The sequence below is a fragment of the Citrobacter sp. CK191 genome (assembly GCF_030333435.1).
GTDB classification, from domain to species: Bacteria; Pseudomonadota; Gammaproteobacteria; order Enterobacterales; family Enterobacteriaceae; genus Citrobacter_B; species Citrobacter_B koseri.
On sequence record NZ_JAOWFX010000033.1, the window covers coordinates 113909 to 227697 of the forward strand.

Annotated in this window: 118 protein-coding genes and 1 tRNA gene (1 of these 119 cut by a window edge); 68 read left to right on the forward strand and 51 right to left on the reverse strand. The window is 53.3% G+C overall.

Annotation, left to right across the window (positions count from 1 at the left end; translation table 11 throughout):
- The 3 genes from OGV82_RS17805 to agp all read left to right on the forward strand — a co-directional run.
- A protein-coding gene (locus OGV82_RS17805) for a TlpA family protein disulfide reductase (protein ID WP_012132911.1) crosses the window boundary here: on the forward strand, positions 1 to 123 show its end. 363 nt of this gene lie to the left of the window's left edge; the window shows 123 of its 486 coding nt (coding positions 364–486); its start codon lies off the left edge, out of view; the stop codon is at positions 121 to 123.
- A gap of 24 nt (positions 124 to 147) precedes the next feature.
- A complete protein-coding gene (locus tag OGV82_RS17810) occupies positions 148 to 633 on the forward strand; it encodes a hypothetical protein (RefSeq protein WP_000874189.1) in 486 nt (161 codons plus the stop codon).
- A gap of 121 nt (positions 634 to 754) precedes the next feature.
- Positions 755 to 1996 (forward strand): bifunctional glucose-1-phosphatase/inositol phosphatase, encoded by a 1242-nt coding sequence (gene agp, locus OGV82_RS17815; RefSeq protein ID WP_047457637.1) that lies wholly within the window; start codon positions 755 to 757, stop codon positions 1994 to 1996.
- Positions 1997 to 2032: 36 nt separating this feature from the next.
- On the opposite strand, the gene OGV82_RS17820 is transcribed toward agp, so the two are convergent.
- Entirely contained in the window at positions 2033 to 2260 is a 228-nt protein-coding gene (locus tag OGV82_RS17820; RefSeq protein WP_047457633.1) for a YccJ family protein, read from the reverse strand.
- 20 nt (positions 2261 to 2280) lie between these two features.
- Complete coding sequence (wrbA, locus tag OGV82_RS17825; protein WP_047457630.1) at positions 2281 to 2877, reverse strand: NAD(P)H:quinone oxidoreductase; 597 nt, start codon at positions 2875 to 2877, stop codon at positions 2281 to 2283.
- Positions 2878 to 3262: 385 nt separating this feature from the next.
- On the opposite strand from wrbA, the gene OGV82_RS17830 reads away from it, so the two are divergent.
- Both OGV82_RS17830 and rutR read left to right on the forward strand, forming a co-directional pair.
- On the forward strand, positions 3263 to 3436 hold the full coding sequence (locus tag OGV82_RS17830) for a con-10 family general stress protein (RefSeq protein WP_012132907.1): 174 nt from the start codon (positions 3263 to 3265) through the stop codon (positions 3434 to 3436).
- Positions 3437 to 3637: 201 nt separating this feature from the next.
- The gene (gene rutR, locus OGV82_RS17835; protein ID WP_101744370.1) at positions 3638 to 4276 is read left to right on the forward strand and encodes an HTH-type transcriptional regulator RutR; all 639 of its coding nucleotides are present in this window, start codon (positions 3638 to 3640) and stop codon (positions 4274 to 4276) included.
- On the opposite strand, the gene OGV82_RS17840 is transcribed toward rutR, so the two are convergent.
- A complete protein-coding gene (locus OGV82_RS17840) occupies positions 4273 to 4668 on the reverse strand; it encodes a lysozyme inhibitor LprI family protein (RefSeq protein ID WP_071258246.1) in 396 nt (131 codons plus the stop codon). The genes rutR and OGV82_RS17840 overlap by 4 nt on opposite strands.
- A gap of 127 nt (positions 4669 to 4795) precedes the next feature.
- The gene (gene putA, locus OGV82_RS17845) at positions 4796 to 8758 is read right to left on the reverse strand and encodes a trifunctional transcriptional regulator/proline dehydrogenase/L-glutamate gamma-semialdehyde dehydrogenase (RefSeq protein ID WP_101744371.1); all 3963 of its coding nucleotides are present in this window, start codon (positions 8756 to 8758) and stop codon (positions 4796 to 4798) included.
- Here putA and OGV82_RS17850 point away from each other — a divergent pair.
- From OGV82_RS17850 to phoH, 3 genes are all read left to right on the forward strand, one after another.
- The gene (locus OGV82_RS17850) at positions 8757 to 9023 is read left to right on the forward strand and encodes a hypothetical protein (protein WP_123907508.1); all 267 of its coding nucleotides are present in this window, start codon (positions 8757 to 8759) and stop codon (positions 9021 to 9023) included. The genes putA and OGV82_RS17850 overlap by 2 nt on opposite strands.
- Before the next feature lie 157 nt (positions 9024 to 9180).
- Positions 9181 to 10689: a sodium/proline symporter PutP gene (gene putP / locus OGV82_RS17855; protein WP_024130454.1), complete on the forward strand. Its 1509-nt coding sequence runs from the start codon at positions 9181 to 9183 to the stop codon at positions 10687 to 10689.
- A gap of 562 nt (positions 10690 to 11251) precedes the next feature.
- The gene (gene phoH / locus OGV82_RS17860; protein WP_047457616.1) at positions 11252 to 12040 is read left to right on the forward strand and encodes a phosphate starvation-inducible protein PhoH; all 789 of its coding nucleotides are present in this window, start codon (positions 11252 to 11254) and stop codon (positions 12038 to 12040) included.
- Positions 12041 to 12511: 471 nt separating this feature from the next.
- Here the strand turns inward: phoH and OGV82_RS17865 are convergent.
- A tRNA-Ser gene (locus tag OGV82_RS17865) sits at positions 12512 to 12599 on the reverse strand.
- A 235-nt stretch (positions 12600 to 12834) separates the two neighbouring features.
- Here OGV82_RS17865 and ghrA point away from each other — a divergent pair.
- The 4 genes from ghrA to OGV82_RS17885 all read left to right on the forward strand — a co-directional run bounded on the left by ghrA (position 12835) and on the right by OGV82_RS17885 (position 15759).
- Positions 12835 to 13773, forward strand: coding sequence for a glyoxylate/hydroxypyruvate reductase GhrA (ghrA, locus tag OGV82_RS17870; RefSeq protein WP_101744265.1), 939 nt, complete (start codon positions 12835 to 12837; stop codon positions 13771 to 13773).
- Between the two features lie 86 nt (positions 13774 to 13859).
- The gene (locus OGV82_RS17875) at positions 13860 to 14597 is read left to right on the forward strand and encodes a phosphatase (RefSeq protein WP_012132897.1); all 738 of its coding nucleotides are present in this window, start codon (positions 13860 to 13862) and stop codon (positions 14595 to 14597) included.
- A 23-nt stretch (positions 14598 to 14620) separates the two neighbouring features.
- On the forward strand, positions 14621 to 15175 hold the full coding sequence (locus tag OGV82_RS17880) for a TorD/DmsD family molecular chaperone (protein WP_012132896.1): 555 nt from the start codon (positions 14621 to 14623) through the stop codon (positions 15173 to 15175).
- Positions 15176 to 15276: 101 nt separating this feature from the next.
- Positions 15277 to 15759: a DUF1097 domain-containing protein gene (locus tag OGV82_RS17885; protein ID WP_065422796.1), complete on the forward strand. Its 483-nt coding sequence runs from the start codon at positions 15277 to 15279 to the stop codon at positions 15757 to 15759.
- Positions 15760 to 15877: 118 nt separating this feature from the next.
- Here the strand turns inward: OGV82_RS17885 and csgG are convergent, their stop codons facing one another.
- The 4 genes from csgG to csgD are packed head-to-tail and all read right to left on the reverse strand — an operon-like array spanning position 15878 to position 18230.
- Positions 15878 to 16711, reverse strand: coding sequence for a curli production assembly/transport protein CsgG (gene csgG, locus OGV82_RS17890; protein WP_024130452.1), 834 nt, complete (start codon positions 16709 to 16711; stop codon positions 15878 to 15880).
- Positions 16712 to 16737: 26 nt separating this feature from the next.
- A complete protein-coding gene (gene csgF / locus OGV82_RS17895) occupies positions 16738 to 17154 on the reverse strand; it encodes a curli production assembly/transport protein CsgF (RefSeq protein ID WP_012132893.1) in 417 nt (138 codons plus the stop codon).
- A 25-nt stretch (positions 17155 to 17179) separates the two neighbouring features.
- Positions 17180 to 17575: a curli production assembly/transport protein CsgE gene (gene csgE / locus OGV82_RS17900; protein WP_012132892.1), complete on the reverse strand. Its 396-nt coding sequence runs from the start codon at positions 17573 to 17575 to the stop codon at positions 17180 to 17182.
- Between the two features lie 4 nt (positions 17576 to 17579).
- The gene (gene csgD / locus OGV82_RS17905) at positions 17580 to 18230 is read right to left on the reverse strand and encodes a biofilm master transcriptional regulator CsgD (RefSeq protein WP_012132891.1); all 651 of its coding nucleotides are present in this window, start codon (positions 18228 to 18230) and stop codon (positions 17580 to 17582) included.
- Between the two features lie 769 nt (positions 18231 to 18999).
- Here csgD and csgB point away from each other — a divergent pair.
- The 6 genes from csgB to OGV82_RS17935 all read left to right on the forward strand — a co-directional run bounded on the left by csgB (position 19000) and on the right by OGV82_RS17935 (position 22879).
- Positions 19000 to 19455, forward strand: coding sequence for a curli minor subunit CsgB (csgB, locus tag OGV82_RS17910; RefSeq protein ID WP_047457584.1), 456 nt, complete (start codon positions 19000 to 19002; stop codon positions 19453 to 19455).
- A 40-nt stretch (positions 19456 to 19495) separates the two neighbouring features.
- Positions 19496 to 19951, forward strand: coding sequence for a curli major subunit CsgA (gene csgA / locus OGV82_RS17915; RefSeq protein WP_024130450.1), 456 nt, complete (start codon positions 19496 to 19498; stop codon positions 19949 to 19951).
- Positions 19952 to 20011: 60 nt separating this feature from the next.
- Positions 20012 to 20344 (forward strand): curli assembly chaperone CsgC, encoded by a 333-nt coding sequence (gene csgC, locus OGV82_RS17920; protein ID WP_024130449.1) that lies wholly within the window; start codon positions 20012 to 20014, stop codon positions 20342 to 20344.
- A 156-nt stretch (positions 20345 to 20500) separates the two neighbouring features.
- Positions 20501 to 20824, forward strand: coding sequence for a YmdA family protein (locus OGV82_RS17925; protein WP_047457582.1), 324 nt, complete (start codon positions 20501 to 20503; stop codon positions 20822 to 20824).
- A 98-nt stretch (positions 20825 to 20922) separates the two neighbouring features.
- Positions 20923 to 21456, forward strand: a complete 534-nt coding sequence (gene ymdB / locus OGV82_RS17930) for an O-acetyl-ADP-ribose deacetylase (RefSeq protein ID WP_047457580.1) — start codon at positions 20923 to 20925, stop codon at positions 21454 to 21456.
- Complete coding sequence (locus OGV82_RS17935; RefSeq protein WP_080750326.1) at positions 21449 to 22879, forward strand: phospholipase D family protein; 1431 nt, start codon at positions 21449 to 21451, stop codon at positions 22877 to 22879. The genes ymdB and OGV82_RS17935 overlap by 8 nt, the downstream gene beginning before the upstream one ends.
- An 18-nt stretch (positions 22880 to 22897) precedes the next feature.
- Here the strand turns inward: OGV82_RS17935 and mdoC are convergent, their stop codons facing one another.
- Positions 22898 to 24058, reverse strand: a complete 1161-nt coding sequence (gene mdoC, locus OGV82_RS17940) for a glucans biosynthesis protein MdoC (protein WP_047457579.1) — start codon at positions 24056 to 24058, stop codon at positions 22898 to 22900.
- Between the two features lie 271 nt (positions 24059 to 24329).
- On the opposite strand from mdoC, the gene mdoG reads away from it, so the two are divergent.
- The 3 genes from mdoG (at position 24330) to OGV82_RS17955 (ending at position 28738) form a co-directional block, all read left to right on the forward strand.
- Positions 24330 to 25865, forward strand: a complete 1536-nt coding sequence (gene mdoG, locus OGV82_RS17945; protein ID WP_077956924.1) for a glucans biosynthesis protein MdoG — start codon at positions 24330 to 24332, stop codon at positions 25863 to 25865.
- Complete coding sequence (gene mdoH, locus OGV82_RS17950; protein ID WP_047457577.1) at positions 25858 to 28386, forward strand: glucans biosynthesis glucosyltransferase MdoH; 2529 nt, start codon at positions 25858 to 25860, stop codon at positions 28384 to 28386. Before mdoG ends, mdoH begins: the two co-directional genes overlap by 8 nt.
- A 124-nt stretch (positions 28387 to 28510) precedes the next feature.
- Positions 28511 to 28738 (forward strand): YceK/YidQ family lipoprotein, encoded by a 228-nt coding sequence (locus tag OGV82_RS17955; protein ID WP_024130446.1) that lies wholly within the window; start codon positions 28511 to 28513, stop codon positions 28736 to 28738.
- Here the strand turns inward: OGV82_RS17955 and OGV82_RS17960 are convergent, their stop codons facing one another.
- The 3 genes from OGV82_RS17960 to OGV82_RS17970 all read right to left on the reverse strand — a co-directional run bounded on the left by OGV82_RS17960 (position 28739) and on the right by OGV82_RS17970 (position 31499).
- Positions 28739 to 29113 (reverse strand): MysB family protein, encoded by a 375-nt coding sequence (locus OGV82_RS17960; protein ID WP_012132878.1) that lies wholly within the window; start codon positions 29111 to 29113, stop codon positions 28739 to 28741. It abuts the gene before it with no gap.
- Positions 29114 to 29194: 81 nt separating this feature from the next.
- Complete coding sequence (gene mdtG, locus OGV82_RS17965) at positions 29195 to 30415, reverse strand: multidrug efflux MFS transporter MdtG (protein ID WP_047457573.1); 1221 nt, start codon at positions 30413 to 30415, stop codon at positions 29195 to 29197.
- A 163-nt stretch (positions 30416 to 30578) separates the two neighbouring features.
- Positions 30579 to 31499 carry a Kdo(2)-lipid IV(A) acyltransferase gene (locus OGV82_RS17970; protein ID WP_047457570.1) on the reverse strand — a complete coding sequence of 307 codons (921 nt, stop codon included), beginning with the start codon at positions 31497 to 31499 and terminating at the stop codon, positions 30579 to 30581.
- A gap of 218 nt (positions 31500 to 31717) precedes the next feature.
- Here OGV82_RS17970 and trhO point away from each other — a divergent pair, with 218 nt between their 5' ends.
- Positions 31718 to 32770 (forward strand): oxygen-dependent tRNA uridine(34) hydroxylase TrhO, encoded by a 1053-nt coding sequence (trhO, locus tag OGV82_RS17975; RefSeq protein WP_047457567.1) that lies wholly within the window; start codon positions 31718 to 31720, stop codon positions 32768 to 32770.
- A gap of 235 nt (positions 32771 to 33005) precedes the next feature.
- On the opposite strand, the gene OGV82_RS17980 is transcribed toward trhO, so the two are convergent.
- The 10 genes from OGV82_RS17980 to mdtH form a co-directional block, all read right to left on the reverse strand.
- On the reverse strand, positions 33006 to 33581 hold the full coding sequence (locus OGV82_RS17980; RefSeq protein WP_012132872.1) for a YceI family protein: 576 nt from the start codon (positions 33579 to 33581) through the stop codon (positions 33006 to 33008).
- Positions 33578 to 34150, reverse strand: a complete 573-nt coding sequence (locus OGV82_RS17985) for a cytochrome b (protein WP_012132871.1) — start codon at positions 34148 to 34150, stop codon at positions 33578 to 33580. The genes OGV82_RS17980 and OGV82_RS17985 overlap by 4 nt, the downstream gene beginning before the upstream one ends.
- Positions 34151 to 34412: 262 nt before the next feature.
- Positions 34413 to 34526, reverse strand: coding sequence for a YceO family protein (locus OGV82_RS17990; protein ID WP_047457560.1), 114 nt, complete (start codon positions 34524 to 34526; stop codon positions 34413 to 34415).
- A gap of 50 nt (positions 34527 to 34576) precedes the next feature.
- The gene (gene solA / locus OGV82_RS17995; protein WP_047457557.1) at positions 34577 to 35695 is read right to left on the reverse strand and encodes an N-methyl-L-tryptophan oxidase; all 1119 of its coding nucleotides are present in this window, start codon (positions 35693 to 35695) and stop codon (positions 34577 to 34579) included.
- A gap of 194 nt (positions 35696 to 35889) precedes the next feature.
- Positions 35890 to 36144 carry a biofilm formation regulator BssS gene (gene bssS / locus OGV82_RS18000; RefSeq protein WP_012132867.1) on the reverse strand — a complete coding sequence of 85 codons (255 nt, stop codon included), beginning with the start codon at positions 36142 to 36144 and terminating at the stop codon, positions 35890 to 35892.
- A 289-nt stretch (positions 36145 to 36433) separates the two neighbouring features.
- Entirely contained in the window at positions 36434 to 36679 is a 246-nt protein-coding gene (gene dinI, locus OGV82_RS18005; RefSeq protein WP_012132864.1) for a DNA damage-inducible protein I, read from the reverse strand.
- A 78-nt stretch (positions 36680 to 36757) separates the two neighbouring features.
- Complete coding sequence (gene pyrC / locus OGV82_RS18010; RefSeq protein WP_101744266.1) at positions 36758 to 37801, reverse strand: dihydroorotase; 1044 nt, start codon at positions 37799 to 37801, stop codon at positions 36758 to 36760.
- Between the two features lie 105 nt (positions 37802 to 37906).
- Positions 37907 to 38467, reverse strand: a complete 561-nt coding sequence (locus OGV82_RS18015) for a lipoprotein (RefSeq protein WP_024130445.1) — start codon at positions 38465 to 38467, stop codon at positions 37907 to 37909.
- Positions 38468 to 38589: 122 nt separating this feature from the next.
- Complete coding sequence (gene grxB / locus OGV82_RS18020) at positions 38590 to 39237, reverse strand: glutaredoxin 2 (RefSeq protein ID WP_024130444.1); 648 nt, start codon at positions 39235 to 39237, stop codon at positions 38590 to 38592.
- Between the two features lie 63 nt (positions 39238 to 39300).
- Entirely contained in the window at positions 39301 to 40509 is a 1209-nt protein-coding gene (gene mdtH, locus OGV82_RS18025) for a multidrug efflux MFS transporter MdtH (RefSeq protein WP_012132860.1), read from the reverse strand.
- A 360-nt stretch (positions 40510 to 40869) separates the two neighbouring features.
- Here mdtH and rimJ point away from each other — a divergent pair, with 360 nt between their 5' ends.
- The 4 genes from rimJ (at position 40870) to murJ (ending at position 44813) form a co-directional block, all read left to right on the forward strand.
- On the forward strand, positions 40870 to 41454 hold the full coding sequence (rimJ, locus tag OGV82_RS18030) for a ribosomal protein S5-alanine N-acetyltransferase (protein ID WP_024130443.1): 585 nt from the start codon (positions 40870 to 40872) through the stop codon (positions 41452 to 41454).
- Positions 41455 to 41464: 10 nt separating this feature from the next.
- Positions 41465 to 42112: a YceH family protein gene (locus tag OGV82_RS18035; protein ID WP_047457550.1), complete on the forward strand. Its 648-nt coding sequence runs from the start codon at positions 41465 to 41467 to the stop codon at positions 42110 to 42112.
- Between the two features lies 1 nt (position 42113).
- Entirely contained in the window at positions 42114 to 43037 is a 924-nt protein-coding gene (locus OGV82_RS18040; protein WP_047457547.1) for a Gfo/Idh/MocA family protein, read from the forward strand.
- 240 nt (positions 43038 to 43277) lie between these two features.
- Positions 43278 to 44813 (forward strand): murein biosynthesis integral membrane protein MurJ, encoded by a 1536-nt coding sequence (gene murJ, locus OGV82_RS18045; RefSeq protein WP_047457544.1) that lies wholly within the window; start codon positions 43278 to 43280, stop codon positions 44811 to 44813.
- A 317-nt stretch (positions 44814 to 45130) separates the two neighbouring features.
- Here murJ and flgN read toward each other — a convergent pair whose 3' ends face one another.
- The 3 genes from flgN to flgA form a co-directional block, all read right to left on the reverse strand.
- Positions 45131 to 45553, reverse strand: a complete 423-nt coding sequence (flgN, locus tag OGV82_RS18050) for a flagella biosynthesis chaperone FlgN (protein WP_012132851.1) — start codon at positions 45551 to 45553, stop codon at positions 45131 to 45133.
- A gap of 4 nt (positions 45554 to 45557) precedes the next feature.
- Complete coding sequence (flgM, locus tag OGV82_RS18055; RefSeq protein ID WP_047457540.1) at positions 45558 to 45851, reverse strand: flagellar biosynthesis anti-sigma factor FlgM; 294 nt, start codon at positions 45849 to 45851, stop codon at positions 45558 to 45560.
- Positions 45852 to 45943: 92 nt separating this feature from the next.
- Positions 45944 to 46603 (reverse strand): flagellar basal body P-ring formation chaperone FlgA, encoded by a 660-nt coding sequence (gene flgA / locus OGV82_RS18060; protein WP_012132849.1) that lies wholly within the window; start codon positions 46601 to 46603, stop codon positions 45944 to 45946.
- A 157-nt stretch (positions 46604 to 46760) separates the two neighbouring features.
- On the opposite strand from flgA, the gene flgB reads away from it, so the two are divergent.
- From flgB to flgL, 11 genes are all read left to right on the forward strand, one after another.
- Entirely contained in the window at positions 46761 to 47177 is a 417-nt protein-coding gene (flgB, locus tag OGV82_RS18065; protein ID WP_047457538.1) for a flagellar basal body rod protein FlgB, read from the forward strand.
- A gap of 3 nt (positions 47178 to 47180) precedes the next feature.
- Entirely contained in the window at positions 47181 to 47585 is a 405-nt protein-coding gene (gene flgC, locus OGV82_RS18070; protein ID WP_012132847.1) for a flagellar basal body rod protein FlgC, read from the forward strand.
- 11 nt (positions 47586 to 47596) lie between these two features.
- Positions 47597 to 48295, forward strand: coding sequence for a flagellar hook assembly protein FlgD (gene flgD, locus OGV82_RS18075; protein ID WP_012132846.1), 699 nt, complete (start codon positions 47597 to 47599; stop codon positions 48293 to 48295).
- 26 nt (positions 48296 to 48321) lie between these two features.
- Entirely contained in the window at positions 48322 to 49527 is a 1206-nt protein-coding gene (gene flgE, locus OGV82_RS18080) for a flagellar hook protein FlgE (protein ID WP_012132845.1), read from the forward strand.
- 20 nt (positions 49528 to 49547) lie between these two features.
- Positions 49548 to 50303: a flagellar basal-body rod protein FlgF gene (flgF, locus tag OGV82_RS18085; protein WP_012132844.1), complete on the forward strand. Its 756-nt coding sequence runs from the start codon at positions 49548 to 49550 to the stop codon at positions 50301 to 50303.
- Between the two features lie 13 nt (positions 50304 to 50316).
- Complete coding sequence (gene flgG / locus OGV82_RS18090; protein WP_012132843.1) at positions 50317 to 51099, forward strand: flagellar basal-body rod protein FlgG; 783 nt, start codon at positions 50317 to 50319, stop codon at positions 51097 to 51099.
- A 54-nt stretch (positions 51100 to 51153) separates the two neighbouring features.
- A complete protein-coding gene (flgH, locus tag OGV82_RS18095; RefSeq protein ID WP_024130441.1) occupies positions 51154 to 51852 on the forward strand; it encodes a flagellar basal body L-ring protein FlgH in 699 nt (232 codons plus the stop codon).
- A 12-nt stretch (positions 51853 to 51864) separates the two neighbouring features.
- Positions 51865 to 52962, forward strand: a complete 1098-nt coding sequence (locus OGV82_RS18100) for a flagellar basal body P-ring protein FlgI (RefSeq protein ID WP_012132841.1) — start codon at positions 51865 to 51867, stop codon at positions 52960 to 52962.
- Positions 52962 to 53912, forward strand: a complete 951-nt coding sequence (flgJ, locus tag OGV82_RS18105) for a flagellar assembly peptidoglycan hydrolase FlgJ (protein WP_047457531.1) — start codon at positions 52962 to 52964, stop codon at positions 53910 to 53912. The genes OGV82_RS18100 and flgJ overlap by 1 nt, the downstream gene beginning before the upstream one ends.
- Before the next feature lie 64 nt (positions 53913 to 53976).
- A complete protein-coding gene (flgK, locus tag OGV82_RS18110) occupies positions 53977 to 55611 on the forward strand; it encodes a flagellar hook-associated protein FlgK (protein WP_012132839.1) in 1635 nt (544 codons plus the stop codon).
- A 15-nt stretch (positions 55612 to 55626) separates the two neighbouring features.
- Complete coding sequence (gene flgL / locus OGV82_RS18115) at positions 55627 to 56580, forward strand: flagellar hook-associated protein FlgL (protein ID WP_058669000.1); 954 nt, start codon at positions 55627 to 55629, stop codon at positions 56578 to 56580.
- Between the two features lie 162 nt (positions 56581 to 56742).
- Here flgL and rne read toward each other — a convergent pair whose 3' ends face one another.
- Positions 56743 to 59946, reverse strand: a complete 3204-nt coding sequence (rne, locus tag OGV82_RS18120) for a ribonuclease E (RefSeq protein WP_200052973.1) — start codon at positions 59944 to 59946, stop codon at positions 56743 to 56745.
- 687 nt (positions 59947 to 60633) lie between these two features.
- Between rne and rluC the strand changes: the two genes are divergently transcribed.
- Positions 60634 to 61587, forward strand: a complete 954-nt coding sequence (gene rluC / locus OGV82_RS18125) for a 23S rRNA pseudouridine(955/2504/2580) synthase RluC (protein ID WP_012132836.1) — start codon at positions 60634 to 60636, stop codon at positions 61585 to 61587.
- Between the two features lie 157 nt (positions 61588 to 61744).
- Here the strand turns inward: rluC and OGV82_RS18130 are convergent, their stop codons facing one another.
- Positions 61745 to 62329: a Maf family protein gene (locus OGV82_RS18130; RefSeq protein WP_012132833.1), complete on the reverse strand. Its 585-nt coding sequence runs from the start codon at positions 62327 to 62329 to the stop codon at positions 61745 to 61747.
- A 198-nt stretch (positions 62330 to 62527) separates the two neighbouring features.
- On the opposite strand from OGV82_RS18130, the gene yceD reads away from it, so the two are divergent.
- The 14 genes from yceD (at position 62528) to ptsG (ending at position 75076) form a co-directional block, all read left to right on the forward strand.
- On the forward strand, positions 62528 to 63049 hold the full coding sequence (yceD, locus tag OGV82_RS18135; protein ID WP_101744269.1) for a 23S rRNA accumulation protein YceD: 522 nt from the start codon (positions 62528 to 62530) through the stop codon (positions 63047 to 63049).
- Positions 63050 to 63065: 16 nt separating this feature from the next.
- Positions 63066 to 63239 (forward strand): 50S ribosomal protein L32, encoded by a 174-nt coding sequence (gene rpmF, locus OGV82_RS18140; RefSeq protein WP_000290727.1) that lies wholly within the window; start codon positions 63066 to 63068, stop codon positions 63237 to 63239.
- Positions 63240 to 63318: 79 nt separating this feature from the next.
- Complete coding sequence (gene plsX, locus OGV82_RS18145; protein WP_071818860.1) at positions 63319 to 64398, forward strand: phosphate acyltransferase PlsX; 1080 nt, start codon at positions 63319 to 63321, stop codon at positions 64396 to 64398.
- A 76-nt stretch (positions 64399 to 64474) separates the two neighbouring features.
- Positions 64475 to 65428 (forward strand): beta-ketoacyl-ACP synthase III, encoded by a 954-nt coding sequence (fabH, locus tag OGV82_RS18150; RefSeq protein ID WP_012132830.1) that lies wholly within the window; start codon positions 64475 to 64477, stop codon positions 65426 to 65428.
- A 15-nt stretch (positions 65429 to 65443) separates the two neighbouring features.
- Positions 65444 to 66373, forward strand: a complete 930-nt coding sequence (gene fabD / locus OGV82_RS18155; protein WP_058669003.1) for an ACP S-malonyltransferase — start codon at positions 65444 to 65446, stop codon at positions 66371 to 66373.
- Positions 66374 to 66385: 12 nt separating this feature from the next.
- The gene (gene fabG / locus OGV82_RS18160; protein WP_012132828.1) at positions 66386 to 67120 is read left to right on the forward strand and encodes a 3-oxoacyl-ACP reductase FabG; all 735 of its coding nucleotides are present in this window, start codon (positions 66386 to 66388) and stop codon (positions 67118 to 67120) included.
- Positions 67121 to 67271: 151 nt separating this feature from the next.
- Positions 67272 to 67508 (forward strand): acyl carrier protein, encoded by a 237-nt coding sequence (gene acpP, locus OGV82_RS18165; protein WP_000103754.1) that lies wholly within the window; start codon positions 67272 to 67274, stop codon positions 67506 to 67508.
- Positions 67509 to 67593: 85 nt separating this feature from the next.
- A complete protein-coding gene (fabF, locus tag OGV82_RS18170) occupies positions 67594 to 68835 on the forward strand; it encodes a beta-ketoacyl-ACP synthase II (RefSeq protein ID WP_012132827.1) in 1242 nt (413 codons plus the stop codon).
- 116 nt (positions 68836 to 68951) lie between these two features.
- Complete coding sequence (pabC, locus tag OGV82_RS18175; protein WP_047457518.1) at positions 68952 to 69761, forward strand: aminodeoxychorismate lyase; 810 nt, start codon at positions 68952 to 68954, stop codon at positions 69759 to 69761.
- Between the two features lie 2 nt (positions 69762 to 69763).
- Complete coding sequence (gene yceG, locus OGV82_RS18180) at positions 69764 to 70786, forward strand: cell division protein YceG (protein WP_012132825.1); 1023 nt, start codon at positions 69764 to 69766, stop codon at positions 70784 to 70786.
- Positions 70776 to 71417: a dTMP kinase gene (tmk, locus tag OGV82_RS18185; protein ID WP_012132824.1), complete on the forward strand. Its 642-nt coding sequence runs from the start codon at positions 70776 to 70778 to the stop codon at positions 71415 to 71417. The genes yceG and tmk overlap by 11 nt, the downstream gene beginning before the upstream one ends.
- On the forward strand, positions 71414 to 72418 hold the full coding sequence (gene holB / locus OGV82_RS18190; RefSeq protein WP_047457511.1) for a DNA polymerase III subunit delta': 1005 nt from the start codon (positions 71414 to 71416) through the stop codon (positions 72416 to 72418). The genes tmk and holB overlap by 4 nt, the downstream gene beginning before the upstream one ends.
- Before the next feature lie 10 nt (positions 72419 to 72428).
- Positions 72429 to 73226 (forward strand): metal-dependent hydrolase, encoded by a 798-nt coding sequence (locus OGV82_RS18195; RefSeq protein ID WP_047457509.1) that lies wholly within the window; start codon positions 72429 to 72431, stop codon positions 73224 to 73226.
- 416 nt (positions 73227 to 73642) lie between these two features.
- Positions 73643 to 75076: a PTS glucose transporter subunit IIBC gene (gene ptsG / locus OGV82_RS18200; protein ID WP_024130440.1), complete on the forward strand. Its 1434-nt coding sequence runs from the start codon at positions 73643 to 73645 to the stop codon at positions 75074 to 75076.
- Positions 75077 to 75268: 192 nt separating this feature from the next.
- Here the strand turns inward: ptsG and fhuE are convergent, their stop codons facing one another.
- A complete protein-coding gene (gene fhuE, locus OGV82_RS18205) occupies positions 75269 to 77467 on the reverse strand; it encodes a ferric-rhodotorulic acid/ferric-coprogen receptor FhuE (protein ID WP_101744298.1) in 2199 nt (732 codons plus the stop codon).
- Between the two features lie 354 nt (positions 77468 to 77821).
- Here fhuE and hinT point away from each other — a divergent pair, with 354 nt between their 5' ends.
- The 8 genes from hinT (at position 77822) to OGV82_RS18245 (ending at position 83999) form a co-directional block, all read left to right on the forward strand.
- Positions 77822 to 78181, forward strand: a complete 360-nt coding sequence (hinT, locus tag OGV82_RS18210) for a purine nucleoside phosphoramidase (RefSeq protein WP_047463701.1) — start codon at positions 77822 to 77824, stop codon at positions 78179 to 78181.
- 2 nt (positions 78182 to 78183) lie between these two features.
- The gene (locus tag OGV82_RS18215; RefSeq protein ID WP_047457506.1) at positions 78184 to 78558 is read left to right on the forward strand and encodes a YcfL family putative periplasmic lipoprotein; all 375 of its coding nucleotides are present in this window, start codon (positions 78184 to 78186) and stop codon (positions 78556 to 78558) included.
- A gap of 13 nt (positions 78559 to 78571) precedes the next feature.
- The gene (gene lpoB / locus OGV82_RS18220; RefSeq protein WP_012132815.1) at positions 78572 to 79213 is read left to right on the forward strand and encodes a penicillin-binding protein activator LpoB; all 642 of its coding nucleotides are present in this window, start codon (positions 78572 to 78574) and stop codon (positions 79211 to 79213) included.
- Positions 79194 to 80018: a thiamine kinase gene (thiK, locus tag OGV82_RS18225; RefSeq protein ID WP_047457503.1), complete on the forward strand. Its 825-nt coding sequence runs from the start codon at positions 79194 to 79196 to the stop codon at positions 80016 to 80018. The genes lpoB and thiK overlap by 20 nt, the downstream gene beginning before the upstream one ends.
- 10 nt (positions 80019 to 80028) lie before the next feature.
- Entirely contained in the window at positions 80029 to 81054 is a 1026-nt protein-coding gene (gene nagZ / locus OGV82_RS18230) for a beta-N-acetylhexosaminidase (RefSeq protein WP_024130435.1), read from the forward strand.
- A gap of 23 nt (positions 81055 to 81077) precedes the next feature.
- On the forward strand, positions 81078 to 81620 hold the full coding sequence (ycfP, locus tag OGV82_RS18235; protein WP_012132812.1) for an alpha/beta hydrolase YcfP: 543 nt from the start codon (positions 81078 to 81080) through the stop codon (positions 81618 to 81620).
- A gap of 248 nt (positions 81621 to 81868) precedes the next feature.
- Positions 81869 to 83173: an NADH-quinone dehydrogenase gene (ndh, locus tag OGV82_RS18240; RefSeq protein WP_024130434.1), complete on the forward strand. Its 1305-nt coding sequence runs from the start codon at positions 81869 to 81871 to the stop codon at positions 83171 to 83173.
- 286 nt (positions 83174 to 83459) lie between these two features.
- Positions 83460 to 83999 carry a glycine zipper 2TM domain-containing protein gene (locus OGV82_RS18245; RefSeq protein WP_024130433.1) on the forward strand — a complete coding sequence of 180 codons (540 nt, stop codon included), beginning with the start codon at positions 83460 to 83462 and terminating at the stop codon, positions 83997 to 83999.
- Positions 84000 to 84072: 73 nt separating this feature from the next.
- Here OGV82_RS18245 and comR read toward each other — a convergent pair whose 3' ends face one another.
- Positions 84073 to 84708, reverse strand: a complete 636-nt coding sequence (comR, locus tag OGV82_RS18250; protein ID WP_024130432.1) for a TetR family copper-responsive transcriptional repressor ComR — start codon at positions 84706 to 84708, stop codon at positions 84073 to 84075.
- Between the two features lie 240 nt (positions 84709 to 84948).
- On the opposite strand from comR, the gene bhsA reads away from it, so the two are divergent.
- Positions 84949 to 85206 carry a multiple stress resistance protein BhsA gene (gene bhsA / locus OGV82_RS18255; protein ID WP_047457498.1) on the forward strand — a complete coding sequence of 86 codons (258 nt, stop codon included), beginning with the start codon at positions 84949 to 84951 and terminating at the stop codon, positions 85204 to 85206.
- Positions 85207 to 85285: 79 nt separating this feature from the next.
- On the opposite strand, the gene ldtC is transcribed toward bhsA, so the two are convergent.
- The 3 genes from ldtC to OGV82_RS18270 form a co-directional block, all read right to left on the reverse strand.
- Entirely contained in the window at positions 85286 to 86251 is a 966-nt protein-coding gene (gene ldtC / locus OGV82_RS18260; RefSeq protein ID WP_047463699.1) for a L,D-transpeptidase LdtC, read from the reverse strand.
- A 291-nt stretch (positions 86252 to 86542) separates the two neighbouring features.
- A complete protein-coding gene (gene mfd, locus OGV82_RS18265) occupies positions 86543 to 89989 on the reverse strand; it encodes a transcription-repair coupling factor (RefSeq protein ID WP_058669010.1) in 3447 nt (1148 codons plus the stop codon).
- A 129-nt stretch (positions 89990 to 90118) separates the two neighbouring features.
- Complete coding sequence (locus OGV82_RS18270) at positions 90119 to 91192, reverse strand: acyltransferase family protein (protein WP_012132800.1); 1074 nt, start codon at positions 91190 to 91192, stop codon at positions 90119 to 90121.
- Between the two features lie 261 nt (positions 91193 to 91453).
- Here OGV82_RS18270 and lolC point away from each other — a divergent pair, with 261 nt between their 5' ends.
- Genes lolC through cobB form a run of 5 tightly spaced genes read left to right on the forward strand, consistent with a single transcriptional unit; the run spans position 91454 to position 96372 of the window.
- Complete coding sequence (gene lolC, locus OGV82_RS18275) at positions 91454 to 92653, forward strand: lipoprotein-releasing ABC transporter permease subunit LolC (protein WP_024130430.1); 1200 nt, start codon at positions 91454 to 91456, stop codon at positions 92651 to 92653.
- Positions 92646 to 93347: a lipoprotein-releasing ABC transporter ATP-binding protein LolD gene (gene lolD / locus OGV82_RS18280; RefSeq protein ID WP_047457492.1), complete on the forward strand. Its 702-nt coding sequence runs from the start codon at positions 92646 to 92648 to the stop codon at positions 93345 to 93347. The genes lolC and lolD overlap by 8 nt, the downstream gene beginning before the upstream one ends.
- On the forward strand, positions 93347 to 94591 hold the full coding sequence (lolE, locus tag OGV82_RS18285) for a lipoprotein-releasing ABC transporter permease subunit LolE (RefSeq protein ID WP_024130429.1): 1245 nt from the start codon (positions 93347 to 93349) through the stop codon (positions 94589 to 94591). The genes lolD and lolE overlap by 1 nt, the downstream gene beginning before the upstream one ends.
- A 32-nt stretch (positions 94592 to 94623) precedes the next feature.
- Complete coding sequence (gene nagK / locus OGV82_RS18290; protein WP_047457488.1) at positions 94624 to 95535, forward strand: N-acetylglucosamine kinase; 912 nt, start codon at positions 94624 to 94626, stop codon at positions 95533 to 95535.
- 15 nt (positions 95536 to 95550) lie between these two features.
- A complete protein-coding gene (gene cobB, locus OGV82_RS18295; RefSeq protein ID WP_047457485.1) occupies positions 95551 to 96372 on the forward strand; it encodes a Sir2 family NAD+-dependent deacetylase in 822 nt (273 codons plus the stop codon).
- Between the two features lie 101 nt (positions 96373 to 96473).
- Here cobB and potD read toward each other — a convergent pair whose 3' ends face one another.
- From potD to potA, 4 genes are read right to left on the reverse strand one after another with little or no spacing between them, the layout of a single operon-like run.
- Positions 96474 to 97520: a spermidine/putrescine ABC transporter substrate-binding protein PotD gene (potD, locus tag OGV82_RS18300; protein ID WP_047457482.1), complete on the reverse strand. Its 1047-nt coding sequence runs from the start codon at positions 97518 to 97520 to the stop codon at positions 96474 to 96476.
- Between the two features lie 24 nt (positions 97521 to 97544).
- Positions 97545 to 98324 (reverse strand): spermidine/putrescine ABC transporter permease PotC, encoded by a 780-nt coding sequence (potC, locus tag OGV82_RS18305; protein WP_012132793.1) that lies wholly within the window; start codon positions 98322 to 98324, stop codon positions 97545 to 97547.
- Positions 98321 to 99178 carry a spermidine/putrescine ABC transporter permease PotB gene (gene potB, locus OGV82_RS18310; RefSeq protein WP_047457478.1) on the reverse strand — a complete coding sequence of 286 codons (858 nt, stop codon included), beginning with the start codon at positions 99176 to 99178 and terminating at the stop codon, positions 98321 to 98323. The genes potC and potB overlap by 4 nt, the downstream gene beginning before the upstream one ends.
- Positions 99162 to 100298, reverse strand: coding sequence for a spermidine/putrescine ABC transporter ATP-binding protein PotA (potA, locus tag OGV82_RS18315; protein ID WP_012132791.1), 1137 nt, complete (start codon positions 100296 to 100298; stop codon positions 99162 to 99164). The genes potB and potA overlap by 17 nt, the downstream gene beginning before the upstream one ends.
- A gap of 250 nt (positions 100299 to 100548) precedes the next feature.
- Here potA and pepT point away from each other — a divergent pair, with 250 nt between their 5' ends.
- Positions 100549 to 101775 (forward strand): peptidase T, encoded by a 1227-nt coding sequence (gene pepT / locus OGV82_RS18320; RefSeq protein WP_047457474.1) that lies wholly within the window; start codon positions 100549 to 100551, stop codon positions 101773 to 101775.
- A gap of 109 nt (positions 101776 to 101884) precedes the next feature.
- On the opposite strand, the gene roxA is transcribed toward pepT, so the two are convergent.
- From roxA to OGV82_RS18380, 12 genes are all read right to left on the reverse strand, one after another.
- A complete protein-coding gene (gene roxA, locus OGV82_RS18325) occupies positions 101885 to 103006 on the reverse strand; it encodes a [50S ribosomal protein L16]-arginine 3-hydroxylase (RefSeq protein WP_047457471.1) in 1122 nt (373 codons plus the stop codon).
- A 92-nt stretch (positions 103007 to 103098) separates the two neighbouring features.
- Positions 103099 to 104562: a two-component system sensor histidine kinase PhoQ gene (phoQ, locus tag OGV82_RS18330; protein WP_012132787.1), complete on the reverse strand. Its 1464-nt coding sequence runs from the start codon at positions 104560 to 104562 to the stop codon at positions 103099 to 103101.
- Positions 104562 to 105233 carry a two-component system response regulator PhoP gene (phoP, locus tag OGV82_RS18335; RefSeq protein WP_024130426.1) on the reverse strand — a complete coding sequence of 224 codons (672 nt, stop codon included), beginning with the start codon at positions 105231 to 105233 and terminating at the stop codon, positions 104562 to 104564. The genes phoQ and phoP overlap by 1 nt, the downstream gene beginning before the upstream one ends.
- A gap of 73 nt (positions 105234 to 105306) precedes the next feature.
- A complete protein-coding gene (locus OGV82_RS18340; protein WP_200029287.1) occupies positions 105307 to 106593 on the reverse strand; it encodes a site-specific integrase in 1287 nt (428 codons plus the stop codon).
- Entirely contained in the window at positions 106593 to 106808 is a 216-nt protein-coding gene (xisR, locus tag OGV82_RS18345) for an excisionase family protein (RefSeq protein ID WP_104868789.1), read from the reverse strand. The genes OGV82_RS18340 and xisR overlap by 1 nt, the downstream gene beginning before the upstream one ends.
- A gap of 64 nt (positions 106809 to 106872) precedes the next feature.
- The gene (locus tag OGV82_RS18350; protein WP_012132782.1) at positions 106873 to 107112 is read right to left on the reverse strand and encodes a DUF4060 family protein; all 240 of its coding nucleotides are present in this window, start codon (positions 107110 to 107112) and stop codon (positions 106873 to 106875) included.
- A 40-nt stretch (positions 107113 to 107152) separates the two neighbouring features.
- Complete coding sequence (locus tag OGV82_RS18355; RefSeq protein ID WP_012132781.1) at positions 107153 to 108241, reverse strand: RecT family recombinase; 1089 nt, start codon at positions 108239 to 108241, stop codon at positions 107153 to 107155.
- 12 nt (positions 108242 to 108253) lie between these two features.
- The gene (locus tag OGV82_RS18360; RefSeq protein WP_012132780.1) at positions 108254 to 111166 is read right to left on the reverse strand and encodes a RecE family exodeoxyribonuclease; all 2913 of its coding nucleotides are present in this window, start codon (positions 111164 to 111166) and stop codon (positions 108254 to 108256) included.
- A gap of 127 nt (positions 111167 to 111293) precedes the next feature.
- Complete coding sequence (locus tag OGV82_RS18365) at positions 111294 to 111581, reverse strand: hypothetical protein (protein ID WP_012132779.1); 288 nt, start codon at positions 111579 to 111581, stop codon at positions 111294 to 111296.
- An 87-nt stretch (positions 111582 to 111668) separates the two neighbouring features.
- Positions 111669 to 111827: a YdaE family protein gene (locus OGV82_RS18370; protein ID WP_012132778.1), complete on the reverse strand. Its 159-nt coding sequence runs from the start codon at positions 111825 to 111827 to the stop codon at positions 111669 to 111671.
- A 9-nt stretch (positions 111828 to 111836) separates the two neighbouring features.
- Positions 111837 to 112022, reverse strand: a complete 186-nt coding sequence (locus OGV82_RS18375; RefSeq protein ID WP_012132776.1) for a YdfD/YebW family protein — start codon at positions 112020 to 112022, stop codon at positions 111837 to 111839.
- Between the two features lie 120 nt (positions 112023 to 112142).
- Positions 112143 to 112415 carry a hypothetical protein gene (locus OGV82_RS18380; RefSeq protein WP_024130425.1) on the reverse strand — a complete coding sequence of 91 codons (273 nt, stop codon included), beginning with the start codon at positions 112413 to 112415 and terminating at the stop codon, positions 112143 to 112145.
- Between the two features lie 273 nt (positions 112416 to 112688).
- Here OGV82_RS18380 and fumD point away from each other — a divergent pair, with 273 nt between their 5' ends.
- Positions 112689 to 112898, forward strand: coding sequence for a fumarate hydratase FumD (fumD, locus tag OGV82_RS18385; RefSeq protein ID WP_042291751.1), 210 nt, complete (start codon positions 112689 to 112691; stop codon positions 112896 to 112898).
- A gap of 35 nt (positions 112899 to 112933) precedes the next feature.
- On the opposite strand, the gene OGV82_RS18390 is transcribed toward fumD, so the two are convergent.
- Entirely contained in the window at positions 112934 to 113347 is a 414-nt protein-coding gene (locus OGV82_RS18390) for a hypothetical protein (protein WP_016066195.1), read from the reverse strand.
- Entirely contained in the window at positions 113332 to 113778 is a 447-nt protein-coding gene (locus tag OGV82_RS18395; protein WP_016066196.1) for a helix-turn-helix transcriptional regulator, read from the reverse strand. The genes OGV82_RS18390 and OGV82_RS18395 overlap by 16 nt, the downstream gene beginning before the upstream one ends.
- Between the last annotated feature and the right edge of the window lie 11 nt (positions 113779 to 113789).

Genomic DNA, 113789 nt, shown 5'->3' on the forward strand with positions numbered 1-113789 from the left:
CAGGTGATCGGCACGCCGACCTCCGTACTGATTGACCCCGAAGGACGCGTCCTGGAGCTACACCAGGGTATGCGTAAGCCGCCTGAGTTAGAGGCCACGTTTGCGCGCCTGGCGGCGCGATGAACGACGCGTACGGAGAGATACCCAATGGCATTTATCTGGAACGACGAAAGCCTTGCGATTCTGCGGGAAAACGCGGGCATCCTCACGACAGAGCAGATAGCGCAACTGCTTCACACCAATATTACCGCCGTGCGGAATATGGCCTATCGGCTGAAACTGAGCCTTCGGGTGACGGCGTATAATCACCGACGCATAGCGCAGGTTCAGGCGCTTTATGCCTCTGAGACGTTGAGTCTCAAAGAGATCGCGGCGAAAACGGGGCTGACGGCCAGTACCGTGCAATATATCGTATACGTGAAATCAAAAAATAAGCCCTACGCCACCACGGAATATGTCTCTTTTGAAACGGAGAACGCCGTTCATTACCGCGTGCAAAAAGAATTTGTCGATACGGAGCGTTCCCTGCTGGACAACATCTCTGATAACACGCGATTTCGTGAACTGTATCTGACGGACGGCACTTTTTATTGCGCCCGCAATATTAAGTATGAGGTTTTTATCTCGGAATAACCGGAACATGCTGACCTGCCGGTTATCTTCTGGAATCTCCCGTTTTGCGAAACCGTTCCCGGAAAAATGTCATATTTCTGTCACACTCTATGAGGATTGATAACAACGAGAGGTTGTAGGGATGAAAAAATCGATACTCGTCGCCGCTGTGGCAGGGGCTGTTTTATTGTCGTCCGCCGCGCAAGCGCAGACAACGCCGGAAGGTTATCAACTGCAACAAGTGTTGATGATGAGCCGACACAACTTGCGCGCGCCGTTGGCCAATAATGGCAGCGTGCTGGAGCAGTCCACGCCGAATCAGTGGCCGGAGTGGGATGTGCCCGGCGGGCAGCTCACCACGAAAGGTGGTGTGCTGGAAATTTATATGGGCCACTACATGCGAGAATGGCTGGCGGAGCAGGGGATGGTCACGTCAGGCGAATGCCCGACGCCGGACACGGTATATACCTATGCCAACAGTCTGCAACGTACCGTCGCGACGGCACAATTCTTTATCACCGGCGCTTTCCCTGGGTGCGACATTCCGGTACATCATCAGGAAAAAATGGGCACGATGGACCCAACGTTTAATCCGGTGATCACCGATGACTCTGCGGCGTTTAGCCAGAAAGCGGTGCAGGCGATGGAAAAAGAGCGCAGCCAGATGCAGCTTGACGACAGCTATCAACTGCTGGCGCAGATGACGGACTACAAAGATTCACCGTCCTGCAAAGAAAAACAGCAGTGTTCGCTGACCGAAGCCAAAGACGCCTTTAGCGCGAAGTATCAGGAGGAGCCTGGCGTTTCGGGGCCGCTGAAAGTCGGCAACTCGCTGGTGGATGCGTTTACGCTGCAATACTACGAAGGCTTCCCGATGGATCAGGTCGCCTGGGGCGAGATTAAATCCGATCAGCAGTGGAAAGTCCTGTCAAAGCTGAAGAACGGGTATCAGGACAGCCTGTTTACCTCGGGTGAAGTGGCGCGCAACGTCGCCAAACCGCTGGTCAAATATATTGATAAAGCGCTGGTGACTGACCGTAGCAGCGCGCCGAAAATTACCGTTCTGGTGGGGCATGACTCGAATATTGCTTCGCTGCTGACGGCGCTGGATTTCAAACCTTACCAGTTGCACGATCAGTACGAACGCACCCCGATTGGCGGCAAGATTGTGTTCCAGCGCTGGCATGACAGCAAAGGCAATCGCGACCTGATGAAAATCGAATATGTGTATCAGAGCTCGCAGCAGTTGCGTAACGCGGACGTCCTGACGCTGAAATCACCGGCGCAGCGCGTCACGCTGGAACTGGCAGGATGCCCGATAGACGCAAACGGCTTCTGTCCTCTTGATAAGTTCGATAACGTGTTGAACAGCGCGGCAAAATAGCAGAGGTTCTCCCCCGCGCAGGCGGGGGAGAAAAGGTCAGACATTTTTACGTTCGATGGTTTGTTCGCCCCAAAATAGCGAATCTTTATCCGTCTTCTCAAAGGCTTTAAGCAACACTTCGTCGCTGCCTTCCTCCCAAATTTTTTCAGCCAGTTTCTCGTCATACTTCGCGACTTCAAAAATGGCTTCGGCTATTTCTGGTGATGTATTACGCAGACTTGCCCATTCGCCGACGTGATGAGCCTTCGCTTCTTGAGTTGGCATTCGAATCCTCCTGTTGAAGATTAGCCGTTGAGTTTTACTGCCAGACCTGCAACATATTCACCCTGATAGCGAGCGATAGAAAGTTCTTCCTGGCTTGGCTGGCGTGAACCATCGCCCCCGGCAATTGTGGTGGCGCCGTATGGCGTACCGCCGCGAACCTGCGAGACGTCAAACAGTTCCTGCGCGGCGTAACCGATAGGGACAATCACCATGCCGTGGTGAGCCAGCGTGGTCCAGGTTGAGGTAATGGTTTGTTCCTGACCGCCGCCGGTGCCTGTCGAGCTGAATACGCTGGCGAGTTTTCCATACAACGCGCCGGATGCCCACAAACCGCCCGTCTGGTCCAGGAAGGTGCGCATCTGGCCTGACATATTGCCAAAGCGCGTCGGCGTACCAAAAATGATGGCGTCGTAATCAGGCAGTTCCTGCGGGGTTGCGACTGGTGCGTTTTGTGTTTTACCTCCGGCCTTTGCGAAGATTTCAGGCTGCATCGTTTCCGGTACGCGTTTGATAATGACTTCTGCGCCGTCCACTTTGTTTGCCCCTTCCGCCACCGCATGCGCCATAGTTTCGATGTGTCCGTACATGGAATAATAAAGCACCAGAATTTTTGCCATTTTGCACTACTCCTCGAGTTAACCGTGTCCGTAGCGATTCGCTACCTCTATTTAAAGATATGACGTCCTGGAGAGAGTGCAAATATCACAACCATTTCTTTGATTTATAACAAAATTTATCAACGTCGTTTTTGTTGCAAAATGATACATTTTTCGCCGTTCGGATTTCTTTAACCATAAGAGAGGCTTATTGATTTCCTGGGGGGATTATTCCTGTCCCCCTGACGAACCTGTTGCAGAATATTACGATTTACTGGTCAGCCGGGGTAACTTCGCTAAGCTTAGTTCCGCGTGGCAATAATTGTGGCGTCTGCCATATGCCGCGTGAGGAGATCTTCCTCAACACCGATGCAATATGATGTCTAATCTATGACGGAGGTCAGTAATGGCAAACCATCGGGGCGGTTCCGGTAATTTTGCGGAAGACCGCGAAAGAGCATCAGAAGCAGGTCGTAAAGGTGGCCAGCACAGCGGGGGCAACTTTAAGAATGACCCGCAGCGTGCATCAGAAGCAGGCAAAAAAGGGGGCAAAAGCAGTCACGGTAACCGTAACAGCTAGCCTGTAAGTTAACGCCATAATGTTTAGCGCATGCCGCTGGTAAACGTTATGATGCCACCGCCGCCGGTTCCTCCGGCGGTTTTTTTGTCCGTAAGATTGAAGTGTCGCCGCAGGCGACGCAAACTAAGCGTCCTGACGTTCAAAAAGAAAAAAGCGCCGTTGCCACGGTATCCTGGCGGCAATAAAACAAGGAGAGGGCGCATGGTTCAACGCGCAGAGAAAAAAACAGGTAAACGTTCACAGGCCGTCAGCGCCAAGCGCCAGGCGATTTTAACCGCTGCATTAAACACGTTTTCCCAGTACGGTATTCATGGTTCACGTCTGGAGCAGGTGGCTGAACTGGCGGGAGTGTCCAAAACCAACTTGCTCTATTATTACCCGTCGAAAGAGGCGCTTTATGTCGCCGTACTGCGACAAATCCTTGATATCTGGCTGGCGCCGTTAAAGGCCTTTCGTGAAGATTTCGCGCCGCTGGTGGCGATCAAAGAGTACATCCGTCTTAAACTGGAGGTCTCCCGTGATTATCCGCAGGCTTCCCGGCTTTTTTGCATGGAGATGCTGGCGGGCGCGCCGTTGCTGATGGAAGAACTGACCGGGGATTTGAAGGCGCTGATTGACGAAAAATCGGCATTGATTGCCGGATGGGTAAACAGTGGAAAACTGGCGCCCGTCGATCCGCATCACCTGATCTTTATGATTTGGGCTTCAACGCAGCATTACGCCGATTTTGCGCCTCAGGTCGAAGCGGTAACGGGCGCAACGCTGCGTGATGAAGCCTTTTTCAATCAAACGGTCGAAAGCGTACAGCGGATGATTATTGAAGGCATTCGCGTACGTTAACCGGCAGGCGGCAACGGACAGCTCAAATCGCCTTCCTCACATTGCAGCAGCGAAGCTAAAAACGCTTCGCGTTCGTCCGTTTTGTCCGTCATGCACTGGCTGGCGATCATCGGCTGTATACTGCCGCCTTCCGTGCCGGAACTGACCAGCGCGCAGTCGGCGTCCCGCAGGGCAATCCAGGCGATTTGCGCTTTTTTCAGCAAGTCACGCTGCGGCGGTTCGGCGCGTTTTAGCGCATTCTGGTACGTTTCATTGAGTTTTTTATCGGCAGTTTGAAATTGCGCGGCGGCGCAGGTGTTCATCTCCATTTGCGTGCTGGCGTTGGCGCAGTCATCGGCCAGTGCCGGAGCGCTGAGTAGCAGCGCAGCGCATGTGAATATAATTCGCTTCATACTTCCCTCTGGCTCTAAAACATTGCCGGATGGCGGCTTTGCCTGATCCGGCCTACAAATGTGTTTTGTAGGCCCGGTGAGCCGTAGCGCCACCGGGCATTTTCCAAAGCCTTAATTAACCACAGCCTTAACCAATTGTCATCAGGCTGGCGTTACCACCTGCCGCAGCGGTGTTAACGCTGAGCGAGCGCTCGATATACAGACGCTCCAGCAGGATATTGGTTTCACCACGGGCAAAGCCCTGTACCGACACGATCGCGCCGTCACGGGCGGCTACCGCCTCGCACAGCGCCCGTAGCTGATCGGAATCGCCGTGGAAGATCACCGCATCGAACGGCTGCGAAGTCAGCGTGTCCGCTTTCGCAAACTGAATACGTTCACAAACCGCAGCGGGCAGGCGCTTCGCCAGTTCGCGATGGAAGGCATCGTCCGGCCACAAAATCAGACTCCCGACCGCTGTCACGGCGGCGACCTGCACCAGAGCGTCCTGCTCGTCATCAGCCAGACACAATACGCGTTCACGCGGCAGTAACGTCCAGGTATTGCGCTCACCGGTAGGGCCGGGCAGCAAACGCTGGGTTCCGGCCTGCGCCAGCTCGCTAAACTGCTGACAAAGCGTATGCAAAGCCGGGCGATCCGCCGCCCACCCGGTCAGCGCGTCAAGCGGCTGAGTCAGCGCGGCTTTAAGCTGGGCATCTACCGGGTAGTCCGCATCCTGACGGGCAAGCGTAATGCCCAGCGCGTTTTCCGGGCGATTTGCCAACAGACGGTAGAGATAGAGCGGACCGCCCGCTTTCGGCCCGGTGCCGGACAAGCCTTCGCCGCCGAATGGCTGGACGCCCACGACCGCGCCGACCATATTACGGTTGACGTACAGGTTGCCTGCGTGTGCTGAACCGGTGACCTGCGCAATGGTCTCGTCAATTCGGGTATGTACGCCCAGCGTCAGACCGTAGCCGGAGGCGTTGATCTGCGCAATCAGTTCGGGAAGGTGGTTGCGCGTGTAACGCACCACATGCAGCACCGGCCCGAAGATCTCTTTTTGCAGCTCATCAAAACTTTCCAGCTCAATCAGCGTTGGCGGAACAAAGGTGCCGCTTTGCCATTCGCGCGCATCGTCGCTGTTTTCACGTACGGCCTGGAATACCGGACGACCTTTCGTACGCATCGCCTGAATATGGCGCTCGATATTGGTTTTGGCTTCGTTATCGATAACCGGGCCAATGTCGGTGGTCAGACGGCCCGGATTGCCCATGCGGCATTCCGCCATTGCCCCGCGCAGCATTTTCAGGGTGTGGTCGGCGATATCATCCTGCAAGCACAGTATGCGCAGCGCCGAGCAGCGTTGCCCGGCACTGTCAAACGCAGATGCCAGCACATCCACAACCACCTGTTCGGTAAGGGCGGAGGAGTCCACGATCATGGCGTTCATCCCGCCGGTTTCCGCAATCAGCGGAATCGGGCGACCCTGCGCATCCAGACGGGTGGCGATGTTACGCTGCAATAAGCTGGCGACTTCGGTCGAGCCGGTAAACATCACGCCGCGTACGCGCTCATCGGAGGTTAACTGCGCCCCAACGGTTTCCCCCTGGCCGGGCAGCAACTGCACTACGCCCGGCGGAACACCGGCTTCCAGTAAGATGGCGATGCCCTGGGCGGCAATCAGCGGCGTTTGTTCCGCCGGTTTCGCCAGGACGCTGTTGCCCGCCGCCAGCGCAGCGGCAATTTGTCCGGTGAAGATGGCCAGCGGGAAGTTCCACGGGCTGATACAGACGACCGGGCCTAAAGGACGATGCGTTTCGTTATCAAAGTCATCGCGTACCTGCCCGGCGTAGTAGTGGAGGAAATCCACCGCTTCGCGTACTTCTGCAATGGCATTACTGAAGGTTTTCCCGGCTTCGCGTACCAGAATGCCAATCAGCTGCTGCATTTGGCCTTCCATTAATACCGCCGCGCGTTGCAGGATGGCGGCGCGTTCCTGCGGTGGCGTGGCAAACCAGATAGGGGCGTTGTTAACCGCGTTTTGCAGCGCTTGTTCAACGTCCGCAGCGCTGGCTTCGCGCACGTAGCCGACGATGTCTTTCGGCTCTGCCGGGTTGATCACCGGCGTCATCTCTCCGTCAGCGACCGGCTGTTCCAGCATCGGTTTGGCCTGCCATTTTTGCAGCGCATTATTCAACAGGGCGGAGGAGAGGGAAGCCAGACGGTGTTCGTTAGCCAGATCCAACCCGCCGGAGTTTTCCCGGCCTTGTCCGTAGAGGTCGCGAGGCAGCGGGATTTTCGGATGCGGCAAGCCGGTTTGCCCTTCTTGCTGCGCCAGTTTTTCCACGGCCTCCACCGGGTCGGCGACCAGTTCATCCAGCGGCAGCGTGGCGTCGGCAATACGGTTAACGAAGGAGGTGTTAGCGCCGTTTTCCAGCAGGCGGCGCACCAGATACGCCAGCAGCGTTTCATGCGTGCCGACTGGGGCATAAATACGACACGGACGGTTGAGTTTGCCATCCGCCACTTTACCGGTTACCTGCTCGTACAGCGGTTCGCCCATGCCGTGCAGACACTGGAATTCATACTGGCCCGGATAGTAGTTCTGCCCCGCCAGTTGATAAATCGCCGCCAGAGTATGGGCGTTATGGGTCGCAAACTGCGGGTAAATCAGATTCGGTACGGCGAGCAGTTTTTTCGCGCAGGCCAGATAAGAAACGTCGGTATAGACCTTGCGGGTGTAAACCGGGTATCCCTCCAGTCCGTCCATTTGGGCGCGTTTGATTTCACTGTCCCAGTACGCGCCTTTCACCAGGCGGATCATCAGGCGACGACGGCTGCGCGTGGCGAGATCAATCAGATAATCAATCACAAACGGGCAGCGTTTCTGATAGGCCTGAATCACGAAACCGATGCCGTTCCAGCCAGCCAGTTCCGGCTCAAAACAAAGTTTTTCCAGCAGGTCGAGGGAGATTTCCAGACGGTCAGCTTCTTCGGCGTCGATGTTGATGCCGATATCATACTGACGCGCCAGCAGCGTCAGGGATTTCAGGCGCGGATACAGCTCCTCCATCACGCGGTCATACTGCGCGCGGCTGTAGCGCGGGTGCAGGGCGGAAAGCTTGATGGAGATCCCCGGCCCTTCATAAATTCCGCGTCCGTTAGACGCTTTGCCAATGGCGTGAATAGCCTGCTGATACGAAACCATATAAGCCTGCGCATCGGCGGCGGTCAGCGCCGCTTCGCCTAACATATCGTAGGAGTAGCGAAAGCCCTTGTCTTCCAGCTTACGCGCATTTGCCAGCGCTTCGGCGATGGTTTCGCCGGTGACGAACTGCTCGCCCATCAGGCGCATTGCCATGTCCACGCCTTTGCGGATCAGCGGCTCGCCGCTCTTACCGATAATCCGGTTCAGCGAGCGAGAGAGACTGGCTTCGTTATGGGTAGAGACCAGCTTGCCGGTAAACAACAGACCCCAGGTGGCGGCATTAACAAACAGCGACGGGCTGCGGCCAATATGCGACTGCCAGTTGCCGTTGCTGATTTTGTCGCGGATGAGCGCGTCACGCGTCGCTTTATCCGGGATACGCAGCAGCGCTTCTGCAAGGCACATCAGCGCGACGCCTTCCTGTGAGGAGAGGGAGAACTCCTGCAACAGCCCCTGCACCATCCCGGCGCGGCCGCTGGCCGTTTTCTGGTTACGCAGTTTCTCCGCCAGTTGATAGGCCAGCTTGTGGGCCTGTTCGGCCACCGGTTGCGGCAGACGCGCCTGCTCCATTAACATCGGCACCGCATCGGTTTCGGCGCGACGGTAAGCTGCGGTAATCGCGGCGCGGGAGACCGACTGAGGCAGGATCTGCTCGGCAAACTCAAGGAAAGGCTGGTGGTTTTCTTCCTGCTGTGCGGTTGACTCATCGCCTTCATTGGCGGCGCCAGCCAGCAGGGCGGGCAACTCCGGTAACGCCTCGTCGCTTTCCAGTTTTTCCAGATAATTAAAGATTGCCTGTTTGATCAGCCAGTGTGGGGTGCGATCAATTCGTGTTGCTGCTGTTTTAATACGCTCGCGCGTCGCGTCGTCCAGCTTAACCCCCATCGTGGTGGTTCCCATGCCGTCTACTCCTGTTGTTCTGATATGTGCTGCTGATAGTTATCGAGAAATATCCACCATGTTGCAACTTTGTGCAACCTCGTTAAATGTGACCTGCCTTGCAAGCTTAAAAATGAATGAAATGTTAAAAGAAGAGACGCTTCTGGATGGGATAAAAACAATAACCAAATCTTTTTCTCTGCGGCAGTTAACACTTTTGAAAGGTGCAACCTTAAAAAATGTGAGAGAGTGCAACCTGGAGAAAAATAGTATCCCACCCGAATAAAATTTGATGTAAATGATGTGTTAAATCGATTGTGAATGACCACCGCTTCCGGCAGGATACGGTCGCCCTGGTAAACATAAACACCATTGCCACGTTCCGGCAGGGTATAAAACGGCAGCTCTTATTATTGCCGGCACATAAAATCTGGAGACTTTTGATGGCTATTAGCACACCGATGTTGGTGACGTTTTGTGTCTATATCTTTGGCATGATATTGATAGGGTTTATTGCATGGCGTTCGACCAAAAACTTTGATGACTATATTCTCGGCGGCCGCAGCCTTGGGCCGTTTGTGACGGCATTATCCGCTGGCGCATCTGATATGAGCGGCTGGCTGCTGATGGGTCTGCCGGGGGCGATTTTCCTGTCGGGGATTTCTGAAAGCTGGATCGCGATTGGTCTGACGTTAGGGGCATGGATTAACTGGAAACTGGTGGCGGGACGTTTACGCGTCCACACTGAATTTAATGATAACGCCCTGACTCTGCCGGATTATTTTACCGGGCGTTTTGAAGATAAAAGTCGCGTTCTGCGCATTATCTCTGCCCTGGTTATCCTGCTGTTTTTCACCATTTATTGCGCATCGGGGATTGTGGCAGGGGCGCGTCTGTTTGAAAGCACCTTTGGCATGAGCTATGAAACCGCGCTGTGGGCGGGGGCGGCAGCCACCATTATCTACACCTTTATTGGCGGCTTCCTGGCCGTGAGCTGGACCGACACCGTCCAGGCCAGCCTGATGATTTTCGCCCTGATTCTGACGCCTGTTATGGTGATCATCAGCGTCGGCGGTTTTGGTGACTCCCTGGAAGTGATTAAACAAAAGAGCATTGAGAATGTGGATATGCTCAAGGGACTGAACTTTGTCGCCATTATCTCCCTGATGGGCTGGGGGCTGGGCTACTTTGGTCAACCGCATATTCTGGCGCGCTTTATGGCGGCGGATTCTCACCACAGCATCGTGCACGCGCGTCGCATCAGTATGAGCTGGATGATCCTGTGCTTGGCGGGGGCGGTGGCTGTCGGCTTCTTCGGCATTGCTTACTTTAACAATAACCCGGCACTGGCCGGAGCGGTGAACCAGAACTCGGAGCGCGTGTTCATTGAACTGGCGCAAATCCTGTTCAACCCGTGGATTGCCGGTATTCTGTTGTCCGCTATTCTCGCGGCGGTGATGTCGACGTTAAGCTGCCAGTTGCTGGTGTGCTCCAGCGCGATTACCGAAGATTTGTATAAAGCCTTCTTGCGTAAAGGCGCGAGCCAGAAAGAGCTGGTATGGGTAGGGCGCATTATGGTGCTGGTGGTTGCGCTGGTGTCTATCGCGCTGGCTGCTAACCCTGAAAACCGCGTGCTCGGTCTGGTGAGCTATGCGTGGGCGGGCTTCGGCGCGGCGTTTGGCCCGGTCGTGCTGTTCTCGGTGATGTGGTCGCGTATGACCCGTAACGGCGCGCTGGCCGGAATGGTTATCGGGGCGCTGACGGTTATTGTCTGGAAACAGTTTGGCTGGCTGGATCTGTACGAAATCATCCCTGGCTTCATCTTCGGCAGCATCGGGATTGTGGTCTTTAGCCTGCTGGGTAAAGCGCCGTCGTCGGCTATGCAAGAACGTTTTGCGAAAGCGGATGCGTATTACCACTCCGCACCGCCGTCGCGTTTACAGGCAGAGTAATCTGACCGCTGCCCGTTTACTTTCATCGCCCGCCATGCGCGGGCTTTTTATTCAGAATTGTGGCGTGTTTCTCTGTATGTCGATGAATGAAAGTATTAATTTTTACTATGAGCGTTCAGGTGAAATAATTTTGTAATATCTCTGTAAGAGACTATTGCCAGTGCAAAGGGGAACTTTAGTTAATGCATGGTAAATATGTTGTTGCATTAATGATAAATTATGTTGTACTAATACGTAATAGCGGTAGTTCCCGGCAGTGATGACACTTTTCACTATGGAGATCGCGAATGGTAAGGTCCTGTACTGGACACGTTTTTCGCAGTAACAGCAATAACTTATGCGGATGCCTCTCCTCCGGTAGCCCTGTCGTCACCGCTAAATTCCTCTCACTTCCTCTTTTTATCCCTGTTACTGACGCCGTATTCGGTGCGCGTAGCCGTGTAGGGCGTCTTTTCAAAAAGCAAGCTATGGCTTACAAGGAAGCCAACCCTCAGATGTTCGTGCGCATAATCGTGCCGCCAACGGCGCGTGTGATGTATACCAACAACTCAAGGTGCTATCCATGGGAAGACAAAAAGCAGTGATCAAAGCTCGTCGTGAAGCAAAACGTGTGCTGAGACGGGATTCGCGTAGCCACAAACAACGTGAAGAAGAATCGGTCACCTCGCTTGTGCAGATGAGCGGCGTAGAAGCGATAGGTATGGCGCGTGATAGCCGTGACGCCACACCAATCGTAGCGCGAAATGAGGCTCAGGAGCACTACCTGAATGCTATCGAGAGTAAACAACTGATCTTCGCCACTGGCGAAGCCGGGTGTGGAAAAACCTGGATCAGTGCGGCAAAAGCAGCAGAGGCTCTGATACATAAAGATGTAGACAGGATTATTGTTACCCGTCCGGTTTTGCAGGCCGATGAAGATCTCGGCTTCTTACCAGGCGATATATCCGAGAAGTTCGCGCCTTATTTCCGGCCCGTCTATGACGTGCTGGTGAAACGCCTGGGCGCATCTTTTATGCAATACTGCCTGCGGCCTGAGATTGGTAAGGTGGAAATCGCGCCGTTCGCCTATATGCGCGGACGTACATTTGAAAATGCAGTCGTCATTCTTGACGAGGCTCAGAATGTGACTGCTGCGCAAATGAAGATGTTCTTAACGCGCCTCGGGGAGAACGTGACGGTTATCGTAAATGGCGACATTACCCAGTGCGATTTACCGACTCATGTTCAATCAGGGTTAAGTGATGCGTTAGCTCGCTTTGAAGAAGATGAGATGATAGGTATTGTCCGTTTCCATAAAGACGACTGCGTGCGTTCGGCATTGTGCCAACGAACCCTTCATGCCTATAACTGAAGCGTCGTCAGATCTCATAGCCCGGGAAACCGGGCTTTGTTTTTTTGTAGGCCGGATAAGGCGCTTGCGCTGCCATCCGGCGATGTGCAGGCGCCCGGTGGCGCTAACGCTTACCGGTCCTGGGGTGTTCTTGTAGGCCGGATAAGGCGTTTGCGCTGCTATCCGGCGATGTGCAGGTGCCCGGTGGCGCTAACGCTTACCGGGCCTACGGTGTTCTTGTCAGCCGGATAGCATGTGCAACATGCAAAAAAAAGCCCGTACTTTCGTACGAGCTCTTTTTCTGAATATGGCGGTGAGGGGGGGATTGACTCGCTTCGCTCGCCCTGCGGGCAGCCCGTTCTCTGCGTTCGCGGTCTGTCCAACTGGCTGCCGCCAGTTGTCGAACCCCGGTCGTGGGTTCTCATCCCCCCACAGCGCGTGCAACATGCAAAAAAAAAGCCCGTACTTTCGTACGAGCTCTTTTTCTGAATATGGCGGTGAGGGGGGGATTCGAACCCCCGATACGTTGCCGTATACACACTTTCCAGGCGTGCTCCTTCAGCCACTCGGACACCTCACCATATTGTCGTTCCAGTGTTGCTGGAACGGGCGCTAATTTAGGGAAATACGCCCCCGGCGTCAATCACCTTTTCTAAAAAATCGTGCAATTACACAAACTTCAATCAACATGCAGTTTAAATAAGCGGAAACTGCTTTTTTTGCCAGCATCTCTAAATTTGTTATGCTGATGATCCCTATGAAAATGATGATAATAAGTGCGAGTAAATTCCGCACAACAACACTCAGGAGTCAATATGGAGATAATGTTCTATCACCCGACCTTCGATACGGCCTGGTGGCTTAACGCTTTGGCAAAGGCGATTCCCGGCGCGAATATTCGTGAATGGAAACCCGGTGATAACGAACCTGCGGATTATGCGCTCGTGTGGCATCCGCCGGTGGAGATGCTCGAAGGACGGAAGCTAAAAGCCGTATTTGCGCTTGGCGCAGGTGTGGATTCCATTCTGAGTAAGCTCAAAGCGCACCCGGAAATGCTGGATGCCTCTATCCCGCTGTTCCGCCTGGAAGATACCGGCATGGGCCTGCAAATGCAGGAGTATGCCGTGAGCCAGGTGCTGCATTGGTTCCGCCGTTTCGATGATTATCAGGCGCTGAAAAACCAGTCAACATGGCAGCCGCTGCCGGAATATGATCGCGATGAATTCACCGTCGGTATTATGGGGGCGGGGGTGCTGGGCGCCAAAGTCGCTGAAGCGCTCCAGGCATGGGGATTCCCGCTTCGCTGCTGGAGCCGTAGCCGTAAATCCTGGCCTGGCATAGAGAGTTTTGCGGGAGCTGAGGAGTTAGGCGCATTCCTGAATCAAACAAGGGTGCTGATCAACCTGCTGCCAAATACGGCGGAGACGGTGGGCATTATTAATTCCAGCTTGCTCAATCAGTTACGGGATGGCGCTTACCTGCTTAACCTGGCGCGTGGCGTGCATGTTAATGAGGACGATCTGCTTGCCGCGTTGAATAGCGAAAAACTCAAAGGGGCGATGCTGGATGTTTTCAGCCGCGAGCCGTTGCCAAAAGAGAGTCCGCTCTGGCAACACCCTCGCGTGGCGATGACGCCGCACATTGCCGCCGTCACCCGCCCGGCGGAAGCCGTGGACTATATTTCGCGCACCATTACGCATCTGGAGCGCGGCGAATCCGTGACGGGTCAGGTCGATCGCGTTCGCGGCTACTGATGACAACCCGGTTAGCGCCGGGTTTCGACTAATAAATGGCGACGATACCTGCTATCCTTGTCGGAAAACGACTACAGGAGTGAGTTATGTATCCCGTTGACTTGCATATGCATACCGTCGCCAGCACCCACGCATACAGTACCTTGCACGATTATATTGCCGAAGCGAAACGCAAAGGTATTAAGCTCTTTGCCATTACCGATCACGGCCCGGATATGGCCGATGCTCCGCATCACTGGCACTTTATCAACATGCGTATCTGGCCGCGTCTGGTTGACGGGGTGGGCATTCTTCGCGGTATTGAAGCCAACATCAAGAATATTGATGGCGAGATTGACTGCACGGGCCCGATGCTGAACTCGCTGGATGTGATTATCGCCGGTTTCCATGAACCGGTTTTCGCGCCGCACGATAAAGAGACCAATACCCAGGCGATGATTGCCGCGATGGCCAGCGGAAATGTGCATATTATCAGCCATCCGGGTAACCCGAAGTATCCTGTCGATATCACCGCGATTGCGCAGGCGGCGGCTAAATACCAGGTGGCGCTGGAAATCAATAACTCGTCATTCCTGCATTCGCGCAAAGGCAGTGAAGATAATTGCCGCGCGGTGGCCGCAGCCGTGCGTGACGCAGGCGGATGGGTAGCGTTAGGGTCGGATTCCCATACTGCGTTTACACTCGGTGAATTTGCCGAATGCCGGAAGATCCTGGATGAAGTGGATTTCCCGGAAGAACGCGTTTTAAACGTTTCGCCAGGACGCTTACTGAGATTTCTGGAATCGCGCGGTATGGCGCCGATCCCGGAGTTTGCTGAACTTTAATTGCTGATAACTGGAATATATCAATGAATGAGTTTTCTATCCTGTGTCGTGTGCTGGGATCGCTGTATTACCGCCAACCGCAGGACCCTCTGCTGGTTCCTCTGTTTACGCTGATCCGCGAGGGTAAATTGTCGGCAAGCTGGCCGCTGGAGCAGGATGAGCTTCTGGCGCGGTTGCAAAAAAGTTGCGACATGACCCAACTGGCGGCGGACTACAATGCGCTGTTTGTCGGTGACGAGTGCGCCGTGTCGCCTTATCGCAGCGCCTGGGTGGAAGGGGCGAAGGAGTCCGATGTTCGCGCGTTTCTTTCCGCTCGCGGTATGCCGTTGGCGGATACCCCTGCCGACCATATCGGTACGCTGCTGCTGGCCGCCTCCTGGCTGGAGGATCAGTCTGCTGAAGATGAGAGCGAAGCGCTGGAAACGCTGTTTATTGAATACCTGCTTCCCTGGTGCGGAACTTTCCTTGGCAAAGTGGAAGCCCATGCCGCGACGCCATTCTGGCGTACGATGGCGCCGTTGACGCGTGATGCGATCGGTGCAATGTGGGATGAGTTACAGGAAGGCGCTGAAGAGTAAATGTGATCATGGTCACTTTGTTATGCAACGTGATTAATTGTCTTGCATAAAATGTGTGCGTGATCTCATTCGTATGCCGCTTTTCTGCTATGATGCGCGGCATGAATATACTTATCTCCATTGCAATCACAACGGGCATTCTCTCCGGTATCTGGGGATGGGTGGCCGTTTCCTTTGGCCTGCTCAGCTGGGCGGGTTTTCTGGGCTGTACGGCCTATTTTGCCTGCCCGCAGGGCGGCCTGAAAGGGTTATTGATTTCTGCATGTACGCTCCTGAGCGGCGTGGTGTGGGCGCTGGTGATTATTCACGGCAGCGCGCTGGCTCCGCATCTGGAGATCGTCAGTTACGTCATGACGGGAATCGTCGCGTTTTTGATGTGCGTTCAGGCGAAGCAACTGTTGCTTTCTTTTGTGCCTGGCACCTTTATCGGCGCATGCGCGACGTTTGCAGGGCAGGGGGACTGGCGACTGGTTCTGCCTTCGCTGGCGCTGGGACTCGTGTTTGGCTATGCGATGAAAAATAGCGGGCTGTGGCTGGCGTCTCGTCGGGTAAGAGATTCTTCGCCGACGGCGGTCAGCAAATAAAAAAGCGTGAGGTTTCCTCCCACGCTCATATGATGTCAATCCTGATGGCGCAAACTTATTCTGCCTGTTGTAGGCCCGATAAGCCTGCGCCATCGGGCATTCTACGGTTGGCGAAATATCAGGATTCCGGCGGTACGGACATGTGGCGGTATTTCACCAGAATGTCGTTCTGACGCTCCGCTTTGTTCTGCAAATCCCACAGACCGCGATCGATCCCGTCGTTAATCAGGAAGATAACACCCGTTTCAATCGCTGACATCAGACACAGCATCACCGGTTCATTAGAGGTGTAGCCGATTTCACCTTCCAGCAGTCGCTGGTAATCAATAAAGCGGAACACCCCGGCCTGCACTTCATAGGAAAGGATGGTCTTGCTGGTATTGACCGAAGAGAGGATCTCGCCGGTGCTGACGTTAACCACGCGCAGGTTTACCGCAATCTGGTCAAGCTGATACTGCGTATCCGCACCGATACCGAAGTACCGCGCACCGACTCCGCCTGACTTCACGTTGCTTTCGTAACCGATAATCGACCCTTCCACCATGATATTCGCGGCGGTGAGGGACTGAAGCGGGATTCGGTTATTGATAGCCACCGTGCCGTTTTCCTGCGCTGCACGAATAATTTTGCGTTCGTTCAGCAGGTTTTGCAGTCCCTGACGCTCCAGCGGGATAAACCAGCGGGAGTCTTTCAGCGCGGTTACCAGCATCGCGGTGGCGCTCTGCGGAACGGCAGTCGAGAAGTTACTCGCCGGATAAGGTTTAAACTGGCCAGTTTCATCCTGAATATTATAAACCGAGACAAAAATCTTACCCGTTGGCATCGGCAGGTGCGTCAAATCTTTATAGCTTTGCGCACGAGGCATTAATGTCGGTTTCGCGGCTTCTTTAGGCGGGGCGGTTAAGCATCCGCTCAGTAAACATACTGCAACCAAAATAAGTAAGCGCTGCATGATTATTGTCCTTTGGTAGCTGGGGCTTAGAAATCGGTTGACTGTGTTTGCAAACCTGACACTTCAATCGTCGAGGTTTTCCCGGTTTTCCTGTCCGTGACATTAAGTCGTAGTTGCCCATCCCGGTTGGCGATATCAATGATAAAATCATTGGTCACCATTCTGCCTGGTTTGCCGGTGTTAATATTTGTCAGCAATCCGCCAAGGATTTGCGATTGAATAGCCTGCGTAAAGTTATCCAGGGCAGACGGGGTTTCAATCCCGAAGTCGTCGTAATAACTTGGGTCCTTATAAGAGTTTTGTGCCTGAGCGCTATTTAATAAAAATGCGCCGTTATTTGGGTTTCCACCAAAATTAGGATTTCGGAACTGGAATGTCATATTTCCGGCCCAACTTAATGGTGAAATAAGCATGAGCATAACTACTGCATGTTTGACACGCATGGCAGCCTCCAGACTAAATCATATTTTAGAATTCATCGCGCGCTAAATCACTCGTGCTTAATAGCGTTTGATCTATTTGCCGACGATTTAATGCTTCTTCAGTTTGCGCCAGAGCGAAGTCAACGGTTCGCTCGAAGTCTCTTTTCGTTGGGAATAAAAAAGTCTGGAATATAACGTCCTGATTTACCGTTATCGTAATCCAACTTCCCCAACGCGCACTGGGTCTTTCATTGATGGTCAAATTGCCTGTGTACTCACTTTCCCATTTGTCGCTGAAGGCGCGATAAAAATTGTGGCCGACTGATGAGACGGTATGGTCAGTTAAGAGTCCGGGAACTTCCACTTCAACTTCCGCAGCGTGAAGATTCCCTGCGGCAAGCAGTAATTCTGCTGCCACAATCCAGGTCAGATAGCGTTTCATGGCTTTATCGCCTGAGGTTATCGTTTGCCCACGAGACCGCCTGAGTACGGTTTTTAACAGCTATCTTTTTGAAAAGATTATAAAGATGTGTTTTTACCGTATTCTCGCTGATAAAAAGCGAGCGGGCGATTTCAATGTTTGAGGCGCCGATTCGCAGTTTATTGAGGATCTCTTTTTCACGATGAGTGAGAAGCGCTGATTCCGTGCTGTTGTAACGGTAGTTCCCTGAATGGGTGATCAGGTAACTGGCCAGCTTTTGCGAAAAATAGCATTCGCCTCGCAGGATCCCCTGCAAGCCGTTAACGACACGTTCTTCATCCTCCGTTGCGTAAAACACGCCATTGATATGTGGCCAGTTTTCAATATCACGGAAGGGATAGTCGTCGGGAGTATTCAACAATAACGTCTTGATATTGTTGTTTTTCCGACTCAAATTGTCTTGCCAGTAATGGATAATTTTTTTATCCGCTTCCATCATATCCAGTAAAACAATGCAGCTGGCGGATATATCATCCAGAGAACGTTGAATATTATGTAGTTTTCCGGTAACAGCCAGTGATTGCTTTAAATGCTGCAATAATGCAGTGGCCTGTAAAGATGGTTTTGTGATCAACAATAATGTATGACCATGAATACTATGGACTTCATTAAACATGATGAAACCCCACTTTTTTTAGTCGCACATCTGACAGCTGCCTCAGCTAAAATACGAGGCACCAGAAGTACTGACAGATGTTGCACTGCTGTGTGTAGAAATAAAACATCAACCCAAAAAGGGTAAAAATATTAAAACAGATGGACTACAACTGATTTCAATCTAGTCATTACAAACCTTAAAGCAAGTGTTAAACTTGTAACAAAATGTAAAATTATATATTCATATGTTAATGTGTGGATTTTTTAGAGATTAGATTTGATAGAAAAGTTGTACATGTTGCTGTTATTGCATAGATTTAAAAAATCATACAAATTATAATAACTGATTGATTTTAAATCATAATTTAAAATTATTTTTGAGTTTGTCTGACAAGTTAATTTTAAAACGTTCGACTCAGGGCCGCCTGGACATTTTTAGTGAGAAAAAAATGATGTTTGTCACGAGTTGTGACGGCGATGCAGTGTGATGCCCGGAGAAACGCATAATGATATGCAGAAAACGGTTTTTCCCTCTCACTGGCAGAAATGTTTAGCCCGCTACAGATAAGAAAATAAATTTTTCGTAAATAACAGTGGAGTCAACAGTGAATTAGCACTTTGGTGTGACGCTGAATATCAAAATACCACTCGCGGGTGAGTTATTTAAAATGTTTCCACGGACATACTCTTCATCGTAACGCGGCGTTAACAAAAAACGAATCGCGTTAACAGTCAAATTGAAATGCTTTTAAATTAACGTAATGTACGACCAGGTCCAGGGTGACAACATGAAAAACAAATTGTTATTTATGATGTTAACAATACTGGGTGCGCCTGGGATTGCAGCCGCGACAAGTTATGATCTGGCAAATGCGGAATATAATTTTGCGGTAAATGAATTAAGCAAGTCTTCATTTAATCAGGCAGCCATTATTGGTCAAAAGGGCACTTATAATAGTGCAAAAACACGCCAGGACGGCTCAAAACTTTTATCTGTTATTTCACAAGAAGGCGGAAATAACCGGGCGAAGATTGACCAGTCAGGAGCTTATAACCTTGCATATATTGATCAGGCGGGTTACGCCAATGATGCAAGTATATCGCAAGGCTCTTATGGTAATACTGCAATGATTATTCAGAAAGGTTCTGGTAATAAAGCAGATATTACGCAGTACGGTACGCAAAAAACAGCAGTTGTAGTGCAGAGACAGTCGCGCATGGCTATTCGCGTTACGCAACGTTAATACCATGACGACTTTTAAATCAATCCGATGGGGGTTTACCATGAAACTTTTAAAAGTGGCAGCATTCGCAGCAATCGTAGTTTCTGGCAGTGCTCTGGCAGGTGTTGTTCCGCAGTGGGGCGGTGGCGGCGGTCATAATAATGGCGGTAATAATTCCGGCCCTGAATCTACCCTGAGTATTTTCCAGTACGGTAGCGCAAACTCTGCTCTTGCTCTGCAAAGCGATGCTCGTAAATCAGATCTGTCCATCAAACAATATGGTCATGGTAACGGCGCAGACGTAGGCCAGGGCGCTGACAACAGCGGCATTGACCTGACCCAGAATGGGTACAGAAACAGCGCGACTATCGATCAGTGGAATGCCAAAAACTCTGATATCGTTGTGAGCCAGTTTGGTGGCCGCAACGGCGCGCTGGTTAACCAGACTGCGTCCGACTCCCAGGTATCGGTTACTCAGGTCGGCTTCGGCAACAACGCCACGGCTAACCAGTACTGATTCAGGTCGGGTACTCATAATAAACAGGGCGAAAGCCCTGTTTTTTTTCGTGAGGATATGATGAATACGCTATTACTCCTTGCCGCGCTCTCCAGCCAGATTACATTTAATACCACGCAACAAGGTGAAATTTACACCATTGTCCCCCAGGTTACGCTCAGTAAACCCTGCGTGTGCGAAGTCCAAATTTTTGCCGTTCGTGATGGGAAAGGAGGGCAAAGCCGTACACAGCAGAAAACAACCCTTTCTTTGCCCGCTAATCAACCCATTGATTTAACGAAACTCAGTTTAAATATTTCCCCGGAGGACTCGGTAAAAATTATCGTTACCGTTTCCGACGGGCAGTCGTTGCATTTGTCGCAGCAATGGCCATCTCCTGAGAAGTCATCTTAATCATTTGATTTATTTGGTGATTGTTTGTGGCAGGGGATGGATTACTGTTCTATGAATTATAGAGAGGCAACAACGTCGTTTCCGTTCACCGCGAGCGTCGCAGTGGAAGGAAAACTCCGATCCTTCAAGTATGATTGATCATTGAGGAGCTATTGTATGTTTGCGTTGTGTTCGAAAAATATCCTCGGAGCAGGCCTTGGCGTCTGCATTCTCTTTTCTTCCTCTGTTACAGCTCAACAAATCACTACCGGCGGCGTTATTCATTTTCGTGGTCAGATTGTCGAACCTCCCTGTGAGGTCAGTGCCCGGCAGCAAAATATTGACATGACATGCGTGAATAATGGCCAGATGAAAACTAACCGTTTTACCCTGCAACAGGTTACAACCGCCCCGCAAAGCCTTCGACAAATTGCATCTGTGAGAGTCAACTATCTCGATCCGCAACAACGTCTGGCGATTATGAGTATTGAATACCAATAAACGCATCACGTCAGAGATAAAATCGTTCGATTAAAAAACGCGATTTCATTGAAAGCCCTGCTGTACACTTAGGCTATAGGTTAAGGTAAGGGGGATCTATGAAATCGCGTATTCATGTACAACATGGCGACATAACCCAACTCACGGTAGATGTGATTGTTAATGCCGCCAACGCTTCATTACTGGGGGGCGGTGGCGTCGACGGCGCGATTCATCGTGCAGCGGGTCCGGCGCTACTGGAAGCCTGCAAAAAAGTCAGGCAGCAGCAGGGCGAGTGCCCGGCAGGACACGCGGTCATCACTCTGGCTGGCAATCTGCCGGCGAAAGCGGTGATTCATACGGTGGGGCCCGTCTGGCGTGGCGGCGATCACAACGAATCCCAGCTCCTGGAAGATGCCTATTTCAACAGTTTGCAACTGGTGCTGGCCAATGGCTACCGGTCTGTCGCGTTTCCGGCGATCAGCACCGGCGCTTACGGCTACCCACGCCCCGCCGCAGCAGAGATCGCGGTCAATACGGTCGCGGATTTTCTTGCCCGCCACGCGCTACCTGAGCAGGTATACTTTGTCTGTTATGATGAAGAAACTGCCCGACTTTACGAGCGATTACTGACCCAACAAGGTGATGAGTGAGTTGACCCGACTTGAGCGCGCTGTTACCCCGCTGTGTGAACGTCATCCCGGCGAATGCGGCATTCTCGCCCTGGATGACAGCCTGGATGCCTTTGCCGCACGCTATCGATTAACGGAAATGGCTGAACGCACCCTGGATGTGCAGTATTACATCTGGGAGGACGACATGTCCGGGCGTCTGCTGTTTTCGATATTATTGGCGGCGGCAAAGCGCGGCGTTCATGTTCGCCTGCTGCTGGATGATAACAATACGCCGGGGCTTGATGATACGTTGCAACTGCTGGATAGCCACCCCAATATCGAAGTGCGCCTGTTTAATCCTTTCTCTTTTCGTATGCTGCGTGCGCTGGGGTATTTAACCGACTTTGCCCGGCTTAATCGGCGTATGCATAATAAAAGCTATACGGCAGATGGCGCAGTCACCATTGTCGGCGGGCGGAATATTGGCGATGCCTATTTTGGCGCAGGTGAAGAGCCGCTGTTTTCCGATCTCGACGTGATGGCGATTGGCCCTGTCGTAAAAGACGTGGCGGATGATTTTGAACGTTACTGGCACTGCAAATCGGTTTCAACGCTGCAAAAAGTGTTGTCGCTGTCTGAGCAGGAAATCACCCGACGCATTGACTTACCGGATTCCTGGTACAACGACGACATTACGCGCCGCTATTTGCATAAGCTGAAAACCAGCCACTTTATGTCCCATCTTGATCGCGGCGCTTTACCGCTGATATGGGCGAAAACCCGTCTGCTCAGCGACGATCCTTTAAAAGGCGAGGGGAAAGCGCAGCGTCATTCGCTTCTGCCGCAACGCCTGTTCGATGTGATGGGGTCGCCAACGGAACGTATCGACATTATTTCCGCCTATTTTGTTCCCACCCGGGCGGGCGTCGCGCAACTGCTGCAACTGGTGAGAAAAGGGGTCAGGATCGCGATTCTTACCAATTCACTGGCGGCGAACGATGTGGCGGTCGTCCATGCGGGCTATGCGCGGTGGCGTAAAAAACTTCTGCGCTACGGCATTGAGCTCTATGAGCTTAAACCCACTAACGGGCATGTGGCTGAACTTCACGATCGTGGTTTAACCGGTAACTCAGGCTCCAGCCTGCATGCGAAGACCTTCAGCATTGACGGGAATAAGGTTTTTATCGGTTCGCTCAATTTCGATCCCCGATCGACGTTACTCAATACCGAAATGGGGTTTGTGATTGAAAGCGAAACGCTGGCAACGCTGATTCATAACCGTTTTATGCAGAGCCAGCGTGATGACGCCTGGCAACTGCGGCTGGATCGTTGGGGAAGAATTAACTGGGTTGATCGCCACCTGCGTGACGAGGTGGTACTGAAAAAAGAACCCGCCACAGGATTCTGGAAGCGGGTTCTGGTGCGACTGGCGTCTGTCTTGCCCGTCGAATGGCTGCTTTAACGCCCTTCAGCGGGCAGCTTAACTGGCGACAGCCTTGCTGTTATCACGTTTAACCGCAGGTTTGCCCGAAAATAAAAATTTCAGTACGGGAACCCGTAAATGCAGTTCATACAGGACCAGCGCAATACCGATAACAAAGACCAGCCCGCATAAAAAGCCCAGCAGATTCGACGTAATATGCGGCGTAATATACGCGCCGAAAAACAGCGTTAGTGGATGATGCACCAGATAGATGAAAAGCGATGCATTCACAAAATAGGTGACGCGAGCGGACTGGAAATTAAGTAAACGGTGGCCCAGCGAAAAGACCACGTTAACCATCCACAATCCCATCAGCATGGTAATGACGTATTCTGTCTCATACATCCAGGCATCGCCGCTGCCATAACGCTGGTTCAGCAGGTAGGCAACGAAGGCGAGCGCCGCAGCCAGCGTGCATCCGCGTGACGGTACGGTAAACAGCGCTTTCAGCGCCGGGTTGATGAATGCCAGCGCGCCCAGGATAAAGAAAGGGAGATAAAACAGCGTTTGCATGACGACGAAATTGAACATGCCATCGCTAAGAATAGAGGGATAAATGATAAAAATGGCGCGTCTCAGCGCGGTGTAACCGACGCCAAGGATAAAGAAGATAAGCGTCAATTTGGTCATCGAAACGGCGGCGAATAATGGCTTCGTTGTGCGTTCCGCGCTTTTTTTGATTTGGCTGAATGCCCACATGCTCAGGGTTGTTAATACAACAAGCACTAATAAAAACCACAGATGAGAAATTAATTCCCAGGCCAGCGTATTGTATTTCTCATACAAAGAAAGCGTGTGCCAGTTCTCGGTTTTTCCTTTGACAAATTGCAGCATGATAAATTGCGGCAAGGTGAGTAAAGGAATGGCCGTCAGCATAGGAATACCTACGCGTTCAACACGCACTTTCCACCAGCGTTTTAATGGATAACGCAGGAATAACATGTACGAAAAATAACCGGAAATAACAAAAAAGACCTGCATGCGAAATGCGTGGACAAAATCGTTAAACAGGGTCAGCCACCATGAGGGCTCTGCGCTGTTGATATGCCAGGTATGGCTTGAATAGATCAACGAGATATGAAAGGGGATCCCCAACAACATCAGCCAGGCGCGGATGGAGTCAAGAAAATATTCACGCTGTGGAGGTACTGGATTCATAGATAGATACATATTCTCAGACTTTTCGTCTTATCCCTGGGACGAATAATGTTTACATTCGGGGGCAACCCTACACGAAGTCCAACAACCTGTCTCCAGGATAAGCACGCAAAGTGAAAACAGGAGCAAAACCTGCTTAATCCATGAGCCAGCGCGCTGAACAAAGCCGGGATTCAGTTGTCGGATTGCCTGATTATCCATTAAAATGGATCGGATCGATATAAGCACACAAAGGGGGAAGTGCTTACTTATTATGAAACATAAACGACAAATGATGAAAATGCGTTGGTTGGGCGCGGCGGTAATGTTAACGCTGTACACATCGTCGAGTTGGGCGTTCACCATCGATGATGTTGCAAAACAAGCTCAATCCTTAGCCGGTAAAGGCTATGAGGCGCCGAAAAGTAACTTGCCCTCCGTTTTCCGCGACATGAAATATGCGGACTATCAGCAGATCCAGTTTAACCGTGATAAAGCGTACTGGAGCAATATCAAGACCCCATTCAAGCTCGAGTTCTACCACCAGGGTATGTACTTCGACACGCCGGTCAGGATCAACGAAGTTACCGCGACGACGGTAAAAAGAATCAAATACAACCCGGACTATTTCAATTTTGGCGATGTTCAGCATGATAAAGACACCGTCAAAGACCTCGGCTTCGCCGGGTTCAAAGTGCTGTACCCGATCAACAGCAAAGACAAAAACGATGAAATCGTCAGCATGCTCGGTGCCAGCTATTTCCGCGTCATTGGCGCAGGCCAGGTCTATGGCCTTTCCGCGCGTGGTCTGGCGATTGATACCGCGCTGCCTTCCGGTGAGGAATTTCCCCGCTTTCGCGAGTTCTGGATTGAGCGTCCAAAACCGACTGACAAACGTTTGACCATCTATGCGTTGCTCGATTCCCCGCGTGCGACCGGGGCATACCGCTTCGTCATCATCCCTGGGCGTGACACCGTGGTGGACGTTCAGTCGAAAGTCTACCTGCGTGATAAAGTCGGTAAACTGGGCGTTGCGCCGTTAACCAGCATGTTCCTGTTTGGGCCGAACCAGCCGTCTCCGGCAACCAACTATCGCCCGGAATTGCACGACTCTAACGGGTTGTCTATCCATGCGGGCAACGGTGAATGGATCTGGCGCCCGCTGAATAACCCGAAACATCTTGCGGTGAGCAGCTATGCGATGGAAAACCCGCAAGGGTTCGGCTTGCTGCAACGCGGCCGCCAGTTCTCGCGCTTTGAAGATTTAGACGATCGCTATGACCTGCGCCCAAGCGCCTGGATCACGCCGAAAGGCGAGTGGGGCAAAGGGAAAATCGAACTGGTGGAAATTCCGACCAACGATGAAACTAACGATAACATCGTGGCCTACTGGACGCCGGATCAACTGCCTGAAGCAGGCAAAGAGATGAACTTCAAGTACACCATGACGTTTACCCGCGATGAAGAGAAACTTCATGCGCCGGAGAATGCCTGGGTTCAGCAGACGCGTCGCTCTACGGGCGATGTCAAACAGTCTAACCTGATTCGCCAGCCTGACGGCACCATCGCCTTCGTCGTGGATTTTGTCGGCACAGATATGAAAAAGCTGCCGCAGGATACCCCTGTCACGGCGCAAACCAGTATTGGCGATAACGGCGAAATCGTTGAGAACTCAGTGCGTTATAACCCGGTGACGAAAGGCTGGCGTTTGACGCTGCGCGTAAAAGTGAAAGACGCGAAGAAAACCACTGAAATGCGTGCTGCGTTGGTGAATGCCGATCAGCCGTTGAGTGAAACCTGGAGCTACCAGTTACCTGCCAATGAATAAGACAACTGAGTATATTGACGCAATGCCGCTTTCAGACATTGAGAAAGCGGCGCTGCCGAAAACGGACATCCGCGCCGTCCATGAGGCGCTGGATGTTGAGCATCGAGCTTACTCGCGAGAAGACGATTCACCGCAGGGATCTGTTAAAGCGCGCCTTGAGCAGGCCTGGCCGGATTCGCTGGCCGAAGGGCAACTGATTAAGGATGATGAGGGACGCGATCAGTTGCAGGCAATGCCGAAAGCGACGCGTTCTTCTATGTTCCCCGATCCCTGGCGCACCAACCCGCTGGGGCGTTTCTGGGACCGCTTGCGCGGCCGGGACGTGACGCCGCGTTATCTCTCCCGCCTGACGAAAGAAGAGCAGGAGAACGAGCAAAAATGGCGTACCGTCGGGACAATCCGCCGCTACATCCTGTTGCTGCTGACGCTGGCGCAGACGGTGGTTGCGACCTGGTATATGAAGACCATTCTTCCTTACCAGGGCTGGGCGCTCATCAATCCCGCCGACATGATCGGGCAGGATCTGTGGGTCTCCTTTATGCAACTGCTGCCGTATGTGCTGCAAACCGGCATCCTGATCCTGTTCGCCGTGCTGTTCTGCTGGGTGTCTGCGGGGTTCTGGACCGCGCTTATGGGCTTCCTGCAACTGCTGATTGGCCGCGATAAATACAGTATTTCGGCGTCAACGGTGGGAAATGAGCCGCTGAATCCAGAGCACCGTACCGCGTTGATTATGCCTATCTGCAACGAGGACGTTGACCGCGTGTTCGCGGGGCTACGCGCTACGTGGGAATCGGTTAAAGCGACCGGCAACGCAGCACATTTCGACGTCTATATCCTGAGCGATAGCTACAACCCCGATATCTGCGTGGCGGAACAAAAAGCGTGGATGGAGCTGATTGCTGAAGTGCAGGGCGAAGGACAGATTTTCTATCGCCGTCGCCGCCGTCGTGTGAAGCGCAAAAGCGGCAATATCGATGACTTCTGCCGTCGCTGGGGCAACCAGTACAGCTACATGGTGGTGCTGGACGCTGACTCGGTGATGACCGGCGAGTGTCTGAGCGGCCTGGTGCGTCTGATGGAAGCGAACCCGAATGCCGGGATCATCCAGTCGTCGCCGAAAGCGTCCGGTATGGATACGCTGTATGCGCGTTGCCAGCAGTTTGCTACCCGCGTGTACGGCCCGCTGTTTACCGCCGGGCTGCACTTCTGGCAGTTAGGCGAGTCGCATTACTGGGGCCACAACGCGATTATTCGCGTGAAGCCATTCATCGAACACTGTGCGCTTGCGCCGCTGCCGGGCGAAGGATCGTTCGCGGGTTCCATCCTCTCGCATGACTTCGTGGAAGCGGCGTTAATGCGTCGTGCAGGGTGGGGCGTCTGGATTGCCTACGACCTGCCGGGTTCGTATGAAGAACTGCCGCCGAACCTGCTGGATGAACTTAAGCGTGACCGCCGCTGGTGTCATGGCAACCTGATGAACTTCCGCCTGTTCCTGGTGAAAGGAATGCACCCGGTTCACCGTGCGGTGTTCCTGACGGGGGTTATGTCTTACCTGTCGGCGCCGCTGTGGTTTATGTTCCTGGCGCTTTCCACCGCTTTGCAGGTAGTTCATGCGTTGACCGAACCGCAATACTTCCTGCAACCGCGCCAGCTGTTCCCGGTCTGGCCGCAGTGGCGTCCCGAGCTGGCGATTGCGCTGTTTGCATCCACGATGGTGCTGCTGTTCCTGCCGAAGCTGCTGAGTATTATGCTCATCTGGTGTAAGGGCACAAAAGAGTATGGCGGATTTGTGCGCGTAACGCTGTCGCTGCTGCTGGAAGTGCTGTTCTCTGTGCTGCTGGCGCCGGTACGCATGTTGTTCCACACGGTGTTTGTGGTGAGCGCATTCCTCGGCTGGGAAGTGGTCTGGAATTCACCGCAGCGTGACGATGACTCTACCCCGTGGGGTGAAGCCTTCATGCGTCATGGTTCCCAACTGCTGCTCGGCCTGGTATGGGCGGTTGGCATGGCCTGGCTGGATTTACGTTTCCTGTTCTGGCTGGCGCCGATTGTCTTCTCGCTGATTCTGTCGCCGTTTGTGTCCGTGGTTTCCAGCCGTTCAACGGTGGGCTTGCGCACCAAACGCTGGAAACTGTTCCTCATCCCGGAAGAGTATTCCCCGCCGCAGGTGCTGGTGGATACTGACAAATACCTGGCGATGAACCGCAATCGCACGCTGGATGACGGCTTTATGCACGCGGTGTTTAATCCGTCGTTTAACGCACTGGCTACGGCGATGGCTACGGCCCGTCACCGCGCCAGTAAGGTGCTGGAGATTGCGCGCGACCGCCATGTGGAGCAGGCGCTGAATGAAACGCCGGAAAAACTGAATCGCGACCGCCGTCTGGTGTTGTTGAGCGATCCAGTGACGATGGCGCGTTTACACTATCGCGTCTGGAATTCACCGGAAAGATATTCATCGTGGGTTAACTACTATCAGGGTATCAACCTGAACCCACTGGCGTTGCAGAAGAAGTAAGCCGTAGCGGTCTGATAAACGTGGCGTTTATCAGGCCGACAAATATGCGCTGACAATTATCTGAAAATACCGGCCTGCTGCCGGTATTTTTTTATACTGAACAAAACGACGAATGAGGTATCCGGTGCGAATAATCGTGGTTGGCGTAATGGCGCTACTTCTGAGCGGGTGCGGCAGCATCATTAGCAGGACGATCCCCGGACAAGGGCACGGCAATCAATACTATCCCGGCGTGCAGTGGGATGTCCGGGATTCCGCGTGGCGCTATGTCACGGTTCTCGATCTGCCGTTTTCACTGGTTTTTGATACGCTGCTGCTGCCGCTGGATATACACCACGGCCCTTATGAGTAGTTAACGCTCATCCCACTCATCCGCCGCAGTCTGGCCTTCTTCGGTATCCAGAGGCGGCTCGAGCTGAAATTCACCGTCATCCCACTCATGCAGAGTGTTCTCTTCCAGCCACTCTTGACGAATCTCTATCTCATCATAATCGCCGTCAAAGACGCTTTGCGCCGCTTCGCCACTCAGCATTGGCAGACATTCGCCTTCTTCGCCCTCATCGGCAAAAAACTCGGCCTGCCACATGATGTCGCCATCCTGTAGCACGTATTTCTGGATATTGAGTTGTTGAACATTGGCTTCATCTTGTTCGAGTTCCGGGTTGTCAGCCAGAAACTCTTCACGGGCTGCATCAATGGCTTCTTCCAGCGTGGCGTACATAGTCATCACTGTCTCCCTTTGATTTGATGAGGTATTCAGGGAAAGAATAGCTGATTCTCCGGTTTTGCAAGTATGAAAGCGCAAAAATCATTTTGCCGCGAGGGTCTCTCTGCGCCGCCGCAGGCTGTTCCACGAATAAATTGCGTTGAACAACACGACGCCTGCGGTGACGCAAAACACGGCGCGAAAACCGTAGCTGGCAGAAATAGCCGCCCCCATTAACGGGCCTGTGACGTTGCCAATATCGCGAAATGACTGGTTGTAACTGAAAATGCGCCCGGCGATCTGATTGCTGGCGTTATAGACCAGCAGAGTCTGTACGGCAGGGAGCAGGGCGCCGTCCGCCGCGCCAAGTAAAAAGCGCAGCACGCCAAGCTGCCAGGGCGTTTGTACGAATGACATCGGGATCAGCAGCAGGACAGAGATAATCAGGGCGGTAATCAGGATCTTTTCGGGGCCAATGCGATCTCCCAGTTTGCCGAGCCGGGGCGCGCTGAGCAACGCCGCCACGCCGGGCACCGAGGCGATCATTCCGCTGATAAATGCGATATTGCTGACGTTACCGGCTAGCTCTCGCACATATAACGTCAGAATAGGCGCGATCGATCCGGTTGCAACCTGAATGATCAGCGTGGTGACGAACAGACTCAAAACCAGCTTTGGGTTTTTTAGTGAGCCAACGACCTCCCGGACGTGCAACATCTCCTTTTTGCTGACAGGCTGAAAACGCTCGCGAATAAAAAAGAGCGTCAGTAAGAAACAGACCAACAGCACGCTGGCGGTGATGAAAAAGACAGGGCGTAATCCGTACTGGTCGGCAAGCAATCCGCCCGCCAGAGGGCCGAGCAACGCGCCGCTGACGCCGCCAGTAGAAAGCGTTCCTAACGCCCAGCCGCTCTTATTACGCGGCACCTGAGTGGCGATAAGCGCATTTGCGTTTGGCACAAATCCGCCGAGCAGACCTAACAATGCGCGCAGGATCAGAAACTGCCAGATGTTCTGCGCCAGCCCCATCAGCAGCATAACTATCGCCATGCCGAGGGCTGAGCGCAGCAGCATGATCTTTCGTCCTTTGCGATCGGCCAGCCCGCCCCAAAAAGGCGAGGCAATAGCGGAAAACAGGAAGGTGATACTGAAAACCAGCCCCGACCACATATTCAGCGCGCTGTGGCCCGTTACGCCGAGCTGCTCAACGTAGAGGGGTAAAAATGGCATCACCAGGCTAAACGCCGCGCCGGTCAAAAAACAGCCCAGCCAGGCCACGGTGAGATTGCGTTTCCAGTTTATGGGGACATCAGAGGGTGACATAGCGATCCGCAGTGTGATGCGCTGTTTGCGCTATCATCAGAATAAAAATAAGGCAATACTCTCTTATTATGCGCCTGCCTGCTGAGGGCGGCAATGTGAGTAGCTTTTAAAGCTAAAAGAGGCGATGAGAAGGTGCAACCGTCGCCCGGCTGCACCTGATGAATCAGTAACGGGAGGGCATACCTTCAGGACGCGTTTTGAAACGGCGATGCAACCACATGTATTGCTCGGGCGCCATCATGATGCATTTCTCTACGATCGTGTTCATCCAGGCCGCGGTGGTTTCGGCGTCATCCAGCGGTGGTGAGCATTCCGGCGGCAGGAGAATCAGCTCATAGCCTTTGCCATCGGGTTTACGACGCGGAACAAACGGCACCAGACAGGCGTTGGACATCCGGGAGAGCATCCAGGTTCCTGACGTGGTGGCGGCCTGTTCCACGGCAAACAGCGGGACAAACACGCTGGCGCGCGGGCCATAGTCATGATCCGGCGCATACCAGACCACTTCACCTTTTTTTAGCGCTTTGATCATGCCTTTCAGGTCTTTGCGATCGAGCATCGACTTGTTGGAGCGCATACGTCCCCAGGTCTGTAGCCAGTCGAGCAACGGATTGTCATTCGGACGATAAACGCCAATGCCAGGCTGTTGCAAACCAAACTGGCGCGCGCCCAGCTCCAGCGTCAGAAAGTGCAGGCCAACCAGCAGAATCCCTCGCTCCCGGGCCTGAACGTCGCGGATATGCTCAACGCCGCTGACATCTGTCCAGCGTGAAATACGGCGGTCGGACCAGAACCAGGCCATGCCGGTTTCCATCACGCCCATCCCGACAGACTCGAAGTTCTTCACCACCATCTGGTGGCGTTCTTGCTCGCTCATCTGCGGAAAGCACAATTCAAGATTACGATAGGCGATGCGGGCGCGGCGCTTCATAAAACGCAACGCCAGACGTCCCATTGCACAACCCAGTTTGTAAATCACCGGGTAGGGCAATTGCACGACCAACCAAAGAGCACCAATACCCAGCCAGGTTAACCAATAACGTGGATGCAGTAGCGCAACGGAGAACTTAGGTAAATTCGTCATCTCTATCCTGTCTGTAAACGAGCAATTCCCTGTATTGTCGCATTTTTTCGTGTACAGCAAAAATTTGTGGTTGGAGAACGACGATAAAAGCGGCAATTGTTGTTAATTTCTTAGTATGAAGAATGAAATGTAGCGCAAAATGTGTGGATGTAAATTGGCGATGTTTGCTTTATGATGCCGCCCGATTTCATTTTTACTGATTGCAGGATACGTACACCATGCCAGTGTTACACAACCGCATTTCGAACGATGCGCTTAAAGCCCGGATGTTAGCTGAAACGGAGCCGCGCACGACCATCTCTTTTTATAAATATTTCACGATCGTCGATCCGCAGAGCACGCGCGACGCGTTGTACCAGATGTTTACCTCGCTGAATGTTTTTGGTCGCGTTTATCTGGCGCGTGAAGGCATTAACGCACAGATCAGCGTGCCGCAAAGTCAGGTCGCGGCGTTTCGTGAGCAGCTGTATGCGTTTGATCCCGCATTAAACGGCTTGCGTCTGAATATTGCGCTGGACGATGACGGTAAGTCCTTCTGGGTGCTGCGTATGAAAGTACGTGAGCGGATTGTGGCTGATGGTATCGACGATCCGAATTTTGATGCCAGCGACGTTGGCGAGTACCTGAAAGCGGCGGAAGTGAACGCCATGCTGGACGATCCTGATGCCGTGTTTATCGACATGCGTAACCACTACGAATATGAAGTGGGGCATTTCGAAAATGCGCTGGAAATTCCGGCTGATACGTTCCGCGAACAGTTGCCAAAAGCTGTTGAAATGATGCAGGAGCATAGAGACAAGAAAATCGTCATGTATTGTACGGGCGGTATTCGTTGTGAAAAAGCCAGCGCCTGGATGAAGCATAACGGTTTTAACAAAGTGTGGCACATTGAGGGCGGCATCATTGAGTACGCGCGTAGGGCGCGCGAGCAGGGACTGCCGGTGCGTTTCATTGGTAAGAACTTTGTGTTTGATGAGCGCATGGGAGAGCGGATCTCTGATGAGGTTATCGCGCATTGTCACCAGTGCGGCACACCGTGCGACAGCCATACCAACTGTAAAAATGATGGTTGCCATCTGCTGTTTATTCAGTGCCCGGCTTGCGCCGAGAAGTTTAAAGGCTGCTGTAGCGAGCTGTGCTGTGAAGAGAGCAGTTTGCCGGAAGAGGAACAGCGCCGTCGCCGCGCTGGCCGTGAGAATGGCAATAAAATCTTCAATAAATCGCGTGGCCGCCTGAATACCCAACTGGGCATTCCCGACCCGGCGGAATAACGTAGCGCCATCCGGCATTACGCCCGGTGGCGCTTCGCTTACCGGGCCTACAATGTGTGCTGAAGGCGACGCTGTCATCCGGCATTATGCCCGGTGGCGCTCCGCTTACCGGGCCTACAATATGTGCTGAAGGCAATGCCGTCATCCGGCATTATGCCCGGTGGCGCTTTGCTTACCGGGCCTACAATGTGCGTTGCTGTAGGCCGGATAAGGCGAAGCCGCCATCCGGCATTCGTTACTTCTGCTGTACGCCTTCCACCGAGATAATCAGATCGACTTCCTGCGATGCAGGGCCGAGGTCGGTGGTGATGTTGAAGTCTTTCAGCTTAATTTTACCTTCCGCTTCAAAGCCCGCGCGCTTCCCGCCCCACGGATCGTCACCCTGGCCGATCAGCTTCGCTTCCAGCGTGACCGGTTTGGTGACGCCATTGAGCGTCAGGTCGCCGGTGATATCCAGCTCGTCGCCATCTTTTTTCACGCTGGTCGAGGTAAACGTCGCCTGCGGGAATTTCGCCACGTTCAGGAAATCAGCGCTACGCAGGTGCTTATCACGCTCCGCATGGTTGGTATCAACGCTGTTGGTGTTAATGGTGACGTTCACTTTATCCGCTGCCGGATTTTTTTCATCGAAGGTAAATGTCCCGTCGAAATCTTTGAACGTCCCGTACAGCCAGCTGTAACCCAGGTGCTGGATACGGAAGTTAACGAAGGCGTGTTGTCCCTCTTTATCAATTTTATAGTCTGCCGCGATTGCAGAACCAGTGGTGAATAACAGGGAAGCAAAAGTCAGTCCCAGCAGGCTTTTTTTCATTTTTCAACTCCATAGTCAGGCGACGATCTCCCCAGCATACGCTTCAGGGTGTCGTCTTTATCGATGAAATGGTGCTTCAGGGCCATTAGCCCATGCAGAACAGACAAAATCACAACGCTCCAGGCCAGCCACAGGTGCAGGCTACCGGCAAGATCGGCCTGAGCGCCCGCGTCGGCCAGCGTGGCGGGCACGTCAAACCACCCAAACACGCTGATCGGTTTGCCGTCGGCGGTTGAGATCAGATAGCCGCTGATCACAATGGCGAAGAGCAGAAGATACAGCGCAAGGTGGCCCACCGCCGCACCCAGACGGGTCAGGCGTGAATAGCTTTTCAGCGCCTTTGGCGGTGGTGAGACGAAACGCCAGAAAACACGTATAACCAGCCCCATCATTAGCAGGATGCCGATACTTTTATGCAATTCCGGCGCCTGGTGATACCAGCCATCGTAATAGCTGAGCGTCACCATCCATAAACCCAGGGCAAACATGCCGTATACAACAATGGCGACCAGCCAGTGAAGCAATACAGAAATGGCGCCATAGCGCTGAGGAGTATTTTTGAATTGCATAAACACACCAATGGATATTTCAGGAGAGAATGAAAATGACCTGTTAGAGACATTAATGCAACTAATAAATAACAATCATGGCGATATTTGTTTTTATTTCAATAAAATTGATTGAATTTGTCATTCTGCGTCAGAAGATTCGAGGTGATTAGCGGTTTTATCTATATAGGGCAGGAGGGCGGGAGGTTTCTTATTGGTCAAATTATTACAATGAAAGTTAGAGTAATCTCAGGTTTTGTCAATTTTTGTCAGCTGAAATAAATTAAAAGAACATGATATAAATAATGTCCATGATGGCCAGCAGCGACCATAAAATAACGTAGAGCATAAAATGCTCACGAATATTATTGATCAGATAGTGAAAAATACGACGCACAGCCTGACTCCTCAAAAAGAAACGGCCCCGTTTGCGAGGCCATTGGGTCATTATTGCGTAAAGCGGTTCAGTTTGAATGGCGTCAGGTCAAAAGCCGGCGATTTACCCTGCGCGAAATCGGCGGCAATCTCACCCAATACCGAGGCGAACTTAAAGCCGTGGCCGCTCAGACCGGTGACGATCAGCGTATTATCATGTCCCGGTAATGTATCGATAATAAAATCTTCATCCGGGGAATTATCATAGGTACAGGCGGCGCCGTTCAGGCAGCAGCCAATGCCGGGCAGGATAGTGCGCAGGAAGGGGAACGCTTCGGAACCATCGCTGGCGACGGCGGCAAACGGCTTGCGCTCTTCCGGTGAGTGAATCAACTGACCACCGTTGTGTTTTCCTATTTTTAATGCGTCGTTTTCGGCGGGAAAACCGTAATACTGATCGCCGTTCGGGAGTTCTCCAGTGAACGCCGGGAAGTTATTTTTCATGCTGTAGCGCCCGTCAGCCTGATACCAGGCAAAAACTTTACGAACGGGTTGGATGGGGAGTTCCGGCACCAGCGCCTGTACCCATGTACCGGCACTGATCAACACTTTCTTCGCGCGGTATTCGCCGTCAGCGGTTTCAACGGTAACGCCGTCGCTATCGTGATGAAGGGCGGTGACGGGGCAGTTAAAGAGCTGCGCACAGCCAGCCTCTTCGGCAAGGCGAACCCAGGTTTTGATCGCCAGTTCACTGCGCAGAAAACCGGAGTCCGTTTCGAACAGGCCAATGTAGTTGTCAGGGACGCGAATTTCAGGCCAGCGTGCCATGATGGCGGCGGCATCCAGTTGTTCAACGTTCAACTGCCATTGCTGTGCGCTATGCGCCACGTTCGCCAGAAATGGCGAGTCCGCCGGGCCGAGGTTTATGACGCCGGAGCGGACGAAGATGGGATCTTCATTATGCGTTGAAAGCTCTTCCCATAACGTTTGCGCACGCAGCACCAGAGGAACGTATTTCTCACCCTCGCCATAAGCGTGACGGATTAACCGGGTATCGCCGTGATGGCTGCCCTGTTGATGTGGCGGCATATGGGCATCTGTCATCAGAACCTTCAGTCCGGCGCGAGTGGCATAATATCCGGCTGCGGCGCCGACGGAACCGCTGCCAATAATGATTAAGTCGTATTTCATCAGCTTCTCTCTGCTATCGCGATTATTGCAGGGTAAATAAGTGAATTGAGATATACAAGTTATACTCGTCATGCTTTCGGATTGCCGTCGCGGCGGCGCGTTTGTCGGCCGATTTTCTGTCAGTGGAATTATTAAGGGTATGAAACGATAAAGGCACCTTTTAAGGTGCCTTTGGGTGGAGGGGTCGCGTCACGTTAATGACGGCGATACTCATTTTCCTGGTAATCGCCAGATTCAATTTTGGCGATGCCTGCTTCTAATATCGAAATAAATTGTCTGGCAACATCGGTGGTTAACCAGAGCGTCTGACCAACTTCAGTCCCATCAGGGTCAGGGCGATTCGGGGTCTGGTAGTGCAAACGCAACATCAGCGCATCATAGCTGTCAACGGTGCTGATGTCCCATCCTACAAGCGGATGAGTCTGAATGACTTCATTATTCTTTTCCATTATGCCCCCTAATACGTGTTACAAGACAACGGTTTTCGAGGTTCAATGCGTGTTTTTTTCTGAAGCAACTTCAGTATATCAATAAATAAGGCTATTCACTGGAAATTTAAAGGGTGACAGAATAAATTTCTTCTTTTTAAGAATTATGTGCACAATAAAACAGCATGTTATTCATATTTTTTTGGCATGTTGTGCAGTTATTTTGAGTAATGGATTAAAAAGCGACCAGTTGCGCAAATAAAAAAGCCGGGGCGACCCGGCAAAAACGAACATTACTGCATATCATTTTTTATTCATTGACGAACCAGTCATCCGCGCTTTCCCAGGTTTCCTGTAGGATTTCGCTGATGCGTTCTTTATCCTCTTTTGTCGCGCCAATGACCGACAAATTGTTGGCTGCGGCATAACGGACGACAACATTGCCCGCGTTATCTGGAAAAGAGTGATGGATACGGCGGGAGAGTTCACCGGCCAGCGCGTCAATCGCGCCAGCAGGCAAAGGTGACGTTTTCGCTATAGTGACTTCAATACGCATAATGGCCCCCTGTTGAATATACTGTGTATTTATACAGTTAACCTTTCCGGCTTACAACAGTTGGCCACATTTTTTTTATTATTTTACTGACCAGCGTACGCGCTCGCCGCCGAGGAAGGGCACCAGTGAGTCATCGGCAAGCGCGATGCTTTCCGGGACGAGCTGCTCTTCGCGTACCAGTTCAACGTAGGTTTCATTGACCGGCAGGCCGTAGAACCGTGGCCCATTGAGTGAGCAGAACGCTTCAAAATGCGCGAGGGCGTTCATCTCTTCAAAGACCGTAGCGTAGCTGCCAAGCGCCGTCGGGGCATTAAAGCAGCCTGCGCAGCCACAGCTGGTTTCTTTCCGATGACGGGCGTGCGGCGCGGAGTCGGTACCGAGGAAGGCGCGGCTAAATCCGCTGGCGACCAGTTCACGCAAGGCCTGCTGGTGGACGTTACGTTTGAGGATCGGCAGGCAATACAGATGCGGGCGAATGCCGCCGACCAGCATATGGTTGCGATTAAACAGCAGATGCTGTGGCGTGATGGTGGCGGCTAACAGCTCGTTGCCGTCGCGAACGTACTCTGCGGCATCTTTGGTGGTAATGTGCTCAAATACAACCTTCAACGCCGTCAGACGGTGGCGCAGCGGCTCCATCACCGTTTCAATAAACCGTGCTTCGCGGTCAAAAATATCGATATCAGCATGGGTAACTTCGCCGTGTACCAGCAACGGCATGCCGAGTTTTTCCATGCGCTCCAGTACCGGCATGATCGTATCGACAGAGGTGACGCCGTGGCTGGAGTTGGTGGTCGCGTTGGCCGGATAGAGTTTTGCTGCGGTAAAGACGCCTTCGCGGAATCCGCGCTCAAGCTCATCAGGATCAAGCGTATCCGTTAAGTAGCAGGTCATCAGTGGGGTAAAGTCATGCCCGGCAGGAACGGCATCAAGAATGCGCTGGCGGTATGCGATGGCCGCATCGACCGTCGTAACAGGCGGCGCCAGGTTCGGCATCACTATCGCGCGGCCATAAATTTCACTGGTGTAAGGCACGACAGTTTTTAACATGTCGCCATCGCGAAGGTGAACGTGCCAGTCGTCTGGGCGGCGGATCTTTAAAACCTGGGATGGTGCAGTCATTAATATGCTCCGGCTGGGGGGATAGTCATTTTTGCCGGAAACCAAGGATAAGCGGAAACGTTTTCGTTTGCACGAAAAAAAAGGGCGCAAATGCGCCCTGGTGCGTTAGTCGGTGAACGGGATGATGATTTCGCCCGGTTTAACCTCTATGCCTTTGGCATATTTTTTCGCCAGCGCTTCGCCTTTGCTGCTGTCTTCACGCAAAACGTAGGCCGGTTGTTGATTAAAATAATTACGCAACGACTGATTCAGGTAAGGCATCAGCGTTTGCAGCACCGATTGCATTTTTTCCGGCGTTACGGTTGCATCCACCACTTCCATTTCTTGCAGATAAATCGCGCCTTTTTCTTTGTTAAAGACCGGTAGCGCTTTCAGCTTCAGTTTCATGGTGGCTTTCTGGCTGCCAAACAGGGAGCTCATATCCAGGTTCGCATCACCGGTTAGCGTGACTTTGTTGGGCTCTTCCCGGCCAATCTGGCTGCTGAGATTCGTCAGTACAATATGCGCATCCGCGATGCCCGGTAAGCCAATGTCTTTGGAAAAATTATTCCGTTTTTCAAGCGCCTGATTAATTTCTTGCTCGCTTACCGTGTACTGCGTGAGTTGGTTGCAGCCAACCAACAGGCCGCTAACCAACAATGCAGCGGCAAAGACAATCTTTTTCATGGGGTTCCTCAACATGATGCCCGTGTCGTAATCCTGACACAAAGCAGCATGTGGCACCAGCACGCCGCGCACCAGCAGAAAAAACTGAAAGGGTGGCGGCATGGCGCCTCCACCCACAAACATTAGAGGGCCATAGACGATAACAGGTTGATTTGCGTCTGTTTTGCCATGTTATCACGGTAATCAGCGACCCGGGTTGGCCAGTTTATGCCTGCGACCAGCGTCAGGTTACGTAATAACGGGAACAGATGAATATCGTCTTCAGACAGTTCACCGTTCACGGCATTAGGCTGCACAATCAATTTATCCAGCGCGCGCAGATCGTCGCTGATGTTTTTGATGAGCCCGCTGGAATGCGCCAGATTTTCGCCAAAGTCGCCAATCATGGCCTCTTTTTTCTCGGTGAAGTACTTCCGCGCCGATGGCGTGGAAAACTCATCAAATGCCGATTTTGCGAAACGCGGAAGGAGCAGGCGATTGGCGTAACCGTTAACTTTGCGTAGCCACTCATCAATCGCGGGGTTCTGTTTTCCGATCAGCAAGGGTTTGCCGTCAAGGTTGTCCACATAATGGACGATATCCATACTTTCGGGCAGATAACGGCTGTCGTCCTTTTGCAAAATGGGCGCCATTTTTTTGCCGATCATGCGGGTGGGCGTTGCGTCGTCGTCGTTTGCCAGGACGTTTAGCTCAACGGGAATATTTTTCAGGCCGAAAATCATGCGGGCTTTGATGCAGAAAGGGCAGTGATCGTAAATATAAAGCTTCACGTTTCTCCTCCATTTAACTGTCGGTTCTCTTTCAGTATGGAGGAGATGAAAGCAGGTATCAAATCAGGCGCCTGGCTCCAGCATGCCGCGTGGCGTCCGTTTGTGGCTGAATTGCCAACCGAGCGCAAGAAAGGTCATGATTCCGATTACCCCAAGCATCATCCAGGGCAGTTCAGGCTGTTGCAGCGCTTTCCCCATATCGAACAACCATCCTCCGCCGATATACCCTATCGCGCCGCCAATGGCTAAACCCAGTCGACTGAAGCCCATATAGCTGCCACGCGCCCGCGCATCGGCCAGCGAGGCGCTGAGCGTTTCACGCGCCGGTTCCGCAATGACCGAGCCGATATAGAACGTGCAAATGAGCGTGAAGAGCTGCTGTAAATTACCGACCAGCCCGACAGGCAACATACTGAGCGACATCAGCAGCAGTCCGGCCATCAGGCGGTGCTCGAGGCGAAAACGTTTCTCGCTCCAGCGGGCGATTGGGTAGAGCAGCGTCAGCGAGAGGCAGGCTTCGATCGCATACATCCACTTGACGGCGGACGGTGATCCCGCGATGTCATTGACCATGATGGGCAGCATCAGCATCACCTGTACGGCCAGCATGTAGTATCCCGCCAGGGTCAGTACGTAAGTCACGAACCGTTTGTCCGCCATGACGCGCCCCATGCCCTCGCGTACCGGGATTTTCACCGTTGACAGCTTCCACGCCGGAAGCAGCCAGGCGTTAAACGCGGCGCACAAAACGAACAGTACCGCCCCCGTCGCGCATACCAGACGAAAGTCATACTGCAACAACCAGCTACCCAATAGCGCGCCAGTCACGGCACCCGCGCTGTCCTGCATCATCAACAGCGAAAAGAAACGACCGCGTTGTTCAGGGCGAATCAGCTTGACGACCAGCGCAGAGCGCGGCGGATCGAAAAGGGTGCCGCCAAGCCCGGAAAGAAAGCAGGAAAACCAGAGCAGCCAGGGCTCATGGGCGATCCCCATCGTCGCGAATCCGGCTGCGCGCATAAGCATCCCGGTAACAATCATTGGCTTCGCGCCAAAACGGTCGGCAATCGCGCCGCCAAAAATGCCCAGCCCTTGCTGGATGAACTGGCGCAGTCCGAGCGCAATGCCGACCATCAATGCCGCCCAGCCCATCTGGTCGACAAAGCGAATGGAGATCAGTGGAAACACCACGAAAAAGCCTAATACGACCAGCATATTATCGATGAGCAGGAAATATTTACCCAGGTTCCTGGCCTGCGAGACACGCGACATTTCCCCTCCCGGGAAAGACACTCGTCATCCTTCACGTCGCAGGCGCGTCGGCGGCGTTCGCGCTCCCCGGCCACGTATTTCTGTGCGCTTTCAGGGAGTGACTCGCTTGCCGCCGTCCTGCAACTTGAATTCTGTTGAGTTTAAAAGGTGAGCACCTTCTATTCTGCGGTGTCGGCGCGTTTTTTCCCACCTTTGCCGGGACAATATTTTTTTATCAAAAGTCCATCTTGATAGAGAGTTTTCATCAAAATGTGTGAATAAGCCAAAAAATGACGATTTGCACTTTTCACAGAGCGTACAGGCGCAGGTATAGTAACGTTATCAGGGTGTGAAGACGTTACGGGAAGGAGTAGGTATAGAATGTTTGGCTATCGCAGTAACGTGCCAAAAGTACGCTTAACAACCGACCGTCTGGTTGTGCGTTTAGTACATGAGCGTGATGCCTGGCGTCTGGCCGATTATTACGCGGAAAATCGTCATTTTTTAAAACCCTGGGAACCCGTTCGTGATGAAAGCCACTGCTATCCTTCGGGCTGGCAGGCGCGTCTGAGCATGATCGCCGAGTTTCACAAACAGGGTTCAGCGTTCTATTTCGCGCTGCTCGACCCGGAAGAGAAAGAGATCATCGGCGTGGCCAATTTTTCTAACGTGGTGCGTGGCTCATTCCACGCCTGTTATCTGGGATACTCCATCGCACAAAAGTGGCAGGGGCAGGGGCTGATGTATGAGGCCTTAACCTCGGCGATTCGCTATATGCAGCGTACGCAACATATTCACCGTATTATGGCGAACTATATGCCGCATAATAAGCGCAGCGGCGACTTGCTGGCGCGGCTCGGCTTTGAAAAAGAAGGGTATGCGAAAGATTACCTGTTGATTGACGGACAGTGGCGCGATCATGTGCTGACGGCGTTGACGACGACTGAATGGACCCCCGGTCGCTAAGGAGAGGACGATGAAATACGAACTAACCGCCACTGAAGCGCGAGTGATTGGCTGCCTGCTGGAAAAACAGGTGACAACGCCGGAGCAATACCCGCTCTCGGTTAACGGCGTGGTTACCGCCTGCAATCAAAAAACCAACCGTGAACCGGTAATGAACTTATCGGAACATGAGGTGCAGGAACAGCTTGATAACCTGGTGAAACGCCATTTTCTGCGAACGGTGAGCGGCTTCGGCAATCGCGTCACCAAATATGAACAGCGCTTCTGCAACTCCGAGTTTGGCAATCTTAAACTGAGTCCGGCGGAGGTGGCGCTGATTGCCACGCTGCTGTTGCGTGGCGCCCAGACGCCAGGTGAACTGCGCAGCCGTGCATCCCGCATGTATGAATTCAGCGATATGGCGGAAGTGGAAACGACGCTGGAACAGCTTGCCGCCCGTGACGACGGCCCTTACGTAGTGCGCCTGGCGCGCGAACCGGGTAAGCGTGAAAGCCGGTATATGCACCTGTTTTGCGGCGAAGTCGATGAACCGGTGAGTTCAGATGACGCGCCGCAGACGGCGTCGGGCGATCTGCATGCGCGCGTTGAGGCGCTGGAAGGCGAAGTCGCGGAACTGAAACAGCGCCTTGATTCGCTCCTGGCGCACCTGGGAGACTAACGTGAAAAAATTACGTATCGGTGTTGTTGGGTTAGGGGGGATCGCCCAAAAAGCCTGGTTGCCCGTACTGGGCGCATCCGGCGACTGGACGCTACAGGGGGCCTGGTCTCCTTCGCGGGATAAGGCGCTGCGCATTTGTGAAAGCTGGCGGATGCCGTACGTTGAGTCGTTGCCAGCGCTGGCGTCAACCTGCGACGCCATTTTCGTCCACTCCAGCACGGCGACGCATTATGAGGTGGTGAGCGAACTGCTCAATGCCGGGGTTCATGTCTGCGTCGATAAACCGCTGGCGGAAAATCTGCGCGATGCGGAACGGTTGGTGGCGTTGGCCGCGCGCAAAAATTTGACGCTAATGGTCGGGTTTAACCGACGCTTCGCTCCGCTCTACCGCGATCTGAAAGCGCAACTGGGCGCTGCCGCTTCTGTCCGTATGGATAAACACCGGACGGACAGCGTCGGGCCGCATGATTTGCGTTTCACGCTGCTGGATGACTACCTGCATGTTGTGGACACCGCGCTGTGGCTGACGGACGGCAAGGCGCAACTGAACGGCGGCACGTTGCAGACCAACGATCTTGGCGAGATGCTGTATGCCGAACACCATTTTTCGACGGATCAGTTGCAAATTACCACCAGTATGCACCGTCGCGCCGGGAGTCAGCGTGAATGTGTGCAGGCGGTGACGGACGGTGGCCTGTTTGACGTGACGGACATGCGCGAATGGCGCGAGGAACGCGGTCAGGGCGTGGTGCATAAACCCATTCCGGGCTGGCAGACAACCCAGGAACAACGGGGATTTGCCGGATGCGCCCGTCATTTTATTGAATGCGTGCAAAATCAGACGGTTCCTGAAACGGCGGGCGAACAGGCGATTCTGGCGCAGCGCGTCGTAGAGAAACTCTGGCGCGAGGCAATGAGCGAATAACGCCCTGTAACATCTGGCTGTAGTAATTCATCATAATCCAGGTACTATATGCCAACTCAAAATAACACCTCTTTCTGACAGAGAATGATGGCAAACCGTGGATCGTTCTGTCGGCCTGATAAGACGTTTTTACGTGGTTATCAGGCACAACGATATTGCCGGATGGCGGCGTAAACGCCTTTATCCGGCCTGCGGTCGGCCATACAAGGGTTTTGCTCCAGGGTCTGGAATACAACACTGATGAATTTATTAAAATCGCTGGCTGCCGTCAGCTCGATGACCATGTTTTCGCGCGTGCTTGGTTTTGCGCGTGACGCGATTGTCGCCAGAATTTTTGGCGCAGGGATGGCGACCGACGCCTTTTTCGTGGCATTCAAGTTACCGAATCTGTTGCGGCGCATTTTTGCCGAAGGGGCATTTTCCCAGGCGTTTGTGCCGATCCTTGCAGAATACAAGAGCAAGCAGGGCGAAGAGGCGACCCGGGTTTTTGTCGCCTATGTCTCCGGCCTGCTGACCCTGGCGTTAGCCGTGGTGACGGTGGCCGGTATGCTCGCCGCGCCGTGGGTGATCATGGTAACCGCGCCGGGTTTTGCTGATACCGCTGATAAATTCGCCCTGACCACCAAATTGCTGCAAATCACCTTTCCGTATATTCTGCTGATTTCGCTGGCCTCGCTGGTGGGCGCGATCCTCAACACCTGGAACCGTTTCTCGATTCCTGCGTTTGCGCCCACATTTCTGAACATCAGTATGATCGGCTTTGCGCTGTTTGCCGCGCCGTATTTTAATCCTCCCGTACTGGCGCTGGCCTGGGCGGTGACGGTGGGCGGCGTGCTGCAACTGGTTTACCAGCTTCCTCATCTGAAGAAAATTGGGATGCTGGTATTGCCGCGCATCAATTTTCGTGACGCAGGCGCGATGCGCGTTGTGAAGCAAATGGGCCCGGCGATCCTCGGCGTTTCGGTAAGCCAGATATCTCTGATCATCAACACCATTTTCGCCTCGTTTCTGGCTTCCGGTTCGGTCTCCTGGATGTATTATGCTGACCGACTGATGGAGTTCCCGTCAGGGGTTCTGGGCGTGGCGCTGGGCACCATTTTGCTGCCTTCGCTGTCTAAAAGCTTTGCCAGCGGCAATCATGATGAGTATTGCCGTCTGATGGACTGGGGGCTGCGTCTGTGTTTTCTGCTGGCATTGCCGAGCGCCGTCGCGCTGGGCATTCTGGCCAAACCGCTGACGGTATCGCTGTTCCAGTACGGCAAGTTCACCGCCTTTGATGCGTCGATGACCCAGCGCGCGCTGGTGGCCTATTCCGTTGGTCTGATTGGTTTAATCGTGGTGAAAGTTTTGGCTCCGGGATTTTACTCGCGCCAGGATATCAAAACGCCGGTCAGAATCGCCATTGTGACGCTGATCATGACTCAGTTGATGAACCTGGCGTTTATCGGGCCGTTGAAGCATGCCGGTCTGTCGCTGTCTATTGGTCTGGCGGCGTGTCTGAATGCGTCGCTGCTGTACTGGCAACTGCGCAAACAGAAAATCTTTACTCCGCAGCCGGGCTGGACGTGGTTCCTGACCCGCCTGGTGATTTCCGTGCTGGTGATGTCCGCCGCGCTGGTTGGCATGTTGCATATTATGCCTGAGTGGTCAGAAGGGACGATGCTGTGGCGTCTGGTCCGACTGATGGCGGTTGTGGTTGTGGGGATTGCCGCCTATTTCGCCGCGCTGGCGGTGTTGGGCTTTAAAGTGAAGGAATTTACTCGCCGGACGGCATAGAGCCTCTATCCGGTCAATCGCCCGGTGGCGCTATCGCTTACCGGGCCTACAGGGTTGTTCTGTGATTGTGTCGGCCGGATTACGGTCAATCGCCCGGTGGCGCTGTCGCTTACCGGGCCTACAGAGTTGTTCTGTGATTGTGTCGGCTGGATTACGGCAATTGCCCGGTGGCGCTGTCGCTTACCGGGCCTACAGGGTTGTTCTGTGATTGTGTCGGCCGGATTACGGCCAATCGCCCGGTGGCACTGCCGCTTACCGGGCATACGAGTTGTTCTGTGATCGTGTAGGCCGGATAAGGCGTAGCCGCCATCCGGCAATCAGATAGAGATTTTTTTCCCGCCACGGTGGGGAGAGGCGGTTTGACCGTTCGCGCCATACAGCGTCGGTTCCTGATGCGGTTTCAGCATGTCGAGCGCCTGATGATTCCGTTCAATCTGCCCTTCCAGCAGCCAACCATTATGTTGGTTGAGATCGCGTAAATGCTGCGTTTTTTCCGTAATTGCCTGCCAGCGTCTGGCGACATCATCATTAACGTTACGTTGCGCATCTTGTTCAAGACGGCGCTGCTGCTCCAGATAATCCAGCGTCGCCAGTAAAGAGCTTTTTTCTTCTGTAATACGCTGTAACTGGCTACCGTTAATGTGACCTACGGAGAGCTGCTGCTGCTCGGCATCCATCACCTTTTTCAGGTCATTGAGGACAGCCGTCATATGATCCAGAATTTCTGACAGACGAGTCATACGCTTATTTACTCTGTAAGTAGCTCTGCGCCTCGCGGATCAGCGAGTCTGCAATTTTACCGGTGTCCATCTTCAACTCACCGTTACGAATCGCCGTTTTCAGGGTTTCCACGCGCTCCATATTGATATCGCCGGTGCCGGGTTGCATCAGTTTCGCCTGAGCATCGCTTAACTTCACACTGGTACTGGTCGTGGTTGACGCTTTTTCCTGACGCGCTTTTTGTACCGGCGCATCGCTGGTTTCGCGCGGTTGGACAGTGCTAACGGGCTTCAAAGGTGAGGTACGGTCAATGCTCATTTATTTATCCTCATCGAGGGGTTACGCTGTAGCAGCCAGCTATCATCATTGGTTGATTATTTATCGGCAGCCACTACAAAATCTTTAACTCATTATAGATTAATAAGAATATTCCCATCAGGATCGACGGTTCCACTCACGACCTGGCCTGACAACATGCGTACGCGCGCGTTTTGCGCGACGGCGGCATTGTTCAGTGCCTGGCCTTCCGCATTGACGCTAAATCCGTCGCCGTTCGCCACCACCAGAACGCGCTGACCAGCTTTTATCCGCCATGCCTGGCGCAACATACTGAGCTGTATTGGCTGCCCGGGAACGAGGTCGCGCAAGCTGACAGCGTCCTGAATCTGGTTGATGTCCAGGACGGTTCGCGGGGGAAGCTGATCCAGCCGTCCGCGTTTTAGCGTGATGTTAGCCGGGCCAAGCGCACCGCCACGGGCGACGGGGGCCGCGGCAACAACGTAATTCCCCGTTGCCTGTACATTTACCTGTAGATAGCGCTTTTCGTTCGCGCAGCGCGCCAGTACGTTCACATGCCCCCATAACTTCGCACTTCCGGTTACGCTCAGCGCGGGCTGTTCGCAATTCGGCAACAGATTGGGCGACGTGCGGATCGTGACGACGACGTCATCGCTGAACCCTGCCAGACGCTGAGAAAACCAGTCCGTTAACTGGGCATTCAGATCCTGAGCCATCGTCAGGGGGCTGAACAGCAGCGCCAGCAGCGCTATTCCACGTTTTAACGTTTGCATCGTCACTTCCCGCCAGTTTAAGCAATGACAGGATTCTACCTGCGTACCACAAGCATCAACGCAACAAATAGCGACGCATTTTGCGTTTATTCCGGCGATAACGCGCGCGTGATGGGATTTAAGCTGTCGGCTGAATTTTGTCATTTGCGGAGGAGATATGCTCGATAAGCTCGATGCCGCCTTACGTTTTCAACAGGAAGCGCTGAATCTGCGCGCTCAACGCCAGGAGGTGTTGGCCGCCAATATCGCTAACGCCGACACCCCTGGGTATCAGGCGCGTGATATGGATTTCGCCAGCGAACTCAAAAAAGTCATGGTGCGTGGCCGGGAAGAAACCGGCGGGATCGCGTTGAAGCTCACCTCTGCACAACACATTCCGGCCCAGACCGTCGCGTCTTCTTCGGTGGATCTGCTCTACCGTATTCCTGACCAGCCGTCCCTTGATGGCAATACCGTCGATATGGACCGCGAGCGTACGCAGTTTGCGGATAACAGTCTGAAATACCAGACGGGCCTCACCGTGTTGGGTGGACAAATCAAAGGCATGATGAATGTGCTACAGGGAGGAAACTAATTCGTGGCGCTGTTAAACATTTTTGATATTGCCGGGTCGGCGCTCACCGCGCAGTCCAAACGTCTTAACGTGGCGGCCAGTAACCTGGCGAACGCCGATAGCGTCACCGGGCCGGACGGTCAACCGTATCGCGCTAAACAGGTGGTCTTTCAGGTAGACGCGGCGCCAGGGGCGGCAACCGGTGGGGTAAAAGTGGCGGACGTCATTGAAAGTCAGGCGCCGGACAAACTGGTGTATGAGCCTGGCAACCCGCTGGCGGACGCCAACGGGTACGTAAAAATGCCTAATGTGGACGTGGTCGGTGAAATGGTCAACACCATGTCAGCCTCGCGCAGCTATCAGGCAAACGTCGAAGTTCTTAATACCGTGAAAAGCATGATGCTTAAAACGCTGACATTAGGCCAGTAAAGGAGGCGCGTATGTCTATTGCCGTAAATATGAATGACTCGACCAACTCGGGAGTCGCATCCACCAGCAGTGGCAGTTCGCTGACGGGAAGCAGCGCGAGTGATTTACAAAGCAGCTTCCTGACATTGCTGGTCGCGCAGTTGAAGAATCAGGACCCGACCAACCCACTGCAAAACAACGAGCTGACCACGCAACTGGCGCAGATCAGCACCGTTAGCGGAATTGAAAAACTGAACACCACGCTGGGCGCGATTTCCGGGCAGATCGACAACAGCCAGTCGCTACAGGCCAGCACCCTGATTGGTCATGGCGTCATGATCCCCGGCACCACCATTCTGGCCGGTACGGGTACCGAAGAGGGCGCGACCATCACCACGACGCCGTTTGGCGTGGAGTTGCAGCAGGCAGCGGATAAAGTCACCGCCACCATTACTGACAAAGACGGCAAGGTGGTGCGCACGATCAATATCGGCGAGCTGAAGGCTGGCGTTCATACCTTTACCTGGGACGGTACGTTGGAGGATGGCACAAGCGCGCCAAACGGTTCCTATAACGTCGCGATCGCCGCCAGCAACGGCAGTACGCAGCTTGTGGCGCAACCGCTTCAGTTTGCGCTGGTTCAGGGGGTTATCCGCAACAGTAGCGGTAATACCCTGGATTTAGGGACCTACGGAACCACCACACTCGACGAAGTACGGCAGATTATTTAAGCCTTTACACTTATCAGGAGTAAGTCATGGCCTTTTCTCAAGCGGTCAGCGGTCTGAACGCAGCAGCGACCAACCTCGATGTTATTGGTAATAACATCGCCAACTCCGCCACCTACGGGTTTAAATCCGGTACGGCGTCTTTTGCTGATATGTTCGCGGGCTCCAAAGTGGGCCTGGGCGTTAAAGTCGCCGGGATTACCCAGGACTTTACCGACGGCACTACCACCAACACCGGGCGTGGCCTGGATGTTGCGATTAGCCAGAACGGTTTCTTCCGTCTGGTAGACAGCAACGGCTCCGTTTTCTACAGCCGTAACGGTCAGTTCAAACTGGATGAGAACCGCAATCTGGTTAACATGCAGGGGCTGCAACTGACCGGCTATCCGGCAACCGGAACGCCGCCGACGATCCAGCAGGGTGCCAACCCAGGCCCGATCACCATCCCGAACACCCTGATGGCCGCGAAGGCGACTACCACGGCGTCTATGCAGATCAACCTTAACTCCAGCGATGAACTGCCGTCGAAAACGCCGTTTGATCCGAGCGATGCGGATTCCTACAACAAAAAGGGTACCGTTACCGTTTTTGACAGTCAGGGTAACGCCCATGATGTGAATGTGTTCTTTGTTAAGACGCAGGACAACACCTGGGAAGTTCACACCATGGACAGCAGCGATCCAACCGCGACGCCGACGTTGTCTACCACGATGGAATTCAATGAAAACGGGATGCTGGTTTCTGGCGGTTCCGCCAATATCGTCACTGGCGCAATTAATGGTGCGGACCCAGCCTCTTTCTCCCTGAGCTTCCTGAATTCCATGCAGCAGAACACCGGTGCGAACAATATCGTCGCGACCAACCAGAACGGCTATAAGCCGGGCGATCTGGTGAGCTATCAGATCAACGATGACGGCACCGTAGTGGGTAACTATTCCAACGAACAAACGCAGGTTCTGGGGCAGATCGTGCTGGCTAACTTCGCCAACAATGAAGGTCTGGCTTCTCAGGGCGATAACGTCTGGGCGGCGACGCAGGCTTCAGGCGTTGCGCTGCTTGGTACGGCGGGTACGGGTAACTTCGGTAAGTTGACCAACGGCGCGCTGGAATCCTCAAACGTGGATTTGAGTAAAGAGCTGGTGAATATGATCGTCGCGCAGCGTAACTATCAGTCAAACGCGCAGACCATCAAAACCCAGGATCAGATCCTCAACACCCTGGTTAACCTGCGCTAAGCGCCTGACGGGATGGCTTAATGGATCACGCAATATATACCGCCATGGGCGCGGCCAGTCAGACGCTTAATCAACAAGCGGTGACGGCCAGCAACCTGGCGAACGCCTCCACGCCGGGTTTTCGTGCGCAACTTAATGCGTTGCGCGCGGTGCCGGTGGAAGGTCTCTCTTTACCGACGCGTACGCTGGTGGCTGCGTCCACGCCGGGAGCCGATATGACGCCCGGGCAGATGGATTACACCTCGCGCCCGCTGGATGTGGCACTGCAACAGGATGGCTGGCTGGTTGTTCAGACCGCTGATGGTAACGAGGGGTACACCCGTAACGGCAGCATTCAGGTGGACCCGACCGGGCAACTGACTATTCAGGGGCATCCGGTTATCGGTGAAGCCGGGCCGATTGCCGTTCCTGAAGGTTCAGAAATCACTATCGCGGCAGACGGGACTATCTCTGCGCTTAACCCTGGCGATCCGGCTAATACCGTCGCACCGGTAGGACGTCTGAAGCTGGTGAAGGCGCTTGGCAGCGAAGTGCAACGCGGCGATGACGGTATGTTCCGTTTAAGCGCGGCGACACAGGCTGCGCGTGGCCCGGTGTTGCAGGCTGACCCGTCCATTCGCGTGATGTCTGGCGTACTGGAGGGCAGTAACGTGAATGCGGTGTCCGCCATGAGCGATATGATCGCTAACGCCCGCCGTTTTGAAATGCAGATGAAGGTTATCAGCAGCGTGGATGACAATGCCGGGCGCGCTAACCAACTGCTGTCGATGAGTTAATACAGGACATTTTATGATCAGTTCATTATGGATCGCCAAAACCGGCCTGGACGCGCAGCAAACCAACATGGATGTGATTGCCAACAACCTGGCAAACGTCAGCACCAATGGTTTTAAGCGTCAACGCGCGGTGTTTGAAGACCTGCTGTACCAGACGATTCGTCAGCCTGGCGCGCAGTCGTCAGAACAGACGACCTTACCTTCTGGTCTGCAAATCGGTACGGGCGTTCGCCCGGTCGCCACCGAGCGTCTGCATAGTCAGGGCAACCTGTCTCAGACCAACAACAGTAAAGATGTCGCCATCAAAGGGCAGGGCTTCTTCCAGGTGATGCTGCCGGATGGCACTTCTGCTTATACCCGTGACGGTTCTTTCCAGGTGGATCAGAACGGCCAACTGGTCACGGCGGGCGGCTTCCAGGTACAGCCAGCGATCACCATTCCGGCGAACTCGCTGAGCATCACCGTGGGTCGCGATGGCGTAGTAAGCGTAACTCAGCAGGGGCAGGCCGCGCCGGTACAGGTGGGGCAGCTTAACCTGACCACGTTCATGAACGATACGGGTCTGGAAAGCATTGGTGAAAACCTGTACACCGAAACGCAATCCTCGGGTGCGCCGAATGAGAGTACGCCAGGGCTTAACGGTGCGGGTTTGCTGTATCAGGGCTATGTCGAAACCTCTAACGTAAACGTGGCGGAAGAACTGGTGAATATGATCCAGGTTCAGCGCGCTTACGAAATTAACAGCAAAGCGGTATCGACTACCGATCAGATGCTGCAAAAACTGACGCAACTCTAAGTGTCGTCCGGTGAGGGAAACCTCACCGGCACACTGATTTTGAAGATGAAGGCAATGCAAAAATACGCTGCGCACCATTACCCGATTATGGCCCTGCTGGTGGTTTCACTGACAGGATGTGCCTGGATACCTTCCACACCGCTCGTGCAGGGCGCGACCACTGCACAGCCCATACCGGGCCCGACTCCGGTGGCGAATGGTTCCATTTTTCAGTCTGCGCAGCCGATCAACTATGGCTATCAGCCGCTGTTTGAAGACCGGCGTCCACGCAATATCGGCGATACGCTGACGATTGTATTGCAGGAAAACGTCAGCGCCAGTAAGAGCTCCTCCGCCAATGCCAGCCGTGACGGTAAAACCAACTTCGGCTTTGATACGGTTCCTCGTTATTTGCAGGGATTGTTCGGCAACGCGCGTGCAGATATGGAAGCCTCTGGCGGGAACTCCTTCAACGGTAAAGGCGGCGCGAACGCCAGCAATACCTTTAGCGGCACGCTGACCGTGACCGTCGATCAGGTACTGGCAAATGGCAATTTACACGTCGTGGGTGAAAAACAGATCGCCATTAATCAGGGCACTGAGTTCATCCGCTTCTCCGGGGTCGTGAACCCACGCACCATCAGCGGCAGCAACTCCGTTCCGTCAACACAGGTTGCGGATGCGCGCATTGAATATGTCGGCAACGGCTATATCAACGAGGCGCAAAATATGGGTTGGCTGCAACGTTTCTTCCTTAACTTGTCGCCGATGTAAGCGAGGTCTCCAGTGTTTAAATCTCTTGTTGGAATTGTACTGATACTGGCAACCACCCTGGCGCATGCCGATCGTATTCGGGATCTGACCAGCGTGCAGGGGGTGCGGGAAAACTCGCTGATTGGTTACGGGCTGGTGGTCGGCCTGGACGGGACGGGCGACCAGACGACCCAGACGCCCTTTACCACCCAGACGCTGAATAACATGCTGTCTCAGTTGGGGATCACCGTCCCGACGGGCACCAATATGCAGTTGAAAAACGTTGCGGCGGTAATGGTCACTGCGCAATTTCCGGCATTCGGTCGCCAGGGGCAAACGATCGACGTGGTGGTGTCCTCAATGGGGAACGCGAAAAGTCTGCGCGGCGGTACATTGCTGATGACGCCGCTGAAAGGGGTCGATAGCCAGGTGTATGCCCTGGCGCAGGGAAATATTTTAGTCGGCGGCGCAGGGGCGTCTGCGGGCGGCAGCAGCGTACAGGTTAACCAGCTCAATGGCGGGCGTATCACCAATGGCGCAATTATTGAACGCGAGCTGCCCAGCCAGTTTGGCGGCGGAAATACCCTCAATCTGCAACTGAACAACGAAGACTTCGCAATGGCGCAGCAGATCACTGACACCATCAACCGCGCCCGTGGCTATGGCAGTGCGACCGCGCTGGATGCGCGCACGATTCAGGTTCGCGTACCCAGCGGCAACAGCTCGCAGGTCCGTTTCCTGGCGGATATCCAGAATCTGGAGGTGAACGTCACACCACAGGACGCGAAGGTGGTGATTAACTCCCGTACCGGTTCCGTGGTGATGAACCGTGAAGTGACGCTGGACAGCTGCGCCGTCGCGCAAGGCAATTTGTCCGTAACGGTGAATCGCCAGGCGAACGTCAGCCAGCCGGACACGCCGTTTGGCGGGGGGCAGACGGTCGTCACGCCACAAACGCAGATTGATTTACGTCAGAGCGGCGGTTCGCTGCAAAGCGTCCGTTCCAGCGCCAACCTGAACAACGTCGTCCGCGCGCTGAATGCGCTGGGCGCCACGCCGATGGATCTGATGTCCATCCTGCAATCCATGCAGAGCGCGGGTTGTCTGCGCGCCAAACTGGAAATTATCTGATGATTGGTGACAGCAAACTGTTGGCCAGCGCGGCCTGGGATGCGCAATCGCTCAATGAGCTGAAAGCCAAAGCGGGGCAAGATCCGGCGGCGAATATCCGCCCGGTCGCTCGTCAGGTTGAAGGGATGTTTGTGCAGATGATGCTGAAAAGCATGCGTGAAGCGCTGCCGAAAGACGGCATATTCAGCAGCGATCAAACGCGACTGTACACCAGCATGTATGACCAGCAGATTGCGCAGCAGATGACCGCCGGTAAAGGGTTGGGACTGGCGGAGATGATGGTCAGGCAGATGACCGAGGGGCAGACGCAGCCTGCGGAAGAAGCGCCGCAGGTGCCAATGAAGTTCCCTCTGGAAACGGTGACCAGCTATCAAAATCAGGCGCTGACGCAGCTGGTGCGTAAGGCGATGCCAAAAGCGCCGGAAAATAATGATGAGCCGCTGTCCGGCGACAGCAAAGACTTCCTGGCCCAGCTTTCGCTTCCGGCACGCCTGGCAAGTGAACAAAGCGGCGTGCCGCATCATCTGATTCTGGCGCAGGCGGCGCTGGAGTCGGGATGGGGTCAGCGACAGATCCGCCGTGAAAATGGCGAGCCGAGCTTTAACCTGTTTGGTATTAAGGCCTCGTCCAACTGGAAGGGGCCGGTAACAGAGATCACCACCACCGAATATGAGAACGGCGAAGCGAAGAAGGTAAAAGCGAAATTCCGTGTTTACAGCTCCTATCTGGAGGCGCTATCGGATTATGTGGGGCTGCTGACCCGTAACCCGCGCTATGCCGCGGTGACCGCCGCGTCTACCGCTGAACAGGGCGCACAGGCGTTACAAAATGCCGGTTATGCGACCGATCCTGACTATGCGCGTAAATTAACCAGCATGATTCAACAGCTGAAATCCATGAGCGACAAGGTGAGCAAAACGTACAGCGCGAATCTCGACAATCTCTTTTAAATAGCTCAAGTCCAGGAACCCGCTGCCGATAATAACCAGTATTGAAGGATTACAAGGAACCTCCATGTCCAGCTTAATTAACAACGCCATGAGCGGACTTAGCGCAGCCCAGGCTGCGTTAAATACTGCCAGTAATAACATCTCCAGCTATAACGTTGCCGGGTATACCCGACAGACGACGATTATGGCGCAGGCCAACAGTACGCTGGGAGCGGGCGGTTGGGTCGGTAATGGCGTCTACGTTTCTGGCGTACAGCGTGAGTATGATTCTTTTATTACCAATCAGTTACGCGCGGCGCAGAATCAGAGCAGTGGTTTGACCGTGCGGTATGAGCAAATGTCGAAAATTGATAACCTGCTCTCCAGTACCACCAGCTCGATTTCGACCTCTCTGCAAGGTTTCTTCACCAGCCTGCAAACGCTGGTCAGCAACGCGGAAGACCCGGCAGCGCGTCAGGCGCTTATCGGTAAAGCCGACGGCCTGGTAAACCAGTTTAAAACGACCGATCAGTACCTGCGCGATCAGGATAAGCAGGTCAATATCGCCATTGGCTCCAGCGTTGAACAGATCAACAATTACGCGAAGCAAATCGCCAGCCTGAACGATCAGATTTCCCGTCTGACCGGGGTGGGCGCGGGCGCTTCACCGAACGATCTTCTCGACCAACGCGACCAACTGGTGAGTGAGCTGAACCAGATTGTCGGTGTGGAAGTTAGCGTCCAGGACGGCGGCACCTATAACCTGACGATGGCGAATGGCTATACCCTCGTGCAGGGCAGCAGCGCCCGTCAACTGGCCGCGGTGCCGTCCAGCGCCGATCCGTCACGCACCACGGTCGCCTATGTTGATGCGACTGCCGGAAACATTGAAATCCCGGAAAAATTGCTCAATAGCGGCTCGCTTGGCGGGTTGCTGACGTTCCGCTCTCAGGATCTGGATCAGACTCGCAATACCCTCAACCAGCTGGCGCTGGCCTTTGCCGAAGCGTTTAATGCCCAGCATAAACAGGGATATGATGCCAATGGCGATCAGGGCGAGGACTTCTTTTCCATCGGTAAACCGTCCGTATTGAGTAATGCGAAAAATACGGGTAGCGGAACCTTGTCTGCGGAAGTCACCGACAGTTCCGCGGTACAGGCTACCAATTATAAGCTGGTATTTGATGGTCAGGACTGGCAGGTCACCCGCTTGTCAGACAACACCAGCTTTAAGGCGGTTGAAACCAACGGGAAACTGACGTTTGACGGGCTGGAAGTGACGGTCGGGGCAGGGGCAAATGCGAATGACAGCTTTACCCTGAAACCGGTCAGCGATGCCATTGTGAACATGAACGTGCTGGTGACCGATGAATCCAAAATTGCGATGGCTTCCGATCCCGATGCGGGTGGGAGCGATAACCGTAACGGTCAGGCGCTGCTGGATTTACAAACCCAGAAAACGGTAGGCAATAAGTCCTTTAATGATGCTTATGCGACGATGGTCAGTGATGTGGGGAACAAAACCGCCACGTTGAAAACCAGCAGCACGGCGCAGGGCAATGTCGTGACGCAGTTGTACAACCAGCAGCAATCGATTTCCGGCGTTAACCTTGATGAAGAATACGGCAACCTGCAACGCTACCAACAGTATTACCTGGCGAACGCCCAGGTGCTGCAAACCGCGAATACGCTGTTTGATGCGCTGTTGGGCATTCGCTAAGGGAGAGGAGGATAAATGCGTATCAGTACCCAGATGATGTACCAGCAGAATATGCGTGGTATCACCAATTCCCAGGCTGAATGGATGAAGTACGGTGAGCAGATGTCCACCGGTAAGCGCGTGATTAATCCGTCCGACGATCCTATTGCCGCTTCTCAGGCTATCGTACTCGCTCAGGCCCAGGCTCAGAACAGTCAGTATGCGCTGGCACGTACCTTTGCAACTCAGAAAGTGTCGCTGGAAGAAAACGTGCTAAGTCAGGTGACAGCTGCAATTCAAACTGCGCAGGAAAAAATCGTTTACGCCGCTAACGGCACCTTAAGCGATGATGACCGCGCCTCGCTGGCGAGCGATCTACAGGGGATTCGCGATCAGTTAATGAACCTTGCCAACAGTACCGACGGCAACGGTCGTTACATTTTCGCAGGCTATAAAACTGAAAAAGCGCCGTTTGATCAGGCAAATGGCGACTATAGCGGTGGCACTGAAAACATCACCCAGCAGGTTGATGCTTCGCGTACGATGGTGATTGGTCACACGGGCGATCAGATTTTTAATCGTATTACCAGTAATGCCGTACCGGAACCCGACAACAGCGCTTCAGAAACCAGCCTGTTTGCGATGCTGGATACAGCCATTGCAGCGCTGAAAACGCCGGTTGCTGACGATGATGTGAAGAAGGCGGAAGCTGCTGCGGCGATTGATAAAACAAACCGTGGCCTGAAAAACTCCCTTAATAACGTCCTGACCGTTCGTGCGGAACTGGGAACGCAATTGAGTGAGCTGGATTCCCTGGATTCATTGGGAAGCGAGCGCGCGCTGGGTCAGGCACAGCAGATGAGTAATCTGGTCGATGTGGACTGGAACGCGGCTATCTCGTCGTATGTAATGCAACAGGCTGCGTTACAGGCGTCCTATAAAGCGTTTAGCGATATGCAAGGAATGTCTCTGTTTCAGTTGAACAGATAGCACATGTTTTGAAACATATCATGAAACTGGGTATGTTTTGTCTGCCCGCTCCCTTCACCCCGGAGCGGGCATTTTTTTGCCCGGAAAACAGATAACGGGCACCGATTGCAGGTACAAAAAAGCCGACCCGCAGGTCGGCTTATCTTTAACATTGCGTTCAGCTTATTCTACAGGCTGCGGGCGCGTGGCTGGTGCGGCGGCCTGATGCGTTGCGCTATGACCACCTGCCGCACCTTTACCTTCAAAGATGAAGGCAGGGCGCTGCCAGTCGCTGTGATGTGGCGCTTCCGGGACATATTCCGGCGCAGGCGCGCGGGTCATCGGCGCACTGGCGTGGCTGACGGGTTTCTCCCCGGTGGTTACCGCGCTTTCTGACACGGTTTCAGCAACGGCAATGGCAACGGCGACAGGCGCAGCGACAATCTCTTCCGGTTCAGCGGCAACCACGACAGGTTCAACCGTTTCTTTAACGATCTCTTCCGGTTCGGCGATGACAACGTCAGCGGATTCTTCAGCCGTCGTGGTTTCCTGAACGTCAGCGACAGGTTCCGCTTGTGCAGCGACTTCCTGCGCAACAGGGACGTCAGCCTCTGCAATCACCTGAGGTTGTTCTTCAACCGGGGTGGCAATTACTTCAGGATGCGTTGTTTCCACAGTAGCGGGCTGAGGTTCAGCGACAACGGTTTCAGTTTGAACCGGTGCGTCTACAACCTGTTCAGCTGCGGCAGCGACGACCTGCGGCTCTACTGCAACCGGCTGAGCTTGTACGGTCTCTTCTTCGTGCTGTGCTTCAACCTGCGTATCCTGAGGACGGGCGACAGGGTAGCGAATCCACACTTTGCCAGACGCCATTTCCGGTGAAGCGCAAGCGACGGTTAACGGCATTGGCGATTGAAGCGGATAACGCTCATCGCGGTAGCGACGACGACGCTGGCCGCTGACGCGCAGGTGGCGAGGAGAACGACGGGAGCGACGTGGCATTCCTGTGTTATCACGCGCTTCGCCGTTTTCTTCCTGCTCTGCTGGCGCAACGTCTGCGATCGCTGGCAGGTCGACTTTCGCCAGTTCAGTACGCTGAGCAGGCGCGCTTTGCGTAGCAGGCTGGGCGGCGACAGCGTCTTCGACGACTGGCGTTGCGACAGCTTCTGCTTCAGAGGTTGCAGAGTCTGTGTAACGAACTTTCTGGCTCAGCTGACGCTGTTTGCGGCGAGGCTGCGCCTGACGAACGCGTTCTTCCTGTTCTGTTTCCTGAGCCGGTTGCTCATCCAGATTCAGCGCCTTGACTTCTTGCTGTGCCTGACGTTTTTCATCGTTGCGACGACGGTTGCGTTCACGACGCGGCGTCTGCTGCTCGTCACCGGACTTCGCCTTATCGGCAACGTCGTTAGACTGCTGGCGGTTGTCACGCGCTTCTGCGTTCTGCTGCTGCGCCTGACGACGGTTACGACGGTTGTCATCACGGTTTTCACCGCCTTCAGCGCGGTTGTCGCGATTATCACGGTTGTCACGGCGATCGTTACGGTCGCGGCGATTATTCTGGCGAGACTTACGACGATCCTGCTGACGCTCCGGTTTTTCCTCTGCTTTCGGTGCAGGTTGTTCAACCGGCTTGGCGACTTCGCTGCCGCTGAACATGTTTTTCAGCGCGCCGAAGAAGCGGGTAAGCAGACCTGGCTGTGCAGGCGCAGTGGCAACGGCTTTCGGTGCTGCCGCCGCTGCTTTCACCGCAGGTTCTGCTGGCGTCGGCGCAGGCGGCACTTCCGGCATTGCGAAGGTCGCCAGTGCTGGCTGTTCAGGGCGTTTACGCTCGGCGTACTCTTCTTCAGAAGGCAACGCCATCGCTTCTTCATGCAGTTTCGGCAGCATGTAGCTCAGGGTTGGCGTTTCTTCCCCTTTACGTACGCGCAGAACGGAGTAGTGCGGCGTTTCCATCTGATCGTTTGGTACGATCACGCAGCGCACGCCATCCTGACGAGTCTCAATAGCATTAACCGCGGTGCGCTTTTCGTTAAGCAGGTAAGAGGCGATCGGGACCGGAACAATGGCGTGAACTTCCTGGGTATTCTCTTTCAGCGCTTCTTCTTCAATCAGACGCAGAATAGACAGGGAGAGCGATTCGTTGTCGCGGACGGTGCCGGTGCCGCTACAGCGTGGGCAGACGTGATGGCTGGACTCGCCCAGAGACGGGCTGAGACGCTGGCGGGACATCTCCAGCAGGCCAAAACGAGAAATATGGCTAATCTGGATACGCGCACGATCCTGACGTACCGCTTCGCGCAGACGGTTTTCCACCGCACGCTGGTGGCGTACTGGCGTCATGTCGATGAAGTCGATAACGATCAGACCACCGAGGTCGCGCAAGCGCAACTGGCGAGCAATTTCATCGGCCGCTTCCAGGTTTGTGTTAAACGCGGTTTCTTCGATATCGCCGCCGCGTGTGGCACGCGCGGAGTTAATATCAATCGCGGTTAACGCTTCGGTTGTGTCAATAACGATAGAGCCGCCGGAAGGCAGACGCACTTCACGCTGGAAGGCGGATTCAATTTGCGACTCGATCTGGTAGTGGCTGAACAGCGGAATTTCGCCGGTGTAAAGCTTAATCTTGCTGCTGAAATCCGGGCGACCCAACGCCGCGATGTGCTGGCGCGCCAGCTCAAGCACTTTCGGATTATCGATAAGAATTTCGCCGATATCCTGACGTAAGTAGTCACGGAATGCGCGGACGATAACGTTGCTTTCCTGATGGATCAGGAATGGAGCAGGGCGGCTTTCAGCGGCTTTCTGAATCGCTTCCCAGTGTTTCAGGCGGAAGCTCAGGTCCCACTGCAACGCTTCGGCGGATTTGCCGACGCCTGCGGTACGCACGATAAGCCCCATGCCGTCAGGCAGTTCGAGGCTTGCCAGCGCTTCTTTTAATTCGGTGCGATCGTCGCCTTCAATGCGACGGGAGATGCCGCCCGCGCGCGGGTTGTTCGGCATTAAAACCAGATAGCTCCCTGCCAGACTGATAAACGTCGTCAGCGCAGCGCCTTTGTTGCCGCGTTCTTCTTTATCAATCTGAACAATCACTTCCTGACCTTCGCGCAACACATCTTTAATGTTTGGACGGCCGTGGGCGTTGTAGTTGGCGGGGAAATATTCGCGGGCAATTTCTTTTAACGGGAGGAAACCGTGACGTTCAGCGCCGTAATCAACAAAAGCCGCTTCCAGACTCGGTTCGATACGGGTAATTTTGCCTTTATAGATGTTCGCTTTTTTCTGCTCGTGTCCTGGACTCTCAATGTCCAGGTCGTACAGGCGCTGCCCATCTACAAGGGCAACACGCAACTCTTCCTGCTGAGTTGCGTTGATTAACATTCTTTTCATCGTAACTTACTCATTATTCTTACATTGACGACTAAGCTGCGGGCATAGTAATGCCTTTCCGGGTGTGAACCGATGGCCTCGTGTCTATTCGCGTCGCCAACCTCACGGTTATCGTCTGCTCAAAGAGGCGCAGAGTGTCGGTTGCCTGTATTTCATACGGAAATACAGCGCAATTATCAGGGGAACAGCCTGGGAGTTACTCTCCAGAGAAGATTCCATTATGTTCATCGTCTTTCACGCCGCAGATGCGTTGGCTTCATCTGCTCACCCGGGCATAAGCTCCTGGGGATTCCCAGATTTGCCGCCTTTCTGCAACGCGTAGTACATAGAACATATACCGGTAAGGACTGCAACCCGCAGCCCGCTAACTGCCTGAAAAATCAATACGTCTTACGCCATTGCTGCGTTGATGATCTGTCTGGCAAAATGGGTCATTCCGTAAAATTTCTTGTTTTAACAAGGTTCGACACGGAAACGGTTACATTATTCCACTGCTAACCTTGTTATAGCAAGATGACTTTTACCATTTATCACCCGGTTACTCACAGTTTTTTCACTTCCTCATGGCGATTGGTTTAATAACCAGCAAATTGGTCATGTTGAACGTGAGTAACAGGATATAGAAGTAAATATAAGCATAGAAAAATGAGTGGCGCTAATCCTTATGGCTATTTAGAATCGGCCCCCATGAAAACTGAGACTCCATCCGTAAAAATAGTTGCCATTACTGCCGACGAAGCGGGGCAACGCATCGATAACTTTTTGCGCACGCAACTCAAAGGCGTACCGAAAAGCATGATTTACCGCATTTTGCGTAAAGGCGAAGTGCGGGTGAACAAAAAACGCATCAAACCGGAATATAAGCTCGAAGCCGGGGATGAAGTGCGTATTCCGCCGGTGCGCGTCGCCGAACGCGAAGAAGAGGCCGTTTCGCCGCATCTGCAAAAAGTGGCGGCGCTGGCCGATGTCATTTTGTATGAAGATGACCATATCCTGGTGCTGAACAAACCTTCCGGCACGGCGGTGCATGGCGGAAGCGGGTTGAGCTTCGGCGTTATCGAGGGGCTGCGCGCGTTGCGGCCAGAAGCGCGTTTCCTGGAACTGGTGCATCGTCTTGACCGCGATACCTCTGGCGTACTGCTGGTTGCGAAAAAACGCTCAGCGCTGCGTTCTTTGCATGAGCAACTGCGTGAGAAGGGGATGCAGAAAGATTATCTGGCGCTGGTTCGCGGCCAGTGGCAGTCGCATGTTAAATCGGTACAGGCGCCTTTATTAAAGAATATTCTGCAAAGCGGCGAACGTATTGTACGTGTGAGTCAGGAAGGAAAACCCTCCGAAACGCGCTTTAAGGTTGAAGAGCGCTATGCGTTTGCGACGCTGGTGCGCTGTAGCCCGGTGACGGGACGTACGCATCAGATTCGTGTGCATACGCTGCATGCGGGCCATCCGATCGCGTTTGACGATCGTTACGGCGATCGCGAATTTGATAAGCAGCTTGCGGGAACGGGGCTGTCACGGCTTTTTCTGCACGCGGCAGCGCTGAAGTTTACCCATCCGGGGACTGGCGAGGTGATGCGTATTGAAGCGCCGATGGATAACCAACTCAAGCATTGCCTTCAGGTGTTACGTAACAAAGCCTGATGCGCGTTGCGATATTATCGCGCTAAACCTGTAGGCCGGATAAGACGTACGTCGCCATCCGGCATCTTTACTGATGGCGCTGTGCTTATCAGGCCTACGGGCATTGCTTCGCTGTGGGCCTGATAAGATGTTTTAGCGTCCCCATCAGACGCATCCACTATGCCATCAGCGGGTTCATCTCTTCCCGGCGCAGCATCTGGCACAGCGCAATCAGCGGTAGCCCAATAAGGGTATTGGGATCTCGCCCCTCCAGGCGCTCGAAAAGGGCAATGCCAAGACCTTCGCTTTTAAAACTTCCGGCACAATGCAATGGACGCTCTTTGCGGACATAGTCCTCTATTTCCGTTTCGCTTAAATGGCGGAAATGCACATCAAACGGTTCGACTTCCGTTTGTAAATGTCCGGTTGCAGAATTATAAAGCGCCAGTCCGGTATAAAACGTCACAATATTACCGCTGGCTTTGGTTAATTGCTGGCGCGCTTTTTCTTCGGTTAACGGTTTGCCGGTAATTTCGCCATCCAGAACGCAAATTTGATCGGAGCCAATAATCAGATGATCGGGGAAACGGTGGGCGAGCGATTGCGCTTTCGCCTGTGCGAGGCGAGAGACCAAATGGCGCGGCGCTTCGCCAGACATGGGCGTTTCGTCAACCTCGGGAGCCGCGCACTCGAAAGGGATCGCCAGTTTTTCGAGCAGCGCGCGACGCCAGGGAGAGGTAGAAGCAAGGATGAGACGGGGCATATTTTTTTCCCTCAGATATAGCGTATTAATGAGAGCCATCTTAAACTATGCTCTTCGTCCTTCAAGCATGACATACAGTCACGGTTTGAGCGAAAATAAGTCTGTAACCCGCAATGTGTGCGAATTATTGGCAAAAGGCAACCGCAGGCTGCCTTTTTCTTTGACTCTATGACGTTACAAAGTTAATATGCGCGCCCTATGCAAAAGGTAAAATTACCCCTGACTCTTGATCCGGTTCGTACGGCTCAAAAATGCCTCGATTATGAAGGTATCTATACTTCTGATCTGGTAGAGCGCGTCGCCGATTCTGTAGTCAGTGTGGACAGTGATGTGGAATGCTCCATGTCGTTCGCTATCGATAACCAACGTCTTGCCGTTATTACGGGTGATGCGAAGGTGACGGTATCGCTCGAATGCCAGCGTTGCGGGAAGCCGTTTACCCATCAGGTTCACACAACGTATTGTTTTAGTCCGGTTCGTTCTGACGAACAGGCTGAAGCACTCCCGGAAGCGTATGAGCCGATTGAGGTTAACGAATTCGGTGAAATCGATCTGCTTGCAATGGTTGAAGATGAAATCATCCTCTCCTTGCCGGTAGTTCCGGTGCATGATTCTGAACACTGTGAAGTGTCCGAGGCGGACATGGTCTTTGGTGAACTGCCTGATGAAGCGCAAAAACCAAACCCATTTGCCGTATTAGCCAGCTTAAAGCGTAAGTAATTGAGGAGTAAGGTCCATGGCCGTACAACAGAATAAACCAACCCGTTCCAAACGTGGCATGCGTCGTTCTCATGACGCTCTGACCGCAGTCACCAGCCTGTCTGTAGACAAAACTTCTGGTGAAAAACACCTGCGTCACCACATCACTGCCGACGGTTACTACCGCGGCCGTAAGGTCATCGCTAAGTAATCACGCGCAAGCGTGATGAAGCTTAGTGAGGATTTCCCCGCGTAAGCGGGGAAACACCAAACCAGGCAGCGACGATACCTTGACACGTCTAACCCTGGCGTTAGATGTCATGGGGGGAGATTTCGGCCCTTCCGTGACAGTGCCTGCAGCACTGCAGGCACTGAATTCTAATTCGCAACTCACACTTCTTTTAGTCGGGGATCCCGATACCATCACGCCATTACTTGCCAAAGCTGACTTTGAACAACGTTCGCGTCTGCAGATTATCCCTGCACAGTCAGTTATTGCCAGTGATGCCCGGCCTTCGCAGGCTATCCGCGCCAGTCGCGGCAGCTCAATGCGTGTGGCCCTGGAGCTCGTGAAAGAAGGTCGAGCCGAAGCCTGTGTGAGCGCCGGTAATACGGGCGCGCTCATGGGACTTGCGAAATTATTGCTCAAACCCCTTGAGGGCATCGAGCGTCCTGCGTTGATGACGGTTTTACCGCATCAGCAGAAAGGAAAAACGGTGGTGCTGGATTTAGGCGCCAACGTCGATTGTGACAGTACCATGTTGGTGCAGTTTGCCGTGATGGGGTCCGTGATGGCGGAAGAGGTGATTGGGATAACCAATCCCCGCGTGGCGTTGCTCAATATTGGTGAAGAAGAAACCAAAGGTCTCGACAGTATTCGTGATGCCTCTGCGTTGCTCAAAACAGTCCCTTCCATCAATTACATTGGTTATCTTGAAGCCAATGAATTATTGACGGGAAAAACTGATGTGCTGGTATGTGACGGATTTACAGGTAATGTCACATTAAAGACAATGGAAGGGGTTGTCAGGATGTTCCTTTCACTGCTGAAATCTCAGGGTGAGAGTAAAAAACGGTCGTGGTGGCTGCTGTTATTAAAACGTTGGTTACAAAAAAGCCTGACGAGGCGATTCAGTCACCTCAACCCCGACCAGTATAATGGCGCCTGTCTGTTAGGATTGCGTGGCACGGTGATTAAAAGTCATGGTGCGGCCAATCAGCGAGCATTTGCCGTCGCGATTGAACAGGCAGTGCAGGCGGTGCAGCGACAAGTTCCTCAGCGAATTGCCGCTCGCCTGGAATCTGTATACCCAGCCGGATTCGAACTGTTGGAAGGTGGCAAAAACGGACACTCACGGGTGCACAATTAACGGTGTAACCTGAGCGCAACCAACATACCAGCAGTTTGCACGCGGTGGTATATAACCGAAAAGTGACTGAGCGTACATGTATACAAAGATTATTGGTACTGGCAGCTATCTGCCTGAACAAGTGCGTACTAACGCCGATTTGGAAAAGATGGTAGAGACGTCTGACGAGTGGATTGTCACGCGTACAGGCATCCGTGAACGCCATATTGCAGCGCCAAACGAAACAGTCGCGACGATGGGCTATACAGCCGCAAACCGCGCGCTTGAAATGGCGGGCATCGATAAAGACCAGATTGGCTTGATTGTGGTGGCGACCACGTCAGCAACACATGCTTTCCCAAGCGCAGCATGCCAGATTCAGAGTATGCTGGGCATTAAAGGCTGCCCGGCGTTTGACGTTGCAGCGGCCTGCGCCGGTTTTACCTACGCGTTAAGCGTTGCCGATCAGTATGTAAAATCAGGCGCCGTTAAATATGCGCTGGTCATCGGTTCCGATGTCCTGGCGCGCACCTGCGATCCCACCGATCGCGGGACGATCATTATCTTTGGTGACGGCGCGGGCGCAGCGGTTCTGAGCGCATCCGAAGAACCAGGCATTATTTCGACGCATCTTCATGCAGACGGCAGCTACGGTGAGTTGCTGACGCTGCCAAACGCCGATCGCGTCAATCCAGAAAATCCGATTTATCTGACGATGGCGGGCAACGAGGTGTTTAAAGTGGCGGTAACTGAACTGGCACACATCGTTGACGAGACGCTGGCGGCGAATAATCTGGATCGTTCCGCTCTGGACTGGCTGGTTCCGCACCAGGCTAACCTGCGCATCATCAGCGCGACAGCGAAAAAGCTGGGTATGTCGATGGATAATGTGGTGGTTACGCTGGACAGACACGGCAACACCTCTGCGGCCTCTGTGCCGTGCGCGCTGGATGAAGCCGTGCGCGACGGGCGGATTAAAGCCGGGCAGTTGGTATTGCTTGAGGCCTTCGGGGGTGGATTCACCTGGGGCTCCGCGCTGGTTCGTTTCTAGTATAAGGATTTAAACATGACGCAATTTGCTTTTGTGTTCCCGGGGCAGGGTTCCCAGACTGTTGGGATGTTGTCTGAAATGGCAGCCAGCTACCCGATCGTAGAAGAAACCTTTGCTGAAGCTTCTGCGGCGCTGGGTTATGATCTGTGGGCGCTGACGCAGCAAGGGCCTGCGGAAGAACTGAATAAGACCTGGCAGACTCAGCCAGCATTGCTGGCCGCTTCCGTTGCGCTGTATCGCGTATGGCAGCAGCAGGGCGGTAAAGCGCCTGCGCTGATGGCGGGACACAGCCTGGGGGAATACTCCGCGCTGGTATGTGCTGGCGTCATCGATTTCGCTGACGCGGTTCGTCTGGTTGAACTACGCGGCAAATTCATGCAGGAAGCTGTGCCGGAAGGCACCGGCGCAATGGCGGCGATCATCGGTCTGGATGATGCGTCCATCGCCAAAGCGTGTGAAGAGGCGGCTGAAGGCCAGGTGGTTTCTCCGGTGAACTTTAACTCTCCGGGCCAGGTGGTTATCGCCGGGCATAAAGATGCGGTTGAACGTGCGGGCGCAGCCTGTAAAGCCGCTGGCGCAAAACGTGCGCTGCCGCTGCCGGTAAGCGTGCCGTCACACTGTGCGCTGATGAAACCTGCGGCAGATAAGCTGGCGGTTGAATTAGCGAAAATCACCTTCAATGCCCCGACCGTACCGGTTGTGAATAACGTTGACGTGAAGTGTGAAACCGACGCTAACGCTATCCGTGATGCGCTGGTACGCCAGCTGTACAACCCGGTGCAGTGGACGAAGAGTGTAGAATTTATCGCAGCACAAGGTGTTGAACACCTTTATGAAGTGGGTCCAGGTAAAGTCCTCACTGGTCTGACTAAACGTATTGTTGACACCCTGACGGCCTCGGCGCTAAACGAACCGGCGGCACTGTCAGCGGCGCTTGAGCAATAAAAGAGGAAAACCATGAGTTTTGAAGGAAAAGTCGCGCTGGTTACCGGTGCAAGCCGTGGCATTGGCCGCGCAATTGCTGAGACGCTCGTTGCCCGTGGCGCGAAAGTCATCGGTACTGCTACCAGCGAAAATGGCGCTCAGGCCATTAGCGAATACTTAGGTGCGAACGGTAAAGGTCTGATGTTGAATGTGACCGATCCGGCATCTATTGAATCTGTTCTGGAAAATATTCGCGCAGAATTTGGTGAAGTTGATATCCTGGTCAATAATGCCGGTATCACTCGCGATAATCTGCTGATGCGAATGAAAGATGATGAGTGGAACGATATTCTCGAAACCAATCTGTCATCTGTTTTCCGTCTGTCAAAAGCGGTAATGCGCGCTATGATGAAAAAACGTCATGGACGTATTATCACTATCGGTTCTGTGGTTGGTACCATGGGAAATGCGGGTCAGGCCAACTACGCTGCGGCGAAAGCGGGTCTGATTGGCTTCAGTAAATCACTGGCGCGTGAAGTTGCGTCGCGTGGGATTACTGTCAATGTTGTGGCTCCGGGCTTTATTGAAACGGACATGACGCGTGCGCTGTCTGATGATCAGCGTGCGGGTATTCTGGCGCAGGTTCCTGCGGGTCGCCTCGGCGGCGCTCAGGAAATCGCCAGTGCGGTTGCATTTTTAGCCTCTGACGAAGCAAGTTACATCACTGGTGAGACTCTGCACGTCAACGGCGGAATGTATATGGTTTAACCACGAAAAATATTTGCGTTATTGTAGGTCTTGGCCTCAAAATAACGTAAAATCGTGGTAAGAACTGCCGGGATTTAGTTGCAAATTTTTCAACATTTTATACACTACGAAAACCATCGCGAAAGCGAGTTTTGATAGGAAATTTAAGAGTATGAGCACTATCGAAGAACGCGTTAAGAAAATTATCGGCGAGCAGCTGGGCGTTAAGCAGGAAGAAGTTACCAACAATGCTTCTTTCGTTGAAGACCTGGGCGCAGATTCTCTTGACACCGTTGAGCTGGTAATGGCTCTGGAAGAAGAGTTTGATACTGAGATTCCGGACGAAGAAGCTGAGAAAATCACCACCGTTCAGGCTGCCATTGATTATATCAACGGCCACCAGGCGTAAGTGAACATCTCCAGGCGGTCATTCGACCGCCTGAGTTTTATCTTTTTGTCCCACTAGAATCATTTTCCCTCCCTGGAGGACAAACGTGTCTAAGCGTCGTGTAGTTGTGACCGGACTGGGCATGTTGTCTCCTGTCGGCAATACCGTAGAGTCTACCTGGAAAGCTCTCCTTGCCGGTCAGAGTGGCATCAGCCTGATCGACCATTTCGATACTAGCGCCTATGCAACGAAATTTGCTGGCTTAGTAAAGGATTTTAACTGTGACGACATCATCTCGCGCAAAGAACAGCGCAAGATGGATGCCTTCATTCAATATGGAATTGTCGCTGGCGTTCAGGCCATGCAGGATTCTGGCCTTGAAGTAACGGAAGAGAACGCAGACCGTATTGGCGCCGCTATCGGCTCTGGTATCGGCGGTCTCGGACTGATCGAAGAAAACCACAGTTCCCTGGTGAACGGTGGGCCGCGTAAGATCAGCCCGTTCTTTGTTCCGTCGACGATTGTTAACATGGTGGCAGGTCACCTGACCATCATGTACGGCCTGCGTGGGCCAAGCATCTCTATCGCTACCGCCTGCACCTCAGGCGTACATAACATCGGTCATGCCGCGCGTATCATTGCATACGGCGATGCGGACGCGATGGTAGCGGGTGGTGCGGAAAAAGCCAGTACGCCGCTGGGTGTCGGTGGCTTTGGCGCAGCGCGTGCGCTGTCTACACGTAATGATAACCCGCAAGCGGCCAGCCGCCCGTGGGATAAAGAGCGTGACGGCTTTGTTCTCGGCGATGGCGCGGGCATGGTGGTACTGGAAGAGTACGAACATGCAAAAGCGCGCGGCGCGAAAATTTATGCCGAAATCGTTGGCTTCGGGATGAGCAGCGATGCTTATCACATGACGTCACCGCCGGAAAACGGCGCGGGCGCCGCGCTGGCGATGGTCAATGCGCTGCGTGATGCGGCCATTGAGCCGGGTCAGATTGGTTACGTCAACGCCCACGGTACGTCTACGCCGGCAGGCGATAAAGCGGAAACTCAGGCGGTAAAATCTGTCTTTGGCGATGCGGCAAGCCGTGTGCTGGTCAGCTCGACGAAATCCATGACGGGTCACTTGCTGGGTGCTGCGGGCGCGGTAGAGTCCATTTTCTCTATCCTGGCGCTGCGCGACCAGGCTGTTCCGCCAACCATCAACCTGGATAACCCGGATGAAGGTTGCGACCTGGACTTTGTGCCTCACGAAGCTCGTCAGGTTAACGGAATGGAGTATACGCTGTGTAACTCCTTCGGCTTTGGCGGTACTAACGGCTCGTTGATCTTCAAAAAGGTCTAAGTCGTTCCACCAGAGAGTAAAAAGGTCCGCTTGTCGGGCCTTTTTTATTCAGCTTTCTTCCCTTGTCCTGTGTTAACCATCCTGCCACACTAATCGACCACGAATAAGGAGCCACTATGTTCTTAATTAATGGCCGTGAACAGGATTCTCTTGCCGCCAGCGATCGCGCGACACAGTTTGGCGATGGCTGTTTCACTACTGCGCGAATCCGTGACGGTAGAATTTGCCTCCTGCCCGCACACCTTCGCCGTTTGCAGGATGCCTGCGAAAAACTGCTGCTTCCCTTCAGTCAATGGACGGAACTGCAACACGAAATGACGGCGATGGCAGCAGGCCAGAACAGTGGCGTACTGAAAGTTATTCTGAGTCGTGGCAGCGGCGGCAGGGGCTACAGCCCGTCAAACTGTCGTGCGGCCACGCGAATTTTATCCGTTTCTCCTTATCCCACCCATTATGAACGCTGGCGTACGGAAGGTATTACGCTGGCGCTAAGCCCCGTAAGGCTGGGGCGTAACCCTATGCTTGCGGGTATAAAACACCTTAACCGGCTGGAACAGGTACTGATCCGGTCTCATCTTGAGCAGACAAACGCCGATGAAGCGCTGGTTCTTGACAGCGAGGGATGGGTTACGGAATGCTGTGCGGCTAATTTGTTCTGGCGTAAAGAGAATGTGGTGTACACGCCGCGCCTGGATCAGGCGGGGGTAAACGGCATTATGCGACAATTTTGTTTACAGTCGCTGGCACAATCGCCTTTCCAGGTTGTCGAAGTGTATGCCGGGGAGGACGCGCTTATGCAGGCCGATGAGATGGTTATCTGCAATGCGTTGATGCCCGTGATTCCCGTGCGCGCCTGTGGCGATAAACTGATGTTTGCACGTTCATTGTTCGATTTTTTAGCCCCACTTTGTGAGCACCCGAATTAGTCATGAAAAGAATGTTACGCTTTTTCCTTCTGCTGGTCGTTGTGTTGGGCATTGCCGCTGGCGCAGGAATGTGGAAAGTGCGCCAACTGGCCGACAGTCCCTTGTTAATAAAAGAAGAGACGATCTTTACCCTGAAGGCCGGAACCGGGCGTCTGGCATTAGGCGATCAACTTTACGCCGACAAAATTATCAATCGGCCGCGCGTGTTTCAGTGGTTGCTGCGCGTTGAACCTGAATTATCAAACTTTAAAGCGGGCACCTATCGTTTAACGCCTGATATGACCGTACGAGAGATGCTGAAACTGCTGGAAAGTGGTAAAGAAGCACAGTTCCCGCTACGTCTGGTCGAAGGGATGCGCCTGAGCGATTACCTGAATCAGTTGCGGAATGCGCCTTATATTCAGCATACGCTTAGCGATGACCGCTACGAAACCGTCGCGCAGGCGCTGAAGCTGGAGACCCCGGAGTGGCTTGAAGGCTGGTTCTGGCCGGACACCTGGATGTATACCGCCAACACCACCGATGTCGCGCTTCTGAAGCGTGCGCATCAAAAGATGGTTAAAGCGGTAGATGACTTCTGGGAAGGGCGCGCGGAAGGGCTGCCTTATAAAGATAAGAATCAACTGGTGACGATGGCGTCTATTATCGAGAAAGAGACGGCCGTCGCCAGCGAACGCGATCAGGTGGCATCGGTCTTTATTAACCGTCTGCGTATTGGTATGCGTTTGCAGACCGATCCGACCGTGATTTACGGCATGGGGGCGAGTTATAATGGTAAGCTGTCGCGCGCGGCGCTGGAAACGCCGACGGCGTATAACACCTATACCATCACCGGGTTGCCGCCAGGTCCTATCGCCATGCCTGGCGAAGCCTCTTTGAAAGCCGCCGCGCATCCGGCGAAAACGCCGTACCTCTATTTTGTGGCTGACGGAAAGGGCGGTCACACGTTTAACACCAATCTTGCCAGCCATAACCGGTCAGTGCAGGACTACCTGAAAGTGCTTAAGGAAAAAAATGGGCAGTAACTATATCGTCATCGAAGGCCTGGAAGGCGCCGGAAAAACCACCGCGCGTAACGTGGTGGTGGAGACACTTGAGCAACTGGGTATTCACGACATGATTTTTACGCGTGAGCCGGGCGGCACCCAGCTTGCAGAGAAATTAAGAAGTCTGGTGCTGGACATCAAATCGGTGGGTGATGAAACGATCACGGATAAAGCTGAAGTGCTGATGTTTTATGCCGCGCGAGTGCAACTGGTGGAAACCGTTATCAAGCCTGCGCTGGCGAAAGGAACGTGGGTCATTGGCGATCGCCATGACCTGTCCACCCAGGCCTACCAGGGCGGCGGCCGAGGGATCGACCAGACGATGCTGGCGACGCTGCGTGATGCTGTATTGGGCGACTTCCGTCCTGACCTGACCCTGTATCTGGATGTGACGCCGGAGGTTGGCTTAAAACGCGCGCGCGCGCGCGGCGAGCTTGACCGCATTGAGCAGGAGTCTCTGGATTTCTTCAATCGCACGCGTGCCCGCTACCTTGAGCTGGCCGCCAGCGATGCCAGCATTCGCACCATTGATGCGACTCAGCCGCTGGAGGCTGTGATGAACGATATTCGCACAACCGTGACGGCCTGGATCAAGGAGCAGGGTGCATGAAATGGTATCCGTGGTTACGGCCAGACTTTGAAAAACTGGTAGCAAGCTATCAGGCGGGTCGGGGCCACCATGCGTTACTGATTCAGGCGTTGCCCGGAATGGGGGATGATGCGCTGATTTATGCCCTCAGTCGTTATTTGCTGTGCCAGCAACCGGAAGGGCATAAAAGCTGCGGGCGCTGTCGTGGCTGCCAGTTAATGCAGGCGGGTACGCATCCTGACTATTATTCGCTGTTGCCGGAAAAGGGAAAAAGCACCCTTGGCGTGGACGCGGTACGCGACGTGGGCGAGAAGCTGTACGAACATTCTCGACTTGGCGGCGCGAAAGTCGTGTTGATCCCGGATGCGGCCCTGCTGACTGATGCCGCGGCGAATGCCTTATTAAAGACGCTCGAAGAGCCGCCGGAGAAAACCTGGTTCTTCCTTGCCAGCCGTGAACCGGCACGCCTGCTGGCGACTTTACGCAGCCGCTGCCGTCTGCATCATCTTGCGCCGCCATCCGAACAATACGCTGTTTCCTGGCTTTCTCGTGAAGTGACAATGTCACAAGAGACGTTGCTGGCGGCGCTGCGCCTGAGCGCAGGGGCTCCCGGCGCCGCTCTGGCGTTGTTGCAGGCCGACAGCTGGGCGCATCGTAACGCGCTTTGCGAAGCGCTGGCGAATACGCTGCAATCCGGCGACTGGTATATCCTTCTGTCGGTGTTGAATCACGAACAGGCCGCCGTACGTTTACACTGGCTGGCGACGCTGCTTATGGATGCCCTTAAATACCAGTATGGCGCTTCCAGCCTGACAAATCAGGATGCCGGAACGCTGGTGGCGTCGATAGCTGAACGGTTATCCGTCGCACGCATCCAGGCCATACTCAGCGATGTCTGCCATTGTCGCGAACAGCTGATTAACGTGACCGGATTAAACCGCGAACTGGTATTAACCGATCTTATTCTCCGCATAGAGCATTACCTGCAACCAGGCGCCGTGTTGCCTGTTTCCCATCTTTGAGAGAGACATTATGTTTTTAGTCGACTCACACTGCCATCTTGATGGCCTGGATTATCAATCTCTGCATAAGGACGTGGATGACGTGCTGGCAAAAGCCGCCGCGCGCGATGTGAAGTTCTGCCTGGCGGTGGCGACAACCCTGCCCGGATACCGGAGTATGCGCGAACTGGTTGGCGAGCGAGATAACGTTGTGTTTTCCTGCGGCGTACACCCGTTAAACCAGGATGAAACATACGATGTGGAAGACCTGCGTCGCTTTGCCGCTGAAGAAGGCGTGGTGGCCATGGGGGAGACCGGGCTGGATTATTTTTATACGCCGGAAACAAAAGTTCGCCAGCAAGAATCCTTCATTAACCATATTCAGATTGGCCGTGAATTAAATAAACCCGTGATTGTGCATACCCGTGACGCACGCGCCGATACGCTGGCGATTTTGCGCGAAGAAAAAGTGACGGATTGCGGTGGCGTACTACACTGTTTTACAGAGGACAGGGAGACGGCGGGTAAATTATTGGATCTTGGGTTTTATATCTCTTTTTCCGGGATCGTGACCTTCCGCAACGCGGAGCAGTTACGTGATGCCGCCCGCTATGTTCCTCTGGATCGTCTGCTGGTTGAGACGGACTCTCCTTATCTTGCTCCGGTGCCGCATCGTGGTAAAGAGAACCAGCCTGCAATGGTTCGCGATGTCGCAGAGTATATGGCCGTATTGAAGGGTGTTGCCGTTGAAGAACTGGCGCAGGCAACCACTGAAAACTTTGCCCGCCTGTTCCACATCGACGCTTCTCGCCTGCAATCAACCCGTTAACTGAGTTTTTTTAAAGCTCGTAATTAATATTCAAAGCGAGTAAAGTTCACCGCCACAAAATGGGCGGTGAATGAGCGAATTGTAACATTCAGACACTCATTTTGTCAGAATGTGATGGTTTTATGGCTGTCAGGAGCTGAAACGTGATAGCCGTCAAACAAAACCGAGCTTATTTATTTTACTCTGTGTAATAAATAAAGGGCGCTTAGATGCCCTGTCCACGGCGAGGTTCTCCCCCCTCGCCAATGCGTGAAAACGTAGAATACACAAAATCATTCAGGCTGCATCAAGGCGGCAAGTGAGTGAATTGCAGGAGCTTACTTGAGTAAGTGACTGGGATGAACGAGCGCAGCCAACGCTGAGGCGGTTTGAAGGATGAAGTGTATAAGCACAAATACTCAGGAGCACTCCTAATTATGTTTAAGAATGCATTTGCTAACCTGCAAAAGGTCGGTAAATCGCTGATGCTACCGGTATCCGTACTGCCTATCGCAGGTATCCTGCTGGGCGTCGGTTCCGCTAACTTCAGCTGGCTGCCAGCCGTTGTGTCGCACGTTATGGCAGAAGCAGGCGGTTCTGTTTTTGCAAATATGCCGCTGATTTTCGCCATTGGTGTCGCACTGGGCTTCACCAACAACGACGGCGTTTCGGCTCTGGCCTCGGTTGTCGCTTACGGCATCATGGTCAAAACCATGGCCGTGGTTGCGCCGCTGGTTCTGCATTTACCTGCTGAAGAAATCGCAGCAAAACACCTGGCGGATACCGGTGTTCTCGGGGGGATTATCTCCGGTGCGATTGCAGCGTACATGTTTAACCGCTTCTACCGTATCAAATTGCCTGAGTATCTGGGCTTCTTTGCGGGTAAACGCTTTGTGCCGATCATTTCTGGTCTGGCTGCCATCTTCACCGGCGTGATCCTGTCCTTCATTTGGCCACCGATCGGGACGGCTATCCAGACGTTCTCTCAGTGGGCTGCTTACCAGAACCCGGTTGTGGCGTTCGGTATCTATGGCTTCATTGAGCGCTGCCTGGTGCCGTTTGGTCTGCACCATATCTGGAACGTTCCTTTCCAGATGCAGATTGGTGAATACACCAACGCAGCAGGTCAGGTGTTCCACGGCGACATTCCTCGCTACATGGCGGGCGACCCGACTGCGGGCAAACTGTCCGGCGGCTTCCTGTTCAAAATGTACGGTCTGCCTGCTGCGGCTATCGCGATCTGGCACTCTGCTAAACCGGAAAACCGCGCGAAAGTGGGCGGTATCATGATCTCCGCAGCGTTGACCTCGTTCCTGACCGGTATCACCGAGCCGATCGAGTTCTCCTTCATGTTCGTTGCGCCGATCCTGTACGTTATCCACGCGATTCTGGCAGGTCTGGCATTCCCGATCTGTATCCTGCTGGGTATGCGTGACGGTACATCGTTCTCGCACGGTCTGATCGACTTCATCGTTCTGTCTGGCAACAGCAGCAAACTGTGGCTGTTCCCGATTGTTGGTGCAGGTTATGCGATTATTTACTACACCGTCTTCCGTGTGCTGATTAAAGCGCTGGATCTGAAAACGCCGGGTCGTGAAGACGCGAGCGAAGACAGCAAAGTGGGCGCAACCAGTGAAATGGCTCCGGCCCTGATCGCCGCGTTTGGTGGTAAAGAGAACATCACTAACCTCGACGCATGTATCACCCGTCTGCGCGTTAGCGTTGCTGACGTTGCTAAAGTGGATCAGGCTGGCCTGAAGACGCTTGGCGCAGCTGGTGTCGTCGTCGCAGGTTCCGGCGTTCAGGCTATTTTCGGTACGAAATCCGATAACCTGAAAACGGAAATGGATGAATACATCCGCAATAGCTAAGCAGTAAGACGTTGGGGAGAACTAAGGCAGCCAAATGGCTGCCTTTTTTACGCTGTGTTGCCGGATGGCGCGTGGCTTATCCGGCCTACGGTTATAGCACAGTTGTAGGCCTGATAAGGCGTTAGCCGCCATCAGGCTTGCGAGAACGTAAAAAAGGGAGCCAGATGGCTCCCTTTTCGTCAGTGGCGTTTATCAGAACTGATAGCTTGCAGTAATGCTGACGTTACGTGGTTCGCCGTAGACAATAGAACCATCGATATTGGTGTCGTAGGTTTTGTCTAACAGGTTGTTGATGTTGCCCTGTACGGCGAAGTTTTTGGTTACCTGGTAGCGAGTGAACAGATCCACTAACGCATAGCTGCCTTGTTCCGCGCGCCATGTGCCGTATGGTGTGACAGTGTCGCTGCCGTGAACACGGTTCTGCCAGTTAACGCCACCGCCGACGGTCAACTCAGGCATGACTGGCAGACGGTAGCTGGTAAACAGCTTCACGGTTGTACGTGGCAAGTTCGGATTCACCGCATTTCCCTCGTTATCTTCCGCGATAAAGCGCGTTGCGCCGAAGGTCATCTGCCAGTTGTCGGTGATAGCGCCGTTAATTTCGAATTCAACGCCTTTGCTGACGGTTCCGTCTACCGCTTTATACGCGGTGTCGCCGTTACTACCTGAAATCGGTCTACCGGTCGACTGACCGACGTTATCCTGCTCAATACGGAAGACCGACAATGTGGTGGTCAGGCGGCTGTTCATCCAGTCAGATTTCAAGCCCACTTCATAGTTATTACCCGTAATAGGGGTGAGATATTTACCCGAGCTATCACGATAGTTCTGTGGCTGGAAGATGGAAGTATAGCTGGCGTAGGCAGACCAGTTATCATCAATGTCATATACCAGTCCGGCATATGGCGTGGTATGGTTTTTCTCCATCCGGTAGGTCAGCGTGTCGATACTCCAGTTGGTGTAGCGAGCGCCGATGATCAGATGCAACGGATCGGCCAGCGAAATGCGGGTCGCTGCATAGAGCGATTTCATGTGCGTGGTATCATCCTGGGCAACGGTTTGTTGACCCCAGTTTGTTTCCGGGAAGTTACCGTCGTAGTTGTAGAAATTGCCCAGTTCATCCGGGAATACGTTCGCCCAGGTATTCATATAGCGGTTATTTTGTTTGCTGTAGCTTCCGCCGATCATCAGGTTATGCTGACGGCCAAACAGGTCGTAGCCCCCATCGGTGAAAAGATCGACAGCATCGACTTTACGTTTGCCGCTGTTCCAGCCCGTACCGCCAATGTAACCGTACTCTGGCCCATAGTTGGCGTAAGGGCCAACCAGCATACCGGTGTCTTTATTGACATAGGCATCCAGGTACATCATTTTACTGTCGAATTTGATTTCAGAATGCGTGGCGTTGAGCGTTGCCTGCCAGGTATCCGCAAAACGCTGCTTCAGCGTGACAAAGACCTTATTAAACTCTTTATCGTTGTAAGCCCAGTCTGGAGCGGTACTGCGCGAGCGGTCATATTTGTTGGTGCTGCCATCCGTATTCCAGCGAGGTAAACCGCCCCAGGTCGGGCTGTTAACGTCGATGCGTTGATATTCATACCCGGCGGAAAGGCTGGTTGTGCTCCCCAGATCGGCATCGATAATGCCGGAGAAGAATGTTTTCTCGCTGTTATAACGATCCAGCCATGAGTCATTGTTCTGATAACCCGCAACAATCCGCGCACGTACGTTACCGTCTTCTGTCAGCGGGCTTTGTAAATCGGTTACGTAACGCTGTTTGTTCCAGCTTCCATATTCCGCAGACACATTACCTTTGAATTCACGGCTGGTGGCATGTTTGCGGATCATATTGATAGACGCGGAAGGGTTGCCGGTTCCGGTCATTAATCCATTTGCGCCGCGTACGACTTCCACACGTTCAAACAGGGCCGTGTCAGAAAGGGCATCGCCAAGATTCCAGCGTGATTCAAAATAGGTGGGGATGCCATCGACCATGTAGTTGTCGATGAGGAAACCGCGTGAGTAGTAGAGGTTGCGGTCGGAGTCTGACTGGCTTCTGCTGATACCCAGCGTGCTGTCCATCACATCGCCAAGGGTTTGTAATTGCTGATCAGCCATGCGTTGCTGGCTGATGATACTGACAGACTGAGGAATATCGCGCTGCGCCATCTGCATTTTAGTGCCAGCGGTTGTCGTTTTAACGTTGTAGTCCTGTTCTTCATCGCTGGACGTGTCGGCTTGTGATGCGCTATCAACAACGATTGTTTCTTCTGTTGTGGTAGCGGCGAAGCTGGTGGAAGGCATCAATGCCATAGCGATGCAGGCTGCCAGCAGTGTGGGAACTGCGGCAGGCTGACGCTGCTCATCCTGGGTGTGTGTTGTGAAAGACATCGAAAAACCCCTAATAATGATGAACGTTAAGTTCAAACCATGAAATGGCATGGCGAACCCTTTTAATTTTCTAACCATCAAATGCGCATGAAAATGCAAATGCGAAATATACGCACTTGCATTAATGCTGTAAACAGATGTTACGGGTGAAAATGAAATCTTGTTTCAGTGCTATGAGGTGCAGAGAGAAGAGGGAAATGAGTATAAGCGCAGCAACTGACAGATTTTTTGCTTAATAAATCGTGGGTTAAAGTTGAAAGAGCGTGAGTAACTCGCTCATACTCTATACTCGCAGTGTGGCTCGGCGTAGCATGGCACAACGTTATGGCTAATTTTGAAAAAAGGAAAAATGTCGTGGCAGAAGAAACTATATTCAGCAAAATTATCCGTCGTGAAATCCCCTCGGATATCGTTTACCAGGATGAACTGGTTACCGCATTTCGCGATATTTCGCCGCAGGCGCCCACGCACATTCTGATCATCCCGAATACCCTGATCCCAACGGTTAATGATGTCACGGCGGAGCACGAACAGGCGCTGGGCCGTATGATCACCGTCGCGGCAAAAATTGCCGGGCAGGAAGGCATTGCCGAAGACGGCTACCGCCTGATCATGAATACTAACCGTCATGGCGGGCAGGAGGTTTATCACATTCATATGCACCTGCTGGGTGGGCGTGCGCTGGGGCCGATGCTGGCGCATAAAGGCCTCTGACAATGACCAGAGGATGCCTTGCGATATCACTGGTCTTACTGTTGCTTGCGGGTTGTCGCTCACACCCTGAAATTCCGGTCAGTGATGAACAGACTCTGGTAATGGAGTCAACGCTGCTGGCGGCCGGTATCACGGCGGAAGCGCCTGCGTTGACGACGTCCGATATTCAGCCTTCTGCATCCTCACGCCTCTATAACGAAAGGCAAGAACCCGTTACCGTGCATTATCGGTTTTACTGGTATGACGCCAGAGGGCTGGAAATGCATCCTCTGGAAGCGCCACGCAGTGTGACTATCCCGGCGCGTTCGTCGGTCACGCTGTATGGCAGCGCCAATTATCTGGGGGCGCATAAGGTTAGACTTTATCTTTATTTGTAAGGGGTGAATTTTGATGATGAAAATGAATCGCTACGCACTGGTGGCCGCGCTGGCGATATTTCTCTCCGGTTGTGTGGGGCAACGTGAACCCGCACCGGTTGATGAAGTCAAACCGGCGCCGGAACAGCCAGCTGAGCCGCAGCAGCCTGTGCCGGTCGTGCCATCGGTGCCGACGATCCCGCAGCAGCCGGGCCCGATTGAACACGAAGACCAGACCGCACAGCCTGCGCCGCGCGTGCGCCATTATGACTGGAACAGCGCGATGCAGCCGATGGTCGGAAAAATGCTTCAGGCTGATGGCGTAACGGCGGGTAACGTACTGCTGGTCGATAGCGTAAATAATCGCACCAACGGTTCGCTCAACGCGGGCGAGGCCACAGAAACTTTACGTAATGCGCTGGCGAATAACGGTAAATTTACGCTGGTTTCCGCGCAGCAACTGGCGATGGCGAAGCAGCAACTGGGTTTATCACCGCAGGACAGCCTCGGTACGCGCAGTAAAGCGATTGGCATCGCCCGTAACGTAGGGGCGCAATATGTGCTCTATTCCAGCGCGGCGGGTAACGTCAATGCGCCATCGCTGCAAATGCAGTTAATGCTGGTACAAACTGGCGAGATAATCTGGTCAGGTAAAGGTGCAGTCCAGCAACAATAATCTACTGACGCGCGACGACGTTTTGTCGCGCTACTTCCCGCAATATCATCCCGTCGCCGCCTGCCACAACGGATTAAGCGGCGGGAGTTGCATCATTGAACATGACGCTCGCCGTCTGGTGCTCCGTTGCCATCATGATCCCTTCGCGCCTGAATCTGATTTCTTGCGTCAGTATCACGCGTTGTCACGTTTACCGGAAACCCTTGCCCCCAGACCGCATTTTTATATTCCCGGCTGGATGGCGGTGGACTATTTGCAGGGAGAGGTAAAATCTGGATTACCGGATACCGACGAACTGGCGGGCTTACTGTATCATCTGCATCAACAACCGCGTTTCGGCTGGCGTATTTCGCTGTTACCGCTGCTTATGCGCTACTGGCAGGGGAGCGATCCGGCACGCAGGACGCCGTACTGGCTACGGATGCTAAAACGGCTGCGAGCGGCGCGGGAACCTCGTCCGCTGCGTCTGGCGCCTTTGCATATGGATGTCCACGGCGATAACCTGGTACAGACGGCATCGGGGCTACGGTTGATTGACTGGGAATACGCCGGGGACGGCGATATCGCTCTGGAGCTGGCCGCTGTATGGGTAGAGGATGAGCGGCAGCATCAACGGCTGGTGAGATCCTATGCCGCCGTTGCGCATATCTGTCCGCAAACGCTATGGCGGCAGGTCAGGTTATGGTGCCCCTGGGTAATGATGCTGAAAGCCGGATGGTTTGAATACCGCTGGCAGCAAACCGGCGAACAACAATTTATCAGGCTGGCCGACGACGACTGGCGGCAGCTGAAAAAGAAAGGATAAGGAGAGCAGTGTGGGGCCAGTAATGTTGGATGTCGAAGGGTTTGAGCTGGACGCAGAAGAGCGCGAGATTCTGGCCCATCCGCTGGTGGGGGGGCTGATCCTCTTTACGCGTAATTATCATGACCCGGAGCAACTGCGCGAGTTAGTCCGCCAGATTCGGGCGGCTTCGCGCAATCATCTGGTGGTGGCGGTTGACCAGGAAGGCGGACGCGTACAGCGTTTTCGTGAAGGTTTTACCCGCCTGCCAGCCGCACAATCTTTTGCTGCGCTGCACGGGCTGGAAGAAGGGGGCAAACTGGCGCAGGATGCCGGGTGGCTAATGGCCAGCGAGATGATCGCGATGGACATTGATATCAGTTTCGCGCCGGTGCTGGATGTCGGGCATATCAGCGCAGCAATTGGCGAGCGTTCTTACCATGCCGATCCGCTTAAAGCTCTGGCAATGGCGACGCGTTTTATCGACGGGATGCATGCTGCCGGAATGAAAACCACCGGTAAGCACTTCCCCGGACACGGGGCAGTCACTGCCGACTCGCACAAAGAAACGCCAACCGATCCGCGTCCTGAGGCGGAAATTCGCGCCAGGGATATGTCGGTGTTCCGTTCGCTAATCACCGGGAACAAACTTGATGCGATTATGCCGGCACACGTCATATACAGCGATGTCGATCCGCGTCCGGCGAGTGGTTCACCACACTGGCTGAAAACGGTGCTGCGTGAGGAGCTTGGTTTTGATGGCGTGATTTTCTCCGATGATCTGTCGATGGAAGGAGCGGCGATTATGGGGAGCTACGCGGAGCGCGGGCAGGCGTCGCTGGATGCGGGTTGCGATATGATCCTGGTCTGTAATAATCGTAAAGGAGCGGTCAGCGTGTTAGATAATCTGTCGCCGATCAATGCAGAACGTGTTACGCGTTTGTATCATAAAGGTTCATTTTCGCGTCAGGAGTTGATGGACTCCGCACGCTGGAAAACGGTCAGCGCCCAGCTTAACCAGTTGCATGAACGCTGGCAGGAAGAAAAAGCAGGTCATTAACCCGAGTTTTGTGTGAGGATGCGATGATTATCTATTTACACGGTTTTGACTCCAACAGTCCGGGTAACCACGAGAAGGTGTTGCAGCTACAGTTTATTGATTCGGATGTCAGACTGATCAGCTATAGCACACGGCATCCCAAACATGACATGCAGCATCTGCTGAAAGAAGTAGATAAAATGTTGCAACTGAATGTGGACGATCGGCCATTAATTTGTGGCGTAGGACTGGGTGGGTATTGGGCGGAGCGGATTGGCTTCCTGTGCGACATACGCCAGGTGGTATTCAACCCTAATCTGTTCCCCTATGAGAACATGGAAGGCAAAATCGACCGCCCGGAAGAGTATGCCGATATCGCAACGAAATGCGTCACCAATTTCCGCGAAAAAAACCGCGATCGCTGCCTGGTGATCCTGTCCCGGCATGATGAAGCGCTGGACAGCCATCGTTCGGCAAAAGAGCTGCATCATTTCTATGAAATTGTCTGGGACGAAGAGCAGACCCATAAATTTAAGAATATCTCTCCTCATTTACAGCGGATAAAAGCGTTTAAAACGTTAGGTTAAGCCGTTGTAACCCGATCACCCCCCTCAGAAACCAGCCTTCGGGCTGGTTTTTTTATGAGCATTCAGGCAGGGTTGTCTATCTTTTCAGCGAGAAAACTTGATGTACATCAATTTTGGTATGACCAATGCACCGTTCGTGTTATTCTCACTAGCGAAGTCACTTTGCATTACCGTAACTTGTTGTTAATTAAAGGCTATATTTATAACTTTTACTTAACAATTGGTTAATAAATTTAAGGGGGGTCACGTTGACTACACCATTGAAAAAGATCGTGATTGTCGGCGGCGGTGCTGGCGGGCTTGAAATGGCGACTCAGTTGGGTAAAAAACTGGGTCGTAAGAAAAAGGCAAAAATCACGCTGGTGGACAGAAACCACAGCCATCTGTGGAAGCCGTTGCTGCATGAAGTGGCGACCGGTTCACTGGACGAAGGCGTGGACGCTCTGAGCTACCTGGCGCATGCGCGTAATCATGGTTTCCAGTTCCAGTTGGGTTCGGTTATGGATATCGATCGTGAAGCGAAAACGATCACCATTGCGGAACTGCGTGACGAGAAAGGGGAACTGCTGGTTCCTGAGCGTAAAATCGCGTACGACACCCTGGTGATGGCGCTGGGCAGCACCTCTAACGACTTCAACACCCCTGGCGTTAAAGAACACTGTATTTTCCTGGACAACCCGCATCAGGCGCGTCGCTTCCATCAGGAAATGCTGAACCTGTTCCTGAAATACTCTTCCAGCATGGGTGTTAGCGGTAAGGTCAACATTGCGATTGTCGGTGGCGGCGCAACGGGCGTGGAGCTTTCTGCGGAACTGCATAACGCTGTGAAACAGCTGCACAGCTACGGCTACAAAGGCCTGACTAACGAAGCGCTGAACGTGACGCTGGTTGAAGCCGGTGAGCGTATTCTGCCTGCGCTGCCGCCGCGTATTTCCGCTGCGGCGCATAGCGAACTGACCAAACTGGGCGTACGCGTACTGACTCAGACGATGGTGACCAGCGCAGACGAAGGCGGCCTGCACACGAAAGATGGCGAACACATCAAAGCTGACCTGATGGTGTGGGCGGCAGGGATTAAAGCGCCTGATTTCCTGAAAGACATTGGCGGGTTGGAAACTAACCGCATCAACCAGTTAGTGGTTGAACCAACGCTGCAAACCACTCGTGACCCGGATGTTTATGCCATCGGCGACTGTGCTTCCTGCGCACGTCCTGAAGGGGGCTTTGTGCCGCCGCGCGCACAGGCCGCGCATCAGATGGCAAGCTGCGCACTGAATAATATTCTGGCGCAGATGAAAGGCAAACCGATGAAAGACTATGTTTATAAAGATCACGGTTCGCTGGTATCGCTCTCTAATTTCTCGACTGTCGGCAGCCTGATGGGGAACCTGATGCGCGGTTCAATGATGGTGGAAGGGCGTATCGCGCGTTTTGTTTACATTTCGCTTTACCGTATGCACCAGATTGCGCTGCACGGTTACTTTAAAACCGGGTTAATGATGTTAGTAGGCAGCATTAACCGTGTGATTCGCCCGCGTCTGAAACTGCATTAATCCTTACCGTATCGCCTGATGGCGCTTCGCTTATCAGGCCTACGGCTCGCACTGCATGTAGGTCGGATAAGGCCACCGGCCGCCATCCGGCATCAGCTCTCACCGTCTGTAGGCCGGATAAGGCCATCGGCCGCCATCCGGCAATTTAATCGCGCCATCTGCTTCAGAGTTCTCTGAATCGTGTCTGTTTGCCGCATAACCCCGCACTTTTCATCCTCTTTCTGATTTGCTTAACCCCACTGCTGGTTGCAAAATTGTTACTAATAGCAAAAAAGGAGGAATTCCCGTGAATAAATCAATGTTGGCGGGTATAGGGATTGGCGTAGCTGCTGCGCTGGGTGTGGCGGCGGTGGCCAGTCTGAACGTTTTTGACCGTAGCCCGAAATATGCGCAAGTCGTATCAGCCACACCCATAAAAGAAACCGTCAAAACACCGCGTCAGGAATGCCGCAACGTGACGGTCACGCACCGCAAACCTGTTCAGGACGAAAATCGCATTGCCGGTTCGGTGCTTGGCGCGGTTGCTGGCGGCGTGATTGGTCATCAGTTCGGCGGTGGCCGTGGTAAAGATGTGGCGACCGTCGTCGGGGCGCTGGGCGGGGGTTACGCCGGTAACCAAATCCAGGGATCAATGCAGGAAAATGACACCTACACCTCTACGCAGCAGCGTTGTAAAACGGTGTATGACAAGTCAGAGAAAATGCTGGGCTATGACGTCACTTACAAGATTGGCGATCAGCAGGGGAAAATCCGCATGGATAAAGATCCCGGAACGCAAATCCCGCTGGATAATAACGGTCAATTGATTCTGAATAACGACGCGTAAAAAAAGCTGTACTCTGCACGTTAGCCCCTCATTCGCTCAGGCTGAGGGGCTTTTTTTATCAGACGGTCAGGCGCTAAGCCTTCAGCATCTCCGGCCACAGCCGTAGGGTGGTGCGGGTTATCTGCATCAGCTTGTCAAACGTCGCGCCTTCACGCGCGCTGATCGACATTCCTTGTAAAATACAGTTCAGATATTCCGCCAGCGTTTGTGGATTGCAGTGCGCCGGAATTTCCCCGCGCTCCTGCCGCTGGCGCAAAAACTGGGTCAGCGTCTGCTCCTGCATCGCGTGGCGGGATTTCACCGTATGGGCGATTTCACGGGAGGAGGCGGCCAGTGTGGCGGACGTGTTGATCATAAAGCACCCGGCAGGGGTGTCTTTACTGGTGAAGCATGTCGCGACGGCGGTGAAATAGTCTTCCAGCGCAGACTCAACGCTTTTTTCTTCACAAAAGAGTTGGGCCTCATGCTTTGCCGCAAAGCGGCTGATATAGCGATCCAGCACTGCGCGGAACAACCCTTCCTTGTTCGTAAATTCTGCGTACAGCGTGGGCGCTTTTGCGCCGGTCGCTTCCACGAGGTCGGCGAGCGATGTTGCTTCATAGCCGTGCTGCCAGAAGAGTGTCATGGCCTTATCAAGCGCGGCTTCCCTGTCGAACACTTTTGGTCGGCCACGGCTTTTTTTTACGCAACCTGTCGAGTCAGTTGTCATGATGCCGTTGTACCTTGTTGGGTTTGTTGAACAACCATTATAAAAATAATCCCGCTCAGTCTCCAGCGCATTCAGAAGAAAAATAATTCACCTGTATTGATATGAAAAATAAGTTCTTTTTAATTTATATAATGATCGTTATAAAAAAATGTTGACGTGTGACCTGGATCACATCTATGATTTACCTATCGATCGTTAAGTAAATATTTCGACACCGTTCATCTGCTAAAGGTCACTATCATGAAAAACGTAAAAACCCTCATTGCTGCCGCTGTACTGAGTTCACTCTCTTTCGCAAGTTTCGCTGCTGTTGAAGTTCAGGCGACGCCTGTAGATCAACAGAAAGTGGGCACCATTTCCGCAACCGCCGGGACTAACCTGGGATCTCTGGAAGATCAACTGGCGCAAAAAGCGGATGAAATGGGCGCGAAATCTTTCCGCATTACTTCGGTAACCGGTCCTAACACCCTCCACGGGACTGCGGTTATCTACAAATAAGCATTAACCCTCATTAATGCCACTGCTACTGCCACAAAAAAGCCCCGCTGTCTGAGCGGGGCTTTTTTATTATCCGACGTTACATCGACTGCTGCGTTATCCCGGGATGGCGGGTGACATCGACCGGCATTCCTGAACGCACTTCCATAACATGCTCCATAACGGCGGCATCGGTCTGTGCGGTATCTTTGAAAGCCTGCATTTGACCGTTCAATACGATCGGCAATATCTGCGGATCGTCATCAATATTCTTCGATAACGGCTGGTGGACTTCTACCAGGCGCATGCCGCCAGGTTCAACGGACGCTTTGATCGGCGTATTAATAATGTTGACCTTCGTACCCGGCGTGACCTGACGGAACAGCGTCTCAATATCACCGTCACGCAGGCGAATACAGCCGGAACTGACGCGCATCCCGATACCGAAATCAGCATTCGTGCCGTGCAGCAAGTAGACGCCGCCATAAGCCGCTAAGCGGATCGCATGATGGCCCATTGGGTTATCCGGCCCGGCGGGAACCACGGCAGGGAGGTCTATCCCCTGAGCCTTGTAACGGGCGCGGATATTCGCCGTAGGCGTCCAGGTTGGGTTTGCGCGCTTATCCGAAACGGTAGTCACCATCGTTGGCGTCAACGTATCGCCACCCAGTTGACCGATACCGATTGGATACACGGTCACCGAATTTTTTCCGGGAGGATAGTAATACAGACGCAATTCGGCGAGGTTAATCACAATACCTTCGCGCGGCGCGTCCGGCAGTAAGGTTTGCAGAGGGATGGTCAGAACGCTGCCCGCGCGGGGAACGTAAGGATCAACGCCCGGGTTTGCCTGTAGCAACGCTAAAAAACCGACATTGTATTTTTTAGCAATCGCCTCCAGCGAGCCGCCGTTGTTTTCGACAACGTGAAATGTATTCTCGCCCACCAGTTTGCTGCCGGGAGGAGGAAGCGGCCATGTGTTCGCCTGCGCCGGTATCGCCAGCGCTACGGACGCGGCGAGCGTAAAAAACGCCAGCCAGCGGGAAAGTCGCATGTTATTCATTATCATCACAAATCAAAGGGTTATTGTAATAAATTGAGTCAATGATCATTATGGCGGGTTGTCATGTCTTGAAGTGCAAGAGAAGTGCAAAGTGTTGTAAATGTGGGCGAAAACGCGGGGGGATGGCAGAGGGCATTACGCCCGGTGGCGCTGCGCTTACCGGGCCTACAGGGTATGCTTCCCGTAGGTCGGATAAGGCGATGTGCCCGGTGGCGCTGCGCTTACCGGGCCTACAGGATATGCTTCCCGTAGGCCGGATAAGGCGCTTGCGCCGCCATCCGGCGTCGTAGTGCGTTACGCCGCCGCGTTTTCTTCCAGTTGCGCCATAAACTGGCGCACCCAGTCCATACGCGTTTTACGCTCCGCCAGATCCTGAATAAACTTCAGGCGTGTCGGGCCGTCGAGGCGGAAGTGCTGCGGTTGTTTTTGCAACAGACCAATCAGCCAGGTTGGGTTAACGTGATTTTTCTCGGCAAACTCGATCGTACCGCCTTTCTCGTTGCCTTCCAGTTTTCGAATGCCCAGCTTCTGTGCCTGTTGGCGCAGACGCGCGATATCCAGCAGATTGCGCGCCGGGTCAGGCAGCAGGCCGAAACGGTCGATCAGCTCTACCTTGAGCTCCTCCAGCTCGTTTTCGTTTTTCGCACTGGCAATGCGTTTATAGAACGACAGACGCGTATTCACATCCGGGATAAAATCATCCGGCAACAGCGACGGCATACGCAGTTCGACTTCCGTCTGCTGGCTGGTGAGGTCTTCCAGCGACGGCTCACGTCCGGCTTTCAGTGCATCCACGGCGTTCTCCAGCAGCTCCATATACAGCGAGAAGCCGATGGTCTCCATCTGCCCGCTCTGATCTTCGCCAAGCAGCTCGCCAGCGCCGCGAATTTCGAGGTCGTGGGTCGCCAGCGCAAAACCGGCGCCCAAATCCTCCAGCGAGGCAATGGCTTCCAGACGTTTTTGCGCGTCGGTCGTCATCGCTTTTGGATGCGGCGTCAGCAGCCAGGCATACGCCTGATGGTGCGAACGTCCAACGCGGCCACGTAGCTGGTGGAGCTGCGCCAGGCCGAAATGGTCGGCGCGCTCAATGATGATCGTGTTCGCAGTCGGAATATCAATACCGGTTTCGATAATGGTGGTACACACCAGAACGTTAAAGCGCTGGTGGTGGAAGTCGTTCATAACGCGCTCAAGTTCGCGCTCGCGCATCTGCCCGTGACCAATCGCGATGCGGGCTTCCGGCACCAGTTCCGCCAGTCGGTCTGCGGCTTTCTGGATATTCTCCACGTCGTTATACAGATAATACACCTGGCCGCCGCGCAGAACTTCACGCAGGATAGCCTCGCGCACCACCAGGTTGTCATATTCGCGGACGAAGGTTTTTACCGCCAGACGACGGGCGGGCGGTGTGGCAATGATCGACAGATCGCGCATACCGCTCATCGCCATGTTGAGCGTACGAGGGATTGGCGTTGCCGTCAGCGTCAGAATATCAACGTCGGCGCGCATTGCCTTGATGCGCTCTTTATGCCGTACGCCGAAACGGTGCTCTTCATCGACAATCAGCAAGCCCAAATCTTTTAATTTCACATCGCTTTGCAGCAGCTTATGAGTGCCGATCAGAATGTCGATTTTCCCCTCAGCGACCTGCTCAAGGATCTGCGCTTGCTCTTTGGCGCTACGGAAACGGGAGAGCATTTCGATGCGCACCGGCCAGTTGGCGAAGCGGTCGCGGAAGTTATCGAAATGCTGTTGCGCCAGCAGGGTGGTAGGCACCAGCACCGCGACCTGTTTGTGGTTTTCCACCGCCAGGAACGCGGCGCGCATCGCCACTTCGGTTTTCCCGAAGCCGACGTCGCCGCACACCAGACGATCCATTGCCAACGGTTGGCACATGTCGCTCAGGACGGCGTTAATGGCCTGCGCCTGGTCTGGCGTGGTCTCGAACGGGAAGCTGTCGCAGAACAGTTGATACTGCTCGCGATCGTGCTTAAAGGCGAAACCTTCTTTTGCCGCGCGCTGGGCGTAAATATCCAGTAGCTCTGCCGCCACGTCGCGCACTTTCTCCGCGGCTTTCTGTCGGGCGCGAGACCAGGCGTCGCCGCCCAGTTTATGCAGCGGCGCGTTCTCTTCGGCGCCTCCGGCATAGCGGCTGATGAGATGTAAAGATGACACCGGTACGTACAGTCTGGCGTCGTTGGCGTAGGTGAGCATCAGGTACTCGCCCTTGATGCCGCCGGCTTCCAGCGTCGTCATACCCGCATAACGCCCCACACCATGCTCAAGGTGTACCACCGGCTGTCCAGGATGCAGCTCCGCCAGGTTGCGGATCAGCGTGTCGGGGTTAATCGTGCGGCGTGAGTCCTGACGGCGACGCGCAACGCGTTCACCCAGCAAATCGCTCTCGCAAATAAGCGCCAGATTACGCTGCGTATCGATAAAGCCATGCTCCGCAGCGCCAATCATCAGGTAACGTCCGGCGTCGAGCGCCTCATCCAGGCGCAAAATTCGTTTGGGTGAAATTTTAATACGGGCGAGCAGTTCCCCGAGCGCTTCGCGGCGGCCTTCGCTTTCTACGGAGAAAATGACCGGCCCGTTGAAGGATTCAAGAAATCTACGCAGCGCGTCCAGCGGCGCTTTTTGCTGCGCCTGTACCGCCAGATCCGGCAGTTTCTGAAAACCCAGATTGGTATTCGCCGCCTTACCTGGCAGATGTTCGGTTTTTAACTGTACGCGGGGCCAGCGTTTGAGTTCGGAGAACAGCTCATCGACCCGCAGCCACAGGGATTCCGGCGGCAAAAGCGGGCGCATAGGATCGACGCCACGGTTTTCAAAACGCGCCAGGGTATCGGCCTGGAAGCGTTCAGCGCTGTTTTCCAGCGCGCCGGTATTCACCAGCAGCGTGTTCGCCGGGAAGTAGCTGAACAGAGGCGGCAGCGGCTCGTTGAAGAACAGCGGCTGCCAGTATTCGATCCCGGCAGGCAGCGTGCCTTTACTGACCTGCTGGTAAATATGCTCGGCGTCGCGTTTAACTTCAAATGTGTCACGCCACTGGCTGCGGAACAGCTCGATGGCCGTTTTATCGGTCGGAAATTCATGCGCGGGCAGCAAATTGATGGCGTCGACTTCTTCCAGCGTACGCTGGGTATCGGCATCAAACAGGCGCAAACTGTCGATTTCATCATCAAAAAAATCAAGACGATAGGGCTGTTCGCTGCCCATCGGAAACAGATCCAGCAGCGCGCCGCGAGTGGCGTATTCACCGTGTTCCATGACCTGATCAACATGGCGATAGCCCGCGCTATCCAGCTGTGCGCGCAGGGCGTCGCGCGACAAACGCTGACCCTTTTTCATCACCAGGGCGTGGCCATGTAAATAACTGTGCGGGCAAACGCGCTGCATCAGCGTATTTACCGGAACAATCAATACGCCGCGCTGCATTGACGGCAACTGGTAAAGCGTGGACAGGCGTGAAGAGATGATTTCCTGGTGTGGGGAAAAGCTGTCGTAAGGGAGCGTTTCCCAGTCCGCCAGATTCATCACCAGTTGGTCGGTGAACTGGCGAACTTCGTCATGCAGGCGCAGGGCGTTTTGCATGTCAGGTGCAATAAGCACGATTGGGCCAGCATGGCGCTCGGCAATCTCCGCCACCAGCGTGGCGCAGGCGGCGCCGGTAAGCTCACCCAACTGGCGCTGATCGCCGGGTTTGGTTGGCAGAGTATAACGTTGTTGTTCAGGCATAGTGGTTGCAGGATCTCTATTGGGTATACACCACACTATGGGGGCATATCACTGATAAGCAATGCTCTTTATTATCCGTGATCGTTTCTCTTTAGCAAATTGATTCGCCCCCGGGAGGGGGCGAAAAGATTAACGCGAATAGCTGGTAACGGCGGGGAGAGAAGGCGGAGAGAAGAAGAGATCGGCAAACAGGCGTTGCGAAATTTTTCGGACGGTAAGGCCCGTCAGCGTGCAAATCAGCAGACTGGCAAAGGGGTAAACCAACAGCAGAGCAAACTCAAGCTGCGGCGACCATGCCGCGCCGTTGATTTTCGGAATCAACGTTAAGCTGAACGCTTCGACCAGGATACGGTGGGTTGTATAGATAGCAATAGTGTTTGAGCCGATGACATTCAGCAGGCTGGAAGAACGCATGCCGAAGCGCTGCTCATACTGATAAAAAAGTTTCATGATCAGCACAATCGACACCAGTGAGAGCAGCAGGGATACATTAGCCAGCCAGGCGATGACGGCGAGCAGCGCAATGCCCGCAAACGCGATAGCATAACGACGCAGTGGGACATGCTTAATCCACTCCATCAGCGTGGCGCCAAACCAGGCGCCGAGGCTGTAGTAAGGCAGGTTGCGGATCACGCTGTTCATTCCCCACCACGGCGTCGGCACGAAGTTTATCGTCACGCTCAGCAGTACAAACAGTACGAACAGTGGTTTTGCCCATTGGCTGAAGACTTTACACAGCACAAAATAGACAACCAGCGCATACAGATACCAGAGGCTGGTGCTGGCCGTCAGCATTCCGTGAATAAACTCGCCGACGGACCCGGCATAAGCGGCGTTGGAGGCGTTGTTGATGTCGCGTTCGGGCGCCAGCCAGTGGTTGAGCCAGCTAAGCGCCAGCCATTGCGCCACTCCCCAGAGCGCCAGTACCCAGACAATGCTCCAGATCCGTTTATCAATACAGGTTCCCCAGGGCACGCTGTCAATATAGCGGCGGATCAGATACCCGGAAATAAAGAAAAACACCGGCATGCGAAACGGCGCCAGATAGAGGTTAAAGTAGATCCAGCATTTCGTCAGGATCTCCGATAACGGATACTGGAAAGCGGTCAGGTGGGGATAGAACGTAATCACAGAGTGATAAATAACCACCAGGCAGATGCATAACCCTTTGATTTGGTTGATCCACAATTCTTTTTGTTTCATCAGGACGGCGTACTCGTGTTATTCAACATAGCCTGTGATCCTGCGGGCGGGGATCGGTGTTGTAATGCGTAACATTCTGTATTTTATTTTTTTAAGATAAAGATCAGGGTCAAGGGTGAGTATCAAGGCAGGTATCTTCAGGAAGTTGATTTCTTGATACTTTTCAGAATTACGCTGACGAACACTTACGGTTCAGTCATTTACCCATTCCGCTTTCGCTTATATACTCGGGGCTTTGCTAACAGCAACCAGACGGATTTCATGTACCAACCTGTCGCTCTATTTATTGGCCTGCGTTATATGCGTGGGCGTGCAGCAGATCGTTTCGGTCGTTTCGTCTCCTGGCTTTCCACCATTGGCATTACTCTCGGGGTGATGGCGCTGGTCACGGTATTGTCGGTGATGAATGGTTTTGAACGTGAACTGCAAAACAACATCCTTGGCCTGATGCCGCAGGCAATTCTCTCGTCTGAGCAGGGCTCCCTTAATCCACAGCAGATACCCGAAAAAGCGGTTACGTTGAATGGCGTCAATCGTATCGCGCCGCTTACCACGGGAGATGTCGTGCTGCAAAGCGCGCGTAGCGTCGCCGTGGGCGTGATGCTGGGTATCGACCCGGCGCAAAAAGATCCCTTAACGCCGTATCTGGTCAATGTGAAGCAAACCTCTCTTGAACCGGGCAAGTATAATGTCATCCTCGGCGAGCAGCTTGCCGGGCAGTTGGGCGTCAATCGCGGCGATCAAATTCGCGTGATGGTGCCTTCCGCCAGCCAGTTCACGCCAATGGGACGGCTGCCGAGCCAGCGCCTGTTTACGGTGATTGGCACCTTCGCGGCGAACAGCGAAGTGGATGGCTACCAGATGCTGACCAATATTCAGGACGCGTCGCGTCTGATGCGCTACCCGGCGGGCAATATCACCGGCTGGCGCTTGTGGCTCAATGAGCCGCTGAAGGTGGATACCCTCAGCCAGCAGACGCTGCCGGAGGGGACGAAATGGCAGGACTGGCGTGAGCGAAAAGGCGAACTGTTCCAGGCCGTGCGCATGGAAAAAAACATGATGGGTTTGCTGTTAAGCCTGATCGTCGCCGTGGCGGCGTTTAATATTATTACTTCGTTAGGTTTGATGGTGATGGAGAAGCAGGGCGAAGTGGCTATTTTACAAACCCAGGGGCTGACGCCGCGCCAGATCATGATGGTGTTTATGGTTCAGGGCGCCAGCGCCGGGATTATCGGCGCGCTGCTGGGGGCAGTGCTGGGCGCATTGCTGGCCAGCCAACTGAATAACCTGATGCCGATCATTGGCGCATTCCTGGATGGCGCTGCGCTGCCGGTGGCGATTGAACCACTACAGGTTGTTGTTATTGCGCTGGTGGCGATGGCCATCGCGTTATTGTCCACGCTGTATCCTTCCTGGCGCGCTGCCGCCACCCAACCCGCTGAGGCTTTACGTTATGAATAAGATCCTGTTGCAATGCGACAACCTGTGCAAACGCTATCAGGAAGGCTCCGTGCAAACCGACGTGCTGCACGATGTCAGCTTCAGCATTGGCGAAGGCGAAATGATGGCGATTGTCGGCAGCTCCGGCTCCGGGAAAAGTACGCTCCTGCACCTGCTGGGCGGCCTGGATACGCCGACGTCGGGCGATGTCATTTTTAGCGGCCAGCCGATGAGCAAACTCTCGTCGGCGGCGAAAGCGGAACTGCGCAACCAGAAGCTTGGCTTTATTTATCAGTTCCATCACCTGCTGCCGGATTTCACCGCGCTGGAAAACGTCGCGATGCCGCTGCTGATCGGCAAGAAAAAATCGGCTGAAATTACCGAGCGGGCGCGTGAAATGTTGCAGGCGGTGGGGCTGGATCACCGTGCTAACCATCGTCCATCCGAACTTTCCGGCGGCGAGCGTCAGCGTGTCGCCATCGCCCGAGCGCTGGTCAACAATCCGCGCCTGGTGCTGGCGGATGAACCGACCGGCAACCTGGATGCGCGCAATGCCGACAGTATTTTCCAGCTTCTGGGTGAACTCAATCGCGCTCAGGGAACGGCGTTTCTGGTGGTGACTCACGATTTGCAGCTGGCGAAGCGAATGAGCCGTCAGCTTGAAATGCGCGACGGTCTGCTGACGGCAGAACTGAGCCTGATGGGAGCTGAGTAATGGCTTCGCCTTTATCGTTATTGATCGGCTTGCGCTTTAGTCGTGGTCGTCGGCGCGGCGGTATGGTGTCGCTGATTTCCGTTATCTCGACTATCGGTATCGCGCTGGGCGTGGCGGTACTGATTGTCGGTTTAAGCGCGATGAACGGTTTTGAGCGCGAGCTGAACAACCGTATTCTGGCCGTGGTGCCGCATGGTGAAATTGAAGCGGTGAATCAGCCGTGGACTCACTGGCGCGAAGCGCTGGAAAAAGTGCAGCACGTACAGGGGATTGCAGCGGCAGCGCCCTATATCAACTTTACCGGGCTGGTGGAGAGCGGGGCGAATCTGCGCGCAATCCAGGTGAAGGGCGTGGACCCGAAACAGGAACAGCGCTTGAGCGCGCTGCCGTCGTTTGTGCAAAACCATGCCTGGGATAACTTCAGGGCGGGCGAGCAGCAGATCATCATTGGCAAGGGCGTTGCCGATGCGCTGAAAGTGAAGCAGGGCGACTGGGTGTCGATCATGATCCCCAATGCCAGCGCCGATCATAAATTGCAGCAGCCTAAGCGAGTGCGTCTGCATGTGACGGGGATTCTGCAACTGAGCGGTCAGCTCGATCACAGCTTTGCCATGATCCCTATGGAAGACGCGCAGCAGTACCTGGATATGGGGGCCAGCGTGTCCGGCATCGCGATTAAGGTCAACGATGTCTTTAACGCCAATAAATTGGTACGGGACGCTGGCGAAGTGACCGACAGTTACGTTTACATTAAGAGCTGGATCGGTACTTACGGCTATATGTACCATGATATTCAGATGATCCGCGCTATCATGTATCTGGCGATGGTGCTGGTGATCGGCGTGGCCTGCTTCAACATCGTTTCGACGCTGGTGATGGCGGTAAAAGATAAGAGCGGCGATATCGCGGTATTAAGAACCTTAGGGGCGAAAGATGGCCTAATCCGCGCCATTTTCGTCTGGTATGGGCTGCTGGCGGGTCTGCTCGGCAGTCTGTGCGGCGTGGCGATTGGCGTGGTCGTCTCATTGCAACTGACCCCTATTATCGAAGGCATCGAAAAGCTGATAGGGCATCAGTTCCTTTCTGGAGACATCTATTTTATCGACTTCCTGCCATCCGAATTACACTGGCTGGACGTTATTTACGTACTGGTTACGGCATTGTTGCTGAGCTTGTTGGCGAGCTGGTATCCGGCGCGACGCGCCAGCAATATTGACCCCGCGAGAGTGTTAAGCGGCCAGTAGTCGCAGTACATAAGAACAAGGAGCGGTGCGTGATGTATTACGGGTTTGACATTGGCGGGACAAAAATTGCCTTAGGCGTGTTTGATAACGAGCGACGTTTGCGCTGGGAAAAACGCGTACCGACGCCACGCGAAGGCTATGAGGCTTTTTTAACGGCGGTCTGCGATCTGGTGGCGGAAGCCGACCAGCGGTTTGACGTAAAAGGTTCCGTGGGCATTGGTATTCCCGGGATGCCGGAAACGGAAGACGGAACGCTGTATGCCGCCAATGTTCCGGCCGCCAGCGGTAAACCGCTCCGCGCCGATCTCAGCGCCCGGCTGGATCGTGATGTTCGCCTGGATAACGACGCGAACTGCTTTGCACTGTCGGAAGCCTGGGATGATGAGTTCACGCAGTATCCGCTGGTCATGGGGCTTATCCTCGGGACGGGCGTAGGCGGCGGACTGGTGCTCAACGGTAAGCCGATCACCGGTCGCAGCTATATTACCGGCGAGTTTGGTCATATGCGTCTGCCTGTCGATGCGCTCACCCTGATGGGGTTCGATTTTCCTCTGCGTCGCTGCGGCTGCGGTCAACTGGGCTGCATCGAAAATTATCTTTCCGGCCGCGGGTTTGCGTGGCTGTATCAGCATTACTATCATCAACCTCTACAGGCGCCGGAGATTATTGCTTTGTGGGAGCAAGGTGATGAACGCGCGCGTGCGCATGTTGAACGTTACCTGGATTTACTGGCGGTCTGCCTGGGGAATATCCTCACGATCGTCGATCCCGATCTGGTGGTGATTGGGGGAGGATTATCAAACTTCACTGCTATAACAACGCAACTGGCAGACAGGTTGCCACGTCATCTCCTTCCTGTTGCTCGTGTACCGCGTATTGAACGGGCGCGACACGGTGATGCGGGCGGGATGCGCGGCGCTGCCTTCTTACATCTTATCGATTAATCAAAAGAGGTTGTTATGCAGTCGCGTCGGGCTCATCGATTAAGCCGTTTTCGTAAAAACAAACGCCATTTGCGTGAACGCCTGCGTCAGCGAATCTTTTTCAGAGACAGAGTGGTGCCGGAAATGATGGAAAAACCAAGAGTATTAGTTCTTACTGGAGCGGGAATCTCTGCCGAATCCGGCATTCGTACATTTCGCGCCGCTGATGGTCTCTGGGAAGAACATCGGGTTGAGGATGTGGCGACCCCGGAAGGGTTTGCCCGCGATCCAGAACTGGTTCAGTCATTTTACAACGCTCGCCGTCAGCAGTTGCAGCGGCCTGAGATTCAGCCCAACCCGGCGCATGTCGCGCTGGCAAAACTGGAAGAGGCGCTGGGCGATCGTTTCCTGCTGGTGACGCAAAATATCGATAATCTGCATGAACGCGCGGGCAACAAGAATATCATCCACATGCACGGCGAGCTGTTGAAAGTGCGCTGCTCCCAGAGCGGGCAAATTCTGGACTGGACGGGCGATGTGACTTCAGACGATAAGTGCCACTGCTGCCAGTTCCCGGCTTCGCTTCGCCCGCACGTCGTGTGGTTTGGTGAAATGCCGCTTGGCATGGATGAGATCTATATGGCGCTGGCGATGGCGGATGTGTTTATCGCTATCGGAACATCCGGGCATGTTTATCCGGCTGCCGGGTTTGTGCATGAGGCTCGCCTGCACGGCGCGCATACGGTCGAGCTAAATCTTGAACCAAGCCAGGTCGGCAGCGAGTTTGAAGAGAAATATTATGGCCCGGCAAGCCAGGTCGTACCGGCGTTTATTGAGAAATTATTGAAAGGACTGTGATTTTTTTGCCGGATGGCGGCGAATGCCTTATCCGGCCTACGGTTCGCATTTGTCCAGGCCCGATAAGCGCAGCGCTATCGGGCATTTTTTACAACGCTGAATTAGCGTCCCGCTTTCAGCTTCTGATAATACTCTTCATAGATAGCACTGGCGGAACCCACATCGTTCTGCCATTCCCCTTTATTGATGGTGTCGGCATCAGGGTAGAGTGATTTATCATTTGCCACTTCAGGACTTAACAGCTTACGTGCGGCCAGGTTCGGCGTCGGATAACCGATGGTTTCCGCCACTTCTTTCGCCACATCCGGGCGCAACAGGAAGTTGATCAGCTTCAGCGCGCCTTCTTTGTTTTTGGCGTTCGCCGGAATAGAAAGGCTGTCCATCCAGAAAATACCGCCTTCTTTCGGCCAGATAACCTCAAGCGGCGTCCCTGCCTGACGTGCAACGTACGCAGAACCGTTCCACACCATCCCCAGGTTGACTTCGCCTTCCATATACGGGTTAGCCGGGTTGTCGGAGTTGAACGCCGCCACGTTTGGCATCAGTTTTTTCAGTTCGCTATACGCCGCTTCAATCTCTTTAGGATCGGTGGTGTTGCCGGAGTAATCCAGCTTACGTAGCGCCATCTGGAACACTTCACGCGCATCGTCAGTCAGCAGCAGGCTGCCTTTATACTCAGGCTTCCACAGGTCAGCCCAACTGGTGACGGTTTTCGGGTCAATTTCGTCGCTGTTAACGCCAATTGCCGTTGCGCCCCAGATATACGGGATGGAGTAGTCGTTATTCGGGTCAAACGGTTTGTTGAGCATTTCAGGATCGAGGTTGTGGAAGTTGGTTAACTTCGTTTTGTCGATCTTCTGGATCATGCCCTCTTTACGCATTTTATCGACGTAATAGGTGGAAGGCACCACCAGGTCGTAGGCGCCGTCTTTATACGTTTTCAGCTTGGCATACATGGTTTCATTCGACTCGTAGGTCGAATAGATAACCTTAATGCCCGTCTCTTTAGTGAACTGTTCCAGCAGTCCTGGTGGAACATACTCGGTCCAGTTGTAGAAATAGAGCGTGTTGTTGTCATCAGCGTGAGCGGCGCTCATGCCCAGTGCCAGAGCACCCGCCGCGAGCAGGTGGCGTGACCATTTTTTCATTTAACGTCCCCTGAATAGTGGGCCTCAACGGCCCTTGGTTTTATCACGAGCAATAAGCTGGCTGGCGATGACCATAACCAGCGACAGAACCAACAAAATCGTTGCCAGCGCATTAACTTCCGGTGAAACGCCGACTTTTACCATTGAGTAAATTTTCAATGGCAGAATCTCATAGCCAGGCCCGGTGACGAATGACGAAACCACCACGTCATCCATCGACAGGGTGAAACTGAGCAACCAGCCAGCCGCGACCGCAGGCATGGCCAGCGGCAGAATGATCTTACGCAAAATCGTGACTTCACTGGCTCCCAGGTCTTTTGCCGCTTCCAGCATCCGCACGTCAAACCCTTTCAGGCGCGAGTAAACGGTAACGACCACGAAGGGCAGGCAAAAGGTGATATGCGAAAACAGCAACGACCAGAAGCCCAACTGGATGCCGAGCAGCATAAACAGCACCAGCAGTGAAATCGCCATTACAATATCCGGCGACATCATGACGACGAACAGCATGCCGCTGACAAACGGTTTACCGCGAAAACGATAGCGATACAGCGCCACTGCCGTTAGCGAGCCGATGATCGTGGCAAAGGTGGCCGAGAACACCGCCATCGTCAGCGAGTGCTGTGCCGCCTGCAACAGGCTGTCGTTATTCATCAGCAGGCTGTACCAGTTGGTGGTAAAACCCTGCCAGTTGATGCCAAAGCGCGAACTGTTAAAGGAGTTCACAATCAAGATGATGATTGGAATATACAGGTACGCGTAGATAGCGGTCATAAAACCGCCACGAAGCAGTCGACCGATCATTCGAGTTCCACCTTCTTATTCAGCAGCCGCGATGCGCGCCAGTAAACCAGCAGCATCAGGCCCATCACAATCGTCAGCGTAATGCTGGTGGCTGCGCCAAACGGCCAGTCGCGAATGTTCAGGAACTGAACCTTAATAACGTTACCAATCAGCAGGTTCTTTGCTCCACCCATCAGGTCAGAGACATAGAACAGCCCCATCGCCGGCAGCATCACCAGCAGACACCCGGCGATGATCCCCGGCATGGTCAGTGGAATAATAATGCGAATAAAGGTCTGCAATTTACTGGCGCCCAGATCGCGGGCGGCCTCCAGCAGCGGCTTATCCAGTTTTTCAATGCTGGAGTAGAGCGGCATTACCATAAACGGCAGCAGGATATAGACCAGACCGATAATGACCGCGCCCGGCGTGAACATGATGCGGATCGGGGTGTCAATCACACCCAGCCACAGCAGGAACTCGTTGAGATAGCCCTTGGTGCTGAGAAAAATTTTCAGGCCGTAAATACGGATCAGCGAGTTAGTCCAGAACGGCACGATCAGCAAAAACAGCAGCAGCGGACGCACTTTTTCCGGCAGTTTCGCCAGAAACCAGGCAAAGGGATAGCCGAGCACCAGGCAGGCGAAGGTGGCGATGAGTGCCATATTGAGGGAATGCAGCAATACCTCAAAATAGAGCGGATCGAGCAAACGAGCGTAGTTATCCAGCGTAAAGACCATTTTGACGAAGTTCGCGTCATCACGGGTCAAAAAGCTGGTACCAATAATCATCAGGTTGGGCAGAAAGACAAACAACACAAGCCAACCAACGACAGTGACAATCACCACATTCTGGAATTTACTTGTGTTCTTCATCAGCCAGTACGACCTCCCAGCTTTCTACCCAGTTAATGGCCATTTTTTGGTCGAGAGAGTGGTCGAAGTCAGGATCGTCTTCATTGAAGAATTCGCTGACCATCACCATTTTGCCATTTTCCAGTTCGACGACGGACTCCAGCGTCATGCCTTTGTAGTTGCGCTCGCGTACGTAGCCAATGAGACCTTCAATGTGGTTATCATCGTTAATTTCATCAACGCGCAGATCTTCCGGGCGTAACAGTACGTTCAGTTTCTGACCAGGAACGACGGCAAAGTTAACATAAATATTGCACTCGCGTCCTTCTACATTGGCGCGTACGCGTTGTTCGTCCAGACGTTCAATTACCGTGGCGTTAAACATGTTGATTTCGCCAATGAATCCGGCGACGAACAGGTTTTTCGGCTCCTCATAGATTTCTCGCGGCGTGCCGTCCTGCTCAATAATGCCGTCGCGCATCACCACGATACGGTCAGACATGGTCAGCGCTTCTTCCTGATCGTGCGTAACGAACACAAAAGTGATGCCCAGCTTACGCTGCAACGCTTTCAGTTCGTTCTGCATCTGCTTTCGCAGCTTGTAATCCAGCGCGGAGAGGGATTCATCCAGCAGCAATAAACGCGGTTTATTGACGACGGCGCGGGCGATGGCCACACGCTGCTGCTGCCCGCCGGAAAGCTGATGCGGCTTTCGCTGCGCAAACTCTTCCAGTTGCACCATGCGCAGAGCGTCGGTGACGCGAGGGGTAATCTCGGCGGCGGGGGTTTTCTGCATGCGTAAACCGAAAGCCACATTTTCAAATACGGTCATGTGGGGGAATAACGCATAGCTTTGAAAGACGGTGTTCACATAGCGGTGTTCCGCTGGAACGTCGGTGATGTCCTGGTTATCCAACATGATATGACCGGCATCAACATTTTCCAGACCGGCAATCAGGCGCAGAACGGTTGTTTTACCGCAGCCAGAGGGGCCAAGCAGCGTGAGGAATTCGCCGTTATTGATGGTCAGATTCAGATTAGAAATGACCTCTTTTCCGTCGAAGCTTTTGCGAATTCCCGCCAGTTGTACCAGCGGTGAAAGCGAACGCGGTTGTTTATTCAATTTTTTACTCTGTCCCATGTAGACGCAACGGATGGCTGACCGATGCGGGGTTTGTGGTTAACCACCTTGGTGACTCTTAATGAGGGCGGTCATTCTACGGCAAACCGCTAAAATCGCCAATCCTTGTTGCGAATTACTGGCTTAGCTTTATAGTCAGAAAAAGTGTCTACGCGAAATATTCTCGTTTGCAGGGATAAAAGTGACCTGACGCAATATTTGTCTTTTCTTGCTTATTAATAATGTTGTCACGAAAAGTGAGGGTGACTGCATGGATAAACTACTTGAGCGTTTTTTACACTACGTGTCGCTGGATACCCAATCAAAGGCGGGCGTACGGCAAGTGCCCAGCACTGAGGGCCAGTGGAAATTATTACATTTGCTCAAACAACAGCTTGAAGAAATGGGGCTGGTGAATGTCACGTTAAGTGACAAAGGGACCGTCATGGCGACGCTGCCAGCCAACGTTGCTGGCGATATCCCCGCGATTGGTTTTATCTCTCATGTGGATACCTCACCTGATTTCAGCGGTAAAAATGTGAATCCGCAGATTGTGGAAAACTACCGTGGTGGCGATATTGCGCTAGGGATCGGCGATGAGGTGCTGTCGCCGGTGATGTTCCCGGTTCTGCATCAACTGCTGGGGCAGACGCTGATCACCACTGACGGGAAAACGCTGCTGGGCGCTGACGACAAAGCGGGCGTGGCGGAAATCATGACCGCGCTGGCGGTACTGAAACAGAAAGACATTCCGCACGGTGATATTCGCGTGGCTTTTACGCCGGATGAAGAGGTCGGAAAAGGGGCGAAACATTTTGACGTTGAGGCTTTCGGCGCGCAGTGGGCTTATACCGTTGATGGCGGCGGCGTAGGGGAGCTGGAGTTTGAAAACTTCAATGCGGCCTCCGTGAATATCAAAATCGTGGGCAATAACGTACACCCCGGTACGGCGAAGGGCGTGATGGTGAATGCGCTGTCGCTGGCGGCGCGTATTCATGCCGAGGTTCCGGCGGATGAGAGCCCGGAGACGACTGAAGGCTATGAAGGCTTCTACCATCTGGCGAGTATGAAAGGCACCGTTGATCGTGCGGATATGCACTACATCATTCGCGATTTCGACCGCAAACAGTTTGAAGCCCGCAAGCGCAAAATGATGGAGATCGCTAAAAAGGTCGGGAAGGGACTGCACCCGGACTGCTACATTGAGCTGGTGATCGAAGACAGCTATTACAATATGCGCGAGAAAGTGGTCGAACATCCACATATTCTCGATATTGCACAGCAGGCAATGCGTGACTGCGATATTGTGCCGGATATGAAGCCGATCCGTGGCGGCACTGACGGCGCCCAGCTTTCGTTTATGGGCTTACCGTGCCCGAACCTCTTTACCGGCGGCTATAACTATCATGGCAAGCATGAGTTTGTGACGCTGGAAGGGATGGAGAAAGCGGTGCAGGTGATTGTGCGTATTGCGGAGCTAACTGCGAAGCAGCAGTAATGGTGTCGTGGTGTAATGGCGCCGGATGGCGCTTCGCTTATCAGGCCTACCGTTCGTAGGCCTGATAAAACGTGTTAGCGTTGCCATCAGGCTCAATCGCAATAACTTATTACCCTTCAAAGAACCAGTACCCGCTGTTGACCAGCGCGGCCAGCATTGCGAGGAACGACGGGTCTTCCAGCGCATCGCCAAAATTCTCGGCGGTCAGCACGATGTGACTGGAGAGCGCCTCCAGCGCCGGGCGGTGTGGAGAATCAATCTTCTCACCGTTGGCGTAGACCTCATCGCCAATGCGCAGGACGCGTAAGCCGCCCAGACGCACCAGCACATCGCCTTGTTTCAGCGCATCATAGATCTCATCCGGCTGATACGGCGGTTCCGGCGGCGCGATGTCCAGTTCGTGACGAGACTGGGAGATAAATTCGCCAAACCACTGTTTAAAGTGTTCAGGCTGATTGATCAGGTCGAGCATCATTTCACGCAGCTTGTCCATCTCCTGCGGCAGAACGTCGGCAGGATGCTCGCGCGGCGGGATATCCGGGTCGCTGTAATAGGTGCTGCCCAGCTCGCGTTGCAGAACGTAGTCGGCAAAACCGCTGATCAGTTCACGCGTATTCGGCGCGCGGAAACCAACCGAGTAGTTCATCGCGTTTTCCAGCGCGTAGCCTTCGTGCGGGAATCCGGGTGGGATATACAGAATATCGCCGGGCTCCAGCTCTTCATCAATGATGGCTTCAAAAGGATCGACCTGGAGTAGATCCGGGTGAGGGCAATGCTGCTTCAGTTGCAGCTTCTCGCCTACGCGCCAGCGGCGGCGACCGGTTCCCTGAATGATAAAGACATCGTACTGATCCAGATGCGGACCCACGCCGCCGCCAGGGACGGAAAAGGAGATCATCAGATCGTCAATACGCCAGTCTGGCAACGCGCGGAAAGGGCGCATCAGCGCAGCGGTAGGTTCATGCCAGTGGTTTACGGCCTGAACCAGCAGCGACCAGTTGTTCTCGCCGAGGTGGTCGTAACTCTCGAACGGGCCGTGGCTGACCTGCCATTTACCATCCTGATGACTGACCAGACGGCTATCGACTTCGCTTTCCATCGCCAGTCCCGCCAGTTCGTCAGGGGAGAGCGGATCAATGAAGTTGTTGAACCCACGTTTTAACACCACCGGGCGTTTTTGCCAGTGGCGTTCAAGAAATTCGGGCCAGTTAAGTGTTAATTGATATTCCATGTTGATTATCCGCAGGCTGGTATCTGACACCGATTATAACGGATGCTTAACGACATGCGGTGAAGAACATATATAAATATTACACGCCAGCGTCATTCATCGCGCTGAATCGGGTGCTGGCGACCAAAAATCACCTCCATCCGCGCTCCGCCGAGCAAACTGTCACCGGCGACGATCTTCCCTTCATATTGCTCAGTGATCTCACGGGCGACCGCCAGCCCCACGCCTTGCCCTGGTCGCAGGGTGTCAATGCGCTGACCGCGATCGAAAACCACATCACGCTTGCTTTGCGGAATGCCCGGGCCGTCGTCTTCTACCAGAATATGCAGATGCTCATCGGTCTGCCGGGCTGAAATTTCAACAAACTCCAGGCAGTATTTACAGGCGTTATCCAGCACGTTGCCCATCACTTCAACAAAGTCATTCTGCTCGCCGACGAAGCTGATTTCCGGCGAAATATCGAGGCTAATGTTGACCCCTTTACGCTGATACACTTTATTGAGCGCGCAGGTGAGATTGTCCAGTAACGGCGCTACGGGGTGCAGCTCGCGACTGAGTAACACGCCGCTTCCGCGCATGCTGGCTCGATGCAGGTAATAACCGATCTGCTGGGATATACGGCTGATCTGTTCCAGCATGACCGGTTCGGCGTCGCTGACGCTCATTTTTTCGCTGCGCATTGAACGCAGGGTGCTCTGCAATACCGCCAGCGGCGTTTTCAGACTATGGGTGAGGTCGGTTAACGTGGTGCGGTATTTATCATAACGCTCACGTTCGCTCTTCAGCAGCCGGTTGAGGTTGCGCACCAGGCTGGTCAGTTCCCGCGTGGTTTCCGGGTTGAGCATTTCGCGGTGGTGTTCTTCCAGCTCACGCACTTCACGCGCCAGCGCTTCGATAGGGCGTAAACTCCACCACGCGGCGACCCAGAGCAACGGGATGACTAACAGCAGGTTTGCCGCCAGAACATAAATAAACCAGCTCCAGACCATATACGAGCGTTTCAGCTCGATGGGGATAGTATCGACAACCACTATCGTCAGTTGCGGCATCCGCGCGGTAGCCGGATAGACATTCACCGCCACGGAGTGGGTCATTTCCGCATCGTCGTCATCTTCCCGCACCTCTTTGAGCTGCTGTTGGGCGGAATGATCTTCACTCAGCAACGTGCTGGTGGCGTCGACATCGGCTTCAATTTCATGAAAACCGTTGGCTTTCAGCCATTCCGGCTGGATACGTTTCTCCAGCCAGGGAACGTTGCGCTGCGCCCATAACAACTTGCCGTTCTCATCATAGATCAGTGTCATCGTGGGGCTTTGCATATCGAGATTTTCCGGGATCTCGATATTGATTTTATTGTTTTGCCATGACGCGAGGGTGTAGAAAAGGTTGCTCTCACCGCGTAACAGGCGAAAGGTTGTCTTATCAAAACTGACGCTGTAGCCAACCAGCGCGACCATGCCGTAGGCCAGAGAGAGCACCAGCACAACGCCTGCCGTCGCCAGCAGAAAGCGCAGGCGCAGCGATAAAGGAAAAAGATGACGCAGTAATTTATTCATTAGCGCAGTTCGAACAGGTATCCCTGACCACGGACGGTGGTAATCACATCATCAGGATATCGCGCCTGAATTTTTTTGCGTAAGCGCCCCATCAATACATCAATGGTATGGCTTTCACGCAGTTCCGCATCCGGGTAGAGCTGTAGCATCAACGAATCTTTACTGACGACTTTGCCATTATTGCGGATCAGCGTTTCCATAATGGTGTATTCAAACGCCGTCAGTTTTATCACTTCATCATTTACGGACAATTCACGGCGGGAGAGATCCACCTGAAAAGGCGGAATAGAGATAACCTGCGAGGCCAGACCGCTGTTGCGGCGCATTAACGCCTGCATACGCGCGACCACTTCTTCAATATGAAACGGTTTTGTCACATAGTCGTCGGCGCCGGCGCTCAGCACTTCCACTTTATCCTGCCAGCCTTCACGGGCGGTTAATACCAGAACAGGAAGGGAAACGTCATTGCTGCGCCAGCGGCGGATCAGCGAAAGCCCGTCTTCATCCGGGAGGCCTAAATCGACGATGGCGATGTCCGGCAGATGCTCGTTAAGATAATAATCGGCTTCCTTTGCATCTTCTGCGTCATCAACCTGGTGCCCCAAATCCTGTAATTGAACCTTCAGGTGGTGGCGTAATAAGGCATTATCTTCGACAACCAGTACGCGCATCATCTTTTCTCCCTAAATTAACGGTATTAGTAGTTTAACGCTGATTCTGTGGATTGAAACCAGCGCTATGAAATTAAATAACTTTTTTCATACTCCCTCGCCCGTGGGGGCGTCCTGGGGGCAGTGCTGTCGGCATCTGATTGTTCAGCATGTTGACCTGATCCTGGTTCATGTCACCAATCCACTTGGAGTAAACCTCGTACACCATACGCGCATCTTCATGCCCCATCTGGCTGGCAATGAACGACGGGTTCGCTCCGGCCATCAGCGTCCAGCAGGCGTATGTGTGACGCGACTGATATGGATTGCGCTCACGTATACCTGAAAGTTTAGTTCCACGCCTCCAGCCATAGGAAATCGAGTCCTTGGAAAAGTAACCGCCTTTCGTTGACGAGTATGATGTCGGTGAAAAAACGAAGCGAAGATATTGCTGCTCAGTTTTTCCGATCTCACGATGATGAAACTGAATTTCCTGTTTTGGACTGTTCCCGGTGATTTCGTATTGCTCCAGCAGAGCATCATGAGCAGGTTTCAGCAACGTTATCGTCCTTATCCCGGCATCTGTTTTAGGGGGTACAAATACTCGCTTGTTCGTCAAATTTCTGGATACGTGGATTTCACCTTTTACCAAATCAATATCTTCCCATGCCAGTGCGCATATCTCGCCCGGTCTCATCCCTGTATGTACCGCAATAATGATGATTAATGCCTGGCTACGGGGAAGGGCGGCTATCAGTGCCTGGTACTCATGAAGTAAAAGTGGATCGGGATCATTTTTAGATAACTTGAGTCGCGACACTCCTTCATAAGGAGCATGCAATATAAACTGGCTTCGGTTTGCAAGCTTCAGCATTTCTGATAAAACAGCCATCTGTTTATTGACTGTTGAGGGCGCGCGCCCATTTTTGATGCGGTTTGGCATTGAAGGGTTGAAAACTTCCCCGGTCAGGAGTTCTTTGCGGTAATTCAGAATATCTGCGTGCTGAATATCAACCAGCCGTGTGTTCTCGCCCACGACTCGTTTCAGGGTGTTAACGACTGATGTGATGGATAGCAAAGTGGCTTCAGATACCTCCAGTGACTTTGTATCTGTAAAAAAATCACTCAGTTCTTTGAATGTGGAGATCCGTTTTGTGGACGAAAATTTCTTAAGAGCTTTTGATTCCGGGAAACGATCTGCGTAGTCGAACTTACCGAGTTGTATCTCACTCACAATTGCTGCGCGCAGATTGCCCGCTTTTTTAATGTTGCTACTGTTGACAACCCAACCCTGGAGAACTTCGCGGCAACGAATGCCGCGATAGATAAATGTGATCCTGATTTTTCCGTTATGCAGTTCAACACCAGTCGGGTATTTCATTAAGCATCCTGAACTAACTGATTAATCTTCGGGTAGTTGTACCAAAGCAGACCTTTAGAGTTGTCAGTCTGTCCAAGCGCAGTAAGGCGCTTGAAGTGAACACCTTCAACCCATAGCTTCAGGCGATAATTTTTAATCTGTCCTTCAGTAAGCCCTGTTCTTTCGGTAAGTCTGGACTCAACAACCCACTCTTCGTTAAAAATTACCTGTGACATAGTTCACCTCAGGTAACCGGCGCCAGTATAGATGCGCCGGTGTTGTGACATTGATAATTCGTTATCAGGCAATCTGCCCTGGCAGTGCGCGCAGTCGGCGCATACCTGTCATTGCGGTGGCGACATAGCTCTTATGTCGGTTAACAACTTCTACTGTCACCTTCACGCCGTCGACCGCCACGGTATAAGTGGTCTTTGTTTTCTGTCGGCCAAACTCCCCGTAAAGCTCAACATGCTTTGCCAGTGCTGCATCGCATGCCCGACGACCTAACGGAGATTGCTTACTGCGATTGATAAGGCGCATATAACCCCCTGTGACGGGAGGGGCCGCCCTCCCGCCTCCCTTAGCCCACGTATTCCGGTTTCATGTCGTCCAGGGTGATGCGGAACTGGTCGTACAGTTCATCGCCCAAGTGACGTTTGGCGGCATTGAGAACGCCTTCAGCTTTAGCAAACAGTTCTGCCGCTTCTGGTTCGCCCGGGTTAGGCAGGGCATTGATAGCCGCTTCCACCCGGTTGCGGTGATCGACCAGGTAATAACGACGAACGGCCTTATTTTTCAGTTCCGTGTATAGAGCTGTGCCAAGTATTGGTTTTTCGGTCTCGATTTCACCGCGGATAGCGCTTGCCTGGTCGACCGTCATTGCTTTTTCAATGCGGTCACGCAGATCGTCGGCTAACTGATCGATGTTTTTAGTTGATTCCTGCGCGCTGGCTGTCGTGCGCGCACTGCTGGCAATCTCATCAATGGTGACCCTTTCAACAGACGAGGGGTTGATTACCTTCTCCTCACGCTCGTCAATCTCATCGGCGGTATAAACCCCGAGAATCACGTCGGGGCAGTAGAGACGCGCCCAACGTTTAACGGCGAGATAGGCTAACTGCTGGCGTGGGTCGGTTGCCCACAATGTTGAATTGCGTACCTGTGCTTGCGAAAGCATCAGGACCAGCTCGCGCGGTTCAGATTCACCTTTAAGCGTTGCCCAGGCGCGAACGCCCACGCCAGCTTCGTCTTTCAAATTCCAGCCCGGCGCGATGTACTTTTTATTCTGGCTGCTTGTCTTCTCCACGAACCGTCCAACGATATTTTCCCATTCGCCGAACCATTCAAAGTGGATACGATCCTTAGTGGGGGCCATAGTGTTGATCACCGCATTAACCAGCTGCGCTTCATAACCAAGCACACCGGAATTCCCGACGATGAAAGTCTTTTGCGCTACAGCGAAAGGATCCATGCCCCAGCGCGCAGCCTGCATCACAACAGCCATGCAGGCGTCCGGTTTCCCCCGGTAATGATCTGGGACGAAGTTTCCACTGTTGGCCATTACCTCCGAAAGCGTGCGCAGGCGGTTGAACAGTTCCCCGTTCGTCAGGATAGAAACGTTGTCGATTTTCTGAGTTTGGTTTTCAGTGGTGGCGACTAAATTGGACATTGTTATTCCCCCTTATGCCTGTACGCGCAGCGCTTCAAGGCGGCGCACATCAAAATCGTTGAGTTCTTCGGCGTAATCTTCGGTAATCGGCGCTGGCCATTCGCCAGTGTCGAACCCGTTCGCTATGGCGCGCATTGCTTTGCGGTATTCCAGCATGCCGAGTTCCAGCAACTCTTCGGATACCTCGACGATGGCGATCCAGTGGTAGTTCTCGTCTTTGTTGACGAATATCCAGAAAAACTGGTCCAGCGCTGCGGTTTCGCAGTACATGGCAGCGCTCAGGTGATAATCGCGCTCGATGATTTCCCGGTGCAGTTTGGCGCGCAGGCCTTCCTGCTTGATATTCCACATGCTGATGGTTTTCAGGTCCGCACCGATGCGCAGGCCGCCCATGTCGATTTCAAGGTCTGGGCGCACGCGGATTTCCAGCCCGGTTTCCTCATCAATACCGAAATAGCTCACCTCTACGGCGCGGTTCGGATGCGTCAGCAGCTTCCCGGCGGTCGGGTGATTCAGCAGCGCTTTCTGGATGGCCTGCGCGGTGCTCAACTGCTGGCGGGTAACCAGAATTTTATCGCCGGGGTTTTCGCGCCATGCGTCAAGCAGCTCGTCGGCAAACACTGTTTCAGGTTTGACGGATTTCACTGCCTGAATCAGATCCGCTTTGGTGCCGGATACTTTCAACGGCTGTGGCTTCTGTGCTTCCTGTGCGACCAGGTCAGGGTTGATGATCGCCAGTTGCTCAAGCAGCGCGTCACGGCTTCCGCTGGTTTTCACCTGCGGCGGCAGGGTGGCGTTGTATTCTTTGATGCAGGCCTTCATTGCCGCTGCTGTATGCTTAGTCCCGTTTTCGATGCGCTGGAACTCTTCCGGGAGTTGCTCATATGACGCATACGCTTCGTCAACGGATGCCCCAAGCGGTAATGGCGCGGGCAGGGTGGCGTTGTATTCTTCCAGCAACGCTTTGATATCGTCTGCGGTGAGTAATGCCGGCAGGCTGGCGTTGTGTTCGTCGATAACCGCGCGGATCGTCGCTGTCGTCGTGAGCGCACCTTCCGGGATTTCCGGCTCGATGCTGAACTCTTTTTCCAGTTGTTCAGGCTGTAATGCCAGCGCATGCACCAGGTTCCCCATATCCAGGACTTTGGTGCGTTCTTTCTGGATGGTTTTGGATACGTGGCGCGCCTCGAAATACATCAGCGATACCCGGGCATCTTTTACCATCGTCGAACTGGTGCCATTCGCCGCGTGATATACCTCGTTCGGTACGCCTTCATAACGCCCCGGCTCGAAGTATTCCGGCCACACTGGCATTGGTTCTTCCTGTTGCGCTTCTGGCTCAGAATGGCTTGCAGAATCGTTGTTCTGGCTCACTTCCGGCTGATTGTGGTCTACATCGGCTTGTTCGCCGGTATCTGCTTCTTCACCATTCCCCAGATCGCTTTCGCTTGTACGCAGCGCATCACCAGCCTGTTCTTCATTACCGTCAGTTTCTTGAACCTGCACATCGGCGACGTCCTCATTTTCCGTTTTTTCTCCCTCATTTGAGGCGGCGTTGTAGTCTTCATGAACCCACTTCGGATCGTTAGGGTCACTGATACCTTCAACGTAATCACCGCGCGCAGCTGCGAGTTGTCGGTTTACTTCTTCAACGGATGGTTCATCCTGTCTTACTGGCGTTGGCATAGGCATGGACGAACGTCCGCAGGCAATATCAACGACAAGCGGATCGGGATTGGCATGGTCAGTTTCTGTCAGCACCTTATTCAGGTACTCGCGGTGGCGAAATGGGGATTTGTACAGTTCATCTGGTGTGGTTTTTACCGTTGCAACGATGCATGCGCGGGAATAGTCCAGACCACCAGGCATTGACACGAACAGTTCGCGCGTTGCCAGCCACTCAGGGTCGTCAACTGCGTTCATGATTGAATTAGCCTTTAGTTCGATCTGCAATGGCAGAGAATAAATATCAAATTCATACTGACGCGCCAGCAGGCCTAAGGCTATTTCAAATTCAAGACCGAGAGTGGTCTGGGGCATTTTGCGATCGGATGCAATTCCGCCGCCAGCGTTCGCGCCGCTTTCAGTACGCTGAATAGCTGATACACGATTACCTTTGCACCACTCTTTAACGAGCAGCCCGCGATCAATATGAGGGGTATCGAACCATGTTTTCAGAAACTGGATAACGCTTGCCAGCTCAGGGATTTTGCCATCGGCAGGAAACACGTTCTTAACAGCATTTACCGCTTTATGGATATCGTGTTCAATGGCCTTTTTGAATGGTTCAACATTCTCAGACGCAAGTAAAAGGTTCTGGACATATGAGTTATCAGTGTCCATTTCCAGAGCGAGAATTGCTTTTTTCTGCTCTTCATCGACATGATAGAGATACTCGCCATCGCCAATATGTTGAGCCAGAACGCGATGACGGAAGGGCATCGTTGCCACAACAGTTAACTGAGGGTGTTCAGGTCGATCGCCATTGTCTTCAGTTGACGGCTGTTCGTGCTGGGTAATTTCGCCAGTTTCGGTATCAACAACTTCTTCTGTGTGATCTTCCAGCACTTCACCTGTTTCGGTATCAACACCGTTAACGATATGCTGACGTGCTTCGGCGGCAGCATCAGAAGAGGGCAACGTAACACCGGGGATCTGCGCCCAGGTCATGTTGTCGCTTCCAAGCTGGTAGAAATCGCAGAACGTTAAGCTGAGTTCGCCTTCTGGCGGAAGCTCGTTAACGACGGGGAAATTAGTGGCAACAGCTTTAAAATAATCTTTCAGCTTTGCGCCGGATTTAATCAGGAGATAATCCAGTGTGGCATTTGCCGCTTCAAGATCATCGCTGCACCAGAGAACTGCATCTTTCTGGCCTGATGATTTCTTTGCTTTGCGGACTAAAAATACAGGATTAGTTCCACTCATTATTTTATCCTCAATTCGTGTAGAATGGAGGCGCCTTAATGGCACCTCGGTTTTACCAGGTAGAAATGTCCGGTTCGCTTTGGTCGGTGACGCCGGACGGGCAGGCCCACTTCGTGTGGGCTTTTGCTTAATGAACGGTGCTGAAAACCTTTTCTGAGTAATCGAGTTTGTAGCTGCGGTAGTTGCCAAACCCGGCGTTATCGCCATCACTTACTTTTACGGACAGCATTGAAATTGCCTCTACAGCACAAAGAGGACAGTCGAACTTGCCGAATACATAGCCACCGTCAAGAATGACCGTGACCGCGCCCGTTTCGGCTGAATGAATAACGCCTGATACTTTCTTCTCGCAGTTGAATACAGCCAATTCTTTATTCACTGCTTTCAGGTTCATTTCGATTTTTACGATTTCCATAAAACTTCTCCGGTTGTTAAATTCAGGGTGTAAGAAGCCGCGCCAAATTAATGGCGAATTTTTTGTTTCATATTTCAGGACTGCTGGTTAACTTTCGTGCGCCATCTGATCGTATTCAGCGCATTGCTTTGAGCAGTATTCTTTTTCTTTGTTGGCAAGCCGGTTGCCATTGCGATAGAAAAGGATGCTCTTTACTTCTTTGCCTTCTTCAACGGGTTTGCGGCAGTAACCGCATTCTTTCTGCATTACCCCTCCTCAGATGCTTGCTGGCAGCTCTCCGTTGCGAATAATTCCCTCAACAGGCCAGCACTCACCATTAACCTTTTGCTCGACAGCTGCGGCCTGGCATTCCTGCTGGTTGTCATATACACCGAGAATCACATCCTGAAAGTCACCGTTGGTCATTGCGACCGTTAATACCAGTGCGAATAGCGTCTCCATCAGTGAAGAGTCCTCCCGATAGCAAGTGCGTAAATACGTTTGGCTTCTTCCCATACCTGGATATTGCGATGCCGAACGGCGAACCATGCAAGGCGTTGAGCCTCCCGGACTTGCTGCTGGTTAATCATCGTTATCCTCCAGATGCCCGTTATCGCGAAGCCAGCTAATGACCTCGTCAGGAGAAAGACGATCCAGAATTTCCGGTAACTTGCTGTTGTTGTCAGCCCAGTCGATGTAATCCGGCAGGTCGATGGCAGCGAACAGTACATCGCTTTCGATTTCTTCCAGCACATCATCCACTTCAACGCCGCGAATTTCGGCGTTAACAAAATCGCGATAACCGCTGGTTGAAACGTCAACTCCCTGCGCCTTGAGATCTAAATCAATTTTCATTTTCACCCTCTGCTTGCCGTTGTCGCCCGGCTGGCGGAACGTTTGATACCTGCTGCGCGTTAACTCATCCACCTCATTCCGGTCTTCGTATGCCCCGGACGGCTACTTCGTGGGCGTCCTGCCTGGGTGGTCGTGTTGCTGTGATATTGATTAAATCACTGGTTTATAGTTGTGTCAACTTTCAATTAATGTTTGGTGTAAATTTTAGGTTTATATGTTGGGAGAGGGAGCGTGTGTTATGCTCACAAAAACATCAATTGCCGAGGGTTAGTGATGGATTACGAGGAACTGGCGCAGTTGCGCTATCAGGAAATGTGCCGGATTGTGGGTGATGTTGTGTTTGCGATGGTGGCTGAAGGGCATGAAACCAAAAGAGTGGCTATAGCTGACGTGATACGAACGGAGATATCGAAGGGGCTGGATAAGTGGGATGCTGACCAGATTCAGGTTATGGAGTTGGCAGTGAAGCTACTGGAAGAGTAGGGCAATAAAAACCCGGCGCGGTGGCCGGGTCGATTCTACCCAAATGGTAGCTCAATATTTTTGATAGTTGTTGGCTTAAGTATTTGTTCACATTGTGTTTTAAAGAATATTTTTACGTTATATTCAAAGAACCATCGGTTTTCATCAAGTAATTCTGGGGTTAAATCGATACTGTCTGGATAAGTGAATACTAAACGTAAACCAAATTGCAGGTTAAACGTTTCATGGATTGCCCCATCACTGGTCGTGCTGAGACCTACAACCTTTGGGGAAGCAGTTATCTCAATTATACTTAGTGCTTCATCGGATTTTAATTTTTTACCGGCTTCGACAGTAATCTCACCGATCTCAGCTTCAAAATTGCCCCTATTAGTACCACTTTTCAAAGGGGTATGCTTGAAATGTATGTTGCTAGTGCTGACCTCAATGAGCCTTATCTCTGATAACATAAAATACCCACATCATTGTTGTCGTTGCTAGAGCCAAACTTACTTCCTATCACAAAGCGCACAATTTTTGTTTCACTAGTATCTTTCAGTTCGGGTTCACTAGTCTCATATTGCCTTAATGGTGGAATGATGTGATGTGAAACATCAACCCCATTTCTGAAAACAGAGACCCTTGCTTCAGCACCCAGTGCGTATGATATGTCGGATAATGTTCTCAGGGTCATGTTTCTAGTTCCATCAAGCAGCTGCGAAACATGGGAAGGTGATTTACCAAGTTTCCTGGCAAGCTCACCTTTTGTGATGCCTGCATCTTGCATGGCTAGTAGGAGATCCTCCGTGGTGTTGAACACCAATCGTTCGGAAGCCATCTCCCTTTCACTGACATAGGGAAGTTCGAAAACTTCGCCTGCAGAATTGTTGTCAACAGTCATCTAATCCTCTC

Bases quoted from the DNA above. Each gene is read 5' to 3' on its own strand.
- csgD (WP_012132891.1), bottom strand. From the start codon at position 18,230: ATGTTTAATGAAGTCCATAGTATTCATGGTCATACATTATTGTTGATC.
- OGV82_RS17985 (WP_012132871.1), bottom strand. From the start codon at position 34,150: ATGCAATTCAAAAATACTCCTCAGCGCTATGGCGCCATTTCTGTATTG.
- mfd (WP_058669010.1), bottom strand. From the start codon at position 89,989: ATGCCTGAACAACAACGTTATACTCTGCCAACCAAACCCGGCGATCAG.
- trhO (WP_047457567.1), top strand. From the start codon at position 31,718: ATGCCAGTGTTACACAACCGCATTTCGAACGATGCGCTTAAAGCCCGG.
- flgD (WP_012132846.1), top strand. From the start codon at position 47,597: ATGTCTATTGCCGTAAATATGAATGACTCGACCAACTCGGGAGTCGCA.
- flgJ (WP_047457531.1), top strand. From the start codon at position 52,962: ATGATTGGTGACAGCAAACTGTTGGCCAGCGCGGCCTGGGATGCGCAA.
- ycfP (WP_012132812.1), top strand. From the start codon at position 81,078: ATGATTATCTATTTACACGGTTTTGACTCCAACAGTCCGGGTAACCAC.
- ymdB (WP_047457580.1), top strand. From the start codon at position 20,923: ATGAAATCGCGTATTCATGTACAACATGGCGACATAACCCAACTCACG.
- OGV82_RS17960 (WP_012132878.1), bottom strand. From the start codon at position 29,113: ATGACTATGTACGCCACGCTGGAAGAAGCCATTGATGCAGCCCGTGAA.
- rutR (WP_101744370.1), top strand. From the start codon at position 3,638: ATGGTTCAACGCGCAGAGAAAAAAACAGGTAAACGTTCACAGGCCGTC.
- ptsG (WP_024130440.1), top strand. From the start codon at position 73,643: ATGTTTAAGAATGCATTTGCTAACCTGCAAAAGGTCGGTAAATCGCTG.
- potA (WP_012132791.1), bottom strand. From the start codon at position 100,298: ATGGGACAGAGTAAAAAATTGAATAAACAACCGCGTTCGCTTTCACCG.
- flgN (WP_012132851.1), bottom strand. From the start codon at position 45,553: ATGACTCGTCTGTCAGAAATTCTGGATCATATGACGGCTGTCCTCAAT.
- OGV82_RS18350 (WP_012132782.1), bottom strand. From the start codon at position 107,112: ATGCGCCTTATCAATCGCAGTAAGCAATCTCCGTTAGGTCGTCGGGCA.
- OGV82_RS17830 (WP_012132907.1), top strand. From the start codon at position 3,263: ATGGCAAACCATCGGGGCGGTTCCGGTAATTTTGCGGAAGACCGCGAA.
- OGV82_RS17935 (WP_080750326.1), top strand. From the start codon at position 21,449: ATGAGTGAGTTGACCCGACTTGAGCGCGCTGTTACCCCGCTGTGTGAA.
- mdoH (WP_047457577.1), top strand. From the start codon at position 25,858: ATGAATAAGACAACTGAGTATATTGACGCAATGCCGCTTTCAGACATT.
- ghrA (WP_101744265.1), top strand. From the start codon at position 12,835: ATGGAGATAATGTTCTATCACCCGACCTTCGATACGGCCTGGTGGCTT.
- putA (WP_101744371.1), bottom strand. From the start codon at position 8,758: ATGGGAACCACCACGATGGGGGTTAAGCTGGACGACGCGACGCGCGAG.
- OGV82_RS18360 (WP_012132780.1), bottom strand. From the start codon at position 111,166: ATGAGTGGAACTAATCCTGTATTTTTAGTCCGCAAAGCAAAGAAATCA.
- dinI (WP_012132864.1), bottom strand. From the start codon at position 36,679: ATGCGTATTGAAGTCACTATAGCGAAAACGTCACCTTTGCCTGCTGGC.
- OGV82_RS18130 (WP_012132833.1), bottom strand. From the start codon at position 62,329: ATGCCCCGTCTCATCCTTGCTTCTACCTCTCCCTGGCGTCGCGCGCTG.
- OGV82_RS18390 (WP_016066195.1), bottom strand. From the start codon at position 113,347: ATGTTATCAGAGATAAGGCTCATTGAGGTCAGCACTAGCAACATACAT.
- OGV82_RS18365 (WP_012132779.1), bottom strand. From the start codon at position 111,581: ATGGAAATCGTAAAAATCGAAATGAACCTGAAAGCAGTGAATAAAGAA.
- OGV82_RS17810 (WP_000874189.1), top strand. From the start codon at position 148: ATGGCATTTATCTGGAACGACGAAAGCCTTGCGATTCTGCGGGAAAAC.
- OGV82_RS18215 (WP_047457506.1), top strand. From the start codon at position 78,184: ATGACCAGAGGATGCCTTGCGATATCACTGGTCTTACTGTTGCTTGCG.
- roxA (WP_047457471.1), bottom strand. From the start codon at position 103,006: ATGGAATATCAATTAACACTTAACTGGCCCGAATTTCTTGAACGCCAC.
- acpP (WP_000103754.1), top strand. From the start codon at position 67,272: ATGAGCACTATCGAAGAACGCGTTAAGAAAATTATCGGCGAGCAGCTG.
- OGV82_RS17880 (WP_012132896.1), top strand. From the start codon at position 14,621: ATGAATGAGTTTTCTATCCTGTGTCGTGTGCTGGGATCGCTGTATTAC.
- lolE (WP_024130429.1), top strand. From the start codon at position 93,347: ATGGCTTCGCCTTTATCGTTATTGATCGGCTTGCGCTTTAGTCGTGGT.
- rpmF (WP_000290727.1), top strand. From the start codon at position 63,066: ATGGCCGTACAACAGAATAAACCAACCCGTTCCAAACGTGGCATGCGT.
- bhsA (WP_047457498.1), top strand. From the start codon at position 84,949: ATGAAAAACGTAAAAACCCTCATTGCTGCCGCTGTACTGAGTTCACTC.
- flgF (WP_012132844.1), top strand. From the start codon at position 49,548: ATGGATCACGCAATATATACCGCCATGGGCGCGGCCAGTCAGACGCTT.
- OGV82_RS18015 (WP_024130445.1), bottom strand. From the start codon at position 38,467: ATGAAAAAGATTGTCTTTGCCGCTGCATTGTTGGTTAGCGGCCTGTTG.
- csgA (WP_024130450.1), top strand. From the start codon at position 19,496: ATGAAACTTTTAAAAGTGGCAGCATTCGCAGCAATCGTAGTTTCTGGC.
- OGV82_RS17840 (WP_071258246.1), bottom strand. From the start codon at position 4,668: ATGAAGCGAATTATATTCACATGCGCTGCGCTGCTACTCAGCGCTCCG.
- rne (WP_200052973.1), bottom strand. From the start codon at position 59,946: ATGAAAAGAATGTTAATCAACGCAACTCAGCAGGAAGAGTTGCGTGTT.
- flgK (WP_012132839.1), top strand. From the start codon at position 53,977: ATGTCCAGCTTAATTAACAACGCCATGAGCGGACTTAGCGCAGCCCAG.
- comR (WP_024130432.1), bottom strand. From the start codon at position 84,708: ATGACAACTGACTCGACAGGTTGCGTAAAAAAAAGCCGTGGCCGACCA.
- potB (WP_047457478.1), bottom strand. From the start codon at position 99,178: ATGAAGAACACAAGTAAATTCCAGAATGTGGTGATTGTCACTGTCGTT.
- nagK (WP_047457488.1), top strand. From the start codon at position 94,624: ATGTATTACGGGTTTGACATTGGCGGGACAAAAATTGCCTTAGGCGTG.
- solA (WP_047457557.1), bottom strand. From the start codon at position 35,695: ATGAAATACGACTTAATCATTATTGGCAGCGGTTCCGTCGGCGCCGCA.
- lolD (WP_047457492.1), top strand. From the start codon at position 92,646: ATGAATAAGATCCTGTTGCAATGCGACAACCTGTGCAAACGCTATCAG.
- pyrC (WP_101744266.1), bottom strand. From the start codon at position 37,801: ATGACTGCACCATCCCAGGTTTTAAAGATCCGCCGCCCAGACGACTGG.
- wrbA (WP_047457630.1), bottom strand. From the start codon at position 2,877: ATGGCAAAAATTCTGGTGCTTTATTATTCCATGTACGGACACATCGAA.
- tmk (WP_012132824.1), top strand. From the start codon at position 70,776: ATGGGCAGTAACTATATCGTCATCGAAGGCCTGGAAGGCGCCGGAAAA.
- potD (WP_047457482.1), bottom strand. From the start codon at position 97,520: ATGAAAAAATGGTCACGCCACCTGCTCGCGGCGGGTGCTCTGGCACTG.
- OGV82_RS18395 (WP_016066196.1), bottom strand. From the start codon at position 113,778: ATGACTGTTGACAACAATTCTGCAGGCGAAGTTTTCGAACTTCCCTAT.
- putP (WP_024130454.1), top strand. From the start codon at position 9,181: ATGGCTATTAGCACACCGATGTTGGTGACGTTTTGTGTCTATATCTTT.
- mdtH (WP_012132860.1), bottom strand. From the start codon at position 40,509: ATGTCGCGTGTCTCGCAGGCCAGGAACCTGGGTAAATATTTCCTGCTC.
- pepT (WP_047457474.1), top strand. From the start codon at position 100,549: ATGGATAAACTACTTGAGCGTTTTTTACACTACGTGTCGCTGGATACC.
- lolC (WP_024130430.1), top strand. From the start codon at position 91,454: ATGTACCAACCTGTCGCTCTATTTATTGGCCTGCGTTATATGCGTGGG.
- OGV82_RS17980 (WP_012132872.1), bottom strand. From the start codon at position 33,581: ATGAAAAAAAGCCTGCTGGGACTGACTTTTGCTTCCCTGTTATTCACC.
- OGV82_RS17885 (WP_065422796.1), top strand. From the start codon at position 15,277: ATGAATATACTTATCTCCATTGCAATCACAACGGGCATTCTCTCCGGT.
- rimJ (WP_024130443.1), top strand. From the start codon at position 40,870: ATGTTTGGCTATCGCAGTAACGTGCCAAAAGTACGCTTAACAACCGAC.
- flgG (WP_012132843.1), top strand. From the start codon at position 50,317: ATGATCAGTTCATTATGGATCGCCAAAACCGGCCTGGACGCGCAGCAA.
- OGV82_RS17875 (WP_012132897.1), top strand. From the start codon at position 13,860: ATGTATCCCGTTGACTTGCATATGCATACCGTCGCCAGCACCCACGCA.
- OGV82_RS18375 (WP_012132776.1), bottom strand. From the start codon at position 112,022: ATGGAGACGCTATTCGCACTGGTATTAACGGTCGCAATGACCAACGGT.
- mdtG (WP_047457573.1), bottom strand. From the start codon at position 30,415: ATGTCACCCTCTGATGTCCCCATAAACTGGAAACGCAATCTCACCGTG.
- OGV82_RS18370 (WP_012132778.1), bottom strand. From the start codon at position 111,827: ATGCAGAAAGAATGCGGTTACTGCCGCAAACCCGTTGAAGAAGGCAAA.
- csgG (WP_024130452.1), bottom strand. From the start codon at position 16,711: ATGCAGCGCTTACTTATTTTGGTTGCAGTATGTTTACTGAGCGGATGC.
- mdoG (WP_077956924.1), top strand. From the start codon at position 24,330: ATGATGAAAATGCGTTGGTTGGGCGCGGCGGTAATGTTAACGCTGTAC.
- OGV82_RS18035 (WP_047457550.1), top strand. From the start codon at position 41,465: ATGAAATACGAACTAACCGCCACTGAAGCGCGAGTGATTGGCTGCCTG.
- csgE (WP_012132892.1), bottom strand. From the start codon at position 17,575: ATGAAACGCTATCTGACCTGGATTGTGGCAGCAGAATTACTGCTTGCC.
- flgA (WP_012132849.1), bottom strand. From the start codon at position 46,603: ATGCAAACGTTAAAACGTGGAATAGCGCTGCTGGCGCTGCTGTTCAGC.
- OGV82_RS17850 (WP_123907508.1), top strand. From the start codon at position 8,757: ATGCCGTCTACTCCTGTTGTTCTGATATGTGCTGCTGATAGTTATCGA.
- OGV82_RS18355 (WP_012132781.1), bottom strand. From the start codon at position 108,241: ATGTCCAATTTAGTCGCCACCACTGAAAACCAAACTCAGAAAATCGAC.
- flgH (WP_024130441.1), top strand. From the start codon at position 51,154: ATGCAAAAATACGCTGCGCACCATTACCCGATTATGGCCCTGCTGGTG.
- fhuE (WP_101744298.1), bottom strand. From the start codon at position 77,467: ATGTCTTTCACAACACACACCCAGGATGAGCAGCGTCAGCCTGCCGCA.
- yceD (WP_101744269.1), top strand. From the start codon at position 62,528: ATGCAAAAGGTAAAATTACCCCTGACTCTTGATCCGGTTCGTACGGCT.
- pabC (WP_047457518.1), top strand. From the start codon at position 68,952: ATGTTCTTAATTAATGGCCGTGAACAGGATTCTCTTGCCGCCAGCGAT.
- yceG (WP_012132825.1), top strand. From the start codon at position 69,764: ATGAAAAGAATGTTACGCTTTTTCCTTCTGCTGGTCGTTGTGTTGGGC.
- OGV82_RS18340 (WP_200029287.1), bottom strand. From the start codon at position 106,593: ATGAAATACCCGACTGGTGTTGAACTGCATAACGGAAAAATCAGGATC.
- OGV82_RS17820 (WP_047457633.1), bottom strand. From the start codon at position 2,260: ATGCCAACTCAAGAAGCGAAGGCTCATCACGTCGGCGAATGGGCAAGT.
- holB (WP_047457511.1), top strand. From the start codon at position 71,414: ATGAAATGGTATCCGTGGTTACGGCCAGACTTTGAAAAACTGGTAGCA.
- rluC (WP_012132836.1), top strand. From the start codon at position 60,634: ATGAAAACTGAGACTCCATCCGTAAAAATAGTTGCCATTACTGCCGAC.
- flgE (WP_012132845.1), top strand. From the start codon at position 48,322: ATGGCCTTTTCTCAAGCGGTCAGCGGTCTGAACGCAGCAGCGACCAAC.
- fumD (WP_042291751.1), top strand. From the start codon at position 112,689: ATGGATTACGAGGAACTGGCGCAGTTGCGCTATCAGGAAATGTGCCGG.
- flgL (WP_058669000.1), top strand. From the start codon at position 55,627: ATGCGTATCAGTACCCAGATGATGTACCAGCAGAATATGCGTGGTATC.
- csgF (WP_012132893.1), bottom strand. From the start codon at position 17,154: ATGCGTGTCAAACATGCAGTAGTTATGCTCATGCTTATTTCACCATTA.
- csgC (WP_024130449.1), top strand. From the start codon at position 20,012: ATGAATACGCTATTACTCCTTGCCGCGCTCTCCAGCCAGATTACATTT.
- cobB (WP_047457485.1), top strand. From the start codon at position 95,551: ATGCAGTCGCGTCGGGCTCATCGATTAAGCCGTTTTCGTAAAAACAAA.
- OGV82_RS18380 (WP_024130425.1), bottom strand. From the start codon at position 112,415: ATGAAAATTGATTTAGATCTCAAGGCGCAGGGAGTTGACGTTTCAACC.
- OGV82_RS17925 (WP_047457582.1), top strand. From the start codon at position 20,501: ATGTTTGCGTTGTGTTCGAAAAATATCCTCGGAGCAGGCCTTGGCGTC.
- agp (WP_047457637.1), top strand. From the start codon at position 755: ATGAAAAAATCGATACTCGTCGCCGCTGTGGCAGGGGCTGTTTTATTG.
- murJ (WP_047457544.1), top strand. From the start codon at position 43,278: ATGAATTTATTAAAATCGCTGGCTGCCGTCAGCTCGATGACCATGTTT.
- flgB (WP_047457538.1), top strand. From the start codon at position 46,761: ATGCTCGATAAGCTCGATGCCGCCTTACGTTTTCAACAGGAAGCGCTG.
- lpoB (WP_012132815.1), top strand. From the start codon at position 78,572: ATGATGAAAATGAATCGCTACGCACTGGTGGCCGCGCTGGCGATATTT.
- OGV82_RS17970 (WP_047457570.1), bottom strand. From the start codon at position 31,499: ATGACGAATTTACCTAAGTTCTCCGTTGCGCTACTGCATCCACGTTAT.
- flgM (WP_047457540.1), bottom strand. From the start codon at position 45,851: ATGAGCATTGACCGTACCTCACCTTTGAAGCCCGTTAGCACTGTCCAA.
- bssS (WP_012132867.1), bottom strand. From the start codon at position 36,144: ATGGAAAAGAATAATGAAGTCATTCAGACTCATCCGCTTGTAGGATGG.
- fabG (WP_012132828.1), top strand. From the start codon at position 66,386: ATGAGTTTTGAAGGAAAAGTCGCGCTGGTTACCGGTGCAAGCCGTGGC.
- phoH (WP_047457616.1), top strand. From the start codon at position 11,252: ATGGGAAGACAAAAAGCAGTGATCAAAGCTCGTCGTGAAGCAAAACGT.
- xisR (WP_104868789.1), bottom strand. From the start codon at position 106,808: ATGTCACAGGTAATTTTTAACGAAGAGTGGGTTGTTGAGTCCAGACTT.
- mdoC (WP_047457579.1), bottom strand. From the start codon at position 24,058: ATGAATCCAGTACCTCCACAGCGTGAATATTTTCTTGACTCCATCCGC.
- csgB (WP_047457584.1), top strand. From the start codon at position 19,000: ATGAAAAACAAATTGTTATTTATGATGTTAACAATACTGGGTGCGCCT.
- fabH (WP_012132830.1), top strand. From the start codon at position 64,475: ATGTATACAAAGATTATTGGTACTGGCAGCTATCTGCCTGAACAAGTG.
- phoP (WP_024130426.1), bottom strand. From the start codon at position 105,233: ATGCGCGTACTGGTTGTCGAAGATAATGCCTTATTACGCCACCACCTG.
- phoQ (WP_012132787.1), bottom strand. From the start codon at position 104,562: ATGAATAAATTACTGCGTCATCTTTTTCCTTTATCGCTGCGCCTGCGC.
- OGV82_RS18195 (WP_047457509.1), top strand. From the start codon at position 72,429: ATGTTTTTAGTCGACTCACACTGCCATCTTGATGGCCTGGATTATCAA.
- potC (WP_012132793.1), bottom strand. From the start codon at position 98,324: ATGATCGGTCGACTGCTTCGTGGCGGTTTTATGACCGCTATCTACGCG.
- OGV82_RS18270 (WP_012132800.1), bottom strand. From the start codon at position 91,192: ATGAAACAAAAAGAATTGTGGATCAACCAAATCAAAGGGTTATGCATC.
- fabD (WP_058669003.1), top strand. From the start codon at position 65,444: ATGACGCAATTTGCTTTTGTGTTCCCGGGGCAGGGTTCCCAGACTGTT.